This window comes from Rhizobium sp. GW821-FHT14E12 (assembly GCF_058803745.1).
In genome coordinates this window covers 167,725-278,784 of sequence record NZ_JBXAPH010000006.1, presented here as the reverse complement: position 1 = coordinate 278,784, position 111,060 = coordinate 167,725, and the positions used below count along the sequence as shown (strand labels likewise).

Sequence of the window (111,060 nt, the reverse complement as noted above, 5' to 3'; positions counted from 1 at the left end):
CGCTTTCCAGAAAACGGTCCTTTGGGTTGTGCTCGGTATCACGGTGCTGGGCATCGCCGCGGGCGCCGGCCTCGGCACCTATATCGGCGCCGTGCATCTGAGCCGCCCGATCCGCAGGGTAACGGAGACCATCAAGCTGGTGGCGGACGGCAATTTCGATGTCGAGGTTCCCTTTGCCGGGCGCGCGGATGAAATTGGCGAGATGGCGGCTGCCGTCGATATATTCAAGCAGAACGGCAAGACTGTGCGGCGCATGAATGCCGAGGAAATGACGATGCGTGCCAGGAACGACGATCTGCAGTCCGACATGTCGATCGTCGTTGCGGCGGCGGCGGCCGGCGATTTCAGCCGTCGCATCGACAAGGATTATGAGGACGTCAACCTCAACCGTTTCGCCGGCAACATCAACGAACTCCTGGTGAGCGTGGACACCGGTACCAGCGAGGTTCGCCGCGTCATTGCGAGCCTTGCGGACGGTGATCTGACCCAGACCATGCGGGGGGAATTCCAAGGCGCCTTCGCCGAGCTGCAGCAGAACGTCAACGCCACGCTCATGACCCTGAAGAGCACCATGCGCGAGGTGCGCGAGACGACCGGCTCGATCAACATCAACACCAGCGAACTGGGCCATGCCAGCGACGACCTGTCGCGGCGCACCGAGCAGCAAGCCGCCGCCCTAGAAGAAACGTCCGCGGCGCTCGACGAGATCACCGCCGTGGTGCAAAACTCGACCGAACGGGCGCGGGAGGCGAGCGTCATGGTGACGGATGCCAAGGAAGATGCCGCCCGCTCCGGCACTGTGGTGCGCAATGCCGTCGATGCCATGGGGCGTATCGAGCAGGCGTCCGGCGAGATCAGCCAGATCATCGGCGTCATCGACGAGATCGCTTTCCAGACCAACCTGCTGGCGCTGAATGCCGGCGTCGAGGCAGCCCGTGCCGGTGATGCCGGCAAGGGTTTCGCCGTCGTCGCCCAGGAGGTGCGCGAACTGGCGCAGCGCTCCGCCACCGCCGCCAAGGATATCAAGGCTCTGATCAGCAAATCCGGCAGTGAGGTGCAAGTGGGCGTCAAGTTGGTGCAGGCAACCGGCGAGGCGTTGGCGACCATCGAGGCACGCGTCCTGAAGATCAACGATCATATTCATTCGATCGCGACGGCTGCCCGCGAACAGGCAACCGGCCTCAGCGAGGTCAACAAGGCCGTGAACCAGATGGATGAGGTGACGCAGCGCAATGCCGCCATGGTCGAGGAGACCTCGGCCGCAACGCACCGTCTTTCGTCGGAGGCGGACGGCCTCGTTCGTCTTGTTGCCCGCTTTAAGGTCGACACGGATGCCGTAGCGGCATCCGCGCCGGTCTCGGCGCGCGCTGAGACTCATCGCGCCGTGGCATCGCCGGCGCATCGCATGATCGGCAAAATCGCCAGCGCCTTTGGCGGCGGCGCGGCGGCACAGGAATTCTGATCCGCCAAAACGGTGACGGGAAGGGCGCGGGGCGGCGCCTTTCCCGCGCCTGAAGCGGCCAATCTGGCCGTTTGTCACGGAAGCGATTGGAAAACGCGCCGCAATCCCCTATTATCCGCTTTCGATATGTCGTCATCAGATCGCTTTGCAGCAAAGCGGGACAGCTGAAATGGATAGTGAGCAGGACAGGAACCTCGGCACGGCCAACAAGGCTGAGGTGCGTGGTCATGCCCGTTTCTGTCGGCCGACCGGCATTTTCGGCGGCCTGTCCGGCAAGCTCCTGATCCTTACCATCATCTTCATCCTGCTTGCCGAAGTGCTGATCTTCGTGCCGTCGGTCGCCAATATGCGGCTGCGCTGGCTGGAAGACCGTCTGAACACGGCCGCCGCCGCCGCGACCGTCATCGACGGCCTGCAGCCGGTAGAGCTCCCCCGCGCGCTTCAGAAGGAAACGCTGATGGCGACGGGCACGCGCGCCATCGTGTTGCGCAAGGACGGAACCTCGCGGCTGCTGGCGACCGCCGAGATGCCGGCCTCGGTCGATGAGCAGTACGATCTGAGCAATGTCTCTCTCCCGACGGCGATGCGTGATGCGCTGGACACGCTGCTGTTCGGCGGCAACCGGATCATCCGCGTCTTCGGCCCGGTCGGTGGCGATACCGGCACCGGCATCGAGGTGGTGCTGAAGGACACGCGCTTGCGCAATGCCATGCTCGCCTATTCCGGCAGCGTCTTCCTGATGTCGATCCTGATTTCGCTGTTCACCGCGACCCTGATCTTCTTTGCCATCAACCGCATGATGATCGGCCCGATCCGCCGGCTGACCGACAGCATGCAGGCCTATTCCGACGATCCGGAAGATCCGAGCCGCGTGCTGGTGCCGGACGAAGGACGCGACGAGCTTGCCGTGGCTGGCCGCCATCTCGCCTCCATGCAGTCGCAACTGCAAAAGACGCTGAAGCAGCAGAAGAACCTCGCCGCCCTCGGCCTTGCCGTGTCGAAGATCAACCACGACATGCGCAACATCCTGTCGGCGGCGCAACTGATGTCGGACCGGCTGGTCGATGTCGACGACCCCATGGTCAAGCGCTTCGCGCCGAAGCTCTTGCGCACCATCGACCGCGCCGTCGGTTACACGACCGAGGTTCTCTCCTACGGTCAGACCTCCGAATCAGCGCCACGCCGTCGGCGAGTGCATCTGCACGAGCTGATCGACGAGGTGCGCGATATCCTGGCGATCGATCCCGATGGCGGTATCGAGTTCATCGAGCAGGTGAGCCAGGATCTGGTCGTCGATGCCGATAGCGAACAACTGTTCCGCGTCATCCACAATCTCTGCCGCAACGCCCATCAGGCGCTGGTCGCCTTCGGCGAGTCCACGCCAGACAGTGTCCGCCGCATCACGGTTTCGGGGCATCGTATCGGCAGTGTCGTCGGCATTACCGTCGACGACACCGGCCCGGGCATGCCGCAGAAGGCACGGGAAAACCTGTTTACCGCCTTCCGTGGCTCCGCGCGCTCCGGCGGCACCGGCCTTGGCCTGGCGATTGCCCGCGAGCTGGTGCTGGCCCATGGCGGCACCATTGCACTGGTGGAAAAACCCGCCGCCGGCACGCAGTTTCGCATCGAAATACCGGACCGCCCGGTATCGCTTGACGATTACCGCAGCCGCAGCGCTCACGAAAGCTGAGGTTTTTCAGCTTCTTCGCCTCCGTCTTTGCGAAAATCGCGATCTTTTTCAGAAACCCACTTGCATTCCCAGGAAGGACGCTTTAGAGAACCGCCACGCCAACGGATTACACCGTCTCGGCCACGCACCCGTAGCTCAGCTGGATAGAGCACCAGACTACGAATCTGGGGGTCAGGAGTTCGAATCTCTTCGGGTGCGCCATTTCTTTTTCCTTTACATTAAGCCAGTGGCTTCCAAAACGTCCGTGATGTCATCGGGACGTATCGCTCATTCGCGAGCAGCCTTTCGCCATGGGCCTAATCCCGTCGCGGTCACGGCGAGGCCGATGATGGTTGCGACCACGGGCACGAGCAGCGCCAATCGCAGGGCTTCGAGGCGAGCGTCGGCGTCGGTTTCCGCGCCGAGCGCCAGAACGCCGACGGCGCTTGCCGCTGACAGTCCGAGCGCCGCGCCGAACTGGAAGGCCGTGTTCACGAGGCCGCTGGCCAGACCCTGCTCGTTTTCGTCGATCCCGTCCGTTGCCAGAATGGTCAGCGGGCCGTAGGCGAGCGAGAATGCCAGGCCAAGCAGGATCATCGAGGGGAACATTGCCGCATAGGTCCAGTCGAGGCTCACCTGCAAGAACCAGGCATAGGACAATGCCGCCAGCAGCACCCCGCCGAAAATGACCTTGATATTGCCGAAGCGATTGACCAGCCACGGCGTCACGGTCGGGGCGAGGATGGCGTCGGCGCCGATAGCCAGCAGTGCAAGGCTGGTCTGCAGCGATGTCCAGCCCATCAGCTCCTGCAGGTAGAGCGACACCAGAAACTGGAAGCCGAAGAACGAGCCGGCGAAGAACAAGGCAGCGAGATTGGCGCGGACGAGCGAGCGCGAGCGCAGGATGCCGAGCCGCACTAGCGGCATTGCGACCTTGCGCTGGATGGCGATAAAGGCAATCCAGAGAATTGCGCTCGCGGCAAAGGCGGCAAGCGTCCAGTCGAGGCCATGCGTGGGGTTTTCAAGCCGTGTCACGCCATAGGCGGCGGACAGCATGGCGCCGGCGAGGATGATGGCGCCCAGCATATCGAAGCGCTGGCTATAATCCCTTTGATGGTCGTCGGCGACGAGGCGCGGCGTCAGGATGAAGATGAGGCTGGCAAGAATGACCGGCGCGAAAAACACCCACCGCCAGTCGATGGTGGCAAGCAGGCCACCGGCGACAAGCCCCAGCGAAAAGCCTCCGGCAGCCGTGCCGGCGTAAATGAGCACCGCCTTGTTGCGCTGCGGTCCCTCTGGGAAATTCGCTATGATCAGCGCAAGGCCGGCCGGTGTCATGAAGGCCGAGGCGATGCCGGTGACGAAGCGCGCCGTCAGCAACATCCAGCCTTCGGTGGCAAAACCCCCGAGACCCGAGAAGGCGATGAATACGGCAAGCGCTGAGAGAAATACCCGCCGCTTGCCGAAAATGTCGGCCGCGCGGCCGCCGAGCAGCATGAAGCCGGCATAGCCGAGCACATAGGAGCTGACGACGGCACTGAGCGTCGTGGTCGAAAGGCCCAACTCGGCGCGGATTGCCGGCAAGGCGACATTCAGCATCGCGACATCGATGCCTTCAAGGAAAATCGCTCCGCACAGGACGAGCAGGGCGCCTCTCGCCCCTGCGCTCATGGGCGGCTGCGAAGTCGAGGTGTGAGATAGGGTCGACATGGGTATATGCCCTCACGTTTGATGGTTCGGTATGGAAATGGCAGGTCAATTACTAGGATGCCTGTCAGTTACTTCTTGTAACCGTCATTGAGGTAAGGCATATTCCGAGCCCATGGAAGAAGGCACTTCAAACTCACCGAGTGATTGCGGGAGCACCGACGAGGGCTACGACGTTCTCCAATGGGATCAGCGCGAGGGCTGCGAAGTCCGGCAGATCCTCGACAGGATCGCCGATAAATGGTCGCTGCTGGTCATTGCCCTGCTTGAAAAGCGCACGCTACGGTTCACGGAATTGAAGCGGAGCATCGATGGCGTCAGTCAGCGGATGCTGACCAATACGCTGCGCCATCTGGAGCGTGATGGCATCGTCGAACGCACGGTGTTTCCGGTGGTGCCGCCACGCGTCGAATACAGGCTGACATCGCTCGGCTGCACCTTGCACGAAACGATCCAGTCGCTGGTCAACTGGACGGAAAACAATCAGCGGGACATCATTGAGGCTCGCATCCGCTACGACGCGCGGGAACGGGATCGCTGACCGGATTTCCGCGCGCCGTGGTTGAACTCAAGCCCCGCATGCCCGGCCCCTATGCCTTCCTGTCGTGCGGTTGGACGACACGGCCGCGACCGCTTGCATTCTCAAGCGGTAAATTCATGCCCCGCTGACCGAAATACGAGACGTTCCATAATGATGTGGCGTTAGCCGACTGGGGCCGACGTTATCTGTATAGAATTGCTTGGCCATAGCAAGTTTACTCGTTTCAACGCTCAAATGGTGTTGGAGATTCCATGACTTAGCGCTGAGATATCTGGAGAATAGACCTTCGTCTTTCTCGGAGGTTTCTCTGTTGGTGCTTCCACGTCGCAATATTCGAATAGAGTAGGGGCTATTTATTCGAAATCCGACACGCGATGGCGAGGCTGCTGGAAATTGGCCTGTGCTTAGGGGGCGCGCCGTGGAGCGTTGGTTGTTGATTTCCAATTGCAATACTTATGCGCTTGCGCGTTCGTTGCAGTTGTTGAGCGACAGTTTCGATCTTGATTGTGTGGATGTTTGGCAATTCAAGAGGGAAATGGCGGATTACGCCGAGAAGATTCCGAAATACGATAGGCTGATCATCAATCCCATAGCCGAGCTGATGGGATATGACTTTTCATCGGTGGAAAATCTGCACAAGATTCCGAACCTGGAGTTCGACGCCTACCATCCGGATTTTTGCTTCGCCTGCGCACGCGGCGAACGTATCTACAAGCCTCTGGCCGCCAATCAGTCGATGATCATTCTCGCAGCCTTCCAGGCGGGGCTTAGCGTCGAGAAGACCCGAAGGCTGTTTCGTCGTGACATATATGAGCAAAGCGGCTTCTTCTCGCGCTGGGAGCCGGCGAGAGACAGACTCATCTCCACCTTCGCGGTCTTCGGGATGGATATGACGAACCCCTTCCGGCGCTGGACGCGCGGCGAGAGTTTCATGCATAGCCTGGCGCATCCCAAGGCTCATCCTATCCTCGACGTCGCTCGTACATTCCTCAGGAATCGCGGCATCGAGACGAACAAGACGGATCTGGTGCCTTTCGACACAATCGTGAATGGCGTTTGCCTTCCGGTCTATCCCGAAATAGGCGAATTGTTCGGGGTTCGTGGCTCATACATGTTTAAGGTTTTCGGCGAGTACAAGCTCATCTCGCTGGAGAAACTCATTGAGCTCAGTTTCGAAGCTTACTCAGACTATGGGGCGGATGAGATCACGGTCGAGCCGGGCTATCTCTCGCGTTTCAACCGCGTAAAACAGGCGATAGCGGAGGCAGATGCATGAGCAATCCATATTCCACGATCAATGACTATCAGTTGTGGCGTCGGTCCGTTGCGCGGGTGGAGACGCATATGTTCGATCCGATCGTCAATCCGAGATTCAAGATCGACAGGCAAGTGAAAGTCGCAACCGCCGGGAGTTGTTTTGCGCAGCATATCTCGCGTCAAATTCAACGGATCGGCTTTCATTACTTCATCTCCGAGAAGGGCGAGCATTTGTCCGATGCGGAAAGGTCCAAGCGAAATTTCGGCGTCTTCTCGGCGCGCTATGGGAATATCTATACGGCTCGGCAGTTGCTTCAGCTTTTTGATGAGGTCTTCGAAGGGCGCGAACCGGTGGAGAAAGCCTGGTTGCGCAAGGATGGAAGGTTCGTCGATCCTTACCGTCCGCAGATCGAGCCGGACGGCTATGAAAGCCCGGACGCCGTCGTCGAGGCGCGCCGTTCACATCTTGCGGCCGTGCGGTCGGTATTCCTCGATTCCGATGTTCTGGTCTTCACGCTGGGTCTGACGGAATCGTGGCGATCGAAGGCGGATGGATCCGTCTTTCCTCTTGCGCCGGGGGTGACCGCGGGGTCGTTCGATCCGGACCGGTATGAATTCGTCAATTTCACCGTGGAAGAGGTCGACCGTCATCTGTCGCTGTTCCTGAAGAAATTGAAGGAGGTCAATCCTCGGGTAAAGGTGCTTCTCACCGTTTCCCCGGTGCCGCTGGTGGCGACCTATGAGAACCGGAACGTCCTGGTTTCGACGACCTATAGTAAGGCCGTGCTGCGCGTGGTGGCAGAGCAGATGCTCTCGCGCTTTGACTGGGTCGACTATTTCCCCTCCTACGAGATCATCACCGGAAGCTATGCCGGCGGCCTCTATTATGAAGACGACTACCGCGAGGTAAACCATCTCGGTGTAGCGCATGTGATGCGGTGCTTTGTCAGGAACTACGTCTCGCAGCCCAGCAAGGAAGCCGAGCCCAAAGCCGTGATGCTGCCGCCGCCTCCCGAAACCGAATATCAAACCGTGGTCTGCGACGAACGAGAGATCGAGATGTTGCGCCCCTGACGCAGCCGGAACCGGTAGCCGGCTTATGGGAGATGTTTAGAGGCATATGGATATCATTGGGAGCCTGCCGTGGAAGCATGGTTGATTATTTCGAATGCCCAGACGTTCGGCCTTGCAAACTCCATGAGGTTGCTGACCAATGACGTGAAGATCGATCACGTCGATGTCTGGACGCTTCGGGCAAGTCTGGACCATTTCGTTCAAACGATTCCCACATACGACAGGATCGTGATCCATCCCCAGATCGAGCATGGATATTATGATTTCTCCTCGGTGGAAAAGCTGAGCCGAATTCCGTCCATACAATTTGATGCCTACCATCCGGACATCTGTTTTGTCGGCGCGCGAGGACAGCTCATCAACGGTCCGATGGGCGCTTATCACTCCATGATCGCGCTGGCCGGCTTTCGAGCGGGATTGAGTGCCGAGAGAACGCGAGCCTTGTTTCGGCGCGATATATTCGAGCGAAGCGGATTCTTTTCCCGCTGGGAGAGCGAGCGAAAGAAGCTGCTGGAAAGCTTTGCCGCGCATGGGCTTGATATAGCGGACTCGTTTAGAACTTGGTCACGGCGCGAGAGCTTCATGTATGGCATAGACCACTCCAAGGCTCGCCCGATCCGTGATATCGCGCGCGTCTTCTTGCGGCAGTGCGGTATTGAAACAAACCAGACCGATATCGTGCCCGCCGACGTCATCATGGCTGGATGTTGTTTTCCAGTCTATCCGGAGGTGGCTGAGGTTTTGGGAGTCGAGGGCTCCTATATGTTCAAGCCGCATCAGGACTACAGGCTCATTTCGCTGGAGAAATTTATCGAGCAGAGCTTCGCCTTGTATGGGAAATATTCCCCCGAGGAGATCCTGCCAGGCCCTCTTTTCACTGAGCGCTACGATCGCGTCAGATCCATTGTGGCGGAAGAAAATTTACAGTGATTTCAACGTTCTGGCCTGGCACCCTCGCCGTGGTCCGCTCTCAGCGGAAGTTCCGGCAGGAACAATAGCGCAATCAGCGCCAGTGCCACGATGACGGTTCCGGTGGCGAAGGTCATGGCGATGGCGTGGCGGTAGAGCGCGATCGCCGCGGCATGGGCTTCCGGCGATGCCGTGGCGAGCTGCTTCAGCCCGCTATCGGTCAGCGACGACATGTCCAGGCTGCCCGAGGTTCCGGTCGCCTGTTGCACGCGATAGGCCAGGATGGCGCCGGAGCCGGTGACGCCGATCAGGCCACCGAGCGAACGGAAGAAGGCAAGCGTCGCGGTGCCGACACCACGATGGGCGAGGGGCAGGGCGTTCTGTACCGCGATCGTCATCGTCGGCATCACCAGCCCAAGCCCCAGCCCGAGCGCAAAGATCGAGGGTTCGATGACGGCGAACCCCTGGCTCTCGGCGGCGGCCCATGCAAGCATCGCGAAGGCCACGGTTGCAAGGCCAAGACCGAAAAGCTGGGCCGGCTTGTAGCGGCCCGAGCGTTGCAGAAGCACGCGTCCGTTGAACATCGAGGAGATGACAAAGCCGACCATCAGCGGTCCGGTCAGAAGGCCGGATTGCGAGGGACTGACACCCATGACCATCTGGAAGAACAGCGGAAAGAACAGGCTCGCGCCGAGCATGCCCATGAAGGTCAGGGCGAGCACAAGGCAGGCAATGACGAACAGACGGTTGCGGAAGAGATCGGGTGGCAACACCGGCTCCGGTTCGCGGCGGACATGGAAGACGAAGAAGACGGTGAGGATGAGGGAGGCGGCCGACAGGCCGATAATCTGCGGCGAATGCCAGGCCCATTCGTTACCGCCAAGCGCGAGCACCAGCAGGAAGCCGGTGGTGCAGGCGGTCAAGAGTGCCGCCCCGAGATAGTCGATGCGGCGGCTGCGCGCCTGATGCGGCCGCTTCATGGCACGGCCGATCATGACAAGGGCGACCGCGCCGATCGGCAGGTTGACAAAGAAGATCCAGTGCCAGGAGAGCAGGTCGGTGATGACGCCACCGACGATCGGGCCGATGACGCTGCAGACGGCGAAGACGGCGGCGATCGAGCCCTGGCTGCGGCCGCGCCTGGCCGGCGGCACCAGGTCGCCGATGATGATCTGCGCAAGCGGCATCAGCCCGCCGGCGCCAATGCCCTGAATGGCGCGGAAGATGATGAGCTGAAGCAATGTCTGCGCCATGCCGCTGAGGACAGAGCCGAGAAGGAAGATCAGGATCGCCGCGTAGATCATCGGCTTACGGCCATATTGGTCGCTGAGTTTGCCGTAGAGCGGCATGGTGCTGGTCGAGGCCAGCACATAGGCGCTGACCACCCAGGAGAGATGCGTCACGCCGCCGAGATCGCTGACAATGCGCGGCAGGGCTGTGGCGACGATGCTCTGGTCGATGGCGGCGAGACCGAGCACGATCATCAGGCCGAGGATGACGGCGCGGATTTCACGGCGGTCGGGCGGGTCGCTTTCGCTCAGTGCCGGTTGCAGCGCGGCTTGCTGATTGCGTGAGGTCATTGTCCGATGGCTCCGAGCGGGCCGATGGCGGCGCGAATGGCGGCGCGCGCTTCGGGCGACAGTTTTGCGAGTTCGGAGGCGAGCCAGTCGGTCCGCCTTTGCTTGATGCTCTGGATCAGGGTCCACCCCTTGTCGGTGGCGATCAGGCCGTTGCGCCGCCGGTCTTGCGGATCGGGCGCGGCGCGGGCGACGAGGCCCTCGCGTTCCATGGCCTTGATGTGCCCTGATATCGTCGGCCCACGCAGCTTTTCCAGCCGGGCCAACTCGGCGACGCCGATGCCCGGTTGCCGGACGATCCCGACGAGAAGAAGCGCCTGCAGCGGCGAGATACCAGTGTCGCCGGTCTCGCGTTTTAGTTGGCGATGAAGGCGATGCAGAGCCGGGCGCAGCGCTTCGGCGAGTGCCATAGCCTCTTCAATGTCGTTGGCGTGCCCGGTTTCATGCATGCGTTCAGATCCTATAAATAGGTAGGCTTCCTATCTATATAGATATTACGCTGTTCAAGTTTGCGCAAGCGGTCGAATCCTTGGGAACCTTTTTCAATCATTGCGCGTTTTCTGAGGTCGTTGGGACTTGAGAGGAGAATGACAGTGAGGAGATTATTGTCGGCGGTGTCAGCCACCGCCTTGAGTGTTTTGCTTGCCGTTTCGTCCATCAATCCAGTCGCTGCGGGGCCAATCCAACCCCTGCCGCAGCCACTGACCTTGCAGACGAACGGGACCTTGCAGACGACCGGCCAGGCCAATGGCGTGACCGAGGTACAGTATCGTCATCACCGACCGCACTATCGCCCGCATTACCGGCCGCATCATCGTCCGTACTATCGCCCCGGCTATCATCATCGCCCGGGCTATTGGCAGGGCCATCGCGGCTATCGCTACGGACGCCCCGGCTATCGCCGCTATCATGATGGCTGGTGGTATCCGATGGCCGCCTTCACCGCGGGCGCGATCGTGGGCGGTGCTGTTGCCCGCCCATCGCACGGGACTGCGCACGCTCGCTGGTGCGCCAACCGGTATCGGTCGTATCGTGCCTCCGACAACACCTATCAGCCGACCAATGGTCCGCGCCGGCAGTGCGTCGTGCGGTGATTTGGCATAGAAAACCCTCTCCCCGTTTTGCGGGGAGAGGGGCAATATCACGCTATAGCCGGCACCGGCATCTTCAATCCCGTCAACTGCTCCGATACCTCCCAAAGCCGCCGCCACATGGCTTTGTTCTGGGCATAGGGCACGATCTTGGCACGCACGGGCGGGCCTTTCAGCTCGTAGAAACCATCAGGACCATACATGACGCCGCCCTCGGCAATGGGCGAGGTGGCGGCGAACAGTGTCGGCAAGGCGCCGCCCGCCGCTGAATGCGACAGGATCGGCTCTATCGCCTTGCTAAGCAGCTCAAGCAAGCCCGGCCTGTTCCGGCCCATGCGAGGGCCGGTGCTTTGCAGGCCAGTGATCGCGAAGCCGGGATGGGCCGCCATGCTCGTGAGGTTCCAGCCCTCGGCGCGGGCAATCCGGTCGAGTTCGAGGCTGAATATCAGTGTCGCCAGCTTCGACTGGCAATAGGCGCGCCATGCGCTGTAGCTCTCCTCCCAGTGCAGGTCGTCGAATTTGATCTTGCCGCTGCGGTGCGCCAGGCTGCTCACGGTGATGACGCGCGCATTGCCGGCGGCAAGGACTTTGGGCAGCAGCCGCATGGTCAACGCAAAGTGACCGATATAATTCGCGCCCATCTGCATCTCGAAACCGTCCTCGGTCTCATGACGGTCCGGAATGGCCATGACGCCGGCATTGTTGATGAGCAGGTCGATTCGGGGCGTGGACGCGGCGATGCGCGTGGCGGCACGGGCCACGGAAACGAGGCTGGCGAGATCGAGCGGCTCGAAGGCGACATCGGCGCCGGGTATTGCGGCGCGGATCTCGGCCAGCACTTCAGCGCCTTTTCTCTCGTTGCGCGACGCGATGATCACCCGGGCGCCGGCGCCCGCCAGCGCCTTGGCGGCTTCATAACCGATGCCGCTGGTGGCGCCGGTGATGACGGCGACGCGGCCGGTCTGCGAGGGAATGTCTTTCACGGTCCAGTCGGGCATTGCGAGTCTCCAAGGGGAAGAGTTTCGTTATTTCTGTATCTGATTAATTATTGCACTAAGCGCAAAAATACAATAGTTAAAAAAATGCATTGATTATGAACCGCTATTATGGTTCTCATGCCGCTGATTTCAGCGACGGTTTGTTGCTGTGCCTTCGAATTGCCACGCTGCTCGTGGCGTGATCACGCCACAATTGGTGTTCTTGGCCGCAGATGGGACTAACGGAATGACGACAAAGACGACATGCTCCGATTTCGTGCAGTTCTTCCGCTCCTGGGTGAGCGACCCCATGCGGGTTGCGGCAATTGCGCCGTCCGGCGAACGACTGGCGCGGCTGATGACGCAGGAGATCGAGCCGCTCGACGGTCCGGTCCTTGAGCTCGGTCCCGGCACCGGTGTTTTCACGCGGGCATTGCTGGCGCGCGGCGTTTCCGAATGCGATTTGACCCTGATCGAGTTCGGCGAGGAATTCGCCGTTCCGCTGCGCGGCCGTTTTCCTCAAGCGCGCGTGGTGCAGATGGATGCGGCGCAGCTCGGCCAATGCGGCCTGTTTGCCGGTGCGCCATTCGGCGCGGTTATCAGCGGCCTGCCACTGCTTTCCATGCCTCCTGAGAAGATCACCGCGATTGTCGGAGGCGCTTTCGCGACGATGAAGCCCGGCGGCTCCTTCTATCAATTCACCTACGGTCCGCGCTGTCCGGTGCCACGGCCGATCCTCGATCGCCTCGGCCTGAAGGCAACGCGCGTCGGCGGCACCGTGCGCAACATTCCGCCGGCGGGCGTCTATCGCATATCGCGTGGAAAACCGCTGGAGCTCTCGATTGACGGCTCCGAATATCGTAGCACGAATGAGAATGTCGGAATCGCCGCCTATGCGGCTGAGACCGGCCCGGCCGATGTGGGACGGCCGGAAGCGGGGGCATAGCGGGGCAGTTCATGACGGATGTTCAGGAGATCGATGGTGCCGTGAAGGAAGGCCGGCGTGAACGCAAACGCCGCCAGACACGGGAGCGCATCGAGGCGGCGGCGCTGGCCCTGTTTCTCGAACGCGGCTTTGACGGCACGACGATCGAGGACATCACTGAAGCCGCCGATGTCTCCAAGCGCAGTTTCTTCGACTATTTTCCAAGCAAGGAAGAAGTGGTCTTCGCCTGGCAGGACAATTTTGCCGACGAACTGGCCGACGCTGTCGCCGCGCAGCCCAAGGATGCGTCGATCGTCGCGGTCATCGAAGGCGCTCTGACGTCGGCGCTGGTTGCCGCTATGGCCGATCCCCAGAGTCTCGCTATCGGTGCTCTGATCCACGATACGCCGGTGCTGAGCGCCCGCCATCAGCTGAAATATGCGAAGCTCGAGACGAAATTGACGGATGCGCTGTATGCCCGATCAGGCGGCGGCGAGGGGGAGTTGCTTCGCCTGCGCCTGCTATCGGCGATCGTCGTCAGCACTGTACGCATCGGTGGCGAGCGCTGGAACGAAAGGCCGCAGGATCTGCCCTTGCAGGAGTTTGCCCAGGATTTATTCAGGGAACTCTGGGCTACCCTTGCCGATCTCGGCGCGCTGGTGCGCCAACGTGACCCCAATCGCTGATGTCAGGCGAGGGCGCCCGCTGTTTGCGGCAGTTCGACCTGTCGACGCTGGCGCAGGAAGTCGATGAACGCCCTGAGCTTTGCCGGGACGCGGCGGCGATCGGGGTAATAAAGCGCCAGTCCCGCCAGTGACGGGCTCCAGTCGGAGAGCACACGCACCAGCCGCCCGTCATCGAGAAAGCGATCGATATAGCCGTTGATCATATAGGCGATGCCGATGCCGTCGAGCGCCGCCTGCGTTAGCGCGGCGGAATCGTTGAGGATCAGCCGGCCGTTGACCGCAAGCTCGATCTTCTCGCCGTCCTTTTCGAATTCCCACCGTTCGACCTGCCCGCTGGAGGAATGGCGAAAGCCGATGCAATTGTGGTGCAGCAGATCCCGCGGATGTCTGGGGATGCCGTATCGGCCGAGATAGCCGGGTGCCGCTATGATATGGGCCGAGATCGCCGGCCCGATCTTCACCGTCACCATGTCGCGTTGCACGAGGTCGCCGAAGCGGATGCCGGCATCGAACCCTTGGCCGACGATATCGACCAGCGATCCCTCGATGCGTACCTCCAGCTCGATCTCCGGATAGGCATCGAGGAAATCGCGCAGGATCGGTTGAAGCGCAATCATGTAGCCTGAACGCGCCACGTTGATGCGCAGCAGTCCGGCGGGCTTGTCGACAGATTCGCCAAGCTCCTGGGCGGCGGCCGTCAGATCGTGCACGGCGGGAACGACACGCTCGAGATAGCGCAAACCCGCCTCGGTGAGGCTGACGCTGCGGGTGGTGCGATTGAAGAGCGCCAGCCGCATCCGGCCTTCGAGCTTACTGATCGACTGGCTGACTGCCGAGGGTGATACGCCGAGCCGCACAGCTGCGGCCGAAAAGCTCTTTTCCTCCGCGACGGTAACGAAGGTCACCAGCCCGTCCAACATATCCTGACGCATCCATGCTCTCCGAACGACGTTTTGCTTCGTTCGAGATTAATCAGTTTTTCTAAAAGGGCCATCTGCGATTGATGAGATTATCGAAACTGTCGTCTCGGCCTATGTTGACCGCACTCAACAAGGAGACATCGCCATGCCCGATACAAAGACGTTCTTTATCACCGGCGTTTCCAGCGGCTTCGGCCGGGCTCTCGCGGAGGCTGCCCTTGCCGATGGTCACAAGGTCGTCGGCACGTTGCGCCGCCAGGCGGATCGCGCCGAATTCGAGACGCTGAAGCCGGGTTTTGCTTTCGGCAGGCTGCTTGACGTTATCGATACCGCCGCCATCGCTCCCGTCATCGCCGGGGTCGAGGAGGAGATCGGCGCCATCGACGTTCTCGTCAACAATGCCGGCTACGGCCACGAGGGCCTGCTGGAGGAATCGACGATCGATGATTTGCGCCGCCAGTTCGAGGTCAACGTCTTCGGCCCCGTGGCCCTCATCCAGGCCGTACTGCCCTATATGCGCCAGCGCCGGGCCGGCCGCATCCTCAACATCACTTCGATGGGCGGCATTGTCACCTTTCCCGGACTTTCCGTCTATCACGGCAGCAAGTTCGCGCTGGAGGGGATTTCCGAAAGTCTCGGCAAGGAGGTCAAGAGCCTTGGGATCCATGTGACGGCCGTCGAGCCCGGCGGTTTCCGTACCGACTGGGCCGGCCGCTCGATGGTGCGCGCCGAGCGCTCGATTTCGGATTACGACGAAATCTTCGAGCCGTGGCGCCAACGCCGCCTTGAGCGCAGCGGCCAGCAGCCCGGCGACCCGAAGAAGGCGGCACAAGTTATGCTGCGGCTTATTGCATCGGAAAACCCGCCGACCCATCTTCTGTTAGGCCGCGACGCGATCAGCTTCGTTCGCGAAAAGCTTGGCCTGCTCAAGACCGAGTTCGACGCCTGGGAACAGGTCTCGGCTTCCACGGATTTCGAATAAGCTCAACAATATTATAGGGACGAAAAGCATGTCAGATTTGAACGCAGCCAAGTCCGGTCAATTCAAGATCGGCGGCGATCTCACCGTCAATCGTCTCGGTTTCGGCGCCATGCGCGTTACCGGCTACGGCATCTGGGGCGAGCCGGACGATCACGATGAATCCATCCGTACCCTCAAGCGCCTGCCGGATCTCGGGATCGACTTCATCGACACGGCGGATTCCTACGGCCCGGATGTTTCCGAACGCCTGATCAAGGAAGCGCTGCATCCCTACGGCAAGCAACTGGTTGTCGCCACCAAGGGCGGCCTCACGCGGACCGGCCCCGGCGAATGGATCCCTGTCGGGCGTCCCGAGTATCTCATCCAGCAGGCGCATAAGAGCCTGCGCAATCTCGGCGTCGAGCAGATCGATCTCTGGCAGCTCCACCGCATCGACCCCAAGGTGCCGGCGGCCGAACAGTTCGATGCCGTCAAGTCGCTGCTGGACGCCAAGATCATCCGCCATGCCGGTCTTAGCGAAGTGTCGGTCGCCGATATCGAGGCTGCCTCGAAACACTTCAAGGTGGTGACAGTGCAGAACCGCTATAACCTCATCGACCGCACCAGCGAAGACGTGCTCGACTATTGCGAAAAGCACACTATCGGCTTCATCCCCTGGTTCCCGCTTGCATCCGGTGAACTCGCCAAGGAAGGCTCGCTGCTCGACACCATCGCCAAGAAGCACGGCGCGGCCCCGAGCCAGATCGCGCTTGCCTGGGTTCTGAAGCGTAGCCCCGTGATGCTGCCGATCCCCGGCACGTCGAAGGTCAAGCACCTCGAGGAGAATACGGCCGCCGTCAACATCACCCTGTCGGATGAAGAGTTTGCGGCGCTGGATGCCGAAGGCAAGAAGGCCTTCGCAGCCGCTTAAGTCGAGATCGTTGCCCACTATGCGATTCGACAACGGATGGCGCTCGTTGCTGGCGTCGTCCGTTGTGAGAATATGGTTACGCTTGGCGATCCAAGCCCCGAAAGTGATGGATCACGATTATGTGAAACACCTCTTTCAGCATTTAGCGGCTGTAAAATAGGCGGACGAATGCCGGAAATGCCCGAGGTATGCGGTATTTTAGGTGATCGCCATTAAAAGCATTGCGTTTTTTGCATTGCTGCATTGCGGAAGACTGCCTGTTCATCTCTGCCCCGCAGTTATATCTCTCCTCTCGAAGGCAGCGCATCTCCTCCTCCCAGCGCGCCTTCATCGATTGGCAACACTCCTCCTCCCAGTTGCCAATCCGGATCAAGAGCCCGACGCATCCTCCTCCCGCGTCGGGCTCTTTTTATTCCAAGCCTTCGCAAGCGTCCCCCCATCGGCTCCGGCAACCGTTGCCTCTTTGCCTCGCTGTCATGAATTAGCGCCGGTTCATATGGGCTGGAACCGCGAAGGCGGCTTGCACCGTATTCCCCCATGCGTAGAGTGGCGGCCACGTTGGATTTGCGACGATGAGGTTGGGTGTAATGCAGCGTATGGAAGATGCCGGCCAATGGGGGAGGACATTTTTCCGGGCTATTGCCGTTGTCGCAGCGCTCTCTCTGGCCGCCTGTGGCCGCCCGGTCGGCGTCATGCAGCCGATCGCGGAAAATGTTCCAGGCACCACCAAAGTCGATCTGATGGTCGCCACCACCCGACTGCCGGACAAGGATCCGGCGATCCTGTTTTCCGGCGAGCGCGGCGCGGGGCTGAAGGTGGATGCCGTCAGCATCTCGATCCCGCCGGAAGCCAATCGCAAGGTCGGCCAGGTGCAATGGCCGAGCAGGCTCCCCGGTGATCCCCTGAAGAATTTCGTCACTACCTCCGTCCGGCCGCTGCCGACCGAAGCCGACGTTCACGCCTGGCTGCGCCCGCATCTGCCGAAGAACAAGCGGGTGCTGATCTTCGTGCATGGCTTCAACAATACCTACGAGGATGCCGTCTACCGCTTCGCCCAGATCGTCCATGATTCCCATGCCGATGTCGCGCCGGTGGTTTTCACCTGGCCGTCGCGCGCCAGCATTTTCGATTATGCCTACGACAAGGAGAGCACCAACTATTCCCGCGATGCGCTGGAAGAGATGCTGCACCGCGCCGCTTCCGATCCCAGGGTCGGCGATATCACCGTCATGGCGCATTCCATGGGCACCTGGCTTGCCGTGGAAGCTCTCCGGCAGATGGCGATCCGCGACGGCCGCGTCGCGCCGAAGATCACCAACGTCATTCTCGCTTCTCCCGATCTCGACGTCGATGTCTTCGGCCAGCAATTCGCCGCCCTCGGCAAGGACAAGCCGCATTTCACCCTGTTCGTCTCGCGTGACGACCGGGCATTGTCGCTGTCGCGCCGTATTTCCGGCAATGTCGATCGCCTCGGACAGATCGACCCGACCGCCGAGCCCTATCGCAGCGAGCTGGAAAAGCAGGGCATCACCGTGCTCGATCTCACCAAGCTCAAGACCGGTGACGGGCTGAACCACGGCAAGTTCGCCGAGAGCCCTGAAGTGGTGCGGCTGATCGGCGATCGGCTGATCGCGGGCCAGACCATCACCGATTCCGATGTCGGCATCGGCGATGCGGTCGGCGCGGTCGCCCTCGGGGCGGCGCAGACGGTCGGCAGCGCGGCGAGCGCTGCCGTCAGCGCACCGATCGCCATCTTCGATCCGCGCACCCGCCGGAACTATGGCGAACAGCTGCGGCGTGTCGGCGCTTCCGCTGGCAATACCGTCGGCTCCGTCGGCGACAGCGTGACAACGACGGGCAGCAATGTTGGCGCGGCGCTCGGCCAATAGGTCGCGCCCGCAGCACTTCCGAAAAACATCATAGCCACTTCCCGTGATCTGATATATCACAGAGTCATGCTTTATCGCGTGTTGCGGTGCTTTGCGGACGGACTTTGGGAATGGACGAAAACAAGCGTACGGTCATCGTTGTCGGGGCCGGTATCATCGGCGCGGCGATCGCCTTTGAATTGCAGCGGCGCGGCCGGCAGGTGACATTGGTCGACAAAGGCGAGCCGGGCGAGGGCGCCTCTTTCGGCAATATGGCGAGCATCGCGCTCGATTTCGCCGCCGGTTCCGGCCCGTCCACCTGGGCGAAAATTCCCCGCTGGCTGCTGGACCCGGAAGGCCCGGTCTGGCTAAGACCGTCCTACGCGCCGAAAATGCTGCCCTGGTTCCTACGCTTCATCGCCGCCGGTCGTCCCTCGCGATTGAGAGAGATCGAGGATGCCGGCATGGGTCTGTCGCGCCATGCTCTCGGGGATTTCAGGGCGATGCTTGATACGCTCGGCGTGCCGGAGCTGATGACGGAAGAGGGATGTCTCGCCATCTACGAGACCGAAGCCGAATTCTCTGGCGATCGTGCCCATATCGAGCTGATGCAGCGGTACGGCCTGGAACACAAAATTCTCTCTGGCGCGGAAATCCGCGATTACGAACCGGCACTGTCGCCGGATATCGCCAAGGCGGTGCTGCTGCCGGACAACAAGTCGATCCGCAATCCCTATCAGCTTGTCCTCAAGCTGGTGGAGGCTGCAAAGGCCCTCGGCACCACCTTTGCCTCCGGCACCGTGCGAACCGTCGAACGACACGCGAAGGGCGTCGTGACGGTGCTTTTGGAGGATGGGCGGCGGCTGGAGGCCAATGATGTGGTGCTCGCCGCCGGCGTCCGCACGCGCTTCATCGCCTCGGCACTGGGCGAGCCGATCCCGCTCGAGACCGAACGCGGCTATCACACGCAGATCATGAAGCCCGGCATAGACATGCGCTATTCGATCATCTGGCCGCATCGCGCCTTCATGGTGACGCAGACGGCCGGCGGCATCCGCGTCGGCGGCAATGTCGAGCTGGCCGGCCTCGATGCGCCCCCGGATTTTCGCCGCCCGCGAATTCTCGTTCGTCATGCCCAGCGGGCGCTGCCCGGCCTGCAGGTGGAGGACGCCAAGGACTGGATGGGCCATCGTCCGGCGCTGCCCGATACGATCCCGATCATCTCGCCGTCATCCCGTGTGTCCGGCGTCTGGTACGCCACTGGCCACGGCCATCTCGGGCTCACTTTTTCGGCGACGACAGCGCGGCTGATGGCCGATATGATGACCGGCATAACGCCCGCGGTCGACATGACCCCGTTCCGTATCAATCGCTACTAGGAGGAAACAAATGTCAGAAACCGAAAAGCCCGTCGCGCTGATCACTGGCGGCGGCCGTGGAATGGGCGAGGCGATCGCTCGCGAACTTGCAGCCGGCGGCTATCGCCTGGCGCTGATGTCGCCCTCGGAAAGCTGCGAAAAATTGGCGGCTGAACTCGGCGGTGTCGCCTCGCGTGGCGTCGCCGAAAAGGCCGAGGATATCCAGGCGATCTTCGACCTGACGATGAAGAGCTATGGCCGCATCGACGCCGTGGTAAACCATACTGGCCATCCGCCAAAGGGCGATCTTCTCGATATTACCGACGAGAGCTGGACGCTCGGCTCAGACATGATGATCCTGTCGCTGGTCCGCATGGCAAGGCTGGTGACGCCGGTCATGCAGAAGCAGGGCAAGGGCGCCTTCGTCAACATCACCACCTTTGCGGCCTACGAACCTTCGCTGGTCTTCCCGGTCTCCTGCACCTACCGCGCCGCCGCCGGTGCCTTCACCAAACTCTATTCGGATCGCTATGCGGCCGACAATATCCGCATGAACTGCATCCTGCCCGGCTATATCGACAGCCTTAACCACAAGCCGGAAACCGCCGACAAGGTGCCGATGAAGCGCATCGGCCTGATGAGCGAGATCGCCAAGACGGCGGCCTTCCTGCTCTCCGACGGTGCCGGCTATATCACCGGCCAGAATATCCGCGTTGACGGCGGCGTCACCCGTCACGTCTGATTGGAGTTACCGAGATGAGATGGAAGCGTACGATCCAGTTGCTGGATGTTCATTGTGAGGGCGAGATCGGCAGGGTCGCCATCGGCGGCGTGCCGAAGATCCCCGGCAATACGATCGCCGAGCAACTGCATTGGCTGAACACCGATCCGAAAGGCGAGGAGCTGCGCCGTTTTCTGGTGCTGGAGCCGCGTGGTGCGCCGATCGGCTCGGTCAACCTGCTGCTGCCGGCGAGGCATCCCGATGCCGACGCCGCCTTCATTATCCTGCAGCCGGATCAGGCGCATGCGAGCTCCGGCTCCAATTCCATCTGCGTGACCACGGCACTGCTCGAATCCGGCATCGTCGAGATGAAGGAGCCGGAAACGGTGGTGACGCTGGAGACCGCCGCCGGTCTCGTACGCGCCACGGCCACCTGCCACGACGGCCGTTGCGAGAAGGTCCGCCTCACCATGGTGCCGTCCTTCGTGCATGAGCTGGATGTCGCGATCGACACGCAGCAATGGGGCAGGATCAAGCTCGATCTCTGCTATGGCGGTATCTTCTATGCGTTGGTCGATGTCGGTCAGATCGGCCTGACGATCGGAAAGGCGAATGCCGCATCCTTGGTGCAGGCGGGCATGGTTCTCAAGGAGCTGATCAACCGCACGATGTCAGTTGTCCATCCGGAAATCCCGGCAATCTCCGGCGTCGCCTATGTGATGTTCCGCGATATCGATGCCGATGGCGCGATCCGTACCTGTACGACCATGTGGCCGGGCCGCGCCGATCGCTCACCCTGCGGCACCGGCAATTCCGCCAACCTGGCGACGCTGCATGCGCGCGGCAAGGCCAAGGTCGGCGATGTCTTCAAATCCCGCTCGATCATCGGCTCGGAATTCGAGGTCGGCCTGCAGGCAGAGACCGAAGTCGCCGGCAAGCCCGCCATCATTCCCACGATCACCGGCCGGGGCTTCACCTTCGGTCTCAGTCAGGTGGCGCTCGATCCATTCGATCCAATGGCGAACGGCTTTGCGCTGACGGATGTCTGGGGGCCCTCGGCGGGGGATATCTAAAACTATCCCGGATAGATCACGCCCTTGCGCAGGATGATGTTGCCATAAAGCCTCGGCTCGCTGGTCTGCACCAGCGCATGCGTCTGCTTGACCCGCTCATAGAAATCCGTTGGCAGCAGCGGCACGACATGGATGCCGGGGACGTGCCGGGCGCAGACCTCGATCATCTCCGCGTGCACCGGATCTATGGCATCGCGGTCCTGCCTTACCGTTGCGCGGAAAATCGCCTGTGGTACGAAATCGTCGATCGGCAGGACGCTGAGTACGGCGTCGAGCACCCGCACGACGCCGTGGCCGTCGAGACGGATCAGGCGGCGGGCGTGTTCGAGGCCGGGATAATTGCCGTCGACGAGGGCGATTTCGTCGCCATGGCCCATGGCGCGCAGCGTCGCCAACAGCTCGGGGCTCAATAGCGGGTCAATGCCCTTCAGCATGCTCTATCTCCTTGAAGAGGATATTTTGATCGATGAGGTAGCGCGCGAAGATCGGCAGGCTGGCGCCGCCGATGGCGCGCGCCTGTGGTCCCACCATGCCTTCGATGATTTCGGGCATGACGACGCCCTGTAGGTCGAGTTCGGCGGCTTCCCTGATGGTGGCGCGCACGACCCGTTCGCGCACCCAGTTGGGAAAGCCGCCATCGATAACGGCCGCGCTGAAATCGATGACCGAAGCGGCGGCGACGATCGCCTGCGCCAGCGCCTTGGCCGTCTCCTGGATCCAGATCTCCAGCGGTTCGCCGAAATCGATCCAGTTGTCCGCCGAATACCAGAGCGGCTGCGGATCAAAGCCATGATCCCGAAGCAGGTTTTCCAGCACGAAGATGGAGGCGATCTCAAGCAGCTGAAGGGTTTCGCCGTTGGGGCCGCGTACGGGCAGGGGGCCGAGCGCCCCGGCGGTTCCGGTTCGCCCGACGAAGATCGACGAGTTCAGAACGATGCCGCCGCCGAGGAAGGAACCGATGAAGAAATAGACGAAATCCGGATAATGAGGACCGACGCCGAAGACGAGTTCCGCCCCGCAGGCGCTGGTGGCGTCGTTTTGCAGATAGACGGGATAGGGCACGCGGGCGGCGATTTCCGCCTGCAGGTCGACACCGCGCCACACCTCCATCGCACCATCGGGCGCACCGACCTCCTCCGCCCAGTTCCAGAGCTCGAAGGGCGCGGCGATGCCAAGCCCGGCAACCCTGCCGCGCTCTCCGGCGCTGAGCCGTGATTCGAGTTCCTGGATGCCCGAGGTGACGAAGGACAGGATGTCCTGCGGCAGTGGATAGGGATAGATCTGATGAAGCTGCATCCGGATCTGCCCGACGAAATCCATCAGCACGAGGTCGGCGCTGCGCCGGCCGATCTTGACGCCAAAGGAGAGTACTGCGTCCGGATTGAGCCGCATCGGAATGGAAGGTTGCCCGACCCGCCCGCGCACCGGTTCGCCGCGCGACAGCAGCCCGTCCTTCTCCAGCGCCCGCATGATGACGGAGACGGTCTGTGCCGACAGGCCGCTGCGCCGGGCAATGTCGGCCTTCGACAACGCGCCGTGGCGGCGCACGAGCGACAGCACCAGCCGTTCGTTATGCGCGCGGACGCGAACCTGATTCGCACCCCCGCTGGGGTCGAGAATCAAGGGTGATGTCGGCGTTTCCTCGTCGTCTTGCAGGGGAGACATTGGCCCGCTCCTTCTATCATGGCCATGCCCTATTTTTCATCAAAATGCCATATCCGATTAATAATTCAATCGGATTTATTTATTGACAGGGCGAAATCTTTAGGATCAGATATGTCCCGTCGAGGATGTGTGCATGACCTTGGAGGCGGTCCAGCGGGAAGAAATCTAAACGGACATGGCACGTCTTGAAATCCGGACTCAGCGCGAGCCGGGGTGGCCGGGGGATCCCGGTTTTTCAAATCTTGGGAGGATTGAATGAAGAAATCTGTTATTTCCGCAGCACTCGCCGCACTGGCGATCGGCGTCGCTTTCGCTGCGCCGGCCAAGGCTGCCGATGTCTCCGCTTGCCTGATCACCAAAACCGACACCAACCCCTTCTTCGTCAAGATGAAGGAAGGTGCGACCGCCAAGGCCAAGGAACTCGGCGTGACGCTGAAGTCCTATGCCGGCAAGATTGACGGTGACAGCGAAAGCCAGGTTGCCGCGATTGAAAGCTGCATCGCCAGCGGTGCCAAGGGCATTCTGATCACGGCTTCCGACACCAAGGGCATTGTTTCCTCGGTCAAGAAGGCACGCGACGCCGGCCTGCTGGTCATCGCGCTCGACACGCCTCTGGAGCCGGCCGACGCTGCCGACGCGACCTTCGCCACCGACAATCTTCTCGCTGGTAAGCTGATTGGCCAGTGGGCGAAGGAAACGCTGGGCGACAAGGTGAAGGACGCCAGGGTCGGCTTCCTCGACCTGACGCCGTCGCAGCCTTCCGTCGACGTGCTGCGTGACCAGGGCTTCATGATCGGCTTCGGCATCGATCCGAAGGATCCGAACAAGATCGGCGACGAAACCGACCCGCGCATCGTCGGGCATGATGTCACCAACGGCAACGAGGAAGGCGGCCGCAAGGCCATGGAAAACCTCCTGCAGAAGGATTCGAGCATCAACATTATCCACACGATCAACGAGCCGGCCGCTGTCGGCGCCTATCAGGCGCTCAAGGCCGTCGGCTTGGAAAAGCAGGTTCTGATCGTGTCCGTTGACGGCGGTTGCCCGGGCGTCAAGTCCGTCAAGGAAGGCGTGATCGGTGCGACGTCGCAGCAATATCCGCTGATGATGGCGGCCCTCGGCGTCGAGGCGATCAAGAAATTTGCCGACACCGGTGAAAAGCCGAAGCCGACCGAAGGCAAGTCCTTCTTCGACACCGGCGTCTCGCTGGTGACCGACAAGCCGGTTTCCGGCCTGAAGTCGATCGACACCAAGGAAGGCCTGGCAAAGTGCTGGGGCTAAGCCTCATCCTGAATTTGGCATGATCCAATCGGAAAGCCGCTTCACACGTTTCGCTGAAGCGGCTCCTCCGCTCGCGACCATGCCTTCCTGATATCAGCGCCGGCCGGGCTATCGCTCCGGCCGGTTTCAACAGCCGGCAGTTTCCGCGTATAATTCGGCGCGGCAGCGGAGGAATACAATGACCGGAGCACAGGAATTCGAGCGTGTTCTCGACGGCAGCGACAGGAATGTTGCCTCGTTCGAGCACCAGGATGTCTCTCTTCTCAAACGCATGCAGCATTTCTTGCATTCGACGCCGGCCGCAGTGCCGCTGATCGTGCTGGTGCTGGCGATCATCATCTTTGGCTTTGCCATCGGCGGGCGTTTCTTCTCCGCCTATACCTTGACGCTGATCCTGCAGCAGATCGCCATCGTCGGCATTCTCGCCGCGGCGCAGACGCTGGTCATCCTGACCGCCGGCATCGATCTTTCGATCGGCGTGATCATGGTCATTTCCTCCGTCGTCATGGGCAACGTCGCCGTCAATTACGGCCTGCCGACGCCGGTTGCCATTATCGCGGGCATGGCTGCGGGCGGTATTTGCGGATTGCTCAACGGTTTTCTCGTCGCCAACATGAAGCTGCCGCCGTTCATCGTGACGCTTGGCACCTGGAATATCGTCATGGCGACGAACTTCATCTATTCCGCCAATGAAACCATCCGTGACACCGATGTCGACGAAAAGGCGCCGCTTTTGCATCTCTTCGCGGTCAGCTTCCGCGTCGGCGGCGCGGTGCTGACGCTGGGCGTCATCGCCATGGTGCTGCTGGTGGTGGGGCTCTGGTATATTCTCAATCACACCGCCTGGGGCCGGCATGTCTACGCTGTCGGCGATGACCCTGAAGCAGCAAAGCTGTCGGGTATCCAGACCAAGAAGGTACTGCTCGCGGTCTACGGTGTTTCGGGACTTATCGCGGCCTTTGCCGCCTGGGTTTCGATCGGCCGTAACGGCTCGGTCTCGCCGTCGTCGGCGGTGACGGATTTCAATCTTCAGGCAATTACCGCGACCGTGATCGGCGGCATCTCGCTCTTCGGTGGCCGTGGTTCGATCCTCGGCACGCTGTTCGGTGCCATGATCGTCGGCGTCGTCTCCATGGGCCTCAACATGCTTGGAGCCGATCCGCAGTGGAAGGTCCTCCTGACGGGCGTGCTGATCATCGGCGCCGTCGCGATCGATCAATGGATCAGAAAGGTATCGGCATGACCACGACTGGCGAACCCCTTCTCACCGCGCGTGGCCTTGTCAAGCGTTATGGGCGTGTCACCGCGCTCGACAATGCCGATTTCGATCTCTATCCCGGCGAAATCCTTGCTGTCATTGGCGACAACGGCGCCGGAAAGTCCTCGCTGATCAAGGCGATTTCTGGCGCGGTCACACCCGATGAAGGCGAGATCAAGCTGGAAGGCAAACCGGTCCATTTCCGCTCGCCGATGGAGGCGCGCGAGGCCGGCATCGAAACGGTCTACCAGAACCTGGCGTTGTCGCCGGCGCTCTCGATTGCGGACAACATGTTCCTCGGCCGCGAGATCCGTAAGCCCGGCATCATGGGCTCCTGGTTCCGCATGCTCGACCGGCCGGCGATGGAAAAGCGCGCCCGCGACAAGCTGACCGAACTGGGCCTGATGACCATCCAGAACATCAACCAGGCGGTGGAAACGCTCTCGGGCGGCCAGCGACAGGGCGTGGCGGTGGCGCGTGCCGCAGCCTTCGGATCCAAGGTCGTCATCATGGACGAGCCGACGGCAGCGCTTGGTGTCAAGGAAAGCCGCAAGGTTCTCGAGCTCATCCTCGATGTGCGTGCCCGCGGCTTGCCGATCGTGTTGATCTCGCACAATATGCCGCATGTCTTCGAGGTGGCGGATCGTATCCATATCCACCGTCTCGGACGCCGGCTGACCGTGATCAATCCGAAGGAATACACCATGTCCGATGCCGTCGCCTTCATGACCGGCGCGAAGGCGCCGCCGGCGGAGACCGTCGCCGCATGAGTTCCACGCTCGAGGATATCGCCGGCGAGATCATCGCGCGCGCCGGCGATACGAAACGGTTCCTGGTGGCCATTGCAGGGCCGCCGGGCGCTGGCAAATCGACCTTGGCTGACAAGGTGACAGAGGCTTTGAGGGCCAGGGGCGAAAGCGCCGAGGTCCTGCCGATGGACGGCTTCCACATGGACAATGCCGTCCTGATCGAGAAGGGCCTGCTGAAGCGCAAAGGCGTGCCGGAAAGCTTCGACGTTCGCGCCTTTCTCGATATCGTCAGGGCGGTGCGCGCGGCCGATCAGGAAGTGCTGGTCCCAGTCTTCGACCGTTCGCGCGAGCTTGCCATCGCCTCGGCCCGCATCGTCTCGCCCGATCATCGTTTCATCGTCATCGAGGGGAATTACCTGCTCCTCAGCCTGGGTAAATGGGTGGAGCTGGAGGGCATGTTCGACTATTCGATCATGCTCGCGCCACCCATGGAGGTCCTGGAGCAGCGGCTCTGGGAGCGCTGGAAGGGCTATGAGCTCGACGACGAGGCCGCCCGCGAGAAGGTCTACGGCAACGATCTGCCCAATGGCCGCCTGATCCTGGAAAACCGTCGTCCGGCCGACGCCACCGTCGATATCGTACAGGGCTGAGCTTCTGCTCATTTCCGCAGCATGGGCGATTGTTTTGCGATAGCGGTTGGTGCTATCGAAGCGCGACATTATGAGACCACCCAGAGGTTCGCGCCCATGCAAAAGCTCACCATCCGCCGCCCCGACGATTGGCACCTGCACCTGCGCGATGGCGCGATGCTGGAAGGCGTGATCGGCGATACCTCAAGGCATTTCGCCCGCGCCATCATCATGCCGAACCTGGTGCCGCCGGTCGTCACCACGGCGGATGCCACCGCCTATCGCGAACGCATTCTGAAGGCGCTGCCGGCCGGCAACCGCTTCGAGCCGCTGATGACGCTTTATCTCACCGAGCACACCAATCCCGACGATGTCGAAGAGGGCAAGAAGAGCGGCCTTATCACCGCCGTCAAGCTCTACCCGGCGGGTGCGACGACCAACTCTCATGGCGGCGTGCGCAACTTCGACAAGGCGATGCCGACACTGGAGCGCATGGCGAAGATCGGCCTGCCGCTTTGCGTCCATGGCGAGGTGACGACGCCGGAAGTGGATATTTTCGACCGCGAAGCTGTCTTCATCGAAACTGTGCTCGACCCATTGCGCCAGCGCCTGCCGGAGCTGAAGGTTACCATGGAGCATGTGACGACCTCTGATGGCATCGACTATATCAAGTCGGCCAAGGCCAATCTTGCCGGCTCGATCACCACGCATCACCTGATCATCAACCGCAACGCCATCCTCGTTGGCGGTATCCGGCCGCATTATTATTGCCTGCCGGTCGCCAAGCGCGAAAGCCATCGCCTGGCGCTGCGGGCGGCCGCGATGAGCGGCGACGCCCGGTTCTTCCTTGGCACCGATTCCGCCCCGCATGTCGATCCACTGAAGGAATGCGCCTGTGGCTGCGCCGGCATCTATACTTCGATCAACACGATGAGCTGCCTGGCGCATGTCTTCGAACAGGACGGCGCGCTAGACAAGCTCGAGGCCTTCGCCTCGCTGAACGGCCCGGCTTGGTACGGGCTGGCGCCGAACGAGGACCGGATCACGCTCATCCGCCGCGTGGAATCGGTGACCTTCCCGGAAAAGATCGAAACCGGGGCAGGTACGGTTACCGTCTTCGACCCAATGTTTCCGCTGCATTGGGACGTCGAGGGCTAAGCCACCGCGATCCTCTAAAAGAGAGCCCGGACGAAGGCGCAGGACGCCAGCAGGGAGGCTGCCGTGCGCAGATGGTTCCATCTCGTCCAATCGCTGAGATAGGTCGCCCATAGCTCGGCTGCTTCAGCCGTGCGGCTATCAACCTTGTCCAGTGCATCGTTCAGCGGGACATTGAAGACGATCGTCGAGAGAAACGTGGTGACGATGTAGAGCACGGCGCCGGCAAGCATCAGAACGCTGACGCCGCCGCGCCAATGCACGATCGCTATCACGGCGATGAAGACCGATAGGGCAAGGGTCAGCAGAAACACCACCATGAAGGGCGAGCGCAGGATCGTCGTATTTATCGATTGCATGGCGGCGATGCCCTGTTCGGCGGGAAGCCGGGCGAAGGCCTGCATGATGAACGTCGAGAACGCGAAAAAGATGCCGGCGATGAGGCCGCTGCCGAGCGCAGCCGCGATGAGAGCGATATTCGTGATCGGCACCATGAAGCTCCTCCTCTTCAGGATGTGATGATTCTCTTATACCTGCGACCCACGTTTCGGAGAAGCCGGTGGCGGCGTAGCCGGGGATAAGGCCGTTGCCGAGAACGAACGCGTGCAAATCCCCCGAAGCTTCTGGAAACCGCCGCCGCTAGCTGCTATTGCCGCAGGGACGTCCCAGGAGCCAAGGAGACCCGCATGACCCAGTTGACATTTTCCGACCGCGCCGTGATGGCCGAACTGGTGGCGAAGATGCTTTGGGAGATCAAGGCGGTGCACTTCAGCGCCGAGAAGCCCTATAAGCTTGCCTCCGGCATGGCGAGCCCGGTCTATATCGATTGCCGCAAGCTCATTTCCTATCCGCGCGTCCGCTCGACGGTGATGGATTTCGCCGCCAGCCTCATTATGCGTGACGCCGGCTTCGAGCAGTTCGATTGCGTTGCCGGTGGCGAAACCGCGGGCATCCCCTTTGCCGCATTCCTCGCCGAACGCCTGAACCTGCCGATGATCTATGTCCGCAAGCAGCCGAAGGGCCATGGTCGTAATTCCCAGATCGAAGGTCATATGCCGGATGGCGCCCGCGTGCTGGTCATCGAGGACCTGACGACGGCCGGCGGCAGCATGTTCACCTTCATCGACGCGATCCGCGCCGCCGGCGGTATTGTCGAGCACGGCATGGCGCTGTTTTACTACGGCATCTTCCCCGAGGCCGAGGCGCGGTTTGAGAATGGCAAGGTCCGCCTGCACCATATCGCCACCTGGCGCAATGTGCTCGCCGTCGCCAAGGAACAGAAGCTGTTCGACGACAAGACGCTCGAGGAGGTCGAGGCTTTCCTCAATGCGCCGCTCGCCTGGTCTGGGCGCAACGGCGGCGTGGCGGAGCTGGCAACAAAGTGACGCTTTGCTTTTGCCGAGAATTTATCTAATCGATTTATGGACTAGACCGAGAGACGTGCTCTCCAGGAGGCCGGAATGATATTGTGCTGTGGCGAAGCTTTGATCGACATGTTGCCGCGCGAGACGACGCTGGGTGAAAAGGCCTTTGCGCCCTATGCCGGCGGCGCGATCTTCAACACCGCGATTGCGCTTGGCCGCCTCGGCGTGCCCACGGGTTTCTTCACCGGCATTGCCGACGACATGATGGGCGAAATCCTGCGCGAGACGCTTTCTGCCGCCAAGGTGGACTACAGCTATTGTGCCATCGCTCCCCGTCCGAGCACCATTGCTTTCGTCAAGCTGGTCAATGGCCAGGCGACCTATGCCTTCTACGACGAAGGATCCGCCGGCCGGATGATCACCGAGGCCGACCTGCCGACGCTCGGCGATGATTGCGAGGCCCTGCATTTCGGCGCCATCAGCCTGATCCCCGATCCGTGCGGCGCGACCTATGAGGCGCTGATGAAGCGCGAATATCAAAGCCGGGTGATCTCGCTCGACCCGAACATCCGTCCGGGCTTCATCAAGGACAAGCAGGCGCATATGGGCCGCATCGGCCGCATGGCCGCCATGTCCGATATCCTGAAGTTTTCCGATGAAGACCTGGAATGGTTCGGCATTGCCGGAAACCATGACGAACTTGCTGCTCACTGGCTGAACCAGGGCGCCAAGCTGGTGGTCGTCACCAAGGGTGCCGAGGGCGCTACGGGCTACACCAAGTCGCTGAAGGTCTCGGTCCCGAGCGAACGCGTCACCGTGGTCGACACGGTCGGCGCTGGCGACACCTTCGATGCCGGTATTCTGGCGTCGCTGAAGATGAATGGTCTGCTGACCAAGGCGCAGGTGGCTAGCCTCGACGAAAAGGCTCTGCGGGATGCGCTGGCGCTCGGCGCCAAGGCTGCGGCGGTGACGGTGTCGCGCGCGGGGGCCAATCCGCCTTGGGCGAGTGAGATCGGGCTATAATTTAACCCTCCCCTTGAGGGGGAGGGTCGGCACGCAGTGCCGGGGTGGGGTGATCTTTTAGGCGTTTCAGCTTGGAGAGTCATTGTCACCCCCACCCGCCGCTTCGCGGCGACCTCCCCCTCAAGGGGGAGGTGAATAGGCGCCTACTTCTCCAGCTTCGCTAGCGCAGCCACCAGCCCCTGCGTCGAGGAATCGTGGCCGGCGGCGCTTTCCTTGCCTTCGACGACCGGCAGCAGGCCGGTTGCCAGTTCCTTGCCGAGTTCAACGCCCCACTGGTCGAAGGAGTTGATGCGGAAGAGTACGCCTTCGACGAAGACGCGGTGTTCATAGAGCGCGATCAGGCGGCCGAGGGCGAATGGCGTCAGCTTGTCGTAGACGAAGGTGATCGACGGGCGGTTGCCGGTGAAGACGCGGTGCGGCGCGATGAAATCGGCCTTTTTGTCGTCCATGCCCTTGGAGGTGAGCTGGGCCTTGGCCTCCTCGAAGGTGCGGCCTTTCATCAGGGCTTCTGACTGTGCCAGGCAATTGGCGATCAGCAGCTCGTGCTGGTGACGCAGGTCCGGTTCGAAACCGTTGGCGGCGATCATGAATTCGGCCGGGATAATGCTCGTGCCCTGGTGGATGAGCTGGTAGAAGGCGTGCTGGCCGTTGGTGCCGGGCTCGCCCCAGACGACCGGGCCGGAATTGCCCTCGACCGGCGTGCCGTCGATGGTAACGCCCTTGCCGTTCGATTCCATGTCGAGCTGCTGCAGATAGGCCGGGAAGCGCGACAGGCGCTGGTCGTAGGGCAGGATAGCGCGCGTCGTGTAGCCGAGCACGTTGCGATGATAGAAGCCGATGAGGCCGAGCAGCATCGGCAGGTTTTCCTTGAACGGCGCCTTGCGGAAATGGTTGTCCATCGCATGCGCGCCGTCGAGGAACTTGCCGAAGTTTTCCGGACCGACGGCAATCATCAGCGGCAGGCCGATGGCCGACCAGATCGAGTAGCGGCCGCCGACCCAATCCCAGAAGCCGAAGACGCGCGCGCTGTCGATGCCGAAGGCGGCGACCTTGTCGAGCGCCGTCGAAACCGCGGCGAAATGATGCTGAACGGCCGCTTCGCCGAGCGCCTTGGCGATGAAGTTACGCGCCGTCTGGGCGTTGGTCATCGTCTCGATGGTGGTGAAGGTCTTGGACGCGATGATGAACAGCGTCGTTTCCGGCGAGACCAGCTTGAGGATGTCGGCGATATGGGCGCCGTCGATGTTGGAGACGAAGTGCGAGCGCGGGCCGTCATGGAAGGGAGCGAGTGCCAGCGTCGCCATGACCGGGCCGAGATCGGAGCCGCCGATGCCGATGTTGATGACATCGGTAATCGCCTTGCCGGTGGCGCCCTTCAAAGTGCCGGAGCGAATACCGTCGGCGAACTTGCCCATGGCGGCGAGCACGCCGTTGACATCAGGCATGACGTCCTTGCCGTCGACGAGCACGGGCGTATTGGAGCGGTTACGCAGGGCCGTGTGCAGAACGGCGCGATCTTCGGTGAAGTTGATGGCAACGCCGGAGAACATCTCCTCGCGCTTGGCGGCAACGCCGCCCTCGGTTGCGAGCTTTTCGAGAAGCGTCAGGATCTCATCGTTCACCGCAGTCTTCGAATAGTCCATCAACAGGTCATCGAACGAAGCGCTGAAGCGGGAGAAGCGTTTGGTGTCGGCGGCGAAGGCGGCGCGGACGTCGGTGGCCTTGGTGGCCGTTGCGGTGCTCTTCAGTTGGTCGACGAGGGCGTTCATGGGGGCTCCTTGCGGTTCGCGCCGCTTGCCGTCTGAGGAGGGCAGGGCACTCTGGTGTTTGGTCGCGGAAACTATTCTTTATCTAGGGCGTAAATCAAGTTCACCTATCCGGCAAAACGAAAAAAGCCGCTCGCGGATGAAGGCGAGCGGCTTTCCGAATGACATGGAATTATGTCAGCCACGCAATTCCTTGCGCAGGATCTTGCCGACATTCGATTTCGGTAGTTCGGTGCGGAATTCGATGAAGCGTGGCCGCTTATAGTTGGTGAGGTTGGCGATGCAATGCGCCTTGACGTCGGCCTCGGTCAGCGCTGGATCCTTCTTGACGACGAAGAGCTTGACGGCCTCGCCGGAATGCTCGTCCGGCACGCCGACCGCCGCAGCTTCCAGAATGCCCGGATGCATGGCGGCGACTTCCTCGATCTCGTTCGGATAGACGTTGAAGCCCGAGACCAGAATCATATCCTTCTTGCGGTCGACGATCTTGGTATAGCCGCGTTCGTTCATGAAGCCCATGTCGCCGCTGCGGAAGAAGCCGTCCGGCGTCATCACCCTGGCGGTTTCCGCAGGCTGCTTCCAATAACCGGCCATGACCTGTGGTCCACGGATGCAGATTTCGCCGACCTCGCCGAGCGGCAGGGAATTGCCGTTCTCGTCGCGAATGTCGAAATCGGTGCCGCTCAGCGGCAGGCCGATCGTGCCGGTGAAGTCCGAGCTGTCGAAGCGGTTGGCACTGGCGACCGGCGATGTCTCGGAAAGACCATAGCCTTCGGTGATCCAGGCGCCCGTCATCTTCTGCCAGCGCTCGGCCACGGGGCGCTGCACCGCCATGCCGCCCGCAAGCGTCCCGGTCTGCGACAGGTCGAGCTTGGGGAATTCCGGATTGTTCATCAGCGCGTTGAACAGCGTGTTGAGGCCGGGGAACATGTCAAACTTGTATTTGCCGAGCTCCTTGATGAAGGCGGGAATGTCGCGCGGATTGGCGATCAGCACATTATGCGCGCCGATCGATACGCCCATCAGCGAGTTCACCGTCAGCGCGAAGATATGGTAGAGCGGCAGCGCGCAGACGAAGTTCAGCTGCTCGGGCCGCTTCTTGGCGATGTAGGCGGTCGCCAGCCAGAGCTGCAATTGCAGCTGGTTGGCAAGCAGGTTGGCGTGGGTCAGGATCGCGCCCTTGGCCACGCCGGTCGTGCCGCCGGTATATTGCAGGAAGGCGATATCGCTATGGGTAAGTTCAGCCGGCTTCAGCGACAGTCGCCCACCTTCGGCCAGCACGGCGGCAAAGCTGTGATGGCCGGGGATGGACCATGAAGGCACCAGCTTCTTCACCTTGCGCACGATGAGATTGACGATATGGCCCTTCAGTCCCAGCATGTCGCCGAGTGCGGTGACGACGACGTGACGCACATCCGTATGCGTCAGCACCTGCTCAACCGTGTGCGCGAAATTTTCCAGCACGAAGATCGCCTTGGCGCCGCAATCGCGCAACTGGTGTTCGAGTTCGCGTGGTGTGTAGAGCGGATTGACGTTGACGACCACGAAGCCGGCGCGGAGGATGCCGTAGACGGCGATCGGGTTCTGCAGCACGTTCGGCATCATGACGGCGACGCGATCGCCCTTTTGCAGGCCGAGGCTCTGCAGCCAGGCGCCGATCTTGCGCGTTTGAATGTCGAGGTTGCGATAGGTGATCGACTTGCCCATGCTGGTGAAAGCGGGGCGGTCGGCATAGCGCGCGCAGCTTTCCTCCAGAAGTTCGGCCAGCGATGCATGCTCCAGTGGCGGCAAATCGGCCGGCACCATGTCGGGATAGGAGGTGAGCCAAATCTTATTGACCACCGGTCCATCCGAAGGAGCGGAAACTGAATTCATGCGTACTTCCTCCCTGACGCATCCAACGCCCCACCGTCGGCGAACGGCGGCTTTCTAGCGTGTCACTGTCCGGCTGAAAAGTCTCCCGCTTTTCGCACCGTCACAGCCTTTCCTCTCACCCCACGGCTGAGAGCTATGGCGAAAGTTATACTAACTTTGACGTAAACGTCAACAATCGCACGATGTTAATCCTTTTTTCACAATTTTTAAAAAAGGACTGGAACTTTTGCGGGAAGAGCGCGTTAATGGGCCGTGGGCGAAAACCCATCGGAGCATCGTGCCGCATGTAGGAAAACGGCGGCGGATCGGACGCTCCAACGTATGTGAAGCGTATCCAAAGGGAGGTGCGCGCATGCATAAAGAGAGTGCCGATACCATGAGCCGTGACCTCTATGTCGAGGATATGTCGATGCTGGTCGCCTGCGACCGGGTCGAGGGGTCCAAGGTGTTCGGTTCGGATGGCAAGCAGATCGGTCATATCGAGCGCCTGATGTTGGAAAAAAGCGATGGACGTATCGCTTTCATCATCCTGAGCTTCGGCGGTTTCTTCGGCATCGGTCAAGAACACTACCGGCTGCCGTGGGAAAAGCTGCGCTTCGATGCTCGCATTGATGGCTACCGCATCAACATGACCAAGAGCGACGTTGAAAAAGCCTGCCGTTTCCTGGGCAAGGACGATATCCTCGCCCATAAGGACCACGGACATAAGAGCCACGACTATTTCGGCGTGCCGCCCTACTGGATGTAGGCATCGAGATAGTTAACCCGGACAGGCCCTGCTTGCGCGGGTTTTTGGTGTGTCTGGCCCTATTGAAACCGCCCGTGCCTTTGCACCACTTCGATCTTGTAACCATCGGGATCGGTGACGAAGAAAAACAGGCCGAAGAGTTTTCCATCGCGATTGAGTTCGGTGATCTTGCCGGGGTTCAGCCCAAGCGAGGAAAACCAGGCATGTTCGCCCCTGAGCTCGTCGACGGAAATGGCGAGATGGCCGTAGCCCTCACCAAGCGCATAGGGTTCGACGCGGCCTTGATTGACGGTCAGCTCCAGCTCGAAGCCGGTCTCGGCATTGCTGAGATAGATCAGCGTGAATGTCGGGAAGGCGATCCGGTCGGCGACCTCGAGCCCGAAGGCCTTGCCGTAGAAATCGACCGAGCGCGCCTCGTCGAGAACACGGATCATCGAATGGATCATCTTGGCCATCGGAACCTCCATGGATCATCTGAACATCGCAGCAAAGCCAATGCCATCCGTTGTCGGCCAAGGCAAGCGGTGAGCCCATCATATATCGTCATTCGAAACGTAACTTCAGGGCTTCTGAATTGCGATCCATCTGCGTAGACTTCCGGGTATCTTGGCAACCGGCCCGACCGGCGGGCGCCGACGGAGGTTCCTGGGGAGGAAATCCATGTACTACGCAATCCTGGCCTATCATGAAGAAGACGTTGTCCAATCCTGGAGCAAGGAGGAGGATGCGGCACTCATGACCGAGCTGCTCGAGATCAATGACCGTCTGGTGGCGGAAAAATCGCTCGGACCGGCGGCGCGTCTCGGCCCGACCCATGGTGCCGTTACCCTGCGGGGCAAGGGGGCGGGGCTGGTCATCGACGGCCCGTTCGCGGAAACCAAGGAACAGTTGCTCGGATTCTATGTCGTTGATTTTCCAACGCTCGATGCCGCGGTCGCGGCGGCGCGCGACTTGCGCCGCGTCAATCCGACCGCCGTCTATGAAATCAGGCCGATCTCGCTTTATTTGCCCGGAGCGCCGCTGAGTTCGGGAGAGGGCGGTTAACAAGGCTCTGCGTATCGTCAGCCGCCGCGCGAAGCGTCAATTGCCGTTGATTTCACTGCGCCTGCACACCGATCTTCCGCGTCACCGCATGCTCGATCAGTTCCATGCCGTCATAAATCAGCACCGCCATCAGCCCGACGATCAGGCCGCCTTGTAGGATGAAAGCGGTGTTGTCGTTGATCAGGCCGGCGATGATGACTTCGCCCAGCCCCTTGGCGGCGACGGTCGAGCCGATGGTTGCCGTGCCGATATTGATGACGGTGGCGATCTTCAGTCCCTCGATGATCAGCGGCAGGGCGAGCGGCAGCTCGACGCGGAACAGCCGCTGCCAGCCATTCATGCCCATGCCATCGGCGGCGTCGAGCACGGTGGCGGGTACCTGCTGCAGGCCGGCGACGGTGTTTTCGAAGATCGGCAGCAAGGCGTAGAGGAAGAGCGCGATCAGCGTCGGCACCGCGCCGAAGCCGGTGGTGGAGATGGCGAGCGCCAGCACGGCGACGGGGGGAAAGGTTTGGCCGGCATTGGCGATTGCTCGCGACAGCGGCAGGAAGTCGGCGCCGCTCTTGCGGGTGACGAAGATTCCGCCGAGTACGGCGAGGATGCCGCTGGCCGCAATCGAGATCAGGATCAGCTCCATATGGCTGAGGGCAAGGGCCGGCAGGCTGTTCTGCGTATAGATCGGCGAGGCGCCGAACTTGGTGAGCGGCGCCAGGATCGGGATCAGCCATTCCGGCCGGAATAGCAGCACCAGCAGCAGCGTCAGCGCCAGCAGCCGGAAGAGATTGGCGGCAAGGAACCTCATGCTTTACGGCCCAGCTCGATCAGATGCTGCATCGAGATCGAGCCGACCGGCACCTTGCTGTCGTCCTCGACCGCTGCCTCGTCGGCGCCCTGCCAGATCATCTCGGCCAGCGCGTCGCGCAGGTTGAGCGTCTGCGGCAGGCTGTAGCCGAGGCCTGGCCGTGGCGGCTGCATGCTCTCCTTCAGCGGCAGCAGCGACATCAGCTTCAGCGCCCGGTCGGAGGTACCGGTCAGTTGCTGGACGAAGGGATCGGCCGGCTCCGTCAGGATCTTTTCCGGCTCAGAACATTGGAGCAGCTTGCCGCCGCTCATGACGGCGATCTTGTCGCCGAGATGGAAGGCTTCGTCCATGTCATGGGTAACGAGGATGACGGTCGTGCCGAATTGTTTCTGGATCGCCAGCAGATCGTCCTGCGCCTTGCCGCGGATGACCGGATCGAGCGCGCCAAAAGGCTCGTCCATCAGCAGCAGTTCCGGTTCGGCCGCAAGCGCGCGGGCAACGCCGACGCGTTGTTGCTGGCCGCCGGAGAGCTGGCTTGGATATTTGGCCGCGAAGATGCCGGGGTCGAGATGGAAGAGATTGAGCAGTTCCTCGACGCGGCGATCGATCCGCGCCCTGTCCCAACCGAGTAGCTCGGGGACGGTGGCGATATTCTGCGCCACCGTGCGGTGCGGAAACAGGCCATGCCCCTGGATGGCATAGCCGATGCGGCGGCGAAGCTCGGTCGCCGGCACGTTCATCACATCCTGGCCGCCGACGGAGATATGGCCGTCCGAGATCGGCACCAGCCGGTTGATCATCCGCATCAGCGTCGACTTGCCGGAGCCGGAGGTGCCGACGATGACGGTGATCGTGCCCTTCTCCATGCTCATGCTGACATTGTCGACCACGGTGGCATTGCCGTAGCGCTTGGTAACACCCTTAAGCTCGATCATGGCGGTCATGCGCGTTGTCCCCGGATGCTGTCGATGACCGCATCGAGGATGACGGCCGATGAGAAGGCGAGAAAGACCGTCGGCACGGCGCCGAGCAGCACGAGGTCATTGGCCGTCTGGCCGATGCCCTGGAAGATGAAGATGCCGAAGCCGCCACCGCCGATCAGCGCCGCGACCGTGACGAGGCCGATCGCCTGCACCAGCACGATGCGGATGCCGGTGAGGATGACGGGAAAGGCGAGCGGTAGGTCGATACGGGTGAGAATCTGGCGACGTGTCAGCCCCATGCCGGCGGCGGCGTCGCGCACCGAGGGATCGACGCCGGCAAGGCCGACGACGGTATTGGCGACGATCGGCAGCAGCGAATAGATCACCAGCGCCACCAGCGCCGGCGCGGTGCCGATGCCCTTGACGCCGATGGCGGCGGCAAAAGGGACATTGGCGGCGATATAGCCGAGCGGCAGCATCAGAATGCCGAACAGCGCCAGGCTGGGAATGGTCTGCACCAGGCTCAAGGCCCGCAGCACGACGGTGCGAAGCCTCGGCTGCCAATAGCAGAAGATGCCGAGCGGCAGGGCAAGCAGGATGGCGATCGCGACGGAGCCGAGCGCCAGGAAGACATGGCCCAGCCCCTCGTTCCAGAACTTGTCAGCATTATTGGCGTATTCCTTCATGATCGACAGATTGTCGAGCAGTCCGGATTTGAAGATGATGCCGAGGAGCGCCGCATAGAGGGCAAGCGAGCCGACACGGAGCCATGGCGACAGCCGCAGCTTCACCAGCGCATCCGAGATCACCAGGCCGATGACGGCGAGCAGCACCCAGAAGGCGCCGCCCGGCGTGATGCGCGCCACGGTGCTGCCGGTGGGCGTCGCCGCCGTCGAGACGAGGCCGAGCGTGACGATGAGGAAGGCGATGGTCAGCGTGGCGATGCCGAGGCGGGCAAGTTGGTTGCGCAGGAAAAGCGCGGCAAGAGCGGTGGCGACAAGAAGGGCCAGAAGCGCCAATGCGCTCGGCTGGGCGAGGAGCTGTATCAGCAATTGCGGCTTGCCGGCGGCAATACGGTTTGCCTTGACGATGATGAACGGCATCAAGGTCGCCGCCAGCGCGCCACCGGCCACCAGCACCACTCCGAGACGGTCCACCCTGCGGGCCGCGAGCGCATCTTCCATCAGGCAAGCTCCGTCGCAAGTCACAAAAAAGAACTGCGGCTCCACTCTATCAAAGCGGAGCCGCCTGGGTAGTCTCCGTAAGCTCTTACTTCAGGAAGCCATTGTCCTTGAGGTAGGATTCGGCAACGGCCTTGGCAGGCTCGCCATCGACCTGGATACGGCCGTTGAGCTTGCGCAGCACGTCGGCGGTGAGGCCCTTGAAGATCGGGGCAAGAACCTCTTCGATCTTCGGGTTGGCCTTCAGCACGGCTTCGCGGACGATCGGCGTCGGGGCGTAGACCGGTTGCACGCTCTTGTCGTCTTCGAGAACCGTCAGCTCAGCCGCTTCGATTGCGCCGTCGGTGCCGTAGACCATGGCGGTGTTGACACCGTTGGTCTGGTCGGCCGCCGCCTTGATCGTTGCCGCCGTATCGCCGCCGGAGAGCACGACTTCCTGGTCGGGCTTGATCTGGAAGCTATAGGTGGTCTGGAAGGCCGGGAGTGCGGCCGGCGAGTTGACGAATTCGGAGGAGGCCGCAAGCTTGACAGGGCCGCCGCCGGCAACCCACTTGCCGAAATCGGACATGGTCTTGAGCTTGGCCGGGCCGGCAACGTCGTTGCGAACGGCAATGGCCCAAGTGTTGTTAGCCGGCGACGGCGTCAGCCAGACGATCTTGTTGGCGTCATAGTCGAGCTTCCTTGCCAGATCATAGCCCTGCTGCAGGTTCTTCCATGCCGCATCGTCGGCCTTGTTGAAGAAGAAGCCGGCATTGCCGGTATATTCGGCATAGATATCGATCTCGCCGGCGGTGATCGCCTTGCGCACGACCGGCGTGGTGCCGAGCGCGATGCGGTCCTGCGCCTTGATGCCATTGGCATTGAGCGCCGCCAGGATGATGTTGCCGAGCAGCGTGCCTTCCGTGTCGATCTTCGATGAGACCACGACGTCGGCGGCGCTGGCGCCGCCGGCAAGGAATGCCGCGAGCGTGGTGGCGAGTGCGAGCTTCTTGAGCATGATGTTTCCCTTTGTACCCCGTTGAACCATTATTGCGCGCATCCGCTCGGTCTCAGGGCCGGTCTCGGACACGCAATCTGTAGCTGCGGGCCGAAGAACCCGCAGGCGAAGTCCTATCTGCGTTCGGGAAATAGCGCTCGCCATCGAAAAATCGATGCCACGCCAGTCCTCCACCTGCAGTCGCCGCGCGATTATGACGAGGGTGCCCGGCATAAGCGCGAAAATTGATTTCTTTTTTCGGGGGTAAGCGCGTTTGTTTTTGTTCCCCTTACCCGTTTGACGCTGTTCCGATCTCCTTTTGATTGTGGGACCGGTTGGACGACTCGCCAACGATAGCCGCTGCCCCGCAGCTTTGGGATATCTTTTTTCAAGAACACATCATATCGTCGCGCTGTCTTGGCCGGGCGCATGGAGGCCGGTCTGAAAGGAGCGCGGGCTTGTATCTCGGGGCATTGTTCATTGCCGACACGGTTTTCTCGATCGGCTCGGTCCGGGAGACGGCCCGCAGATTATCCCTTTCGGCCTCGACCGTATCGGGGGCGCTCAGGCGGCTGGAGACGGATCTGGCGATGAAGCTTGTCGAGCGTGCCTCCGGAGAGCTTGCCACCTTGCTCGCCAGCGCGAAGGTGAAGAAGGGCTTGCAGCCGATCCTCACCGGCATGCGGGCGCTCTCGGCCCTGACGAAGGAGCCGCCGGCGCCGGAGGACTACGCCCAATGGGCCGCCCGCCTGCCGCTGAAGATCGCCACCATCGAGCGTTTCCTCGAGGTCGCCGATCAGGGCAGCATCAATCGCGCCGCCCGCCGCCTGCGCCTCGGTCAGCCGCAGCTTTCGCTGCAGATCGCCAATCTGGAAGATCTGTTCGGCTGCCGCCTGTTCGAGCGGCAGGCGCAGGGCTCCATGTTGACGGAGGCGGGCCGCGAGGTCCATGCCATTCTCGCCGGCATTGCCGAGGCATGGGACGAGATGAAGGCAACCTCGGACGAGCGGTTCCAGCGGGTGGCGCGGGCCGTTCGCATCGGCTCGATCATTCCGACCGGCTCGGAAAGCTGGGTCGCCCGCTCGCTTGCCAGCCTCGTGGCGCGCTGGAACATCAGCGGCAATCGCAACATGCTGTCCCTGATGCTGATGACCGCCGACGACCTGCGCGAGGCGCTGAGATCCGGCCGCATCGATGTCGCCATCGTTGATTCCGTCTTCGGCCTCGACGCCTTCGATCACATGGAACTGCTGGCGACCGATATGGTGGCGATCGCGCCGCCCCACAGCACGGAGCAGACGGTGGCGGCGCTGGTGGACAATCATCCGCTTTGCGTGCCGAGCCCACGCACCGGCATCGGCAATGCGGCCATGGCGTTTGGCTTTGACAGCGGCGATCGCCGCCGGTTTCGCGGCCGCGACATCACCTCGGCCGACTCGCTGCCCGTCATCGTCGATCTCGTCGCCAACCACGGCTACGTGTCCTTCCTCGGCCGCGTCAGCGCCATGCCGATCGCCGACAAGATCCGCATCGTCGATCCGGATGAGGTGCTGCCGCTGTCCTATTATCTCGCCCACAACGGCCGAAAGGCCTCGGTCGATGCCTGCCGGCTGATCCGGCAGGCGGTGCGGGAACTGGTGGGTGAAGCGGAAGCCGGTGAAGGCGTCTCTATTTAAAGGCGATTTGGAACCAACAGGATGCAATCGCGTTATCCGATGCTGCGTTCGTTAGGACGTACGCATGCGTGATCTCACCCCAGCCGGAGGTTCGTTCCGGCACCCAAGGAGACGGAAAATGAAAATCCTGGCAGCAGCTCTCGTCGCGCTGGGCATTGTCGCTTTGCCCGCAACCTACGCCGAAGCCCGAGATTATCACCATCACCATCGGCATCATGTAACGGAAATGCATCATGGCCATCACCATGGTCCTGCCTGGCATCATCACCGGCCGATGCATCACCACAGGCATCACGTCTCCCATAGCTGAGTGACGCTGCCATCCGGAACCATACCTTCCTCTTAAGCGTTATTTCTCTGTCCGCCTTCATGCGGATAATGATGCGATCCTTGGGCCGGCGCGGTGTCGCCGGCCTGGCGGCTCGCGTTTGAGGAGACGTGTCATGAGGATTATCGCAACGGCGCTGCTGGCGCTGGGTATCCTCGCTCTGCCGGTGACCAATGCCGACGCGCATCGCCGTCATTATCATCACTGGCATCGTCACTACGGTCCCAGCGTGATGGTCGCGCCCGGCTTCTTCGGCCTCTATGTCGGCCCGAGCTACGGTCATCGCTATTATTACCGCGACCGCTACTGGCGCGGCGACGACTGGGAATACCGTCGTTGGCACCGCCACTATTGGCGCGATCGCTATTACGACCCGTGGGATGATTGAGCAGGCGTATCGCCGGCGCAGCGAGCGGGAAGGGTGATATGAAAAACGGCGCCGGAGGGCGCCGTTGCGGTGCGATTGTTCGCTGAGGTCGACGGTCAGGCCGGGTTCAGCACATGCACTGCGCGCGCAGCCATCAGGTCCTTCACCTTCTCGCCATAGGCGGCCATATGCGCCGCAGCCGCATGCGCCTTCAGCGCCGCCAGGCTTTCCCATTTTTCAACGACGACGAAGGTGTCCGGCCCAAAAGCCGGATCGGCACCCTCGACATCCACCACAGCGGTATACTCGATGCAGCCGTCTTCGGCATGCACGGCCGGAACATTCGCCTGAAAGGCTTCAAGCACTTCAGCACGCTTGCCGGGCTTGGCGGTGAGGATGGCGAGGACGTGGATCATGGTGATATCCTTGGATGAATTGGATGATGCTGGTGTGAGAGTGCCAGATGGGCCGACTCCGCGACCGGTTTTGAGGAATATCATAAAATAGCAGAAGCCGAGCGCTTGGCTTCATTTTTGCGGAGCGGGATTCTGGATTCCGGCGAGAGGTTACCGCGAACCATCTGCTATGATTCAATCGATTACCTCACGATATTGCCTATCCAGACCAAAGGGCGCACTCTCTCCCGATAGTTGGGGGACATAATGCGATTTTGGGCTATCGTCTTTGCGGCGTGGCTTTTGTTCGCGCCAAATCATTCTTGGTCGCAGAATACACCATGCAGTGGTAGCAAAGGCGGTATCGATCATTGCCAAGGCGATACCTTCATCTGCAATGATGGATCTGTCAGCGCCAGTAAGAGGTCGTGTCAGGCATATACCGGCCGTCTCAATGGTGCCGCAGGTCTTCTGGACTCAAATGCTGTGGAAATGGCTCCCGCTCAGTCGGGCGAATGTTCATGCAGGGGCGGCAAATATTGTGTTGGCCCGCGCGGCGGCCATTTCTGTATCACCGACAGCGGCAAGAAGAGTTACCTGCGTCGCGATTAATAGCTCCGCGCGGCTACAAAGAGCGCCCCTAAACGTACCGGGAACAGCAGAGCAGGTCATTCAGTGCTAAGTGCTTGAAACAAATGGTGCCGCTTGCAGGACTCGAACCTGCGACCCCATCATTACGAATGATGTGCTCTACCACCTGAGCTAAAGCGGCATTCAGGGGGCGTTCTGTAGGACCCCGCGATTTGCATGGCGCTGATACAGTCAATGCGACCAGATTTCAAGCGTTCAAATTGCCAATTGGCAAAAAAGCGGCCGGCCTGTGAAAAGCCGGCCGTATTTGTGACGGTCTCAGAGCGCCAGCCGGGCGCGTGCCTGGCGGTATTCGGCCTCCAGCCGGTCGACGAGGGCTGCCACCGGCTCGACGGCCTTGACGGCGCCGATGCCCTGGCCGGAGCCCCAGATATCCTTCCAGGCCTTGGCGCTGGTCGTTGCCGTTTCGAAATCCATTTTCGAGGGATCGGCCTCGGGCAGGTTGTCCGGATCCATGCCGGCGGCGAGGATCGAGGGCTTGAGGTAATTGCCGTGTATGCCGGTGAAGAAGTTGGAATAGACGATGTCGGCGGCGGCACCGTCGACGATCGCCTGCTTGTAGGCATCCGCCGCGCGTGCCTCCTCGGTGGCGATGAAGGGCGAGCCGATATAGGCCATGTCCGCGCCCATCGCCTGGGCCGCGAGGATCGCGCCGCCATTGGCGATGGCGCCGGCAAGCAGCAGCGGCCCGCCGAACCATTCGCGGATTTCCTGGACGAGCGCGAAGGGCGAGAGCTGGCCAGCATGGCCGCCGGCGCCGGCGGCCACCGCGATCAGCCCGTCCGCGCCCTTGCGGATCGCCGAATTGGCATGGCGGTTGTTGATGATGTCATGCAGCACGATGCCGCCATAGGAATGCACGGCCGCATTGACCTCCGGCACGGCGCCGAGCGAGGAGATGACGATCGGCACCTTGTATTTCACGCAGAGCATCAGATCGTGCTCCAGCCGCCTGTTCGACGTATGGACGATCTGGTTGACCGCGAAAGGCGCGGATGGCCGCTCCGGATGGGCGGCGTCATGGGCGGCGAGATCCTCGGTAATCATCGCCAGCCATTCATCGAGCTGGCTTTCCGGCCGGGCGTTCAGCGCCGGAAACGCACCAACGACACCGGCCTTGCACTGCGCCAGCGTCAGCGCCGGATGCGAGATGATGAAGAGTGGTGAAGCCACGACCGGCAGCCGCAGGCGCTCGGTCAGGATTGCAGGAAGAGCCATGAACATCATCCATCTTTGACGTTTACGAAAACGTCAAACAGATAACAGATGTCTGTTTGGAGGGAAAGATGGGGCGAGGCAGTGGTCAATAGCGATTGCTTGCTTGGGCGACTGAAGCTTCTGCCACCCCATTTGTGTCGTCTTTGCCATTTATCCCCGCCGGAGTGTCCGTGGGTGATTTGCAGAGACTTGCGCATTGCCAAGCGGGGCGTTACCGATTCTGGTTAGCCAATGGTAAAGAGAATGGTCGTCTTGGCAGTAGAGTATGCGGGCGTATCGCGAGTGAGAGTAAAGGACCTGAAGTGAGCGGACTAGAAGCGGCTATCAGAAACGCCTTGGAGCGATCCGATCGCGCCAATCCGGAAATTCGGGCGCGTGTCTATCAGTCAGCGCGACAGGCGCTGGAAGCCGGGCTTCGCAAGCAGGATATTACCGACATCAACATCATCTCGGCCCAGCGCCAGCGCCTGGAAGAGACGATCCGGGCGATAGAGGGCGAGGAGCGCGCCCATCCGCCGCAGACGCCGGCAACGGTCGAACCGGAAGCACCCCACATCCCCTCAGTGACGTCGCCGCAGCAAGCCCAGCAGCCGCCGATGCGGCAAGAGCCTGCGATGAGCGTGCGTGGCGATACGCGCGACCACCATCCGGTTGCCGCGCCGCCACCCGTTGCCTCTGAACCTCGCGCGCCGGAAGGCGATTTTGGCGATATGGGCGCCGGCCCGGCCGATCATCTCGGCGCCGACAGCGATGCGCGGCAGGCCGCCCTCGCGCCGGCACCGACGCGGTCGATGAATTTCAAGCCGGAGCGCGCCGCCGTTCGCCGCAAGCCGCGCAAGTTCTTCTCGCGCCTGCTGGTCTTCTGCATCCTGCTCGCCTGCCTTGGCGTCGGCGCCTGGTGGGTCAAGACTTCGGGCGTCTTCATGACGGCGGCGCAGCGCGATACTAGCGTCCGCAATCCGCCGGCGCATGTCGATTCCCAGGACTTCGACGGCAGCAGCAATGACGAGGACGCATCCAGCGATGACGACAACAGCGGCCCCGTCAATCCGGGCCTGGCGGTGATCGATCCGCAGAACAGCTTCTCCGAGGAGTGGATCGAGATCCTGAAGCCGACCGACGCGGCGAAAGTCGTCCGCGGCGCGCAGGCCAAGGCCGAGAACGTCTCGGAAAATGAAGGTCCGGCGGTGCGGCTGACTTCTGCCAGCAGCGGCTCGGATGGCGATGTCTCAGTCGAGGTGCCAGCCAACGTGTTGCAGCAATTGGCCGGCAAGTCGTCGACCGTCGCGTTGACGCTGCAATCGACCTCTGACACGCCGACGCAGATCACCGTGGAATGCGACTTCGGCTCCCTCGGCAATTGCGGACGTCATCGCTTCAATGTCACCCGGCAGAAGACCGATGCGCTGTTCCAGGTTCGCTACGACCGGTCGCTGGCGCCCACGGCATCAGGCCATCTGATCATCAACAGCGATCTCGACGGCAAGGCGCGCGGCGTCAACGTCTACGCGATCCGAGTCCTTCCGGGACAATAAGTGCCGCGGTCCTCTATTTGAGGACCTGCGCGCCGGAGCCGAGGATCTTGCCGTCGATCTCGCCGATCGCCTTTGCGTCCTTGCCGTCATAGTCGAGCGTCAGCAGGATATGACGGATGAGGTTGAGGCGGGCGCGGCGCTTGTCGTTGGCGCGGATCACCGTCCAGGGTGCGTAATCCGTATGCGTGTCCTTTAGCATGCGGTCGCGCTTTTCGCTGTAGTCCTTCCATTTCGTCAGGGCCGCGATATCCATGGAGGAAAGCTTCCAGACCGCGCGCGGGTCGTGCCGCCGGTCGTGAAAGCGCTTGAGCTGCATTTCCCGGCTGATGTCGAGATAGAATTTGAAGAACAGGATGCCGTCCTGGACGATCAGCCTCTCCATCCGCGGCGCCTGCTTCAGGAATTGCTCGTATTGCTTCGGCGTGCAGAAGCCCATGACCGGCTCGACGCCGGCGCGGTTGTACCAGGAGCGGTCGAAGAGGACGAACTCGCCCGCGGTCGGGAACTGGGCGACATAGCGCTGGAAATACCATTGACCCGCCTCGCGGTCGGTCGGCTTGGTCAGCGCCACGACGCGCGCAAGGCGAGGGTTCATATGCGCCGAGGTCGCCGCGATCGAGCCGCCCTTGCCGGCGGCGTCGCGCCCTTCGAAGACCGCCATCACCCGCTTGCCGGTCGCCTGTAGCCAGAATTGCACCTTGATGAGCTCTATCTGCAACTTTTCCAGCTCTTCCAGATACTCTTCATCCTTCAGCTTCTTCTTGTAGGGATAGCCGCCGGAGGCGAGCGCCTCCTCATCGATCCAGTCCGGCAGGACAGGGTCGTCGACATCGAAGATGCGTGTCTTGCCGTGGACGTCCAATTCCACCGCGCGGCTTTCCACTTCCTCTGCCATGCGCTCCGCTCCTCCGCAATTGGCGACGCCCAGGCCGTATTTGCCGGCGCGGGAAAAACCTCATGGGCAAGGTGGGGCATTTATCCAGCCTTTTCAAGCCTTTTGCCAACACCCTCCTTCGCCGGCTACATTTATTATCGTAAGCTGGTGGCTTCTGTGGATAGAGCCGTAAACTTCTGTCATGAATCCCCGCTAAGACGCAGAGTCTTGATTTCCATGATGGCAGGCAAAGGGACGGGTGCACTTGCAAGACGAATGGTCATTCCTCGGGAGGCTGGCGGCGCGGCTGCGGCAGGAAGCCGCTATCCTGATTTTGGCGACGCTGATCGCCGGTCTGGCGCTCATCGAGGGCATCAACACCGCCGTCGTCTTCTGGATCTGGATGATTGCCATGATCGTGGCGCTGACCCGCGCGCCGCTGATCGAGACGGTTGAGCCGCAATCGCCCGCCGAACCAGTGCCGACCGATCCGGAGACCCTGCTGCGCACGGTCTCCGCCGGTCTTTCCGCGCTCGACATGCCGGTGCTGATCGTCGATCGCGAGGCCTCCGTCGTGGCCCAGAACCCCGCCGCCGAAAAGGCGTTCGGCGCCTTTCCGCTCAACGCCCATATCTCCGCCAAGCTGCGCTCCCCCGGCGTGCTCGACATGGTGCGCGAGACGATCGCCACCAATGCGCCGAACCAGATCGAACATTCCGAGCGGCTGCCGTCCGAACGTGTCTATATCGTCCGCATCGCGCCAATCGACCTGCCGGAGGCCGAGATCGAGCCGGGCACGTTCTTCGTGCTGTCCTTCCGCGATATTTCGGAGCTCCGTCATATCGACCGCATGCGCTCCGACTTCGTCGCCAATGCCAGCCACGAGCTGCGCACGCCGCTCGCCTCGCTGCGCGGTTTCATCGAAACCATCCAGGGGCCGGCCAAGGCGGATCTGAAGGCGCAGCAGCGCTTCCTCGGCATCATGTTCGACCAGACGACGCGCATGAGCCGTTTGGTCGACGATCTTCTGTCGCTATCGCGGCTGGAACTGAAATCGCATCTCGCGCCGGACCAGAAGGTCGATCTCGTGCCCTTGCTCGGCCATGTCCGCGATGCGCTTCTGCCGCTCGCCGGCGATCTCGACGTCACCATCAACCTGCATCTGCCGCCGGGCAAGGTGGAGGTGCTGGGCGATCGCGACGAGCTGGTGCAGGTCTTCGAAAACCTGATCGAGAACGCCTGCAAATACGGCCAGGAAGGCAAGGTGGTCGAGGTCTCGCTCTTGAACGAACCGGGCCAGGCCGTCGAGGTCATCGTCTCCGACAGCGGGCCGGGCATTCCGGCTGAACATGTGCCGCGCCTGACCGAGCGCTTCTATCGCGTCAATGTCGAGGACAGCCGCTCGAAAAAAGGCACCGGTCTCGGGCTTGCCATCGTCAAGCACATTCTGACCCGTCACCGCGCGCGGCTGATCGTCAAGTCCGAAGTCGGAAAAGGAACGGACTTTACCGTCCGCTTCTGAAAGCCTCTGTGAACCGACAATTTTGACCGCGGTATAATCCATAAATTTCAAGGGATTGTACTGTCATAATTGTTTCACTCGCCTGACATAAAAGGGCGGTGCTTTGACAGCTAAAAAAGAGATGCTGAAACAGGCGGACGTTCCGTTCGCCGTCGCGCTCTTCAAAGTCCGTCAGGGAGGATTCACCATGAATGCCTTGAAATTGTCTATCGCAGCGCTGGTTGCTTCGGTCGCCTTCGCCGGGGCCGCCACAGCCCGCGATCAGATTCAGATTTCCGGATCCTCCACCGTATTCCCCTATGCCAAGATCGTTGCCGAGACTTTTGGCGAGACCTTTACGAGCTACAAGACGCCCGTCGTCGAATCCGGCGGCTCCGGCGCCGGCCTGAAGGAATTCTGCAAGGGCGTCGGTCCCGACTCCATCGACATCGCCAACTCCTCGCGCCCGATCAAGGGCAGTGAGGTCGACGCCTGCAGGGCGGCTGGCGTTGCCGATATCCAGCAGATCAAGATCGGCTATGATGGCATCGTCTTCGCCTACGACAAGAGCAATCCCGACATCAAATTCGTGTCGACCGACCTCTACAAGGCGCTCGCCGCCGAAGTCGTCATCAACGGCAAGCTGGTGCCCAATCCCTATAAGAAATGGTCCGAGATCAACCCGGCCCTGCCGGATTTCGAAATCGCCGCTTATATTCCGGGCGAAAAGCACGGCACGCGCGAGGTTTTCGAGGAGAAGGTGCTCGCCGCCGGCTGCAAGGATTCCGGCGCGCTGGACGTCATCAAGGCGGCGGTCTCCGATGCCGGCAAACAGGCTGAAAAATGCATTGCGGTGCGCAAGGATGGCGTCGCGGTCGATATTGATGGCGATTATCCCGAGACGCTCGCCCGCATCAACGCCAACAAGCATGGCATCGGCGTCTTCGGCCTCTATTTCTATCAGAACAATGCCGACAAGCTGAAGGTTGCGACCGTAAGCGGCATCGTGCCGTCGGGCCAGACCATTGCCGACGGCACCTATCCGGTGTCGCGGCCGCTGTTCTTCTACGTCAAGAAGGCGCATCTCGGCGTCATTCCGGGCTTGAAGGAATATGTCGACTTCTTCATCAGCGATCAGATGATCGGACCGGACAGCCCCTTGGCCGAATATGGCCTGGTGCCTGCGCCGGATGTCGAGCGCGACCAGATCCGCAAGGACGTCGCGAACGGGAAGATCATGTGATCGCATAGGAACTGCCCGCCGGCGCGGTCACCCGCGCCGGCGTTTGCCGGGAAATAGGCCGGGGAATGGGCCAGGGATTGGGAATGAGTGTGTCACTGCTGCTGTCATGCCTGTCGATCATCGGCGCCTCCGCTTTCGTGCTGGGGCGGACGAGAGCGGCTGCGCTGTCGGGCGGCAGATCCTCGGTCCTGCATTCGCGGCTCGGTTATCACGGCGCTTATGTCGCCATCTGGGCGGTCTTGCCGGCGCTGGCGCTGATCTGCGCATGGCTCGTCATCAGCCCGCAGGTGATCGACGACGTCGTGCTCAAATCCTTTCCCGAGGAAGTGAAAACCTTGCCGGAGGCCGAGCTCAACCTCAGCTACGGTGTGGTGCGCAGCATCGCCCACGGCATGCGCCTGCTCGACAACCAGGAGCTCGCCGCCGTCGCCGCCGGTTCGGTCGATCTCCAGCTGGTGTTGGCGCAGAAGGGTGTGCCGCTCGCCGTCCGGCCGACCGGCTACATGGTCGATGCCGCCAACAAATACAACGGCATGCGCCATGTGAGCCGTGTCGTCATGTCGGCTGTGGCCATCATCCTCTCCGTTCTGTGCGCCATTTATGGACTGCGCGCCATCGCGCCGCGTTTTCGCGCCCGCAATCGGGTGGAGCAGGTCATTCTCGGCGGCCTGATCGTTGCCTCGTCGATTGCCGTGCTGACGACGCTCGGCATCGCGGCCTCGATGCTGTCGGAGGCGGCCCGTTTCTTCAACATGGTGCCCGCCGCCGAATTCTTCTTCGGCACAGTCTGGGATCCGCGCTTCACCGGCGCCGGCGCGCAAACGACGGGCACCTTCGGCCTCATCCCGCTATTGGCCGGAACACTCTACATCAGCCTAGTCGCCATGCTGGTCGCGGTTCCCGTCGGGCTGTTCGCCGCCATCTACATGGCCGAATATGCCTCGGCCCGCGTACGCTCCCTTGCCAAGCCGATGCTCGAAGTGCTGGCCGGTATTCCGACCATCGTCTATGGTTTCTTCGCGCTCGTGACCGTCGGACCTTTCCTGCGCGATATCTCCGCTGATATCAACGGCCTGCTGACGGGCAATTATGCGAGCTTCATCGAGGCGCAGAGCGTCCTGACCGCAGGCTTCGTCATGGGCGTCATGCTGATCCCCTACGTCTCCTCGCTCTCCGATGACATCATCATGGCGGTGCCGCGCTCGCTGCGCGACGGCTCGCTCGGCCTCGGTGCGACGCGATCGGAAACGGTCAAGCGCGTTCTCCTGCCGGCAGCCCTTCCGGGCATCGTCGGCGCGCTGCTGATGACGGCTTCGCGGGCACTCGGCGAGACGATGATCGTCGTTCTCGCGGCCGGCGTCGCCGCCCGCATGCAGTTCGACCCCTTCGAGCCGATGACGACGGTCACCGTGAAGATCGTTAACCAGTTGACCGGCGATCTCGAATTCACCTCGCCGCAGACATTGGTCGCCTTCGCGCTCGGCATCACGCTCTTCTGCCTGACACTCTGCCTCAATGTCTACGCACTCTACATCGTCCGCCGCTACAGGGAGCAATACGAATGAGCGATGTCGTATTCTCCGCAAAGCCGCCGATCCCGCGCGGGCTGACGCCCGGCGCACCGGCGCGGCGCGATATCGGCATCAAGCGCCGTTACGCCGCCGAGCGCCGGTTCCGTGCCTATGGCATCGCCGCCGTCACATTCGGCCTTGTCTTCCTCATCGCTCTGGTCTCGACCGTGGTGCGCCACGGCTATACCGCCTTCGTACAGACCTCGATCACCCTGCCGATCGAGTTTGCCGAGAAGGCGATCGATCCGGCCGGCAAGCGCGCCAGCGATCCGAAGGTGCTGGTCGCGGCCAACTATCCGCTTCTCGTCCGCGATGCCCTGGTGAAGGCGCTCGACATCGATCCCGCCAATCGCGTGCTCGTGCGTGAGGCAACGGCGATGGTCTCGGACAGTGCGCGGAGCGTGCTGCGCGACAAGGTCATGGCCGACCCCTCCATCATCGGGAAAACGGTGAAGATCACGCTGCTTGCCGGCGCCAATATCGATTCCGCCAACAAGGGGCAGATTGACCTGACGGCGAATGAGACGGACCGCAAGGTCTCCGACCGGCAGCTCGGCTGGATGAAGCAGCTTACCGCCAGCGGCGCGCTCCATAAGGCGTTCAACAGCGGCCTGTTCCTGTCCGGCAATTCCAGCCGTCCGGAAGCGGCCGGCCTCGGCGTCGCGCTGATCGGTTCGCTCTATCTGATGCTCACCGTGCTGGTGCTGGCACTGCCGGTCGGCGTCGCCGCCTCGATCTATCTCGAGGAATTCGCGCCGAAGAACCGGCTGACGGACCTGATCGAGGTCAATATCAACAATCTCGCCGCTGTGCCGTCGATCGTCTACGGTCTGCTCGGCCTCTCGGTCTTCATCAATGTCATGGGCCTGCCGCGCTCGGCTTCGCTGGTCGGCGGGCTGGTGCTGAGCCTGATGACGCTGCCGATGATCATCATCGCCACGCGCTCGGCGCTGCGCGCCGTGCCGCCGTCGATCCGCAGCGCAGCGCTTGGTCTCGGCGCCTCGCGCATGCAGGTGGTGTTCCACCATGTCCTTCCGCTCGCCATGCCGGGCATCCTGACCGGCACGATCCTCGGGCTGGCGCATGCGCTCGGCGAAACCGCGCCGCTGCTCTTGATCGGCATGGTCGCCTTCGTCGCCAATTATCCGACGTCGCCGCTCGATCCGGCGACCGCCCTGCCGGTGCAGATCTACATGTGGGCGAGCGAAGCCGAGCGTGCCTTTGTCGAGCGAACCTCCGGGGCCATTATCGTCCTGCTCTTCTTCCTTGTTGCGATGAACATCGGAGCCATCTTGCTGCGCCGTCGCTTCGAGCGGCGCTGGTAGAGGGAGAAGACGGAATGAACATGATGACGGAAGCCGCAGGCGAGAAGGCATTGGCCAGGAAGATGACGACGATCCCCTACAAGATGATCGGCCAGGACGTCTCGGTCTATTATGGTGACAAGCGCGCCCTGTTCGGTGTGGACCTGAACATCCGCGTCAATACGGTCACCGCGCTGATCGGCCCTTCCGGCTGCGGCAAATCCACCTTCTTGCGCTGCTTGAACCGGATGAACGACACGATCGATACCTGCCGCGTCACCGGCAAGATCACGCTCGACGATCAGGATATCTATGACAGCGCCATCGATGTCGTGGAGCTGCGTGCTCGCGTCGGCATGGTGTTCCAAAAGCCCAATCCCTTCCCGAAGTCGATCTACGAGAACGTCGCCTACGGCCCGCGTATCCATGGGCTGCATCGCTCCAAGGCCGATCTCGACCATATCGTCGAAACCAGCCTGCAGAAGGCCGGTCTCTGGGGCGAGGTGAAGGACCGGCTGCTGGAAGCCGGCACCAGCCTGTCGGGCGGCCAGCAGCAGCGCCTCTGCATCGCCCGCGCCGTCGCCGTCAGCCCGGAAGTCATTCTCATGGACGAGCCGTGCTCGGCGCTCGATCCCATCGCCACGGCCAAGGTCGAGGAACTGATTCACGAGCTGCGGGAAAACTTCACGATCGTCATCGTGACGCATTCCATGCAGCAGGCCGCCCGCGTCTCGCAACGCACCGCAATGTTTCACCTCGGCCATTTGGTCGAGGAGAACGATACCGATAAGATGTTCACCAATCCCGACGATTTCCGCACGCAGGATTACATCATGGGCCGTTTTGGTTGATGATATCCCGCGCGCGGCTCCCTTCACACGTTTCACCCTGAGGATAGAAAAATGGTCTCCACTCACATTCTCTCTGCCTATGACGAAGACCTGAAGTTCCTGACGCGCCGCATTGCGGAAATGGGCGGTCTGGCGGAGCAGATGGTCAGCGACAGCGTCCGCGCCCTGGTGCATGGCGATGCCGCCCTTGCACAGAAGGTCATTTCCGACGACGTCGTCCTCGACCACGCCGAACGCGAAGTCGGCGACAAGGCGATCGTCACCATCGCGCGTCGCCAGCCGATGGCGGCCGACCTGCGCGAAATCATGGGCTCCATTCGCATCGCCGCCGATCTGGAGCGCGTCGGCGACCTCGGCAAGAACACCGCCAAGCGCGTCATCGCCGTGCAGGGCCACGGTGTTCCGCGCCGCCTGGCGCGCGGCATCGAGCATCTTTCCGAACTGGCGCTCAGCCAGCTCAAGGAAGTGCTCGACGTCTACACGACCCGTTCGCCCGACAAGGCCGTCTCGATCCGTGAGCGCGACGAGGAAATCGATGCGATGTACACCTCGCTCTTCCGCGAGATGCTGACCTACATGATGGAAGATCCGCGCAACATCACCACCTGCACGCATCTTCTCTTCTGCGCCAAGAACATCGAGCGCATCGGCGACCATGCCACCAACATCGCCGAGACGATCTATTACATGGCGACCGGCAGCCAGCCGGAAGGCGAGCGCCCGAAAGACGATACCGCCAACACCGTCGGTGCGGTGACGGAATAACGAAGACGCCAAGAAAAGGAGACCAGAGACGCATGGTTCCGAGAGTTGCTGTTGTAGAAGACGAAGAAGCGCTCAGCGTTCTGCTGCGCTATAATCTTGAGGCTGAAGGCTTCGAGGTCGACACCATTCTGAGAGGCGACGAAGCCGAGCTTCGCCTCCAGGAGCGCATCCCCGATCTTCTGATCCTTGACTGGATGCTCCCCGGCGTGTCCGGTATCGAACTCTGCCGCCGGCTGCGCATGCGGCCGGAGACCGAGCGCCTGCCGATCATCATGCTCACCGCCCGCGGCGAGGAAAGCGAGCGCGTGCGCGGCCTTTCCACCGGCGCGGACGATTATGTCGTCAAGCCGTTCTCGACGCCGGAGCTGATGGCTCGCGTCAAGGCGATGCTGCGTCGCGCCCGTCCGGAGGTTCTCTCCACGGTGTTGCGCTGTGGCGACATCGAACTGGACCGCGAGACCCATCGCGTTCACCGCAAGAGCCGCGAAGTGCGGTTGGGGCCGACCGAATTCCGCCTGCTGGAATTCCTGATGGCTTCGCCGAGCCGCGTCTTCTCGCGGTCGCAGCTCCTCGACGGTGTCTGGGGACATGACATCTATGTCGACGAACGCACCGTCGACGTCCATGTCGGACGTCTGCGCAAGGCGCTGAACTTCTCCAATATGCAGGATGTCATCCGCACCGTTCGCGGCGCGGGTTATTCCATGGAAGCCTGAGCGGGAAACCGGTCAGTCATCCAACATAGCGGCGGAAACAGAAAACGGGCCTTTCGGCCCGTTTCTTTCATTTCGGCTATGGGGCATCTCAACCGCGGGGTTGAGCCGCCGGCCGGCGCCGTTCATGCACCGGCTGGTAGGCCATGCGCTGATGGTAGCCGCAATAGGGCGATGCATCCGGGCTGTCGTTGCCGCAGAAATGGAAGTCATCCTTCAGCGGATCGCCGACCGGCCACTTGCAGGTGCGCTCGGTGAGTTCCGTCAGGCCGAGGCGGCGCGAAATCGGAACAACCACATTGGCGGCCGGACGATATTCGATCTCATTGACCGTATCGATCTCGACTTCTTCCTTGAGCATCGTCGCGCCCTGCTGACGGGTAACCGTGCGGGTTGCAACGCGCGAGGCGTAGTTCGGTGCGCGCGGCGCCGAGGTGTTGCGCTTCTGCGCTCGGGCGGCCGTCGCCGTGCCGCCGGCCTTCGCTCGGCCCGGCAGGCTCAAGCGATGCACCTTGCCGATGACGGCGTTACGACTGACACCACCAAGCTGCGCCGCGATCTGGCTCGCGCTCAAACCCTCGGACCACAGCTTCTTCAGCTTCTCGACGCGTTCGTCTGTCCAATTCATGCCCTGTCTCCGCTGTCGCGTTTCCGATGGCAGAATCCTTCACCATTGCCTCGCATTAGGGCGAGGCGCGAAACGCTTAAAAATTGTGGTGACTAGTTCCGCCGCATGCAGTCTAGTAATTGGGGTTTAACCTAGTGTGAGGCTGACTCCGTGACAAGACACGCATGATTCCTGGGGAATCGATTTCGGGGTTTTCCCCAACTTGCTTGTCCAAGCGTGGCATTTTTGCAATATTAGCAGTTGAAGACATACCTCTCGTCGAGAGGCGCTCTGCCGCGCCTGCTAAATCGCCTGTTTTGTTGACATTGCGGTGCAAAACATCAATAGTGCCTCAGCCGCCGCAAGGCGGCATTTTTGATTTTTCCGGGCCCGTTTCACTTGAAGGAAACGATTGGCCCTAAAAGTTGTGATCGAGGAGATACGGGCCATGGCTGAAACCGCGCCGCTTTATGACACCTATATGCGTGCTCCGCTGCGGTTTGAGCGAGGAGAGGGCGTATGGCTGTTCACGGAGACAGGCGAGCGCTATCTCGATTTCGCCGCCGGTGTTGCGGTGAATTCGCTTGGCCATGCACATCCCCATCTGGTTGCGGAACTGAAGGCGCAGGCCGATAAGGTCTGGCACCTGTCGAACCTCTATGAGGTGCCGGGCCAGGAGAAGTTGTCGAAGCGCCTGACGGAAGCCACCTTTGCCGACAAGGTGTTCTTCACCAATTCCGGTGCCGAGGCGCTGGAATGCGCGATCAAGACGGCGCGGCGCTACCAGTTCTCCAAGGGCCATCCCGAGAAATTCCATATCATCACCTTCGAAGGTGCCTTCCACGGCCGCACGATCGCGACGATCGCCGCCGGCGGACAGGAGAAGTATCTCGAAGGTTTCGGCCCGAAGGCACCGGGCTTCGACCAGGTGCCCTTCGGCGATCTCGACGCCGTGCGTGCCGCTGTCACCGATGCGACGGCCGGGATTCTCATTGAGCCCGTGCAGGGCGAGGGCGGCATCCGCCCCGCGACCAACGAGTTCCTGCGCGGCCTGCGCCAGATCTGCGACGAGCATGGCCTTCTTCTGATCCTTGACGAGGTCCAGTGCGGCGTCGGCCGTACCGGCAAGCTCTTTGCCCATGAATGGTCCGGCGTCACGCCCGACATCATGGCCGTGGCCAAGGGTATCGGCGGCGGTTTCCCGCTCGGTGCCTGCCTTGCGACGGCGGAAGCCGCTTCGGGCATGAAGGCCGGCACGCATGGCTCGACCTATGGCGGCAATCCGCTCGCCATGGCAGTCGGCAATGCCGTGCTCGATATCGTGCTGGCTGATGGCTTCCTGCAGCATGTGCGCGACATCGCACTGGTCTTCCGCCAGGGCCTGGCTTCGCTTCAGGATCGTTTCCCCGATATCATCGAGGATGTCCGCGGCGAGGGCCTGATGCTCGGCATCAAGGCTGCCATTCCGCAGGCGGAGCTGTTGCAGGCAATCCGCGCCGAGCATCTTTTGGGCGTGCCGGCCGGCGACAACGTCATCCGTCTGCTGCCGCCGCTGGTGGTGACTGCAGAGGAAGCGCGCGAAGGCATTGCCCGCATCGAACGCGCGGCAGAATCCGTGCGCGCCGCTCGCGTCAAAAAGTCGGCCTAAATCCAGCGCCCGCTGTCGGGGCGTTTCTGCCCCACGCGGGCGTTGTTGTTTTCTAGAGTACAGGTAGGAACATGGCTTCTCCGAAACACTTTCTCGATCTCTCGGCCGTCGCGGCTGCCGATCTGCGCAGCATCATCGATGATGCCATCGTGCGAAAGCAGGCGCTAAAGGCGGGCACGGCCGACAAGCCGCTTGCCGGCAAGATGCTGGCGATGATCTTCGAGAAACCCTCCACCCGAACCCGCGTTTCCTTCGATGTCGGCATGCGCCAGCTCGGTGGCGAGACGTTGTTCCTGTCAGGCACCGAGATGCAGCTTGGCCGGGCTGAGACGATCGGCGATACGGCGAAGGTGCTGTCGCGCTATGTCGACGCCATCATGATCCGCACGACGGAGCATTCGCGTCTATTGGAGCTGGCCGAACATGCGACCGTGCCGGTCATCAATGCGCTGACCGATGACACGCATCCCTGCCAGATCATGGCTGACATCATGACCTTCGAGGAGCATCGCGGCCCGATCAAGGGCAAGACCATTGCCTGGACCGGCGACGGCAACAATGTGCTGCATTCGCTGATCGAGGGGGCCGCCCGCTTCGACTATCGCATGAACATGGCCGTACCCCTTGGTTCCGAGCCAAAGGATCACTATTTGAACTGGGCCCGCAACCAGGGCGCCGAAATCATGCTCTCGCATGATGCCGACCGTGCGGTCGCTGGCGTTGATTGCGTGGTAACCGATACCTGGGTTTCCATGAATCAGGAACACCGGGCTCGCGGTCACAACGTCTTCCAGCCCTATCAGGTCAACCAGGCTTTGATGGCACAGGCCGGCAAGGACGCTTTGTTCATGCATTGCCTGCCTGCGCATCGCGGGGAGGAAGTGACGGATGAAGTGATCGATGGTCCGCAATCCGTTGTTTTCGATGAGGCGGAAAACCGCCTTCATGCGCAAAAGTCGATTCTTGCTTGGTGCCTGGGCGCGATCTGAGGATATAGAACCGCGAGTTTGATGCCGCGGGCGCAGTAGGAGTATAGCAATGGCGGAAAGTGCAGCCTCGCTGGGTCAATTCGATTTTGCCGGCGACGATCATGTCGTTCCCTTTCAGGTCGAAGGTCTTGATGTGCGCGGCCGCGCCGTGCAGCTCGGGCCTTTGCTGGACGCAATTCTCGCCCGGCACAATTATCCGGCCCCCGTTGCCCGGCTTTTGGCCGAGGCCGTGGTGCTGACCGTCTTGCTCGGCACCTCGCTGAAGTTCGAGGGCAAGTTCACCGTGCAGACCAAGGGCGACGGACCGGTCGATCTTCTGGTCGCCGATTTCGCCACGCCGGAAAATGTCCGCGCCTATGCCCGCTTCGATGAAGAGGCGCTGGCAAAGGCCGTGGCCGCCGGCGAAACCGAGCCGGAGCAGTTGCTCGGCAAGGGCGTGCTCGCCTTCACTATCGATCAGGGTCGCTACAGCCAGCCCTATCAGGGGATCGTGGCGCTTGACGGCGCCTCGCTCGAAGAGATCGCCGGGACGTATTTCCGTCAGTCGGAACAGATCCCGACCCGCGTTCGCCTGGGTGCCGCCGAACTGTTCGATCGCGACGAGGCCGGCAAGCCGCGCCATCGCTGGCGGGCGGGCGGGCTGATCGCGCAGTTCCTGCCGGAAGCACCGGAGCGCATGCGCCAGCCGGATCTGCATGGCGGCGACGGCGATAGCAATCCGCGCCATCATGTCGAGGACGACGCCTGGGAGGAAGCCCGGTCATTGGTCGAGACGATCGATGCCGACGAACTGACCGACCCGCAGGTCGGCACCGAACGTCTGCTGTTCCGTCTCTTCCACGAGCGTGGCGTGCGCGTCTATGAACCGAAGGCGGTTTTCGATCGCTGCACCTGTTCGCGCGACAAGCTGAAGGGCGTGTTGCAGGGCTTTTCCGCCGAGGAAATCGAGGTGAGCCAGGAGAATGGCGAAATTGCTGTCACCTGCGAGTTCTGCTCGACCACCTATCGCTTCGAAGTCTCCGAGGTAAAGGAAGCCTGATCGGGCTTAGTTCAGCGTCCGCAGCAGGTTGGGCGTATCCAGCGAGAAGGCGGGGATCTTGACGTGAAAGAGTTCCCCGTCGTCCGTCTCCATCTGATAATGGCCGAACATCATGCCCGATGGCGTATCGAGCGGGCAGCCTGACGAATATTCGTAGGTATCGCCGGGGCCAAGTCGTGGCTGTTCGCCGACGACGCCAGGTCCGGTCACTTCGTCCACCAATCCGTTCTGATCGGTGATGTGCCAATAGCGCGTCACCAGCCGGACATTGACCGTGGAGTGGTTGGAAATGACGATGCGATAACCCCAGACATAGCGGTCGTCATCCGGATCGGATTGCTCCTCCAGATAAAAAGGTTCGACGACGACTTCGATATCCCGTGTTAGAGCGCGATACATGCCTGACACCTTGGTCATTACTCCGAAACGTCGTGCGTTCCAATAAACGCACATCGGACGCTCCAGCATTTTAAGTCTAGGGCATCTGCTCCGCTTTCCATGATCCCACGAAAGCGGGACATCTAGCGGTATCCTATACACAACCTGATCCGTCAAGGAACGGATCGGTGAAAACCCCTATAACGGGTAAATCATACGGCTTTTCAGGGACTAAGGCTAGTTCCAAGGGTTAATTGGCCTTGGCCTAAGCTATCCGGCATGCCTATTGTCAAGGCAAGCCGCCCCGCCCGAACGAGATCCGGGCGGGTTTGGATGACAAAACTCAGGCCGAAACCTGCGCCAGCGCGCGGGCGAAATCCTCGACCAGATCGTCACCGTCCTCGATGCCGGCCGAGAGGCGCACGGTGCCTGGCGAAATGCCGAGTTCGGCGCGGGCCTCGTCGGTGAGGTTCTTGTGCGTGGTGGTGGCCGGATGGGTGATCAGGCTCTTCGAGTCGCCGAGATTGTTGGAGATCTTCACGATCTCCAGCGCGTTCTGCAGCTTGAAGGCCGCTTCCTTGCCGCCCTTCAGTTCGAAGGCCACCAGCGTCGAGCCGCCGGTCATCTGCTTGGCGATGATATCGGCCTGCGGGTGGTCCTTGCGGCCGGGATAGATCACCTTGGCGACCTTGCCCTGATCGGCCAGAAAATCGGCGATCTTGGCGGCGTTTGCCGTCTGCTGGGCGACACGCAGCGGCAGCGTCTCGATCCCCTTCAGCAGCGTCCAGGCGGTAAACGGCGACATGGCCGGACCGGTATGGCGGAAATAATCCTGCAGGTTCTCGTCGATCCACTGCTTGTCGGAGAGGATGATGCCACCGAGCGAGCGGCCCTGGCCGTCGATATGCTTAGTGGCGGAGTAGACGACGATATGGGCACCGAGTTCCAGAGGCTTCTGGAACAGCGGCGTCGCAAAGACGTTGTCGACCACGACCTTGGCGCCGATCTGGTTGGCGAGCTTGGCAACGGCGGCAATATCCACCACTTCCAGCGTCGGGTTGGTTGGGCTTTCCAGGAAGAAGACCTTGGTGTTCGGCCGGATCGCCTTTTCCCAGTTCTCGGTGAAGCGACCGTCGACCAGCGTGCATTCGATGCCGTATTTCGGCGCCAGCGTCTCGACGACCCAGCGGCAGGAGCCAAACAGGGCGCGGGCGGCAACGATGTGATCGCCGGCCTTCAGCTGGCAGAGAATAGCCGCGGTGACGGCGGCCATGCCCGAGGCGGTGGCGCGTGCATCTTCCGCGCCTTCGAGCGCACACATGCGCTTTTCGAACATGTCATTGGTCGGGCTGCCATAGCGGGCATAGATGAAACCGTCGGTCTCACCCTTGAAGCGCGCCTCGGCGGCTTCCGATGTGTCGTAGACGAAGCCCTGGGTCAGATAGATCGCTTCGGATGTCTCGCCGAATTGCGAGCGGAGCGTTCCGCTGTGAACGAGTTGGGTTGCGGGGCGCCAAGTCTTGCTCATGCCATCACCACTTTCAAAACAAAAAAACCGGCCGCAATTGCAGACCGGTTTTCAACCCGGTCTTTTTAGCCACTTATTTAACGTGGCTGCAAGCCGACCGGCCAAATCACCACGGGATAAGTTGCAATACTGCCGTTGACCGCTTGCGTCAATTCCCTGAGTTTGGTTTTGTCTGCGGCAAATTATGGAAAAGGCATGATGGCTCGCAATACTGGAATTTTGGCTGATCGCGCCATTGCCGCGCTCTTCGAAGCGGGGCGGCTGACGAGCGAACGGGAACTGGACGACGATCAGATCCAGCCGGCGAGCCTTGACCTTCGCCTCGGCGCGCATGCGTTCCGCGTCCGCGCCAGCTTCATGCCCGGCCCGTCGCATCTCGTCGCCGACAAGCTCGACCGGCTGAAGCTGCATGTGATCGACCTGTCCGAAGGTGCCGTGCTGGAAACCGGCTGCGTCTACATCGTGCCCTTGATGGAGCGTCTCGACCTGCCGGCCGATATGTCGGCGTCGGCCAATCCGAAAAGCTCGACCGGCCGCCTCGATATCTTCACCCGCGTCATCACCGACCGGGCGCAGGAGTTCGACAAGATCCCGGCCGGCTATTCCGGCCCGCTCTATCTGGAGATCAGCCCGCGCACTTTCCCGATCGTGGTGCGCCGCGGCTCGCGCCTGTCGCAGATCCGTTTCCGCGTCGGCCAGGCACTGCTGAACGAGCCGGAGTTGATGGCGCTGCATGCCAGCGAAACGCTGGTCGCCAGTAAGCAGCCGAACGTCAACGGCGGCGGCATCGCCCTGTCGATCGACCTTGCCGGCGATAAGGAAGGCCTGATCGGCTATCGCGGCAAGCACCACACCGCCGTCGTCGATGTCGACAAGAAGGCGCAGCACGATATCTACGATTTCTGGGAGCCGCTCTATAGCCGCGGCCGCACCGAACTGATCCTCGATCCGGACGAGTTCTATATCCTCGTCTCGCGCGAAGCCGTGCATGTGCCGCCGCATTATGCCGCCGAGATGACGCCTTTCGATCCGCTAGTTGGCGAGTTCCGCGTCCACTATGCCGGCTTCTTCGACCCAGGCTTCGGCCACGCACCCGCCGGCGGCCGTGGCAGCCGCGCCGTGCTGGAAGTGCGCAGCCATGAAGTCCCCTTCATCCTCGAAGATGGTCAGATCGTCGGCCGCCTGGTCTACGAACACATGCTGGAACAGCCGACCAGCCTCTACGGCTCCGGCCTCGGCTCGAACTATCAGGCGCAGGGCCTGAAGCTGTCGAAGCACTTCCGTCTGTGATTGGTCACCTGCCGGCCTTGACAGAGGCCGGCAACTGTTGGACATCTCCGGATATCAGGCGGGTGTAGCTCAATGGTAGAGCAGCAGCTTCCCAAGCTGAATACGAGGGTTCGATTCCCTTCACCCGCTCCAGCTTTCCTCCGCTCCAAGCTCATGACAGGCAGGGAACTTCCGATTTCACCGCTTTGAGCCGAGCCGCGCGTATCAGGATTGGATGCCGCCGCAACAAAACCCTCGTTTGTTCAGGCTGCTGACAGACAACCATGACAGAAGGTCGTTCCTAACCGGAACGGACCAGATGCTCAACTTTGCGTCATTCTACAGACTGAAGGCCATCTTCACGCGCGGCGTGCTGCGGATATCCCGCCGCACGAAGGTGCCGCGCGGTACGACGATCATCTGGAAGGATGGCAGCGTCTGCATCGGCGAGAGGGCCTTTATCCGCAGAGGCGTCGTCATCGACGCGCAGCGTGGCAGCATCGAGATCGGCGATCATGTCTCCCTCAATGATTATGCCATTCTGCTTGGACGCGGCGACATCACCATCGGCAATGACGTGCGGATCGCCGCCCATGCCATGGTCGTGTCGTTCGATCACAATTTCGATGATGTCACGCAGCCGATCCGCATGCAGGGCGTCACCAAGAAGCCTGTCGTCATCGAGGACGATGTCTGGATCGGCGCCGGAGCGAAGATCCTCGGCGGCTCCCATATCGCAAAGGGCTGCGTCATCGGCGCCAATGCTGTCGTCAAAGGAAAGACCGTGCCCTACGGCATCTATGTCGGCGCCCCCGCGAAACTGGTCAGGCGGCGAGGGGACAAGGGCAACGCCGCCCCTGCTAAACTCGAATTGCTTCCGCCCCCAAAACGGATAGCAGGTCGCTAAGCAACGCTGCCTTTGCGCTTGATCATGTTGCCATGCAGGACCAGGCGTTTCTGGTTCTTGGCACAGCGCGATATTCCCCCTTCTGCATGACTCTGTTACACCCGTCTTGAAATCAGGAAATTGAACACCTGACAGGAGGCTTAGTCATCGTCATGCGCGTTTGTCTTTCGTCGTTGATATCCGTGGCGAGATCCTTGACAGGCGCAGTGCTGATGGCCGTCTCCTGTGCCATGCCTGTCGCTGCGCAGCAGGCGCCGTCGACCAGCCTGCCGGTTCTCTTCGATGCGCGCGAACGGTTGCCGAAGCCGGATCTTTCCACGCTGGTCAGGCTGCGCTTCCTGACCTCCGTCGATTTCCCGCCCTTCAATTTCGCCGATCAGAACGGCAAGCTCTCAGGCTTCCATGTCGATCTCGCCCGCGAGATCTGCGACGAACTCGGCATATCGGACAAATGCCAGATCCAGGCGCTGCCCTTCGAGGAATTGCAGGGCGCACTTTCGGCGTCGCAGGGGGATGCGGTGATCGCCGGCGTCGCGGTAACGCCGGAGTTGCGCAAGAGTTTTGCCTTCTCGCGCCCCTTCCTGATGCTGCCCGCCCGGTTTGTCCGCAATCTCAAGGCCCCGATCGATGGCCGCACGGCCGCTGCCCTTGCCGGCCATTCGGTCGGTGTGGTCAAGGGCACGACGCATGAAGCGATGCTCTCAGCCTTCTTTCCGGCGATCAAGCCTGTACCCTTCGACGACAAGGACGCGCTTCTGGCGGCCGTCAAGGACGGCAAGGTCGATGCCGGCTTTGCCGATGGATTGCAGCTTTCCTTCTGGGTGTCGTCGCCGTCAGCGGAAAAATGCTGCGCCTTGTTCGACGGCCCCTACCTCTCGCAGCAATTCCTCGGCGAAGGCATGACCATCATGTTGCGCGAGCAGGACGCCGATCTGACGGCGGCGATCAACCATGCCCTGGCGACCCTGTCGCGCAATGGCCGGCTGCAGGAAATCTATCTGCGCTATTTTCCTTACGGATTGTATTGAGTGGGCTTTTCAGCCCTTGCGGTAGCGGGCAATGGCGCTGCGCTCGATGGCGGCGCAGGTCAGCTTGCCGAGATCGAGGCGGTCGCGCAGCAGGCTCAGCAGGCGCAGCTCCTCGGCCTTGACCGAGAGATCGGCGGAAGCGACCTCGACGGCCAGCGCATAGGCGGTGTCGTAGAGGCGCGGCGGCAAGGTGTCGCGCACGGTTTCCAGCACGATATCGAGCCCTTCGCTGCCAGCCAGAAGCTTGGCGCAGTCGCGCGAAACATCGATCAGCTTTTCGTCATCGAAGCCCTTGAAGACCGGCAGCGCATGGATGAGCTCGCCAATCCGGGTCATCTCCCGGTCGTTCATCGTTCGGTCGACGGCGGATGCCATGACCATGACGTAGATCAGGGCCTCTTGGGCGGAAAGCGGCTTATTCATAACGAAACAAAATCCTTTGAAACTGGCGGCAGACTAGAAAGTCATGTCTCTCATGACAAGAGGCGGTGGCGGAAGCGTGGCGTCAGATCGGATTAAGCGGATCTTCCTTGGCCGGAGCCGGCGCAAGCGTCGATTTCCGGCCCTTGCGCGGGTCGTCGCCATAGATGCCGCGCTTCTGTTGCTTCGCCTGTTCCGCAACGGCCTCCAGCGGCGATCCGGCCTCCGGTTCTGCCCAGCCGAAACGGACGAGCCACTCGCTGAGGTCGATGCGAACATAGCGGCAGTGTCCCGTCACCGTGCCCTGCCAGGTCGCGCTTGGCAGGTCGCAATCGATGATCCGGCCGCGCAGATACATGCGGAACGCGGTGCGTGCCGCTGTCCCGCACGGCCAGCTCTTGCCATCAGACCCGGCGCACATCCGACCGACATCGGTCGGAACGATGCCGGAAAGCTGCACGCTCCTGTTGCCGACGGTCAGCATGCCGGCGCGATCGGAAGACGGCCGTGTCAGCTCCACGGGCTCCGTCCCTCCGGCTTGCTTCTGGTCATTGCTCGGCGTCTGGCTGTCGCCGGGCAACGCCTGCTGAGAGGATGGCGTCATGGGCACGGTCCGGCGGGCAGCCGCCGCCGCTGCCCTGTCGGCCTGGTCGGCAGGGGCCGGGGGTGGCGATGCTTGCTCCGGTTTCGTTTGATCCAAAGGTGTTTGTTGGGGAGAGGGCTGATCCACCGAGACTTGTTTCGAAGGCAATTGTTTCGGCTCAGCCTTATCTGTCTCGGTCTTTATGGTGTTGGCGTCAGTCGCATCTTTCGGAGCCGGTTGGGCGTCAGGCACCTTCGCCGGCGTCGTTTCGGATTGCGTTAGCTGCGCGGGCGGCGTGTCCTGCGGCTCCGTTGCTGGCGTCGCCGCGGACGATTTATCTTGATCGGCCGGCGCTACCGCAGGCGCGGATGTCGAGGTTGCGGCGGGCGGTTCGCTCTTCGTGGCTGTTGTCTCCGTCGTGACAGCCGTTGCCGGAACGACGGTGCCGGCCGTTATGGGCAATGTCTTTTTGGGCGCGGTATCGATAAGCGTCTGCGCCGGCGTGATATCGGCCTGCGCGACTTCGATCGGCGCCGCTTTCGATGCCGCCGCTTCAACCTTGCTCTCTCCGCGACCTGGCAGATGGAAACCGTGCTCGTTCACCTGCACCGCCACCAGGGTCAGCCACGAACCGACCACGGCACCTGCCACACCTGCAAGCCAAATATTACGACGCATAGCGGGAAAACTTTCCTATTGGCTGGCCCAGATGATCCGGGCGATCCATTCCACATCCGCAAGATCGAAGTTGCGATTGGGATGTTCGGGGTTGAGCGACAGCAGTTCGATCGACTTAGCACTTTGCCGCGCCAGCACCTTGGCCATGACCTCGCCCTCGCGGGTCTTGACCACGACGCGGTCGTTGCGCCGGATCTGCGCGCCCGGCTCGACGATCAGCACGTCGCCGTCGCGATAGAGCGGCAGCATGCTTTCGCCCTGTACCTCCAGCGCATAGACGCCGCCCTTCTGTCCCGGTGCCGCCGGAAACTCCACCATGTCCCAGCCCTGACCGGCCGGAAAGCCGCCATCGTCGAAAAAGCCACCTGAGCCGGCCTGGGCGAAACCAAGCAGCGGAATGGAGCTTGTCGGTGGTGAAGAGGCATGATCCGCGTTGCCATCGCCTCTCTCCACTGGACGCAGGATGCCGAGAAACTGCTCCATGCTGGCCCCGGTCGCGCCGAGTACCTTGGCAATCGATTCCGTCGACGGCCAGCGCAAACGTCCATCCTGGCTCAACCGCTTCGATTTGTTGAAGGAGGTGGGGTCGAGGCCGGCGCGCCGGGCAAGGCCCGATGGCGTCAAGGCATAGCGCTCGGCAAGCTTGTCGATCGCGCTCCATATCTGCTCATGTGACAGCATCGCCGCTCAGCACCCGGAAGCCGGATATCCGGCGTTTGACCTTTAAGGAAAGGTTAACCGAGGCTTTTTTGCGAGTAAAGACCGGGGTAGGAATAAGGTCCTTTATCCCCTTGCTTTCGCTTTCAGGCTGTAAACCTATAAATCATGAATGATCGATATCGGGAGGCGGACATCATTCAGGCTCAGCGTCCCGTTGGATAACTTCACGCAGATAGCGCTCCGGATCGCTTACAAAGCGGGTAGCTCCGGACTGTGTGATCGCTCGGACGAGCGTCTGGCTGTTGGGTCGGATGATAGCTCCGTTCCTAGTCGCCAAAACGCAGTCGAACTCGCGCGCGAGCGCGCAAATTTTACCGACGAGCGGTAGGGAAAGATCAGGTACGTTTAACCGAAACTGTACACCCTCAATCGTCGCCCCTTGAAGGTAAATCTGCACATCGTCGGTCTTCTCATCCCCCCAGATGCGCAGGTCGGGTGCCCAAGACTGCTTTTCCGGTAGCATCATGCCGACATGTTCAAAAATTGCCTCGACGTTTGGCCGGGAAAAATTCAGTTCAATCGCATCAAGCTGATCGCGGTTCATACGTGCAGCAACCACCCCGTTGATGGTGGCGGCTGACGACGGAATAAGGTCAAAAACGAACTGCCAAAGTGCCATGCAGGTAAATCTAACTGCGCCTTGAATTTCCGCAAGTGGGTCGTCTAATAGCTGAGCTTCTCCAAGATGAATCATCTCCCGCTGCGTTGCTACTTGCTACGACAAGCTCGCCGACAACTTCCTGGCCATTGTCCAGCTCGGTCAATGCGACTGTAGTTGCGCGCTTATGAGCCAACGGTCTAGTTCCGCAGGCTTCAGGTTTTCTGCGGCAGCGCCTTGTTGCCGGGCTCCTCGTTCTGGAACTCCTTGGCCATGCCCATGAACCCACGCATGAATTTCTGCATGATGCCCAGTGTGCGGTCGACATCGGCGTCGCTCGGTAGGGTCGATCCGCTGCTTGAGGCCACGGTCTTTTCCAGCTTGGTGACGCGGTCGGAGAGGCGGTCGAGTTCATCGTCATAGGCGGCGCGCTCGTCGGCGGCCATGCGGCAGACCAGATTGCCGTTCTGATCCTGGCAGATCGACATGGCGCCCGTCTGCTTGTCGAGGCGGACGAAATGATCGCCGCTGCGCTCGAGCTGGAAGCGCGTTGCGTCCGGCTCGGCCGCCTGGCTTGGTATGCTAAGAAGAAGAGTGGCGGGCAGGAGCAGGGCTGCGAGGCCCGTTACGATTTCCTTCGTCATGTCATCCTCCGGATTTTCTGCGTTAAAACCCTAAATCCACCACGGAAACCGTGGACATCGGCGTCGGTTTTCGTGCAAAGCCCTATCAGTACATGTTTACACGGGGATGATGACCGCGATGCCAGTGGTTTACAAGATCGTGCCGGATACGCTCTGGCAGCAAGCCAGACAAACCGGCGTTTTTCATGGCGCGTCAATCGACCTGACCGACGGTTTCATCCATCTGTCCACGGCCAGGCAGGCGGTGAAAACCGCGGAGCTCTATTTCGCCGGCCAGACAGGGCTGTTGTTGGTGGCGATCGATGGCGATGCTCTTGGTGACAGACTGGTGTTCGAACCCTCGCGCGGCGGAGATCTCTTCCCGCATCTCTATGCGCCGCTCCCGCTTTCGGCCGTGCTTTGGGAAAAGCCGCTGCCACTCGGCCCCGACGGCGCGCATGTCTTTCCGGAGATTTCAGAATGATTGGCGCTCTACGCGATCTCGGCCGGCGCGGCCTCTTTATGTTCGATCCGGAAACAGCGCATGGCATGTCTATCGCTGCCCTTAAGTCCGGCCTAGTGCCTACATGCCTAGTTAGCAACGATCCCCGCCTGCGCCAGACCGTGGCCGGGCTCGATTTCGCCAATCCCATCGGTATGGCCGCCGGCTATGACAAGAATGCCGAGGTGCCGGAAGCACTGCTGAAGCTCGGCTTCGGCTTTACCGAGATCGGCACGGTGACCCCGAAGGCGCAGCCCGGCAATCCGCGCCCGCGCATCTTCCGGCTGGTCGAGGATGAGGGCGTCATCAACCGCCTCGGCTTTAACAATGAAGGCCACGACGCCGCTCTCCGGCGTCTTCGGCCGATCCGTGGGAACGGCATCATCGGCGTCAATATCGGCGCCAACAAGGATAGCGCCGACCGCATCGCCGATTACGTCGCCGGCATCCGCCGCTTCTATTCCGTGGCGCGCTATTTCACCGCCAATATCTCCTCACCCAATACGCCGGGCCTGCGCGATCTGCAGGCACGCGAAAGCCTGTCGGCATTGCTCGCGGCCGTGCTTGCCGCGCGCGACGACGAAGCCGCCAAGGCCGGCAAAAAGATCCCGGTCTTCCTGAAGATCGCACCGGATCTGACCGAAGAGGGCATGGACGACATTGCCGCCGAAGTTTTGGTGCATAAGCTCGACGGGCTGATTGTCTCCAACACCACGCTTTCGCGCGATGGTCTGAAGGATCAGGCGCAGGCGAAGGAAGCAGGCGGCCTCTCGGGCAAGCCGGTGTTCGAAAGATCGACGGTCGTGCTCGCCAAGATGCGCCGGCGTGTCGGCGCGGCCCTGCCGATCATCGGCGTCGGCGGTGTTTCCTCGGCGGAGACGGCACTGGAGAAGATCAAGGCAGGGGCCGATCTGGTGCAGCTTTATTCCTGCATGGTCTATGAGGGGCCAGGCCTGCCGGGCCGCGTCGTTGCCGGCCTGCCGAAGCTGCTCGATCGCGAAAGCGTCGCCTCGATCCGCGAGTTGCGCGACAGCAAGCTGGATTACTGGGCCGATCGGAACGTCTGATCGACCCGCTTTTTCAGGCCGATGATCAGGAAAAGGCCGCGAAACAGCAGGAAAGCATTCATGGCCAGCCACAGGCCGTGATTGCCCAGCGTCGGCACGAGGATCGCAAGGGCAACCAGATAGCCGGCAAAGGATAGCAGCATGCGGTTGCGCATCGCACTCGACCAGGTGGCGCCTATGTACACGCCGTCCATCAGGAAGGCGAGCGCACCCGTCAACCCAGATATGGCGGCCCAGGGCAAGTAGGCTCCGGCGGCAGAGCGGACCTCCTCGGAGGTTGTCAGGAGGCGGATCAGCGCCGGGCCGGCCGCAAAGAAGAACAGGGCCGCGGCAAACGCCAGCCCGAAGGACCAGAGGCCGGTCAGCTTCAGCCCGCGCTCGAAGGCCGGGCGGTAATTGGCACCGATCGAGCGCCCGGTGATCTGCTCTGCGGCATTGGCGAGCCCGTCGAGATAATAGGCGGACAGCAGCAGGAAGTTCATCACCACCGCATTGGCCGCGAGCGTCACCGCGCCGAAACCGTTGCCGATGCGGGTCATCAGTGTGAAGGCGCCGAGCAGCACGAAGGTGCGGATGAGGATGTCGCGGTTGAGCGCGAAGAGCTGCGTGAGCTTGGCGCGCGACAGCAGTTCCGTGCGGGCAGGCCGCGGCTCGCCGGAAAAGCTTCTGAGCACGATGGCAAGGCCGGTAAGCGTGCCGGCCGCCTCGCCGATCAACGTACCCCAGGCAACGCCTGCCACACCCCAGCCAAGCCAGAGGCCGAGCGTGAGGGCGAGGATGATGTTGACGCCGTTGATCACTGTTTGCAGTAGCAGGCCGATGCGGCCCTGGCCGCGCCCGAGCACGAAACCGAGAATGGCGTAGTTGGCGAGCGCCATCGGGCCGGCAAGCATGCGGATCGAGAAATAAGTGCGCGTCGCCTCGGCAACGCCACCCTCCGGCCCCATCAGCTTGATGCCGAGCCAGAGCAGGACGGGTGACAACAGGACGATCAGGATGCCGCATGCGAGCGCCGAGAGCAGCGCCCGCCAGAAAATCGCCTGCTGCTCATGCCGGTCGCGGCGGCCAAAGGCCTGCGCCGTGAGGCCGGTGGTCGAGGCGCGCAGGAAGTTGAAGCTTGAGAAGATAAGATCGAAGAGCATGGCGCCGATCGCCAGACCCGCCAGCGCGTCCGGCTGGCCGAGTTGTCCGACGACAGCCGTGCCGACAATGCCGAGTAAGGGTGTTGTGATGAAGCCGAGCGTCATCGGAAGGGCGATGGACAGCACCAGCCGGTGTGTCACGTCAAAGGGCTGGACTTTGCCGCCGCGTGCTTGTTGATCCATGTCCGGTCGGCCTCTCCTCAGTTCGAGGAGAGCACCATGGACCAATAAGGCCTGCCGCCGGAAGAGGGGGTATAGGCGAGAGCGACGCCAAGACCATCATATTTGCCGAGCATGTTGTGCAAATGCTTCGGAGAGTTGATCCAGGCCGTCACCGCGGCGTCGACGCTCTTCTGTCCCTCGGCGATATTCTCGGCGGCCGGCAGATTGACGCCGCTGGATTTGACGCGCGTGCCGAAGTTGTCACCGATGCCGATCAGGTGCTCCATCTTGCCGGCGTCGGCCATGCGCCTTGCCTGGTAGATGGCTGCCGAGCTGGCGGCGGTATCGATCTTCAGCGGTGGTAACCCATTCTTGGCGCGCAGCGCATTGACGAGCGGCAGCGCGGAAGCCGTCTGGTCACTGGCCGGTATGTTGGAGACATGGCTCGGCGCCGTGGCGCAGCTGGCAACCATGGCGGCGAGCGCAAGGCCGGTGAGGCGCAGCGCATGGCGCCGCGTGAAAGACGGAGTTTTGGGGATCATATCAACGACGATAATTGAAGAGGCGGAGGAGAATGAAGAGCGGGATGACAAGTGTGGCGCCAAGTACCAGATAATCGCCGAACTCGCCGAGTGCGGCAAAGCCGCTGTGCCAGAGATCCAGCAGGAAACGGCGGACGCCATACAGGAAGTCGAGCGGACGCCAACCGAAGAATTTCATCGTGAAGCCGACGATCAGCGACACGATGATAAGCTTCACCAGCGTACGGCCGGGCGAGTCGCCGAGGAACTTGTTCATCTGATCGGACATGCTGACGTCTCCATAATGCCTGTAGAGCGGTCCTGAGATAGGGCTGCGACCCGTGACTCGCAAGCGCTTTTGCCTCAGCGCTCACCTGAAACAGGTGTCTGCCTGAAATAGGACTTGAGTTTTTTTGTGGCCGCGTCCAAAGGCGGAGGTCAAACAGGACCCTGATCATGCTGCCGAGCCAGCTTTCCTCCGGCGACGTCATTGCCGACCGTCGCGCCGACTATGCGAAGATGCTTGCCGAAAGCGGCGAGCCGGCAAGCGCTGCCGAGCTGATGGAGCAGGCGCTGGAGCTGGCGCCATCCTGGGCTGCGGGCTGGTTCAATCTCGCGACCTATCGCGAAAAGGCTGGTAATGCCGAGGGCGCGGTCGCAGCGCTGAACGAGGTTCTGGTGCTCGATGAAGGCGATGTCTTCGGCGCGCGGCTGAAACTTGCCGTTCTGGGTGCGGCCGAGCTGCCAGAACAGCCGCCGAGCCGCTATGTCGAACGGCTGTTCGACGATTATGCCGACCGGTTCGAGACGTCATTGGTCGAAAAGCTCGGCTACACCGTGCCGCAGAAACTCAGCGCCCTGATTGCCGAAACGGCCGACATGCCGGCGCATTTTCACCATGCCGTCGATCTCGGCTGCGGTACCGGCCTCTTTGGCCCGGAAATCCGTGCGCGGGTCGATCGGCTGGAAGGGTTCGATCTGTCGAAGGGTATGCTCGCCAAGGCGGCGGAGAAGGGCGTCTATGACCATCTCGCCCAGGCCGACCTGTCGCTGGCGCCGCCCCTGTCCGGTGTGTTCGACGGTGGGCTTGCGCCGGCTCGCGCGGACCTGATCACCGCCGCCGACGTGCTGATGTATCTCGGCAATCTCCAGGGCGTCATGGCGATCGTCGCGGAGCTATCAGCTCCCGAAGCCGTGTTTGCTTTCTCGGTCGAGGATGCGCAGGAGGCGGAAGGTTATCTCTTGCGGGATTCGCTGCGCTTCGCCCATTCGGAAGCCTATGTCAGGGCGCTTCTGGCCGACCATGGCTTTGTCGTCCACAATCTGGCTCGCAGCGTCATTCGCATGGATGGCGGAAAACCGGTGCACGGCATTCTGTTCGTTACGCGGAAAACCGCCTGACGGTTCGAATCTTGCAAAGTTCAGATAGGTCAGTACTCCTTACATATTCCGCTTGATTGTCGTTTCCGTTTTTTGGCAGAATCCCGAAAAATAAAGGGAAAAGTATCATGGCGAGCCTGAAGAGCGCTTTTGGCGTCTGGAACACTTCCGCTACGCGGCATTCGCTGGTCGAGGATGTGCAGGGGATATTGTCCGGCAGCCTGATATCGTCGCTCGGGCTCTTTTGCCTGTCGAGTGCCGGCCTCTTGACGGGCAGCACGGCGGGCATCGCCTTTTTGCTGCATTACGCGATCGGCGTGAATTTCGGCTTGGCCTTCTTCGTCGTCAACCTGCCGTTCTTCTATCTGTCCTGGAAGCAGCTTGGCCGCGCTTTTACCATCAAGACCTTCATCGCCATCGCGCTGACCTCGCTGCTGACGAACCTGCAGCCGCGACTGTTGGAAATCGCCCATATCAATGCCTTCTGGTCGGCGCTGCTCGGCGGCGTCCTGCTCGGTTTCGGGCTGCTCGCACTTTATCGCCACCGCGCCAGCCTGGGCGGCGTCGGTATCTTGGGCATCTATCTTCAGGAACGTTTCGGGATACGCGCCGGGCTTGTCCAGCTTGCGGTCGACATGTGCGTGCTCGCGGTCGCCTTTACGGTGACCACGCCGTTCGTGGTCATCTGCTCGGTGCTGGGCGCAGTCGCGCTCAATCTCTTCGTCGCGATCAACCATCGGTCGGATCGCTACATCGCCTTTTAAATCGGCTAACCCTATTGCTTGCGGGTCGTGTCGGAGTCCGCGACGGCGGCTTCGTGATACCAGCTGTCGAAATCGACCACCGCGACGCGCGGGCCGATATCGGGATTGAGGTTCACATGGCTACGATGACCGGCGGGAATGGTCCGGGCCTTGATGGGGAACTGAAAAATCTTTGCCGTTTCGTGCAGTGGGCTGATGGCCATTACGATGTCTCTCCCTTTTGATGCTCAAGCGGTCGCGCTTCAAGAGACAACTTATATATAGCAGAGTTGGAGCCCATTTTTCAGGTGTTTGCATAAAAAAAATGCAAAACGTTGAAATTATGGGCAATTTTGAGCTTTTATGGCCGCCGATCGTGGGTTTTGCTCGCCAGATTGCTGCGCTGCTTCGAATCTGGTGCGCTGCGACAAGTTGTCAGCGATTTGCCCGCAAATAGTTCAGGATTTTGAGAGAATCGGACGCGTGGCAGTCGAAAGCCGGCTCGATTTGACTCGGAACTGCACGTTTTTCTCGAATTGAGCGCTGCAGCGGTGGAATCTGGCATGTCACATGCATGGTGTTGGTCAGCCGTTTGTAGTGAAGATTTTTGGGCGGGCGCGCCTTCTAATTTTTCTGCTTCGCCTGATTAACTCTATGAGGTGCGTAATGACTAAATTTAAGCTCGAGTATATCTGGCTCGACGGGTACACCCCAGTACCGAACCTGCGTGGCAAGACGCAGATCAAGGAATTCAACGATTTTCCGACGCTTGAGCAGCTGCCGCTCTGGGGCTTCGACGGTTCGTCGACGCTGCAGGCTGAAGGCCGCAGCTCGGATTGCGTGCTGAAGCCTGTTGCCATTTACCCGGACCCGGCTCGCACCAACGGCGCACTCGTCATGTGTGAAGTCATGATGCCGGACGGCGTTACGCCGCACGCGTCCAACAGCCGTGCGACCATCCTTGACGATGAAGACGCATGGTTCGGCTTCGAGCAGGAATACTTCTTCTACAAGGACGGCCGTCCGCTCGGCTTCCCGGAAGCTGGCTACCCGGCTCCGCAAGGCCCGTACTACACCGGCGTCGGCTACAGCAATGTCGGCGATATCGCTCGCGAAATCGTCGAAGAGCATCTCGACCTTTGCCTTGAAGCCGGCATCAACCACGAAGGCATCAACGCCGAAGTGGCCAAGGGCCAGTGGGAATTCCAGATTTTCGGCAAGGGCTCCAAGCGCGCCGCCGACCAGATCTGGATGGCTCGCTACCTGCTGCAGCGCCTGACGGAAAAATACGGCATCGACATCGAGTTCCATTGCAAGCCGCTCGGCGACACCGACTGGAACGGCTCGGGCATGCACTGCAACTTCTCGACCAAGTTCATGCGCGAAGTCGGCGGCAAGGCCTATTTCGAAGCGCTGATGGCTCAGTTCGACAAGAACCTCGACGCCCACATCGCCGTCTACGGCCCGGACAACGACAAGCGTCTGACCGGCAAGCACGAAACGGCTCCGTGGAACAAGTTCAGCTACGGCGTTGCCGACCGCGGTGCTTCGATCCGCGTTCCGCATTCCTTCGTGAAGAACGACTACAAGGGCTACCTCGAAGATCGTCGTCCGAACTCGCAGGGCGACCCCTACCAGATCGCTTCGCAGGTTCTGAAGACCATCTCGGAAGTCCCGACGGAAGGCTTCGCTTCGGCTGCTGCCTAAGTGTTTCCGGCCTCGGTTTGCCGAGATCGACATAAATAAAAAAGCGCGGGATTTCGGTCCCGCGCTTTTTGTTTTTGGAGACTGCCCTCAGGCGGCCTTGCTTGCCGCGTCGATCGGATGTTGCGAGCGGAAGCCGACGGCGAGCCGGTTCCAGACGTTGATCGTGCCGATCGCAACGGTGATCTTGGCGATCTCCTCTTCGCTGAAATGCTGCTTCAGCACCTCGAAATCCGCATCCGGCGCGCCGGTTTCGGCGATTTTGGTAACGGCATCGACCCAGCCGAGCAGGGCGCGTTCGCGGGCGTCGTAAACCGGCGATTCCCGCCAGACGCACATCAGGTTGATCCACTGCTCGCTAAGACCGTCATGCCGCGATTCCTTGACGTGCATGTCGACGCAATAGGCGCAGCCATTGATCTGCGAGGCGCGCAGCTTGATCAGGTGGATGAAGCGGCGCTCCAGGCCCGAGGTCTGCACATAGTTTTCAAGGGCTACGACGGCCTTGTAGGCTTCGGGCGAGGCTTTGGCGATGTTGAGACGAGGATGCATGGTTCTCTCCTTGGGTTTTCGATCTATCGGTTGGTTCTGCGTTCATTGAGGGCAAGGAAGGCACAGCCTCTTGCCGCGATGGAGCCGTCGTCGCTTTCCGCGAGATCGGCCAGAATGTCGGCGATGGCGGTTTTCGCCAGTTCGGCGCGGTAGACCCTCTCGGCGGCCAGCATCGCCGCGCTGATGCCGCAGGGTTTGGTGAAATATTTGCCCGGCAGTGGGTTCGGCCCGCGCTGGCGGATCTCGGCGCAGCGAAAGGCGGGCGCCGGTCCTTCGACTGCCAGCACGATATCGAGCAGAGTGATGTCTTCCGGCAGCCGCGCTAGCCGGTAGCCGCCCTTGGGGCCAGGCACGGTGTCGAGAATGCCGGCGCCGGAGAGGGCCTGCAGATGCTTCAGGAGATAGCTCACCGACACCCCATGAAACTCGGCAATTGCCGCCGCCGAAAGCACGCCGCCTTCGGACAGCCCAGCGAGCACTGCAACGCTGTGTATCGCCTGTTCCACACCTTCGCCGAGCTTCATCACCATGTCCTTTTTATATCATGGATATTTTTTATCCGTGATTATCGTGTGAGTCAAGACCTCTTCTTTTTCGCGAATTTCCCGCTACTTTCGCAACGTGGACCAGATCGACCCGGAGCACCGTCTTGCCTTGCCTGCCCCCTTCATCCGCTGGTTCGCGGAAAAGGGCTGGCAGCCGCGCGCGCATCAATTGGAGTTGCTGGCCCGAGCAGAAGCTGGCGAGAGCACGCTGCTGATCGCTCCGACGGGCGCGGGTAAAACGCTGGCCGGCTTTCTGCCGTCCCTCACCGACCTGACGCGTCGTGGTAAGATCCCGCCGGGCTCCGCTTTCACCGGCATCCACACGCTCTACATCTCGCCGCTGAAGGCGCTGGCGGTCGATATCGAGCGCAATCTGATGAAGCCGGTCACCGAAATGGGCCTGCCGGTCTCGGTCGAAAATCGTACCGGCGACACGCCAAGCGGCAAGCGCCAGCGCCAGAAGCTCAATCCGCCTGACATCCTGCTGACGACGCCAGAGCAGGTAGCGCTGCTGCTCGCCAACCGCGAGGCCGAGCGCTTCTTCAAGGATCTGAAATATATCATCCTCGACGAGCTGCATTCGCTGGTGACCTCGAAACGCGGCCATATGCTGTCGCTCGGTCTTGCCCGCATCCGCAAGCTGGCGCCACGCGTGCAGACCATCGGTCTCTCCGCCACCGTCGCCGAGCCGATGGATTTGCAGAAATGGCTGGTGGCGCAGGAGGAGGGGGCGGAGCGACATGCCGGCCTGGTCATGGTCGAGGGCGGTGCCAAGCCGGATATTTCGATCCTTGCGACCGACGAACGCATCCCCTGGTCCGGCCATTCCGCCAAATACGCCATCCCCGATATCTATCGCGAACTGAAGGAGCATCAGACGACGCTGCTCTTCGTCAACACGCGCTCGCAGGCGGAAATGCTGTTTCAGGAGCTGTGGTCGGCGAATGACGACGATCTGCCGATCGCGCTGCATCACGGCTCGCTTGATGTCGGCCAGCGCCGCAAGGTCGAGGCCGCCATGGCCGCCAACAGGCTGCGCGCCGTCGTTGCCACCTCGACGCTCGATCTCGGCATTGACTGGGGCGATGTCGATCTCGTCATCCATGTCGGTGCGCCGAAGGGTGCGAGCCGCCTTGCCCAGCGCATCGGCCGCGCCAATCACCGCATGGACGAGCCGTCGAAGGCGATTTTGGTGCCCGCCAATCGCTTCGAGGTGATGGAGTGCCAGGCGGCACTCGACGCCAATTATGTCGGGGCGCAGGATACGCCGCCGGTCGGTGCCGGCGCGCTCGATGTCCTTGCCCAGCATATTCTCGGCATGGCCTGCGCAGAACCCTTCGACATGCTGGAACTTTATGAGGAGGTTCGCAGCGCTTCGCCCTATGCGGATCTTTCCTGGGAGACCTTCGAGCGCATCGTCGATTTCGTCGCCACTGGCGGCTATGCGCTCAGGACCTATGAGCGCTATGCCCGCATCCGCAAGACGCCGGAGGGCCGCTGGCGGGTCTCCAACCCGCAGGTGGCGCAGCAATATCGCTTGAACCTCGGCACCATCGTCGAAGAGGCGATGCTGAATATCCGCATGGTCAAGCGCAACGCGTTGGGATCGCTCGGGCGAGGGGGGGCGTCGCTTGGCAAGGTCGAGGAATATTTCCTCGAACAGCTTTCTCCTGGCGACACGTTTCTGTTCTCCGGCAAGGTGCTGCGCTTCGAAGGCATCCGCGAGAATGAATGCCTGGCCTCGCAGGCCTTCTCCATGGATCCGAAAATCCCGTCCTACGCCGGCGGCAAGTTTCCGCTGTCGACCTATCTTGCCGATCAGGTGCGAACGATGATCGCCGATCCCGATCGTCGTCGCAAACTGCCGGATCAGGTGCGCGACTGGCTGGAAATCCAGAAAGAGAAGTCGATGCTGCCGAAGCGCGACGAGTTGCTGGTCGAGACCTTTCCGCGCGGTAGCCGCGCCTACATGGTCGCCTATCCCTTCGAAGGGCGCTTGGCGCACCAGACGCTCGGCATGCTGTTGACGCGGCGGCTGGAGCGGGCAGGGGCAAAGCCGATGGGCTTCGTCGCCACCGATTATTCGCTTGGGATCTGGGGGCTGGAGGATCTGGGGGTGATGATCGCCAACGGCCACCTCAGCCTGTCCGATCTCTTCGATGAGGACATGCTCGGCGACGATCTTGAAGTCTGGCTCGATGAATCCTTCCTGCTGAAGCGCACCTTCCGCAATTGCGCCGTCATTGCCGGTTTGATCGAGCGCCGCCATCCCGGCAAGGAAAAGACCGGCCGGCAGGTGACGGTGTCAGCCGACCTGATCTATGACGTGCTGCGCAGCCATGAGCCCGATCATATCCTGATGCAGGCGACGCGGCAGGATGCGGCGACGGGACTTTTGGATATCGGCCGTCTTGGGGATATGCTGAAGCGAATCAAGGGCCACATCACCCATCGGGCGCTGGATCACATCTCGCCGCTCGCCGTGCCGGTGATGCTGGAAATCGGCAAGGTGCCGGTGCCGGGCGAGGCGCATGATGTCCTCTTGGCCGAAGCGGCGGATGATCTGATCCGTGAGGCCATGGAATGACGATGAAGGTAAATTAAGTGATGAACCGGCTGGCGCTAGCGCGAGAGATGAATGGCCAATTCAGAAATGGCCTGGCGCCCGCATCGGGCGTGGAGACGGCTGTTCATGGCGTTGCCGCCGTCTGCGATCCGCTCGGCGCACTCTATCTCCCGGATGCCGGCATTCTCGTCGTTTCCGATCTGCATCTGGAAAAGGGGGCCGCCTTCGCGCGGCGCGGCATGCTGCTGCCGCCTTACGATACGCTGGCGACGCTGACCGTGCTTGCCGCCGTCATCTCCCGCTACGATCCGAAGCTCGTCGTCTCGCTCGGCGACAATTTCCATGACCGCGTCGGCTCCGCGCATTTGCCGGAGGAATTCCGCAGCCTGATCGTCACCATGGCGCGCGGCCGCGAATGGATCTGGATCAACGGCAACCACGATCCGGACGGCACGGTCGATCTGCCCGGCCAGTCTGTCGACGAGATGCATTATGGTGGCCTGACCTTCCGTCACGAGCCGAAAGGCGGTCGACAGGTCGGCGAAATCGCCGGCCATCTGCATCCCTCCGCCACCGTCCGTCGTCGCGAGAAGTCCATCCGTCGCCCGTGCTTTGCCACCGACGGCGCCCGCCTGCTGATGCCCGCCTTCGGCATCATGACCGGCGGGCTGGACCTACGTCACAAGGCCATGGCCGGCCTGTTCGACCGCGAAAGCCTGATTGCCCATCTGCTCGGCCGCGACCGGATCTATTCGGTACGCTTCGGCAATCTCTCGGCTTAGGCCGCCTTCGTGGGCTCATAGCGCAGGATCACCGCGCCGGTCTTCAAAGGCGTGGAGTCGATGAGCTTCATCGGCCGCTGTTCTCCTGCCGGCTTGAAATGCGGGTTGCCGGCTCCGAGAACGACGGGGACGAGACAGATGCGGATCTCGTCCACCAATCCCGCCTTCAGCAACGCATCCGTCACCTCGGCGCTGCCGAAGACGAACATGGTTTTACCTGGCTCCGCTTTCAGTTTTCTGACTTCAGCGGCGATGTCGGGAACGACGCGGGTATTGTTCCACTCTGCCTTGTCCATCGTCCGTGAGGCGGCGATCTTGGCGATACCGTTCATATAGGTGGCGATCTCGGGTGTTTCAGTCGCGGTCTGCCAATAGGCGGCCATGCCCTCGTAGGTCTTGCGGCCGAAGATCAGGAGATCGCCTTCCTGGCCGAGTTCGGTCGCGTAGCGCTCCAGCTCGTCTCCCCAGGCGAGCATGTGGAAATCCAGATCCCAGGGCTTCGTTCCCTCGAAATATCCGTCGAGCGTCATCAGGTTCCAGACAACAAGCTTTCTCATCGGGTTCCTCCTTGATAATAACCGCGTCATAATCAAAACTGGTTGCTAAAAGCAAGCAGTTGAAAGCTAGATCGACTGATGGCAAAATGCAAGCAGTTTTTTGGAGATCTCTATGGACGCACCTCATCGCTCCGGCTGCCCGATCAATCTGACGCTCGAAATCCTCGGCGACCGCTGGAGCCTGATCATCATCCGCGACATCATGTTCGGCAATCGCCGCCACTTTCGCGAGCTTCTGCAGAATTCGCAGGAAGGCATCGCCTCCAACATCCTCGCCGATCGACTGAAGCGCTTGGTGGAGCGCGGGCTTCTCACCCGTGACGACGATCCGACCCACAAGCAGAAGGCCATCTACAGCCTCACCGAAATGGCGATCGAGCTCGTGCCGCTTTTCGCCCATATGGGCGCCTGGGGCCGCAAGCACCTGCCGGTCTCCGAAGAGCTGTCGATCCGTGCCGAGCTGCTGGAGGATGGCGGGCCGGCGCTCTGGGAGGACTTCATGGAGGAGCTCAGGGCACGGCACCTGGGCAAGGTGTTGCCGCCGGGCACGCCGTCGGTGCTTGGACGACTGACGGATGCTTATTTGGAGGTGGTGGCGCGGAAGAAGAGTGCTTGATCAGCGCTTCCTGAACACAAAACTCGCCGTCCATCCCGTGATCACCGCCAGCAACACCGAAAACATGCCATAGGCAATCGGCTGGCCGTGCGCCGCATCGGTGATGGTCTGCTCTATGCCGGTCTTGATAACGCGCAGCGGCAGGGCTTTTTCGCCGATGAATTTGCCGCTCTTGAAGAGATAGGCGCGCACCGTATGCACGCCGTTCGGTACGTTGGCCGGGAGCCGCAAGGTTGCCTTGAACAGACTGGAGCTGACGAAGCGCACGCCGGCCGGATCGCTTTCATAGAGGCCGCCGGACTGCTGCAATCGCCGGAAGGCCTGCCGGAATTCCGGCACATCGGCGCCGCTACCGACGAAGCCGACCGGGATGAGCGGAATATGATCCGTGCCGATGCCGCGATCATTCAGTTCGAGCGGCGCGGTGATGTTGTCGACGGCCCGCGTGCTCGATAGCGAATAGGCCTGCGGCACATGCTCGAAGGTCATCGAGCGGGTATTGATCCAGATGCCGAAGACCCGCTCCTTCTTGCGCACGGTGGCATTTTCGCGCGGTCCTTCCAGCACGACGACGATGTCATATTGGCCGATCGCCAGAAGCAGCTGGTCGGTATTCCCCAGCGCACCGAAGATCGTCAGATCGGCGCCGGTGAAGTCGGAGGTGATGGCGATTTCGCTGGTCGAGGTGCCGATCTCCATCGTCTCGCGCACCGTCGTCGAGGTGGTCGGCTGATCGAGCAGTACCTGCGCCTTGGCGCTGAACGGCGCAAGCAGGAGGCTGGCGGCGAGGATCAGGCTGTAACGTCTCATCGGCCCGACCCTTCGAGCACGACGGAATAGATATCGGCAGGCGTGACCACCAGCGCGATCAATAGGCGCAGGCCCACGGCAAGCACCAGCAGGCCGAGCAGGGCGCGCAACTGTTCGCCGCGCAGCTTCTGGCCGACACGCACGCCATATTGCGCGCCGATGACGCCCGCTACCATCAGTAGGAAGGCCAGCACGATATCGACGGAATAGTTGGTCGCCGCCTGGACGATGGTGGTGTAGGCGGTGACGAAGATGATCTGGAACAGCGAGGTCCCGACCACGACATTGGTCGGGATGCGCAAGAGATAGATCATCGCCGGCACCATGATGAAACCGCCGCCGACGCCCATGACCGAGGTCAGGATGCCAATGCCGAAGCCGAGGGCGATCACGGGGATGACGCTCAGATAGATCTTCGATTTCTTGAAGCGCATCTTCAGCGGCAGCCGGTGCACCCAGCTATGATGCCCCGGTCTGCGGGGTGCCGCCGGCTCGTTGCGGGCGGCGCGGCGCATCGCATTCAGGCTTTCCCACAGCATCAACCCGCCGATCGTGCCAAGGAAGACCACGTAGAGAAGAGAGATGAAGAGATCGAGCTGGCCGATGCGGCGGAGCAGCGAGAAGATCCAGATGCCGACCGTAGCACCGGAAAGACCGCCGATCAGAAGCACCGATCCGAGCTTCATATCCAGTGTGCCGCGCCTGAAATGGGTGATGGCGCCGGAGATCGACGAGGCGACGACCTGGTTGGCGCCGGTGGCGACGGCGACGACGGGGGGGATATTGTAGAAGATCAGAAGCGGCGTGATCAGAAAGCCGCCGCCAACGCCGAACATGCCGGAGAGAAACCCAACGGCTGCGCCCATGCCGAGAATAATGAAGATATTCACGGACAGTTCTGCGATCGGCAGATAGATCGTCACGGTCTGATCCCAGTTGCAGACATCCGGACGCAAACGAGCGGACGCCTATGGATAATTCCCCATTAAACAGAGGAGCCTAATCTGAAATGATTGCCAGAGCCTTAGGAAAAGCGCTGACATCTCTCAGCTTTTGCAGTCTTCATCCCAACTTAGCGTGGCTTTTTTTGCGATCATGTGACGGTTTTCTTCACGATGCAAAGCTGGCCTGAAGCCGCCATCGGCCTTTTTGTCGTCACAGGCATGTTGCTAGAATTGGCCGAACACGCACAAGTTTAACACATGAGGGATTCGGTTGCGAAAACTTGCTATTTCGATCTTGGTTGCAGCCATGAGCGTCGCATCGGTCGCCGCCGCGCAAGCGGATCGGTCTCTCTTGATCGCCAAGCAGTATGGGGTCGCAACCGGCCTTGCCGCCAATTGCCCAAACCTGACCCTCAACGAGAGCAAGGTGGATGCATTCCTGGATGCCGAGGGCATTCACAGGGTCGACCGCGTCGAGGGCGCGCCATTTCACGAGGCCGTCAGCGAGGCAATCAAATCCGCCGACGATATGATCAGACAATCGCCGGCCGGTAAGAAAAATGACGGCAAGGGCAAGCAGGCTTTCGCCTGCAAGACGCTGCTCGAGGCCGTGCACCGCAACGACAGCGTGCTCAAGGGCTTCCTAGATCCGAAATGAAGCGCGCAACGCTCTAGTTGTTGCGTGCCAGCAATTCCTTGACGACCTTGTCGCTCACCCGGCCGTCCTGCGGCAGGCCGACCGATTTCTGGAAGCTCTTCAGCGCGGCGACCGTCTTCTCGCCCATGGAGCCATCCGGAGCGCCGGCATCGAAGCCGTTGTTATTGAGGATCGCCTGGATATTGCGGATCGCCTTCTTCATGTCGACCGAGGCGGTGTTCACGCCCTTGCCGGTCGTCCATTCCTCGGGGATGTTGGTGCCGTTGGCCCCGGCGTCCAGCGGCTGTACCTTCCAGAGGTCGACCTTGGCGCGGGCGCCTTCAAGCGCGTCCGGCTTCATGGCGTTCGCCACTTCGTCGCGCTTCTGCGCTGCGTCCTTGTCGCCACCCTTGGCGGCGATCGCGAACCATTTGTAGGATTCCTGCAGGTCCTGCGTCACGCCGTTGCCGCGTGCATAGAGAATTGCGAGGTTGAACTGGCTGTCGGAGACGCCGAGATTGGCGGCTTTGATGAACCAGTTCGCCGCCGTCTGATAATCCTGCGGGCCTGCCGTGCCGGAGGCCTCAAGGACGGCCAGGTTGTGCATGGCGCTGGCATTGCCCTGATTGGCGGCCTGCTCGTAATAGCTCTTGGCCTTGGCCAGATCGCGGTCAAGGCCATTGCCCTTCTCGTACATGCTGGCAAGCCGGTACTGCGCCGGCGCGTAGCCCTTGTCGGCGGCAAGCTGATACCAGCTAGCTGCTTGCTTGAGGTCAGCCGTAACGCCCCGGCCATCCGTATAGCGCGCACCGATCTCGAACAGGGCGACGGGATCGCCGGACTTGGCGGCGGCAACCAGCGTCGGCGGCTGGATGCCGTCGGGCACGGTGATCGCGGCGGCTGCGGTGTCAGTGGGTACGAAGGCTGTGGTCTGCTGGGCGGGCGCAGCGCTGCCGGTCGGCGTCAGCGCCTCGCTGGTCTGGTTGCCGTCAAGCGGGGCCGCGGTGGTCAGGTGATCGCTCGTGGGTGCGACAGCCGGGGAGGGTTGTGCCGTTCCGGCGGTACTGTCCGTGGAGGCCTGCGTCGCCGGTGCCTGGCCGGCCGGTGCGCCCGCTGTCGCCTGAGCGTTCGATGCCGGTGTTTGGGCGGCGTCGGTCGCCGAGGTGTGTACGGAGATCTCGGTCGGCGCTTTCTGGCCGCGCGTCAGCGTATTGACCAGCGGGAAAGCCATGATGGCGAGCAGGGCTGCGCCGACGGCGAGCAGGATCGGACGGCGGAAGCGCGAGAATGCGCCGCGCTTCTTGTCGTCGCTCTTGGCGGCGGGAGCCGAACGCTGTGTCTGGTCCACCTCCATTGCGGCGGCCTGCGCGGCGCGGCGGGCGGCGGCGATATAGTCGGCGCGTTCGTTTTCGCTCGGCTGCTTGGCATTGCCGCTGCGCGCCGCATTCTGGCTGGCGCGCACTCGCTCCAGGATCTTCTTGATATCGGGAGCGCCCGCACCCGGCTCGATGAGTTCGTTGGCCTCTTCGGCCGGCATCATGTCGATCGGATCGATCGACGGCGCCGGCTCGATCACGGGCCGGTCGGGCGTGAAGATCGGTTCGGCTTTCTCAGGCGTGAAGAAGCGTTTGCCGAGGCTGGCGAGCAGGCCCGGCTTCACGCCGTCCTTCTTCGCCGCGGCCTTGATCTCTGCCTTGGTAGCGGCATCGATCGCCTGTGCGACGGCGACTTCCCCTGAGGGCTGTATCTCCGCCGGAGCGATGGTGCGGATGATTGGGCCAGCCTGCTGCGGCGCAGCCAAAGGCGGCTTTATCGGCGGGGCTTCGGCTTCGGCGAAGACGTCGCTCTCGAAACTGGCGGCCGGCATGGCAGCCGCCGGCCGGCGATGTTCCATGTGATCCAGCCGGTCAGCGATCTGGAGCAGCGTGCCGTGCAGCGCCTCGAAGGTGCGGTGTGTGCGTTCGTCACTGCTGCGACTGAGGTCTTCGAGATGGCGAAGATCCTCGGCGAGCGCCGTCATCGCCGACATGTCGGAGGCGTGCGCGCTGTTGCCGAAGGTGCCCTCGCGCGAATAGGCCTCGACGACCGCTTCCGCCGCGTGGCGGGCCGCTTCGATGACATATTCGTCATTGGTCGTCATGTACTCTTCGATGGCGCTCATGCGCCGGTCGAAATCGACGGGCATGTGATCGGCGCCGGGGCGCGGCTCGCTCATCAGCAATGTCGAGAGATGGGCGATCTGCTCTTCGAGATGGCGCAAAGCCAGCGTATCTGTCGGCGGCGCGGCGGTGCTGACCTCCAGACGCGCGGCGATATCGGAGAGGCGGCCCTCCAGCCGGCGAACAGCGCCGTCATCTAGGCCGGCTACTGACTGCACCGGATGGGACTCCATCTCATCGATGCGCCGCGCCAGGTAGTCCAGCCGCTCGGCCAGCACATGGTCGACCGATCCATGGTCGAGTGCATCGATCTTGCGCGAGATATCGGCAAGGTAGTTGACCAGTTCCGGCTGCGGTACCGCTCTCTGCGAGCGCTCCATCAGAAGGGACAGCTGATCCAGGCGTTCTTCCAGCCGGGCGACGGTCTTGCTGTTGCCGAGGTCGTCGATCCGCATGGCCAGCGCTTCGAGGCGGTTGGAGAGATCGTCCGACGGCTGCTGGCGTGTAGTATCGCGGCTCATCGTGTCGATCTGGTCGGCGATGCCGCTAATGCGGCCTTCGAGCCGCTGCATGGCCTGGTCTTGCGGCTTCATCATGCCGCCGAGGCTCTCCATGGCGGTGGCGATCGTCAGCAGCTTGTTTTCCAGCGCCCGGACAGCGGGGCTGTCGCCCGTGCTGCCGAGATGCTGCTTGATATCGTCAAGGCGATAGGCAAGTGACACCACTTCGTCCTGCAGGCCGGCGGTATCGATCGCCTGAACCTGGCGCTCGACATGGTGCAGGGACTCTTCGCGGGCAAGCCCGTCCATCAGCGAGCGCAGTTCGTCGAACTCCGCCTTCAAGCCGGTGGTTTCCGGCTGGCCGGGGTGCACCGCGAGCTGGCTGATGCTGTCGGCAAGCCGTGCCATGTCCTCACGCACATCGGCGGCGAAATGCTTGTCCTCGGTATTGTCACGAATATCGCGGATTTCGGCGCGAAGCGCGCTGACCTCGCGGGTAACGCTTTCAGCGATGTCGCGCTTCAGGTCCTGGCGCAGGTTGACCAGCGCCTGGGCGATATCGACCGAGCTTTCGGCGGCGGGCCGCAGGGCCGAGGGCAGCGGCGGGCGGGGGGATTGACGGTCGGCGACGCGCCTGCCAAGCGGCTGTTCGGCCACTGTGCTGTCGTCGCGGCGAGGATGCATGCGCTCGCGGCTGGCCTCCAGCACGCGCTGCCGCTGACGGATTTCGGCGAGGGGATCGGAGCGCAGCTCGGTTTCGGCGCGCTCGGGACGGAGAGGGCGTTCATAGGGGCGGCTTGCATAGGCTTCGCGTTCGGTACGCGGCGCCCGCTCCGGGAGGGGCGCACGGTCCGGCATGGTGCGGCGTTCCGGCACTGCACCATAGCCGCCCGCAACACGCTGGCGCGTATCCTGCGCGGCAGCCGTGCCCATCAGGCCCTCGATGCGTGCTTCCAGCCCTTCGATGGTGCGACTCAGCGCATCCAGCGACGTCCAGTCGCCCGTGCCGGTAGGATTTGATCGCGATCCGCTCATCTTTTGCTCGCCTCGGCCCCGCTCTGGGCCTTCTTGCTGTGCGGGAGGGCGACTCGGCGTTCTCAGCGCAAGATCGCATCCCACCGTTCGGAAAGGGATGATTTGGTAGGCTTTCCTCAGACCGAGCCGCGAAACGGCGCTTCCCCGAACCATATTGATGAAGGAAGCGCGAAGCATCGCTGCTCATCCCGCACAATCTATGAAACGTGGTAAACAACCCGTTAAGTTTTGCCGAAATCTTAACCTTTTATTTCGGTCTTGTTATTGAATATGTTCATGTTCTTATAAATGTGGCGGGCGCGATACCGGTCGGATCCTGCCTTTGTTCCCGATAGCCCGAAATCGACTTCCTCGCTTGCTTAAAAAATCGCACCGTCACTCAAATTTGACGTTTACGCAAACGTCAATATTTTGTAAGACTAGCTCAAAGGCCGGAATACGAGGTCCGGCACCGAATTGGAGGAATTCGAAAAATGCCAGTCTACAAGGCCCCGGTGACCGATACGCTCTTCGTCCTGAACGACGTACTTGGGCTGGAACGCTACAACAATCTGCCGGGCTTTGCCGAGGCCAGCCCCGACATGATCGAGGCGATCGTCGGCGAGGCTGCGAAGCTGGCGGAAGAGGTGCTTTTCCCGCTGAATTATTCCGGCGATCAGGAAGGCTGCGTGCGCCACGACGACGCCACGGTCTCGACGCCGAAGGGTTTCAAGCAAGGGTATCAGGCCTATTGCGAAGGCGGCTGGATCGGCCTTGCCGTGCCGGAAGAGTTCGGCGGGCAGGGGCTTCCCTATACGTTGCACGCCGCCGTCGGCGAATATACCTCCGCCGCCAACATGTCGCTGATGATGTATCCCGGCCTGACGCAGGGCGCGATCGCCGCGATCCTCGTGCATGGTTCCGACGAGCAGAAGCGCACCTATCTCCCGAAGATGGTCGAGGGCACATGGTCCGGCACCATGAACCTTACCGAGCCGCATTGCGGCACCGATCTCGGCCTGCTGCGCACCAAGGCAGTGCCGCAAGGTGACGGCAGCTACAAGATTTCCGGCCAGAAGATCTTCATCTCCGCCGGCGAACATGACATGACCGACAATATCGTCCATCTGGTGCTTGCCCGCATCGAGGGCGCGCCGGAAGGCACCAAGGGCATCTCGCTGTTCATCGTGCCGAAATACATGGTGAAGGAAGACGGCTCGCTCGGCGCCCGCAACCCGGTTTCCTGCGGCGCCATCGAGCACAAGATGGGCATTCACGGCAACGCCACCTGCGTCATGAACTATGACGAGGCGACCGGCTTCCTCATCGGCGCCGAGAACAAGGGCCTCAACGCCATGTTCGTGATGATGAACGAGGCACGCCTCGGTGTCGGTCTGCAGGGTCTGTCGATCGCCGAGATCGCTTACCAGAATGCCGCCGCCTATGCCCGCGACCGCATCCAGGGCCGCTCGCTCTCCGGCCCGAAGGCGCCGGACAAGAAGGCAGACCCCATCATCGTCCATCCCGATATCCGCCGCACGCTGATGACCATCCGCGCCTTCAACGAGGCCGGCCGCGCCTTCCTGCTCTGGACGGCGCTGAAGTCTGACATCGCTCATCGCTCTGAGGACGAAAAGGAGCGGCAGGCCGCCGACGATATTCTCGGTCTGGCGACGCCGATCCTCAAGGGCGTCCTCACCGACAAGGGCTTCGATCATGCCGTCATGGCGCAGCAGGTCTTTGGCGGCCACGGCTATATCGAAGAGCATGGCATGAGCCAGTATGTTCGCGATGCCCGCATCACCATGATCTATGAGGGCGCCAATGGCATCCAGGCGCTCGATCTCGTCGGCCGCAAGCTGGCGTTGAATGGCGGTCGCGCCGTCATGGCTCTGTTCAAGGAAATCGGCGATTTCTGCGAGGAGAACCGCAACGACGAGCAGCTGGGTTTCTTCACCAAGCACCTGAAGAAGGGCTTGAACGACGCCCAGGCCGCGACCATGTGGTTCATGCAGAATGCCATGGCCAAGCCCGACAATGCCGGCGCCGGCTCGACCGACTACATGCACCTCTTCGGCCTCGTCGTCCTCGGCTATATGTGGGCGAAGATGGCAAAGGCGGCGCAGGATGGCCTTGCGAACGGCGACACCGCGCGCGAGGATTATCTGAAGAACAAGCTTGTCACGGCACGGTTCTACATGGAGCGCATCATGCCGGAAACGGCACTGCGCAAGGCCCGCATCGAAGCCGGCGCCGACACGATGATGGAACTGGCCGCGGAAGCGTTTTGATGGGAATCCCCTTCTCCCCTTGGGGAGAAGGTGCCCGAAGGGCGGATGAGGGAGCGAGGAGCAGAGCTCCGAGGCCTTGAGCGGCAAGCGAAAGGCAGCCTTACGGTGCAACGCCCCCTCAACCTGCGCTAACGCGCATCCTTCTCCCCGGCGGGGAGAAGGTGGGTAATGAATACAACGGCGCTTGCCGCCGCAGGGAGATGAGACATGACTGAGGTTTTCATTTACGACCATGTGCGTACGCCGCGCGGGCGCGGCAAGAAGGATGGATCGCTGCACGAAGTGCCGTCCGTCCGTCTGGCCGCCAAGACGCTCGAGGCGATCCGCGATCGCAATGGGCTCGACACCGGGACGGTGGACGACATCATCATGGGCTGCGTCGATCCGGTCATGGAAGCCGGCGCCGTCATCCCGAGGGGCGCTGCCTTCGAAGCGGGCTACTCCACCAAAGCGCCCGGCATGCAGATCTCGCGCTTCTGCGCTTCCGGGCTCGATGCCGTGAATTTCGGCGCGGCCAAGATCGCACAAGGGGCTGACGATATCGTCATTGCCGGCGGCGTCGAGAGCATGTCGCGCGTCGGTCTCGGCATGTCCGGCGGCGCCTGGTTCATGGACCCGTCGGTCAATTTTCCGGCCTATTTCATGCCGCAGGGCGTCTCCGCCGATCTGATCGCCACCAAATACGGCTTCTCCCGTGATGACGTCGACGCCTATGCGGTCGAAAGCCAGAAGCGGGCGGCGAATGCCTGGGAGAAGGGCTATTTCAAGAATTCCGTCGTGCCGGTGAAGGATATCAACGGCCTGACCATTCTTGACCGCGACGAGCATATGCGCCCCGGCACCGACATGCAGGCGCTGGCTTCCCTTAATCCGTCCTTCCAGATGCCCGGCGAGATGGGCGGCTTCGAAGCTGTCGGCATCCAGGCGCATCCGGAAGTCGAGCGCATCAATTATGTGCATCACGCCGGCAATTCCTCGGGGATCGTTGATGGCGCCGCTGCCGTGTTGCTCGGTTCCAAGGCGGGCGGTAAGAGCATGGGGCTGAAGCCGCGCGGCCGCATCAAGGCCTTCGCCAATATCGGCTCCGACCCGGCGCTGATGCTGACCGGCCCGGTCGACGTCACGGAAAAGCTCCTGAAGCGCACCGGCATGTCGCTTGCCGATATCGATCTGTTCGAGCTCAACGAAGCCTTTGCCGCCGTCGTGCTGCGCTACATGCAGGCTTTCGAGATTTCGCATGACAAGATCAACGTCAATGGTGGCGCCATCGCCATGGGCCATCCGCTGGGCGCCACCGGCGCGATGATCCTCGGCACGGTGCTGGACGAGCTGGAACGCCGCGATCTGAACGTGGCACTGGTCACGCTCTGCATCGGCGCCGGCATGGGCACGGCCACGATCGTCGAACGCGTCTGAGGGAGGGGAAAGCAATGGCTTACACAAATTTCACCATCGAGACCGACGCAGACGGCATCGCACTCGTCACCTGGGACATGCCCGGCAAATCCATGAACGTCTTCACCTCCGAGGTGATGGACGAGCTGAATGCCATCATCGACGCGACTGTTGCCGACGCGGCGGTCAAGGGCGTCGTCTTTACCTCCGGCAAGTCCTCCTTCTCCGGCGGCGCTGATCTCTCGATGATCAAGTCGATGTTCTCTTTCTATCAGGATGAGAAGGCGAAGGAGCCGGCCGGCGCCGCGCAAAAACTTTTCGATCTCGTCGGCCGTATGACGGGCCTGTTCCGCAAGCTGGAAACCTGTGGCAAGCCGTGGGTATCGGCCATCAACGGCACCTGCATGGGCGGTGCCTTTGAGCTGTCGCTCGCCTGCCATGGCCGCGTTGCCTCCAGCGCCAAGAGCGTCAAGATCGCACTGCCCGAAGTCAAGGTCGGCATTTTCCCCGGCGCTGGCGGCACGCAGCGTGTGTCACGGCTGACGGATGCGCAGTCCGCCCTGCAGATGATGACCACCGGCCAGTCGCTGACGGCGGTGCGCGCCAAGGCGATGAACCTGGTGCATCAGGTGGTCGAGCCGGATCAGCTGATCCCGGCTGCCAAGCAGATGATCAAGGACGGGCTGAAGCCGGTCGCACCCTGGGACGAAAAGGGCTTCAAGGCGCCCGGCGGCGGCATCTGGACGCCGGCTGCTGCGCAGCTCTGGCCGGCCGCACCGGCTATCCTTCGCCGCGAAACCTCGGGCAATTACCCGGCAGCGCTCGCCATTCTCAAATGCGTCTATGAAGGCCTGCAAGTCCCCTTCGACACCGGCCTGAAGATCGAGCAGCGCTATTTCACCCAGGTGCTGCAGACCACCGAAGCCTATTCGATGATCCGCTCGCTGTTCATCTCCATGCAGGAACTCGGCAAGGGCGCCCGCCGTCCGGCCGGACAGCCGAAAACGGTGCTGAAGAAAGTCGGCGTCGTCGGCGCGGGCTTCATGGGCGCCTCCATCGCTTATGTCACTGCCGCCGCCGGCTTGCCCGTCACCCTGATCGACCGCGATCTGGAGGCTGCCGGCAAGGGCAAGAGCGTTGGCGAAGGTCTGGTGAAGGATGCAATTGGTAAGGGAAGGCTGACGCAGGAAGATGGCGCAGCGCTACTCTCTCGCATCACGCCATCTGCCACCTACGCCGATCTCAGCGATGCCGATCTCGTCATCGAAGCGGTGTTCGAGGATCGTGAAGTGAAGAAGGCGGTCATCGAGGCGGTCGAAGCCGTGCTGCCGGAAGGCGCCATCTTTGCCTCCAACACCTCGACGCTGCCGATCTCCGGCCTTGCGAAGAACTCCAAGCGTCCCGCTGATTTCATCGGCGTCCATTTCTTCTCGCCGGTCGAGAAGATGATGCTGACCGAAGTCATCCTTGGCAAGGAAACGGGCGACCGTGCGCTTGCCGTGGCGCTCGACTATGTCGCCGCGATCAAGAAGACGCCGATCGTCGTCAATGATACTCGCGGCTTCTTCGTCAATCGCTGCGTCTTCCGCTACATCCATGAAGCCTATGACATGCTGATCGAAGGCGTGCCGCCGACAATGATCGAAAACGCTGCGAAAATGGCCGGCATGCCGGTCGGCCCGCTGGCGCTGAACGACGAAGTCGCCATCGATCTATCCTATAAGATCCTGAAAGCGACCGTCGCCGATCTCGGCGAGAAAGCCGTCGACCCGCGTCACATGCAGCTGGTCAGCGGTCTTGTGGAGGGCGAGGGTCGCCTCGGCCGGAAGAATTCCAAGGGCTTCTACGATTACCCACCGAAGCCGGCTAAGAAATCGCTTTGGCCGGGCCTGAAGGACCTCTATCCGCAGAAGAAGGCGGACGAGATCGATGTCACCGTGTTGAAGCAGCGCTTCCTCGCCACCATCGCGCTGGAAGCCGCCCGCACCATGGAAGAGGGCATCGTCACCGATCCGCGCGAAGCCGATGTCGGCTCCATCCTCGGCTTCGGTTTCGCCCCCTATACCGGCGGCGCGCTCTCCTACATCGACGGCATGGGCGTCAAAGCCTTCGTGAGCCTCTGCGAAACACTGGCCAAGACCTACGGTCCGCATTTCGCGCCGACGGCACTTCTCAAGGACATGGCGGCTAAGGGCGAGACGTTTTACGGACGGTTCGATCCGTATGGCGTGAAAGCTGCTGCCTGAGGATCGATTTCTTTCGAGCATAAAAGAGGGCCGTTCCCGCCGGGAGCGGCCCTTTTCGTTTGTCTGCGATTTTGAGGATCACCCTTTCGCTGCGGATAGGAGGGCGCCTTATCCAGAAGCCGCCACCTTTTCCCTTCCGGCCCACAGAGCCAGCACACCGCTGCCCACCAGCAGCAGGATGGCGATCGCGTAGATGTCTGTGGTTTCCGTATATCCCACGGCCTTTGACAGGAAGCCGGCGAGGATGGCGGGGAGGCTGAAGGCGAGGTAGCTCTGAATGTAGTAGGCCGAGAGCAGGCCGGCGCGTTCGTCGGGCTTGGCGAGAGGCATGATGCTGCGCACGGCGGCGACGAAATTGGTGCCGAGGCCGGCGCCGGCGATCAGTGTGCCACCGATCAGGACCGGTACTTGAGCCATATGTACGCCGGCGACGATGGTGAGAATGCCGAGCGTCATGGTTGATATCCCGAACGTCAGCGTCGTTGCCGCTGGTTTTTTACGCAGCAAGAATACAGTCGTCGCAGCGCTGATCGTCAGTGCGGCAACCACTGAGCCGCCGACGAGAGGTGCGGTGCTGCCTGTTGTGGTACTCACCAGCGATGGGACCAGTGAGAGATAAAAGCCGGCCAAGGCCCAGACCGCAATATTGATCGGCGTTAGCGCGAGCAGCGTTCGGCGAGCCTGCGGCGGCACGATCACCTCAGGCTTCAGCGAGGCAAAAAGGCCAGCCCTGCGTTGCGTCGTTTCCGGCACTCTCCATAGCAAAGCGGCCTGCGCCACGAGAAGGACGAGCACGATGGCATAGACGAGGAACATCGGCTCCGGCGCATATTGCACCAGGGCGCTGGTGCCGATCGCGCCGATCGCCATGCCTGTCAGAGGCGCGATGCTGTTGGTGATCGAACCCTTGGCCGGATCGAGATCGACAAGGGCGGCGCCGATCGAGCTTGCCGCCGCACCCGTGGCAAAGCCTTGTACGATGCGGGAGGCGATCAGCCAATTCGGACCATCGGCCATTAAAAATAGCGCCATCGCCACCATATTGAGGATGAGCGAGGCAAAGACCACCGGCCGGCGCCCGAGGTGATCGGAAATCGAGCCGACGATCAGCAGCGAGAGGAGGAGCGCGAAGGCATAGACGGCGAAGATTACCGTGATCAGTATCGGCGAGAAGGTAAAGGCCTGCTGATAGATGCGGTAGAGCGGCGTTGGCGCAGAGGAGGCGGCAAAGAAGGTGGCGCTGGTGGCGGCATAAAAGAGCGGCGCTAACCGTCTGCCGAGCGGGTTCTGTGAATTGGCGGTGGATTCGATCGTAGTCATCGCCTATATCCTGCCTTAAAGCTAAGATGTTGCGTTAGGTTGGATATAGTGTCTCGCGTAACTAAAAGCAAATAATTTGCGTTAGTGGCGTGTCACTGTTTGCACACACCACCGGCAGCAAAGGGAAAGATTGGCATAGTTCATGGTTTCCAGGGAAAATCCGCGTCCGGGTGGGCGCAGCGCCAGGGTTCAGGCCTCGGTGCATCAGGCGGTTCGCGATATGCTGGCCGTGATGGACCGCGCAGAGGTAACGATCCCGCTGATCGCTCAACGCGCCAATGTGACGCCGTCGACGATCTATCGCCGTTGGGGTGATTTGCAGGAGCTGTTGGCCGACGTCGCCGCGTCGCGCCTGCAGCCGGAGACGGAACCGGCGGAGATCGGTAGCGTTCGCGCGGACCTGCAGGCGTGGACCGAGCAATATGCCGATGAAATGTCCTCCGGCGCGGGGCGTGAGATGATCCGGGATATCCTGTCGGTGCCGGATACGGCCAATGCGGAAAAATGCAGCGGCTACACGCAGCAGCAATTGCGCGTCCTCATCGCCCGGGCGCAGGAGCGGGGAGAGCCGTTCCCAACACTTATCGAACTGATGGATTACGTCATCTCGCCGATCATGTACCGGATCCTCTTCGAGCAGCCACCGAGCAACGATTGCGTTCGCGGGCTGATCTCGCGGGTGATGCCGGAGGCCGTGGCCAAATCCTGAAGCAACGGTCTGGTCCCAGCGAATCACTCGCCGTCAGCACTGACGTCTTTTCATCGTTTTGGTTGTGTTACCTGCAACTGACGAACAAGTAAGCCTGCGACCGCACTTTAAGATTGCTTCATTCGAGCAGTTAGCGTGGGATATACGCTCGCGCGTTAACCATCATGTTAGTTCGCTATTGAAAAATAATACAAAAGATGGTGCTAATAGTTAACGATGAATTCAATGGCAACGCAAAGGGGACTACTCAATGCTGAATGAATTCAAGGCATTTATCGCCAAAGGCAATGTCATGGATCTCGCGGTCGGCGTGATCATCGGCGGCGCCTTCGGAGGTATCGTAAAATCACTGGTTGATGATATCATCATGCCAATCGTCGGCGCGATTTTCGGCGGCTTCGATTTCTCGAATTACTTTCTCGGCCTCTCCTCGGCGGTCAACGCCCCGACGCTGGCCGGTGCCCGTGCACAGGGTGCTGTTCTCGCTTACGGTAGCTTCATCACCGTCCTCATCAACTTCCTGATCCTCGCCTGGATCATCTTCATGATGGTCAAGGGCGTGAACACGCTGCGGGCGCAGGTCGAGCGCAAGGACAACACGCCTGCCGCGGCACCACCGCCGCCGGCTGATGTGCAGCTGCTCACCGAAATTCGCGATCTTCTTGCCAAGCGCTAAGTCGCCTCGTTAGATCTGTTCTTCAAAAGCCCCGGCCCGACAAAGGCCGGGGCTTTATTCATCACGGAAATCGATCGGTCGCTAAGGCAAAGTCATAGGATTTCGCAGCCATTCTGCTCTATGAAAGCGAAAACCGGAGACTTTGAATGTCGATTTTGAATAGCCTTAGCCCGCGCGCGCTTGCTGCGCCTGAAAGCGGGATCGTTGAAGTCGTGAATTACGCTCGTGGCCGCGATGGCCTGCTGCCGCTGTGGGTCGGCGAGGGCGATCTGCCGACGCCGGATTTCATCAATCGCGCCGCCATGGCCTCGCTCAACGCCGGCGAAACCTTCTACACCTGGCAACGCGGCATTCCGGAACTGCGCCAGGCCCTATCGGCCTACTACGCCCGGCATTTCGATGTCTCCCTGCCGATGGAGAATTTCTACGTCACCGGCTCGGGCATGCAGGCGATCCAGCTGTCTGTGCAGGCGATCACCTCGCCCGGCGATGAGATGGTTTATCTCACGCCCGCCTGGCCGAATATCGCGGCGGCGCTCGAGATCGCCGGCGCCCGCTCGGTCGGCGTGCCGCTGCAATTCGAAAATGGTAAGTGGACACTCGATCTCGAGCGCCTGAAGGCGGCGATCACGCCGAGGACCAAGGGCCTGTTCATCAACACGCCGTCGAACCCGACCGGCTGGACGGCGACGCACCAGGACTTGTCCGATATCCTGGCGCTCGCCCGCGAGCACGGCCTCTGGATCATGGCCGACGAAATCTACGCGCTTTACTATTATGCCGGTGGCCGTGCGCCCTCCTTCCTCGACATCAAGGAAGCCGACGACAAGATCATGTTCGTCAATTCCTTCTCGAAGAATTGGTCGATGACCGGCTGGCGCGTCGGCTGGATCGTCGCACCGGCCGAGATTGGTCAGGTGATGGAAAACCTCGTGCAGTACTCGACCTCCGGCGTGGCGCAGTTCATGCAGAAGGGGGCGGTTGCCGCACTGAACGACGGCGATGATTTCGTCCGTTCCAACATCGCCAAGGCCACCCGCTCGCGCGATATTCTCTGCGATGCCCTGCTCGCCACCAACCGCGTCCAGACGCTGAAGCCGGATGGCGCGCTTTACGCCTTTCTGAAGATCGACGGCGTCACCGACAGCCGCAAGGCCGCCATCGACATCGTCGACAAGACCGGCGTCGGCCTCGCACCCGGAACGGCCTTCGGCCAGGGTGGCGAACTCTTCCTGCGCGCCTGCTTCCTGCGCGATCCGGCACAGGTGGCGGACGCCGCGGATCGGTTGAGCCGGTATGTTTTGAGTTTGTGAGCCCACAGGCTTGCTGGCAGATGAATTAACAAAACCCGGCCGCTGAGCCGGGTTTTTTGCGTATTTGGCCGAGATCACTAAAATCCCACCAATCCCGGAAAACCCCTCCTAACCATAGCAACAAACTTCCCCTGCCGGCGGCCCACCCAACGCGCGTTTTTAATCAAATCGCACGAATGAAACCCTCATATATCCCCTGCTTAAGACTTGGCGGGGACGCGAAGAATGACGGTGTTGGTGACGGGCGGAGCCGGCTATATCGGCAGCCATATGGTCTGGAAATTGCTGGATGCCGGCGAGGACGTCGTGGTCGTCGACCGCCTGTCCACCGGTTTTCGCTGGGCTGTTCCTTCGGCCGCGCGCTTCTATCTCGGTGATGCCGCCGATGAGGCCCTGTTACAGACGATCTTTGCCGAAAACGATATCGACGCCATCATTCACTTTGCCGGATCCTCGGTCGTGCCGGCCTCGATCGAAGACCCGCTTGGCTATTATGAGAACAATACCGGCAAGACACGCACCCTGATGAGTGCGGCGATCAGGGCCGGTATTCGCCATTTCGTCTTTTCGTCCACCGCCGCGGTCTATGGCTCGCAGCCCGCCGATAGACCGGTGAAGGAAAGCGCGCCCTTGCTGCCGGAAACGCCCTATGGTCAGTCCAAGTTGATGTCGGAGCTGATGCTCCGCGATGCCGCCGCCGCTTACGATTTCCGCTATGTGGCGCTGCGCTATTTCAACGTCGCCGGCGCCGATCCGCAGGGCAGGGCAGGGCAATCGACCGATGGCGCCACCCATCTGGTCAAGGTTGCCTGCGAGGCAGCACTCGGCCGCCGCCGTCAGGTGGAGATCTACGGTACCGACTATCCGACGCATGATGGCACCGGCGTACGTGACTATATCCATGTCTCCGATCTCGTCGACGCGCATCTGATGGCGCTGCGGCATCTGCGAAGCGGCGGGCGGCCGCTTGTCGCCAATTGCGGCTATGGCTTGGGATATTCGGTGCTGGATGTGCTGAACATGGTCATGCGCGTCCATGGCCGAGCCTTTCGGATCCACATGGCGCCGCGCCGGCCGGGCGACACCGCCAGCGTCGTCGCCGACGCCACGCTCGCCCATCGCGAGCTGGGCTGGACGCCAAAGTATAATTGCTTGGAAACGATCGTGCGCTCGTCGCTGGAATGGGAGCTTCAGCTCGCCGACAGAGCCGGTTTCGATGCCAGCGGCTTACGCAAGGTTTTCGCGGCACCGAGCCTCTGATATCGGATATTTAAGCTGATCCGTGGCCAAGAAAGGCCGGCGCATTGCGCTGCACCGCTTCCATCAGAAAATCGATGACGGTGCGCACGCGCGGCGACTGGCGCAGGTCGCGGTGGCAGGTGATCCAATAGTGACGCTTCAGGTCGACGTCCCTAGGCAGCACCATCTGCAGATCCGGATGCCGGCAGGCAATGAAGAACGGCAGGACGCAGAGCCCAAGCCCGTTTTTCGTTGCCGTCAATTGCGCGAAGATGCTGGAACTCTGGAATTGCGGCTTGATGCGCGGATGGATCTCGCCGAGATAGTCGAGGCCGGGCGCGAAGATCATGTCTTCGATATAGCCGATGAAGTCATGGTCCGGCAGATCGTTGCGGCTTTCGACCGGCGGGTGACTGGCAAGGTAGTCCCGCGATCCGTAGACCTGCAGATGATAGTCGGTCAGTTTCTCGGTGAAGTAGGGGCCGGCTTTTGGCGGGTCGAGCACGACGACGATATCGGCTTCCTTGCGCGACAGCGACATGATCTGCTGGATCGTCACCAGCTCCAGCGAGATGTTCGGATAGCGCGCGGTGAACTCCGGCAGCATGGTGGTGAAGAAGAAATTGGAAATACCTTCCGGCGCGCTGATGCGCACGACGCCGCGCTGCGCAGCCGAGCCGACAGTCAGGTCCGCCCGCAGCCGCTCGGTTTCCTGCTCCATCCGCTCGGCCGTGTCGATGAAGCGCTGGCCCATGCCGGTCAGCACGTAGCCGCGCGGATTGCGCTCGAAGAGCTTGACCTTCAAGGCGAATTCCAGCCGGTCGATGCGGCGCGAGACGGTGGCGTGGCTGCTGCGCAATTGTCGCGCGGCGGTCGAAAGCTGCCCCGTCCTCGCCACGGCCAGGAAGAACTGCAGATCGTCCCAGGTGAAATGCGGCGCGCTCTTCATATCTCCCTTTCTGTTCAAAAATGAACAGACCTTGTTTGGAATTAGTTCCAAACATCGCTTGCGTCAACGCGCGATTTCCGTGATCTTGAATGTTAGGAAAGTCGTTTTGAGGAGAACGGCTCGCCAAATTTGAACAGATTGATGTTTGCCAAATCTCTGGGAGGAGAGGATATGCGAAAGAGTCTCATTGCATCCCTGGCACTTCTGCTTGCATCCGGCACCGCGGCTTTCGCTGCCGGCGCGTCGGACGGCGTGGTGAAGATCGGTATCCTGAACGACCAGTCGGGCGTTTATGCCGACTTCGGCGGCAAGTCCTCGGTGGAAGCGGCCAAGATGGCCGCGGAGGATTTCGGCGGCAAGGTGTTGGGCGTGCCGATCGAGATCATCAATGCCGATCACCAGAACAAGCCGGATATCGCCTCCAACATTGCGCGGCAATGGTATGACCAGGATAAGGTCGATGCCATCATGGAGCTGACGACCTCGTCGGTCGCGCTGGCCGTGCAGGCCGTCGCCAAGGAAAAGAAGAAGATCGACATCGTCACGGGCGCTGCGACCACCGATCTCACCGGCAAACAATGCTCGCCCTATGGCTTCCACTGGGCCTATGACACGCATGCGCTGGCCGTCGGCACCGGCGGCGCGCTGGTGAAGCAAGGTGGCGACACCTGGTTCTTCCTGACCGCCGACTATGCCTTCGGCTATTCGCTGGAGCAGCAGACCGGGGATTACGTCAAGGCAAGCGGCGGCAAGATCCTCGGCTCGGTGCGTCATCCGCTGTCGACCAACGACTTCTCGTCCTTCCTGCTGCAGGCGCAATCGTCCGGCGCCAAGGTCATCGGCCTTGCCAATGCCGGCCTCGACACGGCGAATGCCATCAAGCAGGCATCGGAATTCGGCATCACCCAGGGCGGCCAGCATCTGGCGGCGCTGCTCTTCACGCTTGCCGAAGTCCACGGCCTCGGCCTGCAGGCGGCGCAGGGGCTGACGCTGACCGAGGGCTATTACTGGAACCTCGACGACAAGAGCCGCGAGTTCGGCAAGCGCTTCTTCGCCCGCACCGGCAAGATGCCGAACATGATCCATGCCGGCACCTATTCTGCCGTGCTGCAATATCTGAAGGCCGTGCAGAAGGCCGGCACTGACGACACCGAAGCGGTCGCCAAGGAACTACATGAAATGCCGGTGGACGACGTCTTCGGCCGTGGCGGCACGGTCGGCGCCAACGGCCGCATGATCCACGACATGTATTTGCTCCAGGTCAAAAAGCCCGAAGAGAGCAAGGAGCCGTGGGACTATTACAACGTGCTGGCGACGATCCCCGGCAAGGAAGCCTATATCGATCCGGCCAAGAGCGGCTGCGATCTGGTCAAGCCATGACCACGCGGGCGACCTGATGGCGATGTCTGCGACAGAGCAACAGGAAGTGCCACGGGTGGTCTTGTCCGCCCGTGGTCTTCGCCGGGATTTCGGCGGCTTCACGGCCGTCAAGAATGTCGATCTCGATGTGCATGACGCCAGCGTTCACGCCCTGATCGGCCCGAACGGCGCCGGCAAGACGACGGTCTTCAACCTGCTCACCAAGTTCCTGCAGCCGACGCATGGCACCATTACCCTGCTCGGCACCGATATCACTCGAACGAAGCCGGACAAGGTGGCGCGCATGGGACTGGTGCGCTCCTTCCAGATCTCCGCCGTCTTTCCGCATCTGACCGTGCTCGACAATGTCCGCGTCGCCCTACAGCGGCCGAACAATCTGGCGCATCAATTCTGGCTGTCGGTCTCGGCATTGGCGAGCCTTGATGACCGCGCCGAGCAACTGCTCGCGGCCGTCGGCCTGACGAAGGAGCGCGATGCCGTCGCCGCCGATCTCTCCTATGGTCGCAAGCGCGTGCTGGAGATCGCAACGACGCTGGCGCTCGATCCAAAGGTGCTCTTGCTTGATGAACCGATGGCCGGCATGGGGCTGGAGGACGTCAACACCGTCTCCGCCATCATCCGGGAGGTGGCGCGCACCCGCGCGGTGCTGATGGTCGAGCACAATCTCTCCGTCGTCGCCAATATCTGCCACCACGTTACGGTGCTGCAACGCGGCGAGATCCTTGCCGCCGGCGATTACGCCACGGTCAGCCAAGACCCGCGCGTTCGCGAGGCCTATATGGGCACGGAGGAGGACTGACGATGGCGGCGCTGCTCGAAGTCCAGGGCCTCAATGCCTGGTATGGCGAAAGCCACATATTGCATGGCGTCGACATGAAGATCGCCGAGGGCGAGACCATCACCATCCTCGGCCGCAATGGCGTCGGCAAGACGACAACGCTGCGCACCATCGTCGGCATCGTCCGGGCGCGCAAAGGCAAGATCGCCTTTGCCGGCGCCGACATGATGCAGGTGCCGCTGCACAAGACGGCGCATAAAGGCATCGGCTTCGTGCCGGAGGAGCGTGGAATTTTCTCGACGCTCACTGTCCATGAAAACCTGATGCTGCCGCCAGTCGTGGCCGCGGGCGGTATGACCGTGGACGAGATTTTCGAGCTGTTTCCCAATCTGCACGAGCGCCGCAACAGCCCCGGCACCAAGCTCTCCGGCGGCGAGCAGCAGATGCTCGCCATGGCCCGCATCCTGCGTACCGGCGTCCGCATGCTGCTGCTTGATGAACCAACGGAAGGGCTAGCCCCAGTCATCGTCCAGCGCATCGGCGAAGTGTTGCGGAAGCTGAGGGAGCGCGGCATGACCATTTTGTTGGTCGAGCAGAACTTCCGCTTCGCCAGCCGTATCGCCGATCGCTTCTATCTGATGGACCATGGCCAGATGGTCGCGGAATTTCCGGTCGGCGAATTGCCGGAGCGCATGGGCATGCTGCACAAGGTTCTGGGGGTTTGACGCCATGACCACGATATTCGGCATTCCGCTCCAGGCGCTTCTCGGTCAATTGCTGATCGGGCTGATCAACGGTTCCTTCTATGCGCTCTTGAGCCTCGGGCTTGCGATCATCTTCGGCATGCTGCGGGTGATCAATTTCGCCCATGGCGCTTTCTACATGCTCGGGGCCTTCACCGCCTATCTGCTGCTCGCCTATGCCGGTATCGGCTATTGGCCGGCGCTGGTGCTGGCGCCGCTGATCGTCGGCCTGTTCGGCGCCGTGGTCGAGCGATTATGCCTGCGGCAGCTCTACAAGATCGACCCGCTTTATGGCCTGCTCTTCACCTTCGGCATGGCGCTGACCATCGAGGGCACATTCCGCTATCTCTATGGTTCCTCGGGCCAGCCCTATGCGGTGCCGGCAGCACTGGCGGGCGCGAAGAACATCGGTTTCATGTTCCTGCCGGTCTATCGCGGCTGGGTGGTCATCGCCTCGCTCGTGGTCTGCATCGGCACCTGGCTGCTGATCGAAAAGACCAAGCTCGGCGCTTATCTGCGCGCCGCGACGGAAAATTCGGTGCTGGTGCAGGTCTTCGGCGTCAACGTGCCGGTGCTGCTGACGCTGACCTATGGTTTCGGTGTGGCGCTTGCGGCCTTTGCCGGCGTGCTGGCGGCACCCATCTACCAGGTCTCGCCGCTGATGGGATCGAACATGATCATCATCGTCTTCGCCGTCGTGGTCGTCGGCGGCATGGGCTCGATCATGGGCGCCATCGTCACCGGCTATATGCTTGGTGTCGCCGAGGGCCTGACCAAGGTCTTCTATCCGGAAGCTTCCAACATCGTCATCTTCGTGATCATGGCGATCGTGCTGCTCCTCAGGCCCGCGGGCCTCTTTGGTCGGGATGTGTGACATGACGGATATCAGTTCGCCCAAATCCAGTACACGCCCCGCATTGACAGTGCAAAAGCTGCTGCTGCTTGCCGGCCTCGTCATTCTGATCTGGGTACCGTTCTTCATCTACCCGATCTTCGTCATGAAGGTGCTCTGCTTCGCGCTGTTTGCCTGCGCCTTCAACTTGCTGCTTGGCTATACCGGCCTCCTGTCCTTCGGCCACGCCACCTTCTTCGGTGGCGCGGCCTATTTCACAGCGCATGCGGTGAAGGAATGGGGCCTGCCGCCGGAACTAGGCATATTGATCGGCGTCGGCGGCGCGGCGCTGCTCGGCCTGATCATGGGGTTCGTGGCCATCCGTCGTCAGGGTATCTATTTCTCCATGATCACCCTGGCGCTCTCCTACATGTTCTATTTCTTCTGCCTGCAGGCGGAGTTCACCAAGGGCGAGGACGGCATCCAATCGGTGCCGCGCGGCTATCTCTTCGGCGTTCTCGATCTGAACAACGCGTTCAACATGTATTACTTCGTGCTGGCGGTGTTCATCATCGGCGTGCTGATCATCTGGCGTTTCATCAATTCGCCCTTCGGTATGATCCTGAAATCGATCCGCGAAAACGAGCAGCGGGCGATTTCGCTCGGCTATTCCGTGGCGCGCTACAAGCTCGGTGCCTTCGTCATGTCGGCGGCTCTCGCGGGGCTTGCCGGTGCGGTCAAGGCGCTGGTCTTCCAGTTTGCGACGCTCACTGATGTCGCCTGGCAGATGTCCGGCGAGGTGATCCTGATGACCCTGCTTGGCGGCATCGGCACTTTGATCGGCCCGCTCTTCGGCGCCGGCCTGGTGGCGACGCTGGAAAACTATCTCGCCACCTCGGATTTTCCCGTCACCATCATCACCGGCATCGTCTTCATGGTCTGCGTCCTACTCTTCCGCCGTGGCATCATCGGCGAGTTCTACGCATCGCGGCTGGGACGGAAGCTGGGATTTGAATATCGACGTTAAGCTGGCAGAACATGGATCGCTTCGACTACATCATCATCGGCGCCGGCAGTGCCGGCTGCGTGCTGGCTAACCGGCTATCGGCGGACCGCAACACCAGGGTGCTGCTGTTGGAGGCAGGGGGCAGTGACAATTATCACTGGATCCATATCCCGGTTGGCTACCTCTATTGCATCAACAATCCCCGTACCGATTGGTGCTTTACCACCACGCCGGAGGAGGGGCTGAACGGCCGCGCGCTGAACTATCCGCGCGGCAAGGTGCTGGGCGGCTGCTCCTCGATCAACGGCATGATCTATATGCGCGGTCAGGCGCGCGACTACGATCTCTGGCGGCAACTCGGTTGCGCCGGCTGGGGATGGGATGATGTGCTGCCCTATTTCGTGAAGTCCGAAGATCATTACCGAGGCAAGGACGAGATGCACGGCGCCGGCGGCGAATGGCGAGTGGAGAAGGCCCGCGTGCGCTGGGCCGTGCTCGACGCCTTCCAGGCGGCGGCGCGCGAGGCCGGCATTCCCGAAACCGCGGATTTCAATCGCGGCGATAATGAAGGCTCCGGCTATTTCGATGTCAATCAGCGCTCCGGCATCCGTTGGAACACGGCGAAAGCCTTCCTGCGGCCAGCGCTGAAGCAGGGCAATCTTACCGTCCTCACCAAGGCGCAGGTGCGACGCCTGTTGATCGAAGGCGATGCCGTTACCGGCGTCGAATTCCAGCATGACGGGGTGGCGAGGCGCGCCTATGCGACCAAGGAGACGGTTTTGTCCGCCGGCTCGATCGGCTCGCCGCAGATCCTCGAACTCTCCGGCATCGGTCGTGGCGAGGTGTTGAGCGAGGCGGGTATCGACGTGGTGCGCGAGGTCAAGGCGGTCGGGGAGAACCTGCAGGATCATTTGCAGCTGCGTATGGCCTACAAGGTGACGGGTGTGCCGACACTGAACGAGAAGGCGACGTCGATGTTCGGCAAGGCGGCGATCGGGCTGGAATATCTCGTCCGCCGCTCCGGGCCGATGGCGATGGCGCCGAGCCAGCTCGGCATCTTCACGCGCTCTGGTCCCGACAAGGAAACGCCGGACCTGCAATATCATGTGCAGCCGGTCTCGCTCGACAAGTTCGGCGATCCCGTCCATCCCTTTCCGGCGATCACCGCCAGCGTCTGCAATTTGAGGCCGGAGAGCCGCGGCTCGGTGCATATCCAGAGCCCTGATTTCGCCATGCAGCCGGCGATCAGCCCGAATTATCTCTCGGCATCGCGCGACCGCGAAATCGCCGTCCGCTCCATCCGCCTGACGCGGCGCATCGTGGCGCAACCGTCTTTCACCAGGTTCAGGCCGGAAGAGTTCAAGCCCGGTCCTTCCTATCAAACCGATGCCGATCTCGACCGTGCCGCCGGCGATATCGGCACGACGATCTTTCATCCTGTTGGCACCTGCCGCATGGGCAGCGATCCGCAAAGCGTGGTCGATCCGCGCCTGCGGTTTCGGGCACTCTCAAGGCTCAGGATCGCCGACGCCTCGGTGATGCCGTCGATCACCTCGGGCAATACCAACTCGCCGACCATCATGATTGCCGAAAAAGCCGCCGAGATGATCCTTGCCGACAACCGCTGAGCGCCTATTGATTGTCTAGGCAAGGATACGGAGTTTTGGAATGAGCAGCATAGACGAGGTCATCATCGAGCGCCGGGGATCGGCCGGTCTCATCCGTCTCAACCGGCCGCAGGCGTTGAACAGCCTGACATTGCCGATGATCCGGGTGATCGCCACGGCGCTGGATGGCTTCGCCGTCGATCCCTCCATCGCCAGCGTCATCGTCAAGGGAGAGGGCGAGCGCGGCTTTTGCGCCGGCGGCGATATCCGCCTGCTGCATCATAGCGGCAAGGAAAAATCCGATGGCGCCGAGAGCTTCTGGCGCGAGGAGTTCCGTCTCAACCATGCCATTGCCCACTATCCCAAACCCTATGTGGCGCTGATGGACGGCATCACCATGGGCGGCGGCGTCGGTCTCTCGGCGCATGGCAGCCATCGCGTCGTCACCGAGCGCACCCGACTTGCCATGCCCGAAACCGGCATCGGCTACTTTCCCGATGTCGGCGCAACATGGCTCTTGCCACGCGCACCCGGCGAGGCCGGCACCTGGATGGGTTTGACGGGCCTGATCATCAACGCTGCCGACGCCATCCATGCCGGGCTGGCCGATCATGCCGTTGCATCTTCGGATTTGCCGGCCCTGATCGAGGCGATCGCCGCATTGCCTGCCGTGGCATCCCCGGCGGATGTGCACAGGGCGATCTCGGCCAGGGTGCTCGACACCGGGACGAGCCGTCTGGCCGCCAACCGGGACACGATCGACCGGGCCTTCGCTCATGACACCGTCGAGGGCATTCTACAGGCACTCACGCAGGAGCCCGGCGATTTCGCCGCCGAGGCAGCACAAGTGATCGCCGCCCGCTCGCCGACCAGCCTGAAACTCACCTTGCGGCTTCTACGTGCCGGACGGACGAGCACAAGCCTTGCTGAATGCCTGAACCGCGAACTCGGAGCTTGCCTCGGCATATTGTATAATCCGGATTTCTACGAGGGCGTGCGCGCCGCCGTTATCGACAAGGACCGCAATCCGAAATGGTCGCCGGCGAGCTTGGTCGAGGTCGATGCGGCAAGTATCGACCGCTTCTTCGCGCCGGCGCAGCCAGCGCTTTTCGCGTAACGAGGATCATGGGAGGAGAGCATCATGACACGGATCGCATTCATCGGGCTTGGCAATATGGGTGGCCCCATGGCCGCCAATCTGGTCAAGGCCGGCCATGCCGTCATCGGCTTCGACCTCTCGCATGACATGCTGAAGGCGGCCGAGGCGACGGGCGTCAAAGCCGCGAATGTGCTGACCGAGGCGCTGGCGGGCGCCGAAGCCGTCATCACCATGTTGCCGAAAGGTCAGCATGTACTTACCGTTTGGACCGATATCCTGCGTTCCGTGCCGAAGGGCACCTTGCTGATCGACAGCTCCACCATCGATGTCGACAGCGCCCGCAAGGCGCATGCCATGGCCGGCGACGCCGGTTGCCTGTCTCTCGACGCGCCGGTCTCCGGCGGCACCGGCGGTGCCGCGGCGGGAACGCTGACCTTCATGGCCGGCGGTTCGTCGGAGAGCTTTGCGGCTGCCAAGCCGCTTCTGGAAGTCATGGGAAAGAAGATCGTCCATTGCGGCGAAGCCGGCGCCGGGCAGACAGCGAAGATCTGCAACAACATGATCCTCGGCATTTCGATGATCGGCGTCTGCGAAGCCTTCGTTCTCGGCGAAAAGCTTGGCCTGTCGCATCAGGCTTTGTTCGATGTGGCCTCGACTTCCTCCGGCCAGTGCTGGTCGATCAACACCTATTGCCCGGTGCCGGGTCCCGTGCCGACGTCACCAGCCAATAACGACTACAAGCCCGGCTTTGCGGCGGCACTGATGCTGAAGGATCTGCGCCTGTCGCAGGAAGCGGCCCTGTCGAGCGGCGCATCGACACCGCTGGGCGCCGAGGCAGCACAACTCTTCGCTCTGTTCGAAAAACAGGGCAATGGCGGCCGCGATTTCTCGGCGATCATCGAGATGTTCCGGGAGTTAAACTGAACTTAGAGCGGTGACGCAATTTCGGACGGAAAACGGCTACACACTTTTCCTGTAATTGCTTTAGCGCCACATGCCGCGCATCCGTGCCCCGACATCGACGCGCACCTGCCGCGCCTGGATCGCGGACGGGCTGTCTGACCGGGCCTGCGGCCAGCCGCAAACCTCGAAGAATTGCAGGAGCGTCACCGGAATGAAGCGGGTGCGCGAGGCAAAGACATGCCGGTCGCCCTGGGCATGCTGGCCGTGAGTGAAGAAACGCTGTGGGATGACGAGGTCGAGGCTGTCCTTGGCACGAGTCATCGCGACATAGAGCAGCCGCCGCTCCTCCTCGATCTCGGCGGATGATCCGACGGCAAGGTCGGCGGGGATGCAGCCGTCCACGGCGTTGAGGAGGAAGACCTTCGTCCATTCCTGCCCCTTGGCGGAATGGATGGTCGAGAGGATGAGATAGTCTTCGTCGAGCAGCGGTACGCCCGCCTGGTCGCTGGTGGCATCCGGCGGATCGAGCGTCAATTCGGTGAGGAAGCGTTCGCGCGAGCCGTAGCCGCCGGCGATCTGCTCGAGCTGGATCAGGTCCGCCTGGCGCGTCGAGGCATCCTCATGCGCCCGCTCCAGATGCGGCTCGTACCATTGCCGCACAAGACCGATTTCCGCCGGCCATCCGGCCTTGCCGCTCTTCAGCTCCTGCATGGTCGCAACGAAGCTCGTCCAGTCCTCGCCCGAGCGCGGCGGTGCCGGAAATTCGGCAAGCGCCGCCATTGGACTGGCTTCTTCGCCGATATGGTCGAGCACGCGCTGCGCGGTCGAGGGGCCGACGCCTGGAAGCAATTGCATCAGCCGGAAGCCGGCGACCCGGTCGCGCGGGTTCTGGGCGAAACGAAGGGCGGCCAGCATATCCTTGACATGGGCGCTGTCGAGAAACTTCAGCCCTCCGAATTTGACGAAGGGAATATTGCGGCGGGTCAGCTCGATTTCCAGCGGTCCGCTGTGACTTGAGGTGCGGAACAGCACGGCCTGCTGTTTCAGCTTCGCACCGCTCTCGCGGTTTTCCAGTACCTGGTCGGCGATAAAGCGCGCCTGATCGGCCTCGTCGCGCACCGTCACCAGCCGCGGACGCTCGGCGCTCTGCCGCTCCGTGCGCAGGTTCTTGGTGAAGCGCTCCGAGGCGAGGTCGATCACCGCATTGGCGGCGGCGAGGATCGGCTGCGTCGAGCGGTAGTTACGGTCGAGCGTGACGATATTGGCGGCGGGCGTGAAGGCAGCGGGGAAATCGAGAATGTTGCGTACCGTCGCGGCGCGGAAGGAATAGATCGATTGTGCATCGTCGCCGACGACGGTCAGCCCCTGGCCATCGGGCTTCAGCGCCAGGAGGATCGACGATTGCAGCCGGTTGGTATCCTGATATTCGTCCACCAGCACATGGTCGAAGCGGCCGCCAATGTCCTCGGCAATCAGCGGCTCGTGCAGCATATGCGCCCAGTAGAGCAGCAGGTCGTCGTAATCGAGCACGTTCTGCGCCTGCTTGGCCTCGACATAGGCGGCGAAAAGATCGCGCAACTGCTTGTCCCAGCTGGCGCACCAGGGAAAGAAATCGCGCAGCATCTCTTCCAGCGGCGCTTCCGAATTGACGGCGCGGGAATAGATGGCAAGGCACGTCCCCTTGGTCGGGAAGCGGCTTTCCAGCTTGGAGAAGCCGAGATCGTGCCGAATGAGGTTCATCAGGTCGGCGCTGTCCTCGCGGTCGTGGATCGTGAAGGCCGGGTCGAGGCCGATCTGCTCGGCGTAGTCCCTGAGAAGCCGGGCGCCGATGCCGTGAAATGTGCCGGTCCAGGCGAGCGCGTCGGCCATGATGCCGGCATTGGCGCCCAGCACTTCGCGGCAGATGCGCTCGACGCGGCGGCCCATCTCGGCGGCGGCCCGGCGGGAAAAGGTCATCAGCAGGATACGGCGCGGATCGGCGCCCTTGACGATCAGATGAGCGACGCGGTGGGCGAGCGTGTTGGTCTTGCCGGAGCCGGCGCCCGCGATCACCAGCAGCGGCCCGGCAATATGGCTGCCTTCGACCATGGTGCCATGCTCCACCGCCAGCCGCTGCTCCGGGTTCAGCTTTTCCAGATAGGCGGCGCTCATGGGCTCTCCTGAAGGCTTCGCACCGCAGGTGTGCGAACGAGGAATCGGAAGCGAATCATGGTCGCAATCATATCCGAATGTTCGATGAATGTTCCGAATTGACCAAAACTGTCAAGTTCGGCCGGTTTTACACGCCGATGTGACCTTCCCGCCGAAGAACGACTTCAGATTTAATGAATGCCTGCTCGAAAACAGCCTTTTGCGTACTTATGTAACATTTGTGACAGTCGATTTTTGGAGCGCACAGGTGAGGGGTCCCGAGCATGAACGAGACAATCGCCACCGGATTGCGCCAGCCTGGAGGGCCGGTTGGTCTGCCGGATGGGCGCGTCGCACTGGTGGAGATGGGCGACAGCCGTCGCTGCCTGAGCGTGATTGCCGCCAACGGGACACGCCATGAAGTCTGCCGGCCCGGCGGCCTGCCAAGCGGCGTCGCTGTCGATGGCGACAATTGCTTCTGGGTAGCCGGCGGCCCTGAAAATTCCCTGGTTCGTATCTCGCCGGAAGGCCGGACGCTGCAGGTCATCGAAGGCGGCGGGGACGGCGCGTTTCTCTATCCCAACGATCTTGCCTTCGGCCCCGACGGCCTGCTTTACATGACCGATTCCGGTGTCCGAGCTTCCGATCTGCTCGAAGGTGCCGGTGTCCACCCGGATTTCTTTCGGGCTCCGTATAACGGCCGCGTCTATCAGATCGATCCAGGCGAGGGCCGCGTGCTGCGGGTGCTTGCAACCGGCCTGCTCCATGCCAGCGGCATCGCCTTCGGGCCGGACGGGCGGCTTTATTACAGCGAGACCCTGACCGGGAAAATCCACCGTCAGGTCGTCGGCGCGCGGCAGGAACTGTTTGCGCAGGTGATACCGGCGCCCGCCGTCACGGCGCTGCGCGGCCCGGCCGGCATGGCCTTCGATCGCGACGGTGTGCTCTATTGCGCGCTCCATGGGTTGGGCGAGGTCTGCCTGATCGATCCCGCCGGAAAGACTGCCGGCCGGATCCGCACCAACGGCATGCGGCCGGGCAACGTCGCCTTCACGCCCGACGGCAAATATATGCTCATTACCGAGCAGGAAAACGGTGCTTTGGAAAGAATAGTGGCGCCACGTCCGGGGCTGCCGCTGCATATGCCGTCCATCTAGAACGATCCAGCCTGATGGCTGATTGGACATGCCCGGTTTCCGGGCATGTCCTCATTCATGTCGATCCGCTACTTATGCGGCCGGGATTTGTTTGTTGTCCTTGCCGGACTTGTCGTCAGCCGGCGTCGCATCGTTGGCAACCGGCTTGGCATGGCGGCGGCGCCAGTCGCCGAGGAACAGCAGGATCGGCGCAGCGATGAAGATCGACGAGGCGCCAGCGACGAGAATGCC

The 111,060-nt window shown here is 61.7% G+C and carries 107 protein-coding genes, 3 tRNA genes and 1 riboswitch (2 of these 111 cut by a window edge); of the genes, 68 read left to right on the top strand and 42 right to left on the bottom strand.

What is annotated here, in order from left to right; translation table 11 throughout:
• From AC1RO0_RS22375 to AC1RO0_RS22365, 3 genes are all read left to right on the top strand, one after another.
• On the top strand, positions 1–1,462 hold the 3' portion of the coding sequence (locus tag AC1RO0_RS22375) for a HAMP domain-containing methyl-accepting chemotaxis protein (RefSeq protein WP_498595008.1). 527 nt of this gene lie to the left of the window's left edge; 1,462 of the gene's 1,989 nt are visible here — the last part of the coding sequence; the start codon falls outside the window, past its left edge; it ends in the stop codon at positions 1,460–1,462.
• Between the two features lie 169 nt (positions 1,463–1,631).
• Positions 1,632–3,152 (top strand): ATP-binding protein, encoded by a 1,521-nt coding sequence (locus AC1RO0_RS22370; RefSeq protein WP_498594959.1) that lies wholly within the window; start codon positions 1,632–1,634, stop codon positions 3,150–3,152.
• Positions 3,153–3,276: 124 nt separating this feature from the next.
• Positions 3,277–3,353: transfer RNA gene (locus AC1RO0_RS22365), tRNA-Arg, on the top strand.
• Positions 3,354–3,419: 66 nt separating this feature from the next.
• Here the strand turns inward: AC1RO0_RS22365 and AC1RO0_RS22360 are convergent.
• Positions 3,420–4,802, bottom strand: coding sequence for an MFS transporter (locus tag AC1RO0_RS22360; protein ID WP_498594958.1), 1,383 nt, complete (start codon positions 4,800–4,802; stop codon positions 3,420–3,422).
• A 151-nt stretch (positions 4,803–4,953) separates the two neighbouring features.
• On the opposite strand from AC1RO0_RS22360, the gene AC1RO0_RS22355 reads away from it, so the two are divergent.
• The 4 genes from AC1RO0_RS22355 (at position 4,954) to AC1RO0_RS22340 (ending at position 8,640) form a co-directional block, all read left to right on the top strand.
• Positions 4,954–5,379 (top strand): winged helix-turn-helix transcriptional regulator, encoded by a 426-nt coding sequence (locus AC1RO0_RS22355; protein WP_498594957.1) that lies wholly within the window; start codon positions 4,954–4,956, stop codon positions 5,377–5,379.
• A gap of 418 nt (positions 5,380–5,797) precedes the next feature.
• Positions 5,798–6,655: a WcbI family polysaccharide biosynthesis putative acetyltransferase gene (locus tag AC1RO0_RS22350; RefSeq protein ID WP_498594956.1), complete on the top strand. Its 858-nt coding sequence runs from the start codon at positions 5,798–5,800 to the stop codon at positions 6,653–6,655.
• A complete protein-coding gene (locus AC1RO0_RS22345) occupies positions 6,652–7,710 on the top strand; it encodes a GSCFA domain-containing protein (protein ID WP_498594955.1) in 1,059 nt (352 codons plus the stop codon). Before AC1RO0_RS22350 ends, AC1RO0_RS22345 begins: the two co-directional genes overlap by 4 nt.
• A gap of 69 nt (positions 7,711–7,779) precedes the next feature.
• Complete coding sequence (locus tag AC1RO0_RS22340) at positions 7,780–8,640, top strand: WcbI family polysaccharide biosynthesis putative acetyltransferase (protein WP_498594954.1); 861 nt, start codon at positions 7,780–7,782, stop codon at positions 8,638–8,640.
• A 2-nt stretch (positions 8,641–8,642) separates the two neighbouring features.
• Here AC1RO0_RS22340 and AC1RO0_RS22335 read toward each other — a convergent pair whose 3' ends face one another.
• Both AC1RO0_RS22335 and AC1RO0_RS22330 read right to left on the bottom strand, forming a co-directional pair.
• On the bottom strand, positions 8,643–10,199 hold the full coding sequence (locus AC1RO0_RS22335) for an MDR family MFS transporter (RefSeq protein ID WP_498594953.1): 1,557 nt from the start codon (positions 10,197–10,199) through the stop codon (positions 8,643–8,645).
• A complete protein-coding gene (locus AC1RO0_RS22330; RefSeq protein WP_498594952.1) occupies positions 10,196–10,645 on the bottom strand; it encodes a MarR family winged helix-turn-helix transcriptional regulator in 450 nt (149 codons plus the stop codon). Before AC1RO0_RS22330 ends, AC1RO0_RS22335 begins: the two co-directional genes overlap by 4 nt.
• A gap of 138 nt (positions 10,646–10,783) precedes the next feature.
• Here AC1RO0_RS22330 and AC1RO0_RS22325 point away from each other — a divergent pair, with 138 nt between their 5' ends.
• Positions 10,784–11,290, top strand: a complete 507-nt coding sequence (locus AC1RO0_RS22325) for a BA14K family protein (RefSeq protein WP_498594951.1) — start codon at positions 10,784–10,786, stop codon at positions 11,288–11,290.
• Positions 11,291–11,337: 47 nt separating this feature from the next.
• Here AC1RO0_RS22325 and AC1RO0_RS22320 read toward each other — a convergent pair whose 3' ends face one another.
• Positions 11,338–12,285: an SDR family oxidoreductase gene (locus AC1RO0_RS22320; RefSeq protein WP_498594950.1), complete on the bottom strand. Its 948-nt coding sequence runs from the start codon at positions 12,283–12,285 to the stop codon at positions 11,338–11,340.
• A gap of 226 nt (positions 12,286–12,511) precedes the next feature.
• On the opposite strand from AC1RO0_RS22320, the gene AC1RO0_RS22315 reads away from it, so the two are divergent.
• On the top strand, positions 12,512–13,210 hold the full coding sequence (locus tag AC1RO0_RS22315; protein WP_498594949.1) for a class I SAM-dependent methyltransferase: 699 nt from the start codon (positions 12,512–12,514) through the stop codon (positions 13,208–13,210).
• 11 nt (positions 13,211–13,221) lie between these two features.
• On the top strand, positions 13,222–13,875 hold the full coding sequence (locus AC1RO0_RS22310) for a TetR family transcriptional regulator (RefSeq protein WP_498594948.1): 654 nt from the start codon (positions 13,222–13,224) through the stop codon (positions 13,873–13,875).
• A 2-nt stretch (positions 13,876–13,877) separates the two neighbouring features.
• On the opposite strand, the gene AC1RO0_RS22305 is transcribed toward AC1RO0_RS22310, so the two are convergent.
• Entirely contained in the window at positions 13,878–14,807 is a 930-nt protein-coding gene (locus AC1RO0_RS22305) for a LysR family transcriptional regulator (RefSeq protein ID WP_498594947.1), read from the bottom strand.
• A 133-nt stretch (positions 14,808–14,940) separates the two neighbouring features.
• Between AC1RO0_RS22305 and AC1RO0_RS22300 the strand changes: the two genes are divergently transcribed.
• The 6 genes from AC1RO0_RS22300 (at position 14,941) to AC1RO0_RS22275 (ending at position 21,707) form a co-directional block, all read left to right on the top strand.
• Positions 14,941–15,777 carry an oxidoreductase gene (locus tag AC1RO0_RS22300; RefSeq protein ID WP_498594946.1) on the top strand — a complete coding sequence of 279 codons (837 nt, stop codon included), beginning with the start codon at positions 14,941–14,943 and terminating at the stop codon, positions 15,775–15,777.
• Between the two features lie 28 nt (positions 15,778–15,805).
• Positions 15,806–16,687 (top strand): aldo/keto reductase, encoded by an 882-nt coding sequence (locus AC1RO0_RS22295; RefSeq protein WP_498594945.1) that lies wholly within the window; start codon positions 15,806–15,808, stop codon positions 16,685–16,687.
• Positions 16,688–17,283: 596 nt separating this feature from the next.
• A complete protein-coding gene (locus AC1RO0_RS22290; protein WP_498595007.1) occupies positions 17,284–18,576 on the top strand; it encodes an alpha/beta hydrolase in 1,293 nt (430 codons plus the stop codon).
• Positions 18,577–18,686: 110 nt separating this feature from the next.
• Complete coding sequence (locus AC1RO0_RS22285; protein WP_498594944.1) at positions 18,687–19,934, top strand: NAD(P)/FAD-dependent oxidoreductase; 1,248 nt, start codon at positions 18,687–18,689, stop codon at positions 19,932–19,934.
• A 10-nt stretch (positions 19,935–19,944) separates the two neighbouring features.
• On the top strand, positions 19,945–20,655 hold the full coding sequence (locus AC1RO0_RS22280; RefSeq protein WP_498594943.1) for an SDR family oxidoreductase: 711 nt from the start codon (positions 19,945–19,947) through the stop codon (positions 20,653–20,655).
• Between the two features lie 14 nt (positions 20,656–20,669).
• Positions 20,670–21,707 carry a 4-hydroxyproline epimerase gene (locus tag AC1RO0_RS22275; protein ID WP_498594942.1) on the top strand — a complete coding sequence of 346 codons (1,038 nt, stop codon included), beginning with the start codon at positions 20,670–20,672 and terminating at the stop codon, positions 21,705–21,707.
• 2 nt (positions 21,708–21,709) lie between these two features.
• On the opposite strand, the gene AC1RO0_RS22270 is transcribed toward AC1RO0_RS22275, so the two are convergent.
• Positions 21,710–22,141: an RbsD/FucU family protein gene (locus tag AC1RO0_RS22270; protein WP_498594941.1), complete on the bottom strand. Its 432-nt coding sequence runs from the start codon at positions 22,139–22,141 to the stop codon at positions 21,710–21,712.
• Positions 22,125–23,372 (bottom strand): ROK family transcriptional regulator, encoded by a 1,248-nt coding sequence (locus tag AC1RO0_RS22265; RefSeq protein WP_498594940.1) that lies wholly within the window; start codon positions 23,370–23,372, stop codon positions 22,125–22,127. Before AC1RO0_RS22265 ends, AC1RO0_RS22270 begins: the two co-directional genes overlap by 17 nt.
• 255 nt (positions 23,373–23,627) lie before the next feature.
• Between AC1RO0_RS22265 and AC1RO0_RS22260 the strand changes: the two genes are divergently transcribed.
• From AC1RO0_RS22260 to pyrC, 5 genes are all read left to right on the top strand, one after another.
• On the top strand, positions 23,628–24,653 hold the full coding sequence (locus tag AC1RO0_RS22260; RefSeq protein ID WP_498594939.1) for a sugar ABC transporter substrate-binding protein: 1,026 nt from the start codon (positions 23,628–23,630) through the stop codon (positions 24,651–24,653).
• A 178-nt stretch (positions 24,654–24,831) separates the two neighbouring features.
• A complete protein-coding gene (locus AC1RO0_RS22255; RefSeq protein ID WP_498594938.1) occupies positions 24,832–25,896 on the top strand; it encodes an ABC transporter permease in 1,065 nt (354 codons plus the stop codon).
• Positions 25,872–26,681 carry an ATP-binding cassette domain-containing protein gene (locus AC1RO0_RS22250; protein WP_498594937.1) on the top strand — a complete coding sequence of 270 codons (810 nt, stop codon included), beginning with the start codon at positions 25,872–25,874 and terminating at the stop codon, positions 26,679–26,681. The genes AC1RO0_RS22255 and AC1RO0_RS22250 overlap by 25 nt, the downstream gene beginning before the upstream one ends.
• The gene (locus AC1RO0_RS22245) at positions 26,678–27,310 is read left to right on the top strand and encodes a nucleoside triphosphate hydrolase (RefSeq protein ID WP_498594936.1); all 633 of its coding nucleotides are present in this window, start codon (positions 26,678–26,680) and stop codon (positions 27,308–27,310) included. The genes AC1RO0_RS22250 and AC1RO0_RS22245 overlap by 4 nt, the downstream gene beginning before the upstream one ends.
• 96 nt (positions 27,311–27,406) lie before the next feature.
• Positions 27,407–28,447, top strand: coding sequence for a dihydroorotase (gene pyrC / locus AC1RO0_RS22240; RefSeq protein ID WP_498594935.1), 1,041 nt, complete (start codon positions 27,407–27,409; stop codon positions 28,445–28,447).
• A gap of 14 nt (positions 28,448–28,461) precedes the next feature.
• Here the strand turns inward: pyrC and AC1RO0_RS22235 are convergent, their stop codons facing one another.
• A complete protein-coding gene (locus AC1RO0_RS22235; protein ID WP_498594934.1) occupies positions 28,462–28,938 on the bottom strand; it encodes an anthrone oxygenase family protein in 477 nt (158 codons plus the stop codon).
• Between the two features lie 192 nt (positions 28,939–29,130).
• Here AC1RO0_RS22235 and AC1RO0_RS22230 point away from each other — a divergent pair, with 192 nt between their 5' ends.
• Both AC1RO0_RS22230 and AC1RO0_RS22225 read left to right on the top strand, forming a co-directional pair.
• A complete protein-coding gene (locus AC1RO0_RS22230; RefSeq protein WP_498594933.1) occupies positions 29,131–29,829 on the top strand; it encodes an orotate phosphoribosyltransferase in 699 nt (232 codons plus the stop codon).
• 75 nt (positions 29,830–29,904) lie between these two features.
• Positions 29,905–30,831, top strand: a complete 927-nt coding sequence (locus AC1RO0_RS22225) for a carbohydrate kinase family protein (RefSeq protein WP_498594932.1) — start codon at positions 29,905–29,907, stop codon at positions 30,829–30,831.
• A gap of 143 nt (positions 30,832–30,974) precedes the next feature.
• Here AC1RO0_RS22225 and pgi read toward each other — a convergent pair whose 3' ends face one another.
• Together pgi and AC1RO0_RS22215 are read right to left on the bottom strand one after the other, a co-directional pair.
• Complete coding sequence (gene pgi / locus AC1RO0_RS22220) at positions 30,975–32,600, bottom strand: glucose-6-phosphate isomerase (protein WP_498594931.1); 1,626 nt, start codon at positions 32,598–32,600, stop codon at positions 30,975–30,977.
• 174 nt (positions 32,601–32,774) lie between these two features.
• Positions 32,775–34,472: a long-chain fatty acid--CoA ligase gene (locus AC1RO0_RS22215; protein WP_498594930.1), complete on the bottom strand. Its 1,698-nt coding sequence runs from the start codon at positions 34,470–34,472 to the stop codon at positions 32,775–32,777.
• Positions 34,473–34,824: 352 nt separating this feature from the next.
• Between AC1RO0_RS22215 and AC1RO0_RS22210 the strand changes: the two genes are divergently transcribed.
• Complete coding sequence (locus AC1RO0_RS22210; protein WP_498594929.1) at positions 34,825–35,220, top strand: PRC-barrel domain-containing protein; 396 nt, start codon at positions 34,825–34,827, stop codon at positions 35,218–35,220.
• 59 nt (positions 35,221–35,279) lie between these two features.
• Here the strand turns inward: AC1RO0_RS22210 and AC1RO0_RS22205 are convergent, their stop codons facing one another.
• The gene (locus AC1RO0_RS22205; RefSeq protein WP_498594928.1) at positions 35,280–35,675 is read right to left on the bottom strand and encodes a VOC family protein; all 396 of its coding nucleotides are present in this window, start codon (positions 35,673–35,675) and stop codon (positions 35,280–35,282) included.
• Between the two features lie 205 nt (positions 35,676–35,880).
• Here AC1RO0_RS22205 and AC1RO0_RS22200 point away from each other — a divergent pair, with 205 nt between their 5' ends.
• Positions 35,881–36,264 (top strand): YciI family protein, encoded by a 384-nt coding sequence (locus tag AC1RO0_RS22200; protein WP_498594927.1) that lies wholly within the window; start codon positions 35,881–35,883, stop codon positions 36,262–36,264.
• A gap of 52 nt (positions 36,265–36,316) precedes the next feature.
• On the opposite strand, the gene AC1RO0_RS22195 is transcribed toward AC1RO0_RS22200, so the two are convergent.
• The 4 genes from AC1RO0_RS22195 to osmF all read right to left on the bottom strand — a co-directional run bounded on the left by AC1RO0_RS22195 (position 36,317) and on the right by osmF (position 40,167).
• The gene (locus tag AC1RO0_RS22195) at positions 36,317–37,066 is read right to left on the bottom strand and encodes an ABC transporter permease (protein ID WP_498594926.1); all 750 of its coding nucleotides are present in this window, start codon (positions 37,064–37,066) and stop codon (positions 36,317–36,319) included.
• Complete coding sequence (locus tag AC1RO0_RS22190) at positions 37,063–38,010, bottom strand: ABC transporter ATP-binding protein (protein ID WP_498594925.1); 948 nt, start codon at positions 38,008–38,010, stop codon at positions 37,063–37,065. Before AC1RO0_RS22190 ends, AC1RO0_RS22195 begins: the two co-directional genes overlap by 4 nt.
• Entirely contained in the window at positions 38,007–39,173 is a 1,167-nt protein-coding gene (locus tag AC1RO0_RS22185; RefSeq protein WP_498594924.1) for an ABC transporter permease, read from the bottom strand. Before AC1RO0_RS22185 ends, AC1RO0_RS22190 begins: the two co-directional genes overlap by 4 nt.
• A gap of 85 nt (positions 39,174–39,258) precedes the next feature.
• Entirely contained in the window at positions 39,259–40,167 is a 909-nt protein-coding gene (osmF, locus tag AC1RO0_RS22180; RefSeq protein WP_498594923.1) for a glycine betaine ABC transporter substrate-binding protein OsmF, read from the bottom strand.
• A 437-nt stretch (positions 40,168–40,604) separates the two neighbouring features.
• Here osmF and AC1RO0_RS22175 point away from each other — a divergent pair, with 437 nt between their 5' ends.
• Positions 40,605–41,822, top strand: a complete 1,218-nt coding sequence (locus AC1RO0_RS22175; RefSeq protein ID WP_498594922.1) for a LysR family transcriptional regulator — start codon at positions 40,605–40,607, stop codon at positions 41,820–41,822.
• On the opposite strand, the gene AC1RO0_RS22170 is transcribed toward AC1RO0_RS22175, so the two are convergent.
• Complete coding sequence (locus tag AC1RO0_RS22170; protein ID WP_498594921.1) at positions 41,815–42,114, bottom strand: hypothetical protein; 300 nt, start codon at positions 42,112–42,114, stop codon at positions 41,815–41,817. The two genes, AC1RO0_RS22175 and AC1RO0_RS22170, sit on opposite strands and share 8 nt — an antisense overlap.
• Positions 42,115–42,265: 151 nt before the next feature.
• On the opposite strand from AC1RO0_RS22170, the gene AC1RO0_RS22165 reads away from it, so the two are divergent.
• Entirely contained in the window at positions 42,266–42,538 is a 273-nt protein-coding gene (locus AC1RO0_RS22165; RefSeq protein WP_153366936.1) for a hypothetical protein, read from the top strand.
• A 95-nt stretch (positions 42,539–42,633) separates the two neighbouring features.
• Here the strand turns inward: AC1RO0_RS22165 and AC1RO0_RS22160 are convergent, their stop codons facing one another.
• Entirely contained in the window at positions 42,634–42,933 is a 300-nt protein-coding gene (locus tag AC1RO0_RS22160; protein WP_034520190.1) for a putative quinol monooxygenase, read from the bottom strand.
• Between the two features lie 246 nt (positions 42,934–43,179).
• Between AC1RO0_RS22160 and AC1RO0_RS22155 the strand changes: the two genes are divergently transcribed.
• Positions 43,180–43,524, top strand: coding sequence for a YdcA family protein (locus AC1RO0_RS22155; RefSeq protein ID WP_498594920.1), 345 nt, complete (start codon positions 43,180–43,182; stop codon positions 43,522–43,524).
• 84 nt (positions 43,525–43,608) lie between these two features.
• Here AC1RO0_RS22155 and AC1RO0_RS22150 read toward each other — a convergent pair.
• A tRNA-Thr gene (locus AC1RO0_RS22150) sits at positions 43,609–43,684 on the bottom strand.
• Positions 43,685–43,821: 137 nt separating this feature from the next.
• Positions 43,822–44,781, bottom strand: a complete 960-nt coding sequence (locus tag AC1RO0_RS22145; protein WP_498594919.1) for an NAD(P)H-dependent flavin oxidoreductase — start codon at positions 44,779–44,781, stop codon at positions 43,822–43,824.
• A gap of 302 nt (positions 44,782–45,083) precedes the next feature.
• Here AC1RO0_RS22145 and AC1RO0_RS22140 point away from each other — a divergent pair, with 302 nt between their 5' ends.
• Entirely contained in the window at positions 45,084–46,316 is a 1,233-nt protein-coding gene (locus AC1RO0_RS22140) for a hypothetical protein (RefSeq protein WP_498594918.1), read from the top strand.
• Between the two features lie 13 nt (positions 46,317–46,329).
• Here AC1RO0_RS22140 and ppk2 read toward each other — a convergent pair whose 3' ends face one another.
• Complete coding sequence (gene ppk2 / locus AC1RO0_RS22135; RefSeq protein WP_498594917.1) at positions 46,330–47,211, bottom strand: polyphosphate kinase 2; 882 nt, start codon at positions 47,209–47,211, stop codon at positions 46,330–46,332.
• 244 nt (positions 47,212–47,455) lie between these two features.
• On the opposite strand from ppk2, the gene phoR reads away from it, so the two are divergent.
• The 7 genes from phoR (at position 47,456) to phoB (ending at position 55,141) form a co-directional block, all read left to right on the top strand.
• Positions 47,456–48,712, top strand: coding sequence for a phosphate regulon sensor histidine kinase PhoR (gene phoR, locus AC1RO0_RS22130; RefSeq protein WP_498594916.1), 1,257 nt, complete (start codon positions 47,456–47,458; stop codon positions 48,710–48,712).
• Positions 48,713–48,899: 187 nt separating this feature from the next.
• A complete protein-coding gene (locus tag AC1RO0_RS22125; protein WP_498594915.1) occupies positions 48,900–49,934 on the top strand; it encodes a substrate-binding domain-containing protein in 1,035 nt (344 codons plus the stop codon).
• 83 nt (positions 49,935–50,017) lie between these two features.
• Entirely contained in the window at positions 50,018–51,499 is a 1,482-nt protein-coding gene (gene pstC / locus AC1RO0_RS22120) for a phosphate ABC transporter permease subunit PstC (RefSeq protein WP_498594914.1), read from the top strand.
• Positions 51,496–52,830: a phosphate ABC transporter permease PstA gene (gene pstA / locus AC1RO0_RS22115; RefSeq protein WP_498594913.1), complete on the top strand. Its 1,335-nt coding sequence runs from the start codon at positions 51,496–51,498 to the stop codon at positions 52,828–52,830. Before pstC ends, pstA begins: the two co-directional genes overlap by 4 nt.
• A 14-nt stretch (positions 52,831–52,844) precedes the next feature.
• Complete coding sequence (pstB, locus tag AC1RO0_RS22110) at positions 52,845–53,660, top strand: phosphate ABC transporter ATP-binding protein PstB (RefSeq protein ID WP_498594912.1); 816 nt, start codon at positions 52,845–52,847, stop codon at positions 53,658–53,660.
• A 51-nt stretch (positions 53,661–53,711) separates the two neighbouring features.
• Positions 53,712–54,425: a phosphate signaling complex protein PhoU gene (gene phoU, locus AC1RO0_RS22105; RefSeq protein WP_007695568.1), complete on the top strand. Its 714-nt coding sequence runs from the start codon at positions 53,712–53,714 to the stop codon at positions 54,423–54,425.
• Positions 54,426–54,457: 32 nt separating this feature from the next.
• Positions 54,458–55,141, top strand: a complete 684-nt coding sequence (gene phoB, locus AC1RO0_RS22100; RefSeq protein WP_007695571.1) for a phosphate regulon transcriptional regulator PhoB — start codon at positions 54,458–54,460, stop codon at positions 55,139–55,141.
• 88 nt (positions 55,142–55,229) lie between these two features.
• On the opposite strand, the gene AC1RO0_RS22095 is transcribed toward phoB, so the two are convergent.
• Entirely contained in the window at positions 55,230–55,766 is a 537-nt protein-coding gene (locus AC1RO0_RS22095; protein ID WP_498594911.1) for a GcrA family cell cycle regulator, read from the bottom strand.
• A 427-nt stretch (positions 55,767–56,193) separates the two neighbouring features.
• Here AC1RO0_RS22095 and AC1RO0_RS22090 point away from each other — a divergent pair, with 427 nt between their 5' ends.
• The 3 genes from AC1RO0_RS22090 to AC1RO0_RS22080 all read left to right on the top strand — a co-directional run bounded on the left by AC1RO0_RS22090 (position 56,194) and on the right by AC1RO0_RS22080 (position 59,421).
• On the top strand, positions 56,194–57,393 hold the full coding sequence (locus AC1RO0_RS22090) for an aspartate aminotransferase family protein (protein ID WP_153366919.1): 1,200 nt from the start codon (positions 56,194–56,196) through the stop codon (positions 57,391–57,393).
• Positions 57,394–57,464: 71 nt separating this feature from the next.
• Positions 57,465–58,382, top strand: a complete 918-nt coding sequence (gene argF, locus AC1RO0_RS22085) for an ornithine carbamoyltransferase (protein WP_498594910.1) — start codon at positions 57,465–57,467, stop codon at positions 58,380–58,382.
• 49 nt (positions 58,383–58,431) lie between these two features.
• The gene (locus tag AC1RO0_RS22080) at positions 58,432–59,421 is read left to right on the top strand and encodes an Hsp33 family molecular chaperone (RefSeq protein WP_498594909.1); all 990 of its coding nucleotides are present in this window, start codon (positions 58,432–58,434) and stop codon (positions 59,419–59,421) included.
• Between the two features lie 6 nt (positions 59,422–59,427).
• On the opposite strand, the gene apaG is transcribed toward AC1RO0_RS22080, so the two are convergent.
• Positions 59,428–59,820: a Co2+/Mg2+ efflux protein ApaG gene (gene apaG / locus AC1RO0_RS22075; protein ID WP_498594908.1), complete on the bottom strand. Its 393-nt coding sequence runs from the start codon at positions 59,818–59,820 to the stop codon at positions 59,428–59,430.
• A 322-nt stretch (positions 59,821–60,142) separates the two neighbouring features.
• The gene (locus AC1RO0_RS22070; protein WP_498594907.1) at positions 60,143–61,327 is read right to left on the bottom strand and encodes an O-succinylhomoserine sulfhydrylase; all 1,185 of its coding nucleotides are present in this window, start codon (positions 61,325–61,327) and stop codon (positions 60,143–60,145) included.
• 44 nt (positions 61,328–61,371) lie between these two features.
• Positions 61,372–61,450, bottom strand: a riboswitch (SAM riboswitch).
• 72 nt (positions 61,451–61,522) lie between these two features.
• On the opposite strand from AC1RO0_RS22070, the gene AC1RO0_RS22065 reads away from it, so the two are divergent.
• The 4 genes from AC1RO0_RS22065 to AC1RO0_RS22050 all read left to right on the top strand — a co-directional run bounded on the left by AC1RO0_RS22065 (position 61,523) and on the right by AC1RO0_RS22050 (position 64,531).
• Positions 61,523–62,617: a 2'-deoxycytidine 5'-triphosphate deaminase gene (locus AC1RO0_RS22065; RefSeq protein WP_174050288.1), complete on the top strand. Its 1,095-nt coding sequence runs from the start codon at positions 61,523–61,525 to the stop codon at positions 62,615–62,617.
• Between the two features lie 58 nt (positions 62,618–62,675).
• A tRNA-Gly gene (locus tag AC1RO0_RS22060) sits at positions 62,676–62,749 on the top strand.
• Positions 62,750–62,915: 166 nt separating this feature from the next.
• Positions 62,916–63,503, top strand: a complete 588-nt coding sequence (locus tag AC1RO0_RS22055; RefSeq protein ID WP_498594906.1) for an acyltransferase — start codon at positions 62,916–62,918, stop codon at positions 63,501–63,503.
• 212 nt (positions 63,504–63,715) lie between these two features.
• Positions 63,716–64,531, top strand: coding sequence for a transporter substrate-binding domain-containing protein (locus AC1RO0_RS22050; protein ID WP_498595006.1), 816 nt, complete (start codon positions 63,716–63,718; stop codon positions 64,529–64,531).
• 9 nt (positions 64,532–64,540) lie between these two features.
• Here AC1RO0_RS22050 and AC1RO0_RS22045 read toward each other — a convergent pair whose 3' ends face one another.
• The 5 genes from AC1RO0_RS22045 to AC1RO0_RS22025 form a co-directional block, all read right to left on the bottom strand.
• Entirely contained in the window at positions 64,541–64,954 is a 414-nt protein-coding gene (locus AC1RO0_RS22045) for a tellurite resistance TerB family protein (protein WP_498594905.1), read from the bottom strand.
• 82 nt (positions 64,955–65,036) lie between these two features.
• On the bottom strand, positions 65,037–66,212 hold the full coding sequence (locus AC1RO0_RS22040; RefSeq protein WP_498594904.1) for a thermonuclease family protein: 1,176 nt from the start codon (positions 66,210–66,212) through the stop codon (positions 65,037–65,039).
• Between the two features lie 15 nt (positions 66,213–66,227).
• Positions 66,228–66,893 carry a S24 family peptidase gene (locus AC1RO0_RS22035; RefSeq protein WP_498594903.1) on the bottom strand — a complete coding sequence of 222 codons (666 nt, stop codon included), beginning with the start codon at positions 66,891–66,893 and terminating at the stop codon, positions 66,228–66,230.
• Between the two features lie 172 nt (positions 66,894–67,065).
• Positions 67,066–67,626 (bottom strand): hypothetical protein, encoded by a 561-nt coding sequence (locus AC1RO0_RS22030; RefSeq protein ID WP_498594902.1) that lies wholly within the window; start codon positions 67,624–67,626, stop codon positions 67,066–67,068.
• A 119-nt stretch (positions 67,627–67,745) separates the two neighbouring features.
• A complete protein-coding gene (locus AC1RO0_RS22025; protein ID WP_498594901.1) occupies positions 67,746–68,174 on the bottom strand; it encodes a hypothetical protein in 429 nt (142 codons plus the stop codon).
• A 106-nt stretch (positions 68,175–68,280) separates the two neighbouring features.
• On the opposite strand from AC1RO0_RS22025, the gene AC1RO0_RS22020 reads away from it, so the two are divergent.
• Positions 68,281–68,637, top strand: a complete 357-nt coding sequence (locus tag AC1RO0_RS22020; protein WP_498594900.1) for a DUF952 domain-containing protein — start codon at positions 68,281–68,283, stop codon at positions 68,635–68,637.
• The gene (locus AC1RO0_RS22015) at positions 68,634–69,722 is read left to right on the top strand and encodes a quinone-dependent dihydroorotate dehydrogenase (protein WP_498594899.1); all 1,089 of its coding nucleotides are present in this window, start codon (positions 68,634–68,636) and stop codon (positions 69,720–69,722) included. The genes AC1RO0_RS22020 and AC1RO0_RS22015 overlap by 4 nt, the downstream gene beginning before the upstream one ends.
• Here the strand turns inward: AC1RO0_RS22015 and AC1RO0_RS22010 are convergent.
• From AC1RO0_RS22010 to AC1RO0_RS22000, 3 genes are read right to left on the bottom strand one after another with little or no spacing between them, the layout of a single operon-like run.
• The gene (locus tag AC1RO0_RS22010; RefSeq protein ID WP_498594898.1) at positions 69,698–71,047 is read right to left on the bottom strand and encodes an MATE family efflux transporter; all 1,350 of its coding nucleotides are present in this window, start codon (positions 71,045–71,047) and stop codon (positions 69,698–69,700) included. The genes AC1RO0_RS22015 and AC1RO0_RS22010 overlap by 25 nt on opposite strands.
• 17 nt (positions 71,048–71,064) lie before the next feature.
• Entirely contained in the window at positions 71,065–71,568 is a 504-nt protein-coding gene (locus tag AC1RO0_RS22005; protein ID WP_498594897.1) for a CAP domain-containing protein, read from the bottom strand.
• Between the two features lies 1 nt (position 71,569).
• Positions 71,570–71,836: a DUF6460 domain-containing protein gene (locus AC1RO0_RS22000; protein ID WP_007695617.1), complete on the bottom strand. Its 267-nt coding sequence runs from the start codon at positions 71,834–71,836 to the stop codon at positions 71,570–71,572.
• Between the two features lie 167 nt (positions 71,837–72,003).
• Between AC1RO0_RS22000 and AC1RO0_RS21995 the strand changes: the two genes are divergently transcribed.
• Positions 72,004–72,948 carry a class I SAM-dependent DNA methyltransferase gene (locus AC1RO0_RS21995; RefSeq protein ID WP_498594896.1) on the top strand — a complete coding sequence of 315 codons (945 nt, stop codon included), beginning with the start codon at positions 72,004–72,006 and terminating at the stop codon, positions 72,946–72,948.
• 107 nt (positions 72,949–73,055) lie between these two features.
• Complete coding sequence (locus AC1RO0_RS21990; protein WP_498594895.1) at positions 73,056–73,691, top strand: YitT family protein; 636 nt, start codon at positions 73,056–73,058, stop codon at positions 73,689–73,691.
• 11 nt (positions 73,692–73,702) lie between these two features.
• Here AC1RO0_RS21990 and AC1RO0_RS21985 read toward each other — a convergent pair whose 3' ends face one another.
• On the bottom strand, positions 73,703–73,894 hold the full coding sequence (locus tag AC1RO0_RS21985; RefSeq protein ID WP_498594894.1) for a DUF2735 domain-containing protein: 192 nt from the start codon (positions 73,892–73,894) through the stop codon (positions 73,703–73,705).
• A 442-nt stretch (positions 73,895–74,336) separates the two neighbouring features.
• Between AC1RO0_RS21985 and AC1RO0_RS21980 the strand changes: the two genes are divergently transcribed.
• On the top strand, positions 74,337–75,377 hold the full coding sequence (locus tag AC1RO0_RS21980) for a glutamine synthetase beta-grasp domain-containing protein (protein ID WP_498594893.1): 1,041 nt from the start codon (positions 74,337–74,339) through the stop codon (positions 75,375–75,377).
• Between the two features lie 87 nt (positions 75,378–75,464).
• Here AC1RO0_RS21980 and AC1RO0_RS21975 read toward each other — a convergent pair whose 3' ends face one another.
• Both AC1RO0_RS21975 and AC1RO0_RS21970 read right to left on the bottom strand, forming a co-directional pair.
• The gene (locus AC1RO0_RS21975; protein WP_498594892.1) at positions 75,465–75,926 is read right to left on the bottom strand and encodes a carboxymuconolactone decarboxylase family protein; all 462 of its coding nucleotides are present in this window, start codon (positions 75,924–75,926) and stop codon (positions 75,465–75,467) included.
• A 23-nt stretch (positions 75,927–75,949) separates the two neighbouring features.
• Positions 75,950–76,450 (bottom strand): RrF2 family transcriptional regulator, encoded by a 501-nt coding sequence (locus AC1RO0_RS21970; protein WP_498594891.1) that lies wholly within the window; start codon positions 76,448–76,450, stop codon positions 75,950–75,952.
• Positions 76,451–76,547: 97 nt separating this feature from the next.
• On the opposite strand from AC1RO0_RS21970, the gene AC1RO0_RS21965 reads away from it, so the two are divergent.
• Entirely contained in the window at positions 76,548–79,058 is a 2,511-nt protein-coding gene (locus tag AC1RO0_RS21965; RefSeq protein ID WP_498594890.1) for a ligase-associated DNA damage response DEXH box helicase, read from the top strand.
• Between the two features lie 20 nt (positions 79,059–79,078).
• The gene (gene pdeM / locus AC1RO0_RS21960; protein ID WP_498594889.1) at positions 79,079–79,819 is read left to right on the top strand and encodes a ligase-associated DNA damage response endonuclease PdeM; all 741 of its coding nucleotides are present in this window, start codon (positions 79,079–79,081) and stop codon (positions 79,817–79,819) included.
• On the opposite strand, the gene AC1RO0_RS21955 is transcribed toward pdeM, so the two are convergent.
• Entirely contained in the window at positions 79,816–80,376 is a 561-nt protein-coding gene (locus AC1RO0_RS21955) for a dihydrofolate reductase family protein (protein WP_498594888.1), read from the bottom strand. The two genes, pdeM and AC1RO0_RS21955, sit on opposite strands and share 4 nt — an antisense overlap.
• Positions 80,377–80,488: 112 nt before the next feature.
• Here AC1RO0_RS21955 and AC1RO0_RS21950 point away from each other — a divergent pair, with 112 nt between their 5' ends.
• Complete coding sequence (locus tag AC1RO0_RS21950) at positions 80,489–80,992, top strand: winged helix-turn-helix transcriptional regulator (protein WP_498594887.1); 504 nt, start codon at positions 80,489–80,491, stop codon at positions 80,990–80,992.
• On the opposite strand, the gene AC1RO0_RS21945 is transcribed toward AC1RO0_RS21950, so the two are convergent.
• Positions 80,993–81,802, bottom strand: coding sequence for a TIGR02186 family protein (locus AC1RO0_RS21945; protein WP_498594886.1), 810 nt, complete (start codon positions 81,800–81,802; stop codon positions 80,993–80,995).
• Positions 81,799–82,725, bottom strand: coding sequence for a sulfite exporter TauE/SafE family protein (locus tag AC1RO0_RS21940; protein ID WP_012650930.1), 927 nt, complete (start codon positions 82,723–82,725; stop codon positions 81,799–81,801). The genes AC1RO0_RS21945 and AC1RO0_RS21940 overlap by 4 nt, the downstream gene beginning before the upstream one ends.
• A gap of 328 nt (positions 82,726–83,053) precedes the next feature.
• Here AC1RO0_RS21940 and AC1RO0_RS21935 point away from each other — a divergent pair, with 328 nt between their 5' ends.
• Positions 83,054–83,404, top strand: a complete 351-nt coding sequence (locus tag AC1RO0_RS21935; RefSeq protein ID WP_498594885.1) for a hypothetical protein — start codon at positions 83,054–83,056, stop codon at positions 83,402–83,404.
• A 13-nt stretch (positions 83,405–83,417) separates the two neighbouring features.
• Here AC1RO0_RS21935 and AC1RO0_RS21930 read toward each other — a convergent pair whose 3' ends face one another.
• Positions 83,418–87,077, bottom strand: a complete 3,660-nt coding sequence (locus AC1RO0_RS21930; RefSeq protein WP_498594884.1) for a peptidoglycan-binding protein — start codon at positions 87,075–87,077, stop codon at positions 83,418–83,420.
• A gap of 473 nt (positions 87,078–87,550) precedes the next feature.
• On the opposite strand from AC1RO0_RS21930, the gene AC1RO0_RS21925 reads away from it, so the two are divergent.
• The 3 genes from AC1RO0_RS21925 to AC1RO0_RS21915 all read left to right on the top strand — a co-directional run bounded on the left by AC1RO0_RS21925 (position 87,551) and on the right by AC1RO0_RS21915 (position 92,988).
• On the top strand, positions 87,551–89,347 hold the full coding sequence (locus AC1RO0_RS21925) for an acyl-CoA dehydrogenase C-terminal domain-containing protein (RefSeq protein WP_498594883.1): 1,797 nt from the start codon (positions 87,551–87,553) through the stop codon (positions 89,345–89,347).
• Positions 89,348–89,554: 207 nt separating this feature from the next.
• Complete coding sequence (locus AC1RO0_RS21920) at positions 89,555–90,763, top strand: acetyl-CoA C-acetyltransferase (protein ID WP_498594882.1); 1,209 nt, start codon at positions 89,555–89,557, stop codon at positions 90,761–90,763.
• Positions 90,764–90,777: 14 nt separating this feature from the next.
• Positions 90,778–92,988 carry a 3-hydroxyacyl-CoA dehydrogenase NAD-binding domain-containing protein gene (locus AC1RO0_RS21915; RefSeq protein ID WP_498594881.1) on the top strand — a complete coding sequence of 737 codons (2,211 nt, stop codon included), beginning with the start codon at positions 90,778–90,780 and terminating at the stop codon, positions 92,986–92,988.
• A gap of 108 nt (positions 92,989–93,096) precedes the next feature.
• Here the strand turns inward: AC1RO0_RS21915 and AC1RO0_RS21910 are convergent, their stop codons facing one another.
• Positions 93,097–94,308 (bottom strand): MFS transporter, encoded by a 1,212-nt coding sequence (locus tag AC1RO0_RS21910; RefSeq protein ID WP_498594880.1) that lies wholly within the window; start codon positions 94,306–94,308, stop codon positions 93,097–93,099.
• 142 nt (positions 94,309–94,450) lie between these two features.
• Between AC1RO0_RS21910 and AC1RO0_RS21905 the strand changes: the two genes are divergently transcribed.
• The 4 genes from AC1RO0_RS21905 (at position 94,451) to galE (ending at position 98,266) form a co-directional block, all read left to right on the top strand.
• Complete coding sequence (locus AC1RO0_RS21905) at positions 94,451–95,017, top strand: TetR/AcrR family transcriptional regulator (protein ID WP_498594879.1); 567 nt, start codon at positions 94,451–94,453, stop codon at positions 95,015–95,017.
• A 250-nt stretch (positions 95,018–95,267) separates the two neighbouring features.
• Positions 95,268–95,693 carry a large conductance mechanosensitive channel protein MscL gene (gene mscL / locus AC1RO0_RS21900; RefSeq protein ID WP_498594878.1) on the top strand — a complete coding sequence of 142 codons (426 nt, stop codon included), beginning with the start codon at positions 95,268–95,270 and terminating at the stop codon, positions 95,691–95,693.
• 146 nt (positions 95,694–95,839) lie between these two features.
• Positions 95,840–97,006, top strand: coding sequence for a pyridoxal phosphate-dependent aminotransferase (locus tag AC1RO0_RS21895; RefSeq protein WP_498594877.1), 1,167 nt, complete (start codon positions 95,840–95,842; stop codon positions 97,004–97,006).
• 225 nt (positions 97,007–97,231) lie between these two features.
• Positions 97,232–98,266, top strand: a complete 1,035-nt coding sequence (galE, locus tag AC1RO0_RS21890; protein ID WP_498594876.1) for a UDP-glucose 4-epimerase GalE — start codon at positions 97,232–97,234, stop codon at positions 98,264–98,266.
• 10 nt (positions 98,267–98,276) lie between these two features.
• Here galE and AC1RO0_RS21885 read toward each other — a convergent pair whose 3' ends face one another.
• Positions 98,277–99,194 carry a LysR family transcriptional regulator gene (locus AC1RO0_RS21885; RefSeq protein ID WP_498594875.1) on the bottom strand — a complete coding sequence of 306 codons (918 nt, stop codon included), beginning with the start codon at positions 99,192–99,194 and terminating at the stop codon, positions 98,277–98,279.
• Between the two features lie 171 nt (positions 99,195–99,365).
• Between AC1RO0_RS21885 and AC1RO0_RS21880 the strand changes: the two genes are divergently transcribed.
• The 8 genes from AC1RO0_RS21880 to mmsB are packed head-to-tail and all read left to right on the top strand — an operon-like array spanning position 99,366 to position 107,563.
• Positions 99,366–100,574 (top strand): ABC transporter substrate-binding protein, encoded by a 1,209-nt coding sequence (locus AC1RO0_RS21880; RefSeq protein ID WP_007695670.1) that lies wholly within the window; start codon positions 99,366–99,368, stop codon positions 100,572–100,574.
• A gap of 16 nt (positions 100,575–100,590) precedes the next feature.
• Positions 100,591–101,373 (top strand): ABC transporter ATP-binding protein, encoded by a 783-nt coding sequence (locus AC1RO0_RS21875; RefSeq protein ID WP_498594874.1) that lies wholly within the window; start codon positions 100,591–100,593, stop codon positions 101,371–101,373.
• Between the two features lie 2 nt (positions 101,374–101,375).
• Complete coding sequence (locus tag AC1RO0_RS21870; RefSeq protein WP_498594873.1) at positions 101,376–102,077, top strand: ABC transporter ATP-binding protein; 702 nt, start codon at positions 101,376–101,378, stop codon at positions 102,075–102,077.
• Positions 102,078–102,081: 4 nt separating this feature from the next.
• A complete protein-coding gene (locus AC1RO0_RS21865; protein ID WP_498594872.1) occupies positions 102,082–102,969 on the top strand; it encodes a branched-chain amino acid ABC transporter permease in 888 nt (295 codons plus the stop codon).
• A 1-nt stretch (position 102,970) separates the two neighbouring features.
• A complete protein-coding gene (locus tag AC1RO0_RS21860) occupies positions 102,971–103,954 on the top strand; it encodes a branched-chain amino acid ABC transporter permease (RefSeq protein ID WP_498594871.1) in 984 nt (327 codons plus the stop codon).
• Between the two features lie 11 nt (positions 103,955–103,965).
• A complete protein-coding gene (locus AC1RO0_RS21855; RefSeq protein WP_498594870.1) occupies positions 103,966–105,561 on the top strand; it encodes a GMC family oxidoreductase in 1,596 nt (531 codons plus the stop codon).
• 40 nt (positions 105,562–105,601) lie between these two features.
• Complete coding sequence (locus tag AC1RO0_RS21850; RefSeq protein WP_498594869.1) at positions 105,602–106,657, top strand: enoyl-CoA hydratase/isomerase family protein; 1,056 nt, start codon at positions 105,602–105,604, stop codon at positions 106,655–106,657.
• Positions 106,658–106,681: 24 nt separating this feature from the next.
• Positions 106,682–107,563: a 3-hydroxyisobutyrate dehydrogenase gene (mmsB, locus tag AC1RO0_RS21845; RefSeq protein WP_498594868.1), complete on the top strand. Its 882-nt coding sequence runs from the start codon at positions 106,682–106,684 to the stop codon at positions 107,561–107,563.
• A gap of 60 nt (positions 107,564–107,623) precedes the next feature.
• Here mmsB and AC1RO0_RS21840 read toward each other — a convergent pair whose 3' ends face one another.
• A complete protein-coding gene (locus AC1RO0_RS21840; RefSeq protein ID WP_498594867.1) occupies positions 107,624–109,693 on the bottom strand; it encodes an ATP-dependent helicase in 2,070 nt (689 codons plus the stop codon).
• A 263-nt stretch (positions 109,694–109,956) separates the two neighbouring features.
• On the opposite strand from AC1RO0_RS21840, the gene AC1RO0_RS21835 reads away from it, so the two are divergent.
• Entirely contained in the window at positions 109,957–110,829 is an 873-nt protein-coding gene (locus AC1RO0_RS21835) for an SMP-30/gluconolactonase/LRE family protein (protein WP_498594866.1), read from the top strand.
• A 72-nt stretch (positions 110,830–110,901) separates the two neighbouring features.
• Here the strand turns inward: AC1RO0_RS21835 and secD are convergent, their stop codons facing one another.
• Positions 110,902–111,060 carry the 3' end of a protein translocase subunit SecD gene (gene secD / locus AC1RO0_RS21830; protein WP_498594865.1) on the bottom strand. It continues 2,397 nt past the right edge of the window, so only the last 159 of its 2,556 coding nucleotides appear in the window; the start codon falls outside the window, past its right edge; the stop codon is at positions 110,902–110,904.

What these genes read in the sequence shown, in the direction of transcription:
- AC1RO0_RS22370 (WP_498594959.1), top strand. Translation starts at nt 1,632, where the DNA reads ATGGATAGTGAGCAGGACAGGAACCTCGGCACGGCCAACAAGGCTGAG.
- AC1RO0_RS22360 (WP_498594958.1), bottom strand. Translation starts at nt 4,802, where the DNA reads ATGAGCGCAGGGGCGAGAGGCGCCCTGCTCGTCCTGTGCGGAGCGATT.
- AC1RO0_RS22355 (WP_498594957.1), top strand. Translation starts at nt 4,954, where the DNA reads ATGGAAGAAGGCACTTCAAACTCACCGAGTGATTGCGGGAGCACCGAC.
- AC1RO0_RS22345 (WP_498594955.1), top strand. Translation starts at nt 6,652, where the DNA reads ATGAGCAATCCATATTCCACGATCAATGACTATCAGTTGTGGCGTCGG.
- AC1RO0_RS22335 (WP_498594953.1), bottom strand. Translation starts at nt 10,199, where the DNA reads ATGACCTCACGCAATCAGCAAGCCGCGCTGCAACCGGCACTGAGCGAA.
- AC1RO0_RS22330 (WP_498594952.1), bottom strand. Translation starts at nt 10,645, where the DNA reads ATGCATGAAACCGGGCACGCCAACGACATTGAAGAGGCTATGGCACTC.
- AC1RO0_RS22325 (WP_498594951.1), top strand. Translation starts at nt 10,784, where the DNA reads ATGACAGTGAGGAGATTATTGTCGGCGGTGTCAGCCACCGCCTTGAGT.
- AC1RO0_RS22320 (WP_498594950.1), bottom strand. Translation starts at nt 12,285, where the DNA reads ATGCCCGACTGGACCGTGAAAGACATTCCCTCGCAGACCGGCCGCGTC.
- AC1RO0_RS22315 (WP_498594949.1), top strand. Translation starts at nt 12,512, where the DNA reads ATGACGACAAAGACGACATGCTCCGATTTCGTGCAGTTCTTCCGCTCC.
- AC1RO0_RS22310 (WP_498594948.1), top strand. Translation starts at nt 13,222, where the DNA reads ATGACGGATGTTCAGGAGATCGATGGTGCCGTGAAGGAAGGCCGGCGT.
- AC1RO0_RS22305 (WP_498594947.1), bottom strand. Translation starts at nt 14,807, where the DNA reads ATGCGTCAGGATATGTTGGACGGGCTGGTGACCTTCGTTACCGTCGCG.
- AC1RO0_RS22300 (WP_498594946.1), top strand. Translation starts at nt 14,941, where the DNA reads ATGCCCGATACAAAGACGTTCTTTATCACCGGCGTTTCCAGCGGCTTC.
- AC1RO0_RS22295 (WP_498594945.1), top strand. Translation starts at nt 15,806, where the DNA reads ATGTCAGATTTGAACGCAGCCAAGTCCGGTCAATTCAAGATCGGCGGC.
- AC1RO0_RS22290 (WP_498595007.1), top strand. Translation starts at nt 17,284, where the DNA reads ATGGAAGATGCCGGCCAATGGGGGAGGACATTTTTCCGGGCTATTGCC.
- AC1RO0_RS22285 (WP_498594944.1), top strand. Translation starts at nt 18,687, where the DNA reads ATGGACGAAAACAAGCGTACGGTCATCGTTGTCGGGGCCGGTATCATC.
- AC1RO0_RS22280 (WP_498594943.1), top strand. Translation starts at nt 19,945, where the DNA reads ATGTCAGAAACCGAAAAGCCCGTCGCGCTGATCACTGGCGGCGGCCGT.
- AC1RO0_RS22275 (WP_498594942.1), top strand. Translation starts at nt 20,670, where the DNA reads ATGAGATGGAAGCGTACGATCCAGTTGCTGGATGTTCATTGTGAGGGC.
- AC1RO0_RS22270 (WP_498594941.1), bottom strand. Translation starts at nt 22,141, where the DNA reads ATGCTGAAGGGCATTGACCCGCTATTGAGCCCCGAGCTGTTGGCGACG.
- AC1RO0_RS22265 (WP_498594940.1), bottom strand. Translation starts at nt 23,372, where the DNA reads ATGTCTCCCCTGCAAGACGACGAGGAAACGCCGACATCACCCTTGATT.
- AC1RO0_RS22260 (WP_498594939.1), top strand. Translation starts at nt 23,628, where the DNA reads ATGAAGAAATCTGTTATTTCCGCAGCACTCGCCGCACTGGCGATCGGC.
- AC1RO0_RS22255 (WP_498594938.1), top strand. Translation starts at nt 24,832, where the DNA reads ATGACCGGAGCACAGGAATTCGAGCGTGTTCTCGACGGCAGCGACAGG.
- AC1RO0_RS22250 (WP_498594937.1), top strand. Translation starts at nt 25,872, where the DNA reads ATGGATCAGAAAGGTATCGGCATGACCACGACTGGCGAACCCCTTCTC.
- AC1RO0_RS22245 (WP_498594936.1), top strand. Translation starts at nt 26,678, where the DNA reads ATGAGTTCCACGCTCGAGGATATCGCCGGCGAGATCATCGCGCGCGCC.
- pyrC (WP_498594935.1), top strand. Translation starts at nt 27,407, where the DNA reads ATGCAAAAGCTCACCATCCGCCGCCCCGACGATTGGCACCTGCACCTG.
- AC1RO0_RS22235 (WP_498594934.1), bottom strand. Translation starts at nt 28,938, where the DNA reads ATGGTGCCGATCACGAATATCGCTCTCATCGCGGCTGCGCTCGGCAGC.
- AC1RO0_RS22230 (WP_498594933.1), top strand. Translation starts at nt 29,131, where the DNA reads ATGACCCAGTTGACATTTTCCGACCGCGCCGTGATGGCCGAACTGGTG.
- AC1RO0_RS22225 (WP_498594932.1), top strand. Translation starts at nt 29,905, where the DNA reads ATGATATTGTGCTGTGGCGAAGCTTTGATCGACATGTTGCCGCGCGAG.
- pgi (WP_498594931.1), bottom strand. Translation starts at nt 32,600, where the DNA reads ATGAACGCCCTCGTCGACCAACTGAAGAGCACCGCAACGGCCACCAAG.
- AC1RO0_RS22215 (WP_498594930.1), bottom strand. Translation starts at nt 34,472, where the DNA reads ATGAATTCAGTTTCCGCTCCTTCGGATGGACCGGTGGTCAATAAGATT.
- AC1RO0_RS22210 (WP_498594929.1), top strand. Translation starts at nt 34,825, where the DNA reads ATGCATAAAGAGAGTGCCGATACCATGAGCCGTGACCTCTATGTCGAG.
- AC1RO0_RS22205 (WP_498594928.1), bottom strand. Translation starts at nt 35,675, where the DNA reads ATGGCCAAGATGATCCATTCGATGATCCGTGTTCTCGACGAGGCGCGC.
- AC1RO0_RS22200 (WP_498594927.1), top strand. Translation starts at nt 35,881, where the DNA reads ATGTACTACGCAATCCTGGCCTATCATGAAGAAGACGTTGTCCAATCC.
- AC1RO0_RS22195 (WP_498594926.1), bottom strand. Translation starts at nt 37,066, where the DNA reads ATGAGGTTCCTTGCCGCCAATCTCTTCCGGCTGCTGGCGCTGACGCTG.
- AC1RO0_RS22190 (WP_498594925.1), bottom strand. Translation starts at nt 38,010, where the DNA reads ATGACCGCCATGATCGAGCTTAAGGGTGTTACCAAGCGCTACGGCAAT.
- AC1RO0_RS22185 (WP_498594924.1), bottom strand. Translation starts at nt 39,173, where the DNA reads ATGGAAGATGCGCTCGCGGCCCGCAGGGTGGACCGTCTCGGAGTGGTG.
- osmF (WP_498594923.1), bottom strand. Translation starts at nt 40,167, where the DNA reads ATGCTCAAGAAGCTCGCACTCGCCACCACGCTCGCGGCATTCCTTGCC.
- AC1RO0_RS22170 (WP_498594921.1), bottom strand. Translation starts at nt 42,114, where the DNA reads ATGCCTGTGGTGATGCATCGGCCGGTGATGATGCCAGGCAGGACCATG.
- AC1RO0_RS22165 (WP_153366936.1), top strand. Translation starts at nt 42,266, where the DNA reads ATGAGGATTATCGCAACGGCGCTGCTGGCGCTGGGTATCCTCGCTCTG.
- AC1RO0_RS22160 (WP_034520190.1), bottom strand. Translation starts at nt 42,933, where the DNA reads ATGATCCACGTCCTCGCCATCCTCACCGCCAAGCCCGGCAAGCGTGCT.
- AC1RO0_RS22155 (WP_498594920.1), top strand. Translation starts at nt 43,180, where the DNA reads ATGCGATTTTGGGCTATCGTCTTTGCGGCGTGGCTTTTGTTCGCGCCA.
- AC1RO0_RS22145 (WP_498594919.1), bottom strand. Translation starts at nt 44,781, where the DNA reads ATGGCTCTTCCTGCAATCCTGACCGAGCGCCTGCGGCTGCCGGTCGTG.
- ppk2 (WP_498594917.1), bottom strand. Translation starts at nt 47,211, where the DNA reads ATGGCAGAGGAAGTGGAAAGCCGCGCGGTGGAATTGGACGTCCACGGC.
- AC1RO0_RS22125 (WP_498594915.1), top strand. Translation starts at nt 48,900, where the DNA reads ATGAATGCCTTGAAATTGTCTATCGCAGCGCTGGTTGCTTCGGTCGCC.
- pstC (WP_498594914.1), top strand. Translation starts at nt 50,018, where the DNA reads ATGAGTGTGTCACTGCTGCTGTCATGCCTGTCGATCATCGGCGCCTCC.
- pstA (WP_498594913.1), top strand. Translation starts at nt 51,496, where the DNA reads ATGAGCGATGTCGTATTCTCCGCAAAGCCGCCGATCCCGCGCGGGCTG.
- pstB (WP_498594912.1), top strand. Translation starts at nt 52,845, where the DNA reads ATGAACATGATGACGGAAGCCGCAGGCGAGAAGGCATTGGCCAGGAAG.
- phoU (WP_007695568.1), top strand. Translation starts at nt 53,712, where the DNA reads ATGGTCTCCACTCACATTCTCTCTGCCTATGACGAAGACCTGAAGTTC.
- phoB (WP_007695571.1), top strand. Translation starts at nt 54,458, where the DNA reads ATGGTTCCGAGAGTTGCTGTTGTAGAAGACGAAGAAGCGCTCAGCGTT.
- AC1RO0_RS22095 (WP_498594911.1), bottom strand. Translation starts at nt 55,766, where the DNA reads ATGAATTGGACAGACGAACGCGTCGAGAAGCTGAAGAAGCTGTGGTCC.
- AC1RO0_RS22090 (WP_153366919.1), top strand. Translation starts at nt 56,194, where the DNA reads ATGGCTGAAACCGCGCCGCTTTATGACACCTATATGCGTGCTCCGCTG.
- argF (WP_498594910.1), top strand. Translation starts at nt 57,465, where the DNA reads ATGGCTTCTCCGAAACACTTTCTCGATCTCTCGGCCGTCGCGGCTGCC.
- AC1RO0_RS22080 (WP_498594909.1), top strand. Translation starts at nt 58,432, where the DNA reads ATGGCGGAAAGTGCAGCCTCGCTGGGTCAATTCGATTTTGCCGGCGAC.
- apaG (WP_498594908.1), bottom strand. Translation starts at nt 59,820, where the DNA reads ATGTATCGCGCTCTAACACGGGATATCGAAGTCGTCGTCGAACCTTTT.
- AC1RO0_RS22070 (WP_498594907.1), bottom strand. Translation starts at nt 61,327, where the DNA reads ATGAGCAAGACTTGGCGCCCCGCAACCCAACTCGTTCACAGCGGAACG.
- AC1RO0_RS22065 (WP_174050288.1), top strand. Translation starts at nt 61,523, where the DNA reads ATGATGGCTCGCAATACTGGAATTTTGGCTGATCGCGCCATTGCCGCG.
- AC1RO0_RS22055 (WP_498594906.1), top strand. Translation starts at nt 62,916, where the DNA reads ATGCTCAACTTTGCGTCATTCTACAGACTGAAGGCCATCTTCACGCGC.
- AC1RO0_RS22050 (WP_498595006.1), top strand. Translation starts at nt 63,716, where the DNA reads ATGGCCGTCTCCTGTGCCATGCCTGTCGCTGCGCAGCAGGCGCCGTCG.
- AC1RO0_RS22045 (WP_498594905.1), bottom strand. Translation starts at nt 64,954, where the DNA reads ATGAATAAGCCGCTTTCCGCCCAAGAGGCCCTGATCTACGTCATGGTC.
- AC1RO0_RS22040 (WP_498594904.1), bottom strand. Translation starts at nt 66,212, where the DNA reads ATGCGTCGTAATATTTGGCTTGCAGGTGTGGCAGGTGCCGTGGTCGGT.
- AC1RO0_RS22035 (WP_498594903.1), bottom strand. Translation starts at nt 66,893, where the DNA reads ATGCTGTCACATGAGCAGATATGGAGCGCGATCGACAAGCTTGCCGAG.
- AC1RO0_RS22030 (WP_498594902.1), bottom strand. Translation starts at nt 67,626, where the DNA reads ATGATTCATCTTGGAGAAGCTCAGCTATTAGACGACCCACTTGCGGAA.
- AC1RO0_RS22025 (WP_498594901.1), bottom strand. Translation starts at nt 68,174, where the DNA reads ATGACGAAGGAAATCGTAACGGGCCTCGCAGCCCTGCTCCTGCCCGCC.
- AC1RO0_RS22020 (WP_498594900.1), top strand. Translation starts at nt 68,281, where the DNA reads ATGATGACCGCGATGCCAGTGGTTTACAAGATCGTGCCGGATACGCTC.
- AC1RO0_RS22015 (WP_498594899.1), top strand. Translation starts at nt 68,634, where the DNA reads ATGATTGGCGCTCTACGCGATCTCGGCCGGCGCGGCCTCTTTATGTTC.
- AC1RO0_RS22010 (WP_498594898.1), bottom strand. Translation starts at nt 71,047, where the DNA reads ATGGATCAACAAGCACGCGGCGGCAAAGTCCAGCCCTTTGACGTGACA.
- AC1RO0_RS22005 (WP_498594897.1), bottom strand. Translation starts at nt 71,568, where the DNA reads ATGATCCCCAAAACTCCGTCTTTCACGCGGCGCCATGCGCTGCGCCTC.
- AC1RO0_RS22000 (WP_007695617.1), bottom strand. Translation starts at nt 71,836, where the DNA reads ATGTCCGATCAGATGAACAAGTTCCTCGGCGACTCGCCCGGCCGTACG.
- AC1RO0_RS21995 (WP_498594896.1), top strand. Translation starts at nt 72,004, where the DNA reads ATGCTGCCGAGCCAGCTTTCCTCCGGCGACGTCATTGCCGACCGTCGC.
- AC1RO0_RS21990 (WP_498594895.1), top strand. Translation starts at nt 73,056, where the DNA reads ATGGCGAGCCTGAAGAGCGCTTTTGGCGTCTGGAACACTTCCGCTACG.
- AC1RO0_RS21985 (WP_498594894.1), bottom strand. Translation starts at nt 73,894, where the DNA reads ATGGCCATCAGCCCACTGCACGAAACGGCAAAGATTTTTCAGTTCCCC.
- AC1RO0_RS21980 (WP_498594893.1), top strand. Translation starts at nt 74,337, where the DNA reads ATGACTAAATTTAAGCTCGAGTATATCTGGCTCGACGGGTACACCCCA.
- AC1RO0_RS21975 (WP_498594892.1), bottom strand. Translation starts at nt 75,926, where the DNA reads ATGCATCCTCGTCTCAACATCGCCAAAGCCTCGCCCGAAGCCTACAAG.
- AC1RO0_RS21970 (WP_498594891.1), bottom strand. Translation starts at nt 76,450, where the DNA reads ATGAAGCTCGGCGAAGGTGTGGAACAGGCGATACACAGCGTTGCAGTG.
- pdeM (WP_498594889.1), top strand. Translation starts at nt 79,079, where the DNA reads ATGAACCGGCTGGCGCTAGCGCGAGAGATGAATGGCCAATTCAGAAAT.
- AC1RO0_RS21955 (WP_498594888.1), bottom strand. Translation starts at nt 80,376, where the DNA reads ATGAGAAAGCTTGTTGTCTGGAACCTGATGACGCTCGACGGATATTTC.
- AC1RO0_RS21950 (WP_498594887.1), top strand. Translation starts at nt 80,489, where the DNA reads ATGGACGCACCTCATCGCTCCGGCTGCCCGATCAATCTGACGCTCGAA.
- AC1RO0_RS21945 (WP_498594886.1), bottom strand. Translation starts at nt 81,802, where the DNA reads ATGAGACGTTACAGCCTGATCCTCGCCGCCAGCCTCCTGCTTGCGCCG.
- AC1RO0_RS21935 (WP_498594885.1), top strand. Translation starts at nt 83,054, where the DNA reads ATGAGCGTCGCATCGGTCGCCGCCGCGCAAGCGGATCGGTCTCTCTTG.
- AC1RO0_RS21930 (WP_498594884.1), bottom strand. Translation starts at nt 87,077, where the DNA reads ATGAGCGGATCGCGATCAAATCCTACCGGCACGGGCGACTGGACGTCG.
- AC1RO0_RS21925 (WP_498594883.1), top strand. Translation starts at nt 87,551, where the DNA reads ATGCCAGTCTACAAGGCCCCGGTGACCGATACGCTCTTCGTCCTGAAC.
- AC1RO0_RS21920 (WP_498594882.1), top strand. Translation starts at nt 89,555, where the DNA reads ATGACTGAGGTTTTCATTTACGACCATGTGCGTACGCCGCGCGGGCGC.
- AC1RO0_RS21915 (WP_498594881.1), top strand. Translation starts at nt 90,778, where the DNA reads ATGGCTTACACAAATTTCACCATCGAGACCGACGCAGACGGCATCGCA.
- AC1RO0_RS21910 (WP_498594880.1), bottom strand. Translation starts at nt 94,308, where the DNA reads ATGACTACGATCGAATCCACCGCCAATTCACAGAACCCGCTCGGCAGA.
- AC1RO0_RS21905 (WP_498594879.1), top strand. Translation starts at nt 94,451, where the DNA reads ATGGTTTCCAGGGAAAATCCGCGTCCGGGTGGGCGCAGCGCCAGGGTT.
- mscL (WP_498594878.1), top strand. Translation starts at nt 95,268, where the DNA reads ATGCTGAATGAATTCAAGGCATTTATCGCCAAAGGCAATGTCATGGAT.
- AC1RO0_RS21895 (WP_498594877.1), top strand. Translation starts at nt 95,840, where the DNA reads ATGTCGATTTTGAATAGCCTTAGCCCGCGCGCGCTTGCTGCGCCTGAA.
- galE (WP_498594876.1), top strand. Translation starts at nt 97,232, where the DNA reads ATGACGGTGTTGGTGACGGGCGGAGCCGGCTATATCGGCAGCCATATG.
- AC1RO0_RS21885 (WP_498594875.1), bottom strand. Translation starts at nt 99,194, where the DNA reads ATGAAGAGCGCGCCGCATTTCACCTGGGACGATCTGCAGTTCTTCCTG.
- AC1RO0_RS21880 (WP_007695670.1), top strand. Translation starts at nt 99,366, where the DNA reads ATGCGAAAGAGTCTCATTGCATCCCTGGCACTTCTGCTTGCATCCGGC.
- AC1RO0_RS21875 (WP_498594874.1), top strand. Translation starts at nt 100,591, where the DNA reads ATGGCGATGTCTGCGACAGAGCAACAGGAAGTGCCACGGGTGGTCTTG.
- AC1RO0_RS21870 (WP_498594873.1), top strand. Translation starts at nt 101,376, where the DNA reads ATGGCGGCGCTGCTCGAAGTCCAGGGCCTCAATGCCTGGTATGGCGAA.
- AC1RO0_RS21865 (WP_498594872.1), top strand. Translation starts at nt 102,082, where the DNA reads ATGACCACGATATTCGGCATTCCGCTCCAGGCGCTTCTCGGTCAATTG.
- AC1RO0_RS21860 (WP_498594871.1), top strand. Translation starts at nt 102,971, where the DNA reads ATGACGGATATCAGTTCGCCCAAATCCAGTACACGCCCCGCATTGACA.
- AC1RO0_RS21855 (WP_498594870.1), top strand. Translation starts at nt 103,966, where the DNA reads ATGGATCGCTTCGACTACATCATCATCGGCGCCGGCAGTGCCGGCTGC.
- AC1RO0_RS21850 (WP_498594869.1), top strand. Translation starts at nt 105,602, where the DNA reads ATGAGCAGCATAGACGAGGTCATCATCGAGCGCCGGGGATCGGCCGGT.
- mmsB (WP_498594868.1), top strand. Translation starts at nt 106,682, where the DNA reads ATGACACGGATCGCATTCATCGGGCTTGGCAATATGGGTGGCCCCATG.
- AC1RO0_RS21840 (WP_498594867.1), bottom strand. Translation starts at nt 109,693, where the DNA reads ATGAGCGCCGCCTATCTGGAAAAGCTGAACCCGGAGCAGCGGCTGGCG.
- AC1RO0_RS21835 (WP_498594866.1), top strand. Translation starts at nt 109,957, where the DNA reads ATGAACGAGACAATCGCCACCGGATTGCGCCAGCCTGGAGGGCCGGTT.